91 protein-coding genes, 1 tRNA gene and 4 pseudogenes are annotated in these 115,343 nt (G+C 41.2%); 59 read left to right on the top strand and 37 right to left on the bottom strand.

Annotated features, from left to right (window positions below):
- Positions 1 to 165: 165 nt before the first annotated feature.
- Positions 166 to 1,218, top strand: a complete 1,053-nt coding sequence (locus ACPK8D_RS05865) for a class I SAM-dependent methyltransferase (protein ID WP_424716917.1) — start codon at positions 166 to 168, stop codon at positions 1,216 to 1,218.
- A gap of 90 nt (positions 1,219 to 1,308) precedes the next feature.
- Here ACPK8D_RS05865 and ACPK8D_RS05870 read toward each other — a convergent pair whose 3' ends face one another.
- Positions 1,309 to 2,739 (bottom strand): dihydrolipoyl dehydrogenase, encoded by a 1,431-nt coding sequence (locus ACPK8D_RS05870; RefSeq protein WP_424716918.1) that lies wholly within the window; start codon positions 2,737 to 2,739, stop codon positions 1,309 to 1,311.
- Between the two features lie 419 nt (positions 2,740 to 3,158).
- Here ACPK8D_RS05870 and ACPK8D_RS05875 point away from each other — a divergent pair, with 419 nt between their 5' ends.
- From ACPK8D_RS05875 to ACPK8D_RS05885, 3 genes are all read left to right on the top strand, one after another.
- Complete coding sequence (locus tag ACPK8D_RS05875; protein ID WP_424716919.1) at positions 3,159 to 4,514, top strand: TIGR00297 family protein; 1,356 nt, start codon at positions 3,159 to 3,161, stop codon at positions 4,512 to 4,514.
- Between the two features lie 178 nt (positions 4,515 to 4,692).
- Positions 4,693 to 5,235 carry a DJ-1/PfpI family protein gene (locus tag ACPK8D_RS05880; protein WP_424716920.1) on the top strand — a complete coding sequence of 181 codons (543 nt, stop codon included), beginning with the start codon at positions 4,693 to 4,695 and terminating at the stop codon, positions 5,233 to 5,235.
- 117 nt (positions 5,236 to 5,352) lie between these two features.
- Complete coding sequence (locus ACPK8D_RS05885; protein WP_424716921.1) at positions 5,353 to 7,023, top strand: nitroreductase family protein; 1,671 nt, start codon at positions 5,353 to 5,355, stop codon at positions 7,021 to 7,023.
- A 152-nt stretch (positions 7,024 to 7,175) separates the two neighbouring features.
- Here the strand turns inward: ACPK8D_RS05885 and ACPK8D_RS05890 are convergent, their stop codons facing one another.
- From ACPK8D_RS05890 to ACPK8D_RS05900, 3 genes are all read right to left on the bottom strand, one after another.
- A complete protein-coding gene (locus ACPK8D_RS05890) occupies positions 7,176 to 8,300 on the bottom strand; it encodes a DUF21 domain-containing protein (protein ID WP_424716922.1) in 1,125 nt (374 codons plus the stop codon).
- 959 nt (positions 8,301 to 9,259) lie between these two features.
- Positions 9,260 to 9,344, bottom strand: a tRNA-Ser gene (locus tag ACPK8D_RS05895).
- A gap of 152 nt (positions 9,345 to 9,496) precedes the next feature.
- Complete coding sequence (locus ACPK8D_RS05900) at positions 9,497 to 10,249, bottom strand: FKBP-type peptidyl-prolyl cis-trans isomerase (protein WP_424716923.1); 753 nt, start codon at positions 10,247 to 10,249, stop codon at positions 9,497 to 9,499.
- Positions 10,250 to 10,849: 600 nt separating this feature from the next.
- Between ACPK8D_RS05900 and nikR the strand changes: the two genes are divergently transcribed.
- From nikR to ACPK8D_RS05920, 4 genes are all read left to right on the top strand, one after another.
- Positions 10,850 to 11,293, top strand: a complete 444-nt coding sequence (nikR, locus tag ACPK8D_RS05905; RefSeq protein ID WP_424716924.1) for a nickel-responsive transcriptional regulator NikR — start codon at positions 10,850 to 10,852, stop codon at positions 11,291 to 11,293.
- A gap of 211 nt (positions 11,294 to 11,504) precedes the next feature.
- Positions 11,505 to 12,074: a GNAT family N-acetyltransferase gene (locus ACPK8D_RS05910; RefSeq protein WP_424717145.1), complete on the top strand. Its 570-nt coding sequence runs from the start codon at positions 11,505 to 11,507 to the stop codon at positions 12,072 to 12,074.
- A 478-nt stretch (positions 12,075 to 12,552) separates the two neighbouring features.
- Positions 12,553 to 13,065, top strand: a complete 513-nt coding sequence (locus ACPK8D_RS05915) for a GNAT family N-acetyltransferase (protein ID WP_424716925.1) — start codon at positions 12,553 to 12,555, stop codon at positions 13,063 to 13,065.
- A 355-nt stretch (positions 13,066 to 13,420) separates the two neighbouring features.
- Entirely contained in the window at positions 13,421 to 14,584 is a 1,164-nt protein-coding gene (locus ACPK8D_RS05920; protein ID WP_424716926.1) for a calcium/sodium antiporter, read from the top strand.
- Positions 14,585 to 14,704: 120 nt separating this feature from the next.
- Here the strand turns inward: ACPK8D_RS05920 and ACPK8D_RS05925 are convergent, their stop codons facing one another.
- On the bottom strand, positions 14,705 to 14,962 hold the full coding sequence (locus ACPK8D_RS05925; protein WP_424716927.1) for a type II toxin-antitoxin system RelE/ParE family toxin: 258 nt from the start codon (positions 14,960 to 14,962) through the stop codon (positions 14,705 to 14,707).
- Position 14,963: 1 nt separating this feature from the next.
- Positions 14,964 to 15,164 (bottom strand): hypothetical protein, encoded by a 201-nt coding sequence (locus ACPK8D_RS05930; RefSeq protein ID WP_424716928.1) that lies wholly within the window; start codon positions 15,162 to 15,164, stop codon positions 14,964 to 14,966.
- A 357-nt stretch (positions 15,165 to 15,521) separates the two neighbouring features.
- On the opposite strand from ACPK8D_RS05930, the gene ACPK8D_RS05935 reads away from it, so the two are divergent.
- Entirely contained in the window at positions 15,522 to 16,160 is a 639-nt protein-coding gene (locus ACPK8D_RS05935; protein WP_424717146.1) for a MarC family protein, read from the top strand.
- Between the two features lie 99 nt (positions 16,161 to 16,259).
- On the opposite strand, the gene ACPK8D_RS05940 is transcribed toward ACPK8D_RS05935, so the two are convergent.
- From ACPK8D_RS05940 to ACPK8D_RS05950, 3 genes are all read right to left on the bottom strand, one after another.
- Positions 16,260 to 17,528, bottom strand: coding sequence for a helix-turn-helix domain-containing protein (locus ACPK8D_RS05940; RefSeq protein ID WP_424716929.1), 1,269 nt, complete (start codon positions 17,526 to 17,528; stop codon positions 16,260 to 16,262).
- A gap of 951 nt (positions 17,529 to 18,479) precedes the next feature.
- Entirely contained in the window at positions 18,480 to 20,891 is a 2,412-nt protein-coding gene (ppsA, locus tag ACPK8D_RS05945; protein WP_424716930.1) for a phosphoenolpyruvate synthase, read from the bottom strand.
- Positions 20,892 to 21,405: 514 nt separating this feature from the next.
- On the bottom strand, positions 21,406 to 21,879 hold the full coding sequence (locus ACPK8D_RS05950) for a nucleoside deaminase (RefSeq protein ID WP_424716931.1): 474 nt from the start codon (positions 21,877 to 21,879) through the stop codon (positions 21,406 to 21,408).
- 231 nt (positions 21,880 to 22,110) lie between these two features.
- Here ACPK8D_RS05950 and ACPK8D_RS05955 point away from each other — a divergent pair, with 231 nt between their 5' ends.
- Both ACPK8D_RS05955 and ACPK8D_RS05960 read left to right on the top strand, forming a co-directional pair.
- Positions 22,111 to 22,389, top strand: coding sequence for a DUF5661 family protein (locus tag ACPK8D_RS05955; protein ID WP_424716932.1), 279 nt, complete (start codon positions 22,111 to 22,113; stop codon positions 22,387 to 22,389).
- A gap of 279 nt (positions 22,390 to 22,668) precedes the next feature.
- On the top strand, positions 22,669 to 23,445 hold the full coding sequence (locus tag ACPK8D_RS05960) for a GTPase (protein ID WP_424716933.1): 777 nt from the start codon (positions 22,669 to 22,671) through the stop codon (positions 23,443 to 23,445).
- Between the two features lie 108 nt (positions 23,446 to 23,553).
- Here the strand turns inward: ACPK8D_RS05960 and ACPK8D_RS05965 are convergent, their stop codons facing one another.
- Together ACPK8D_RS05965 and ACPK8D_RS05970 are read right to left on the bottom strand one after the other, a co-directional pair.
- Positions 23,554 to 23,688 carry a hypothetical protein gene (locus tag ACPK8D_RS05965; protein ID WP_424716934.1) on the bottom strand — a complete coding sequence of 45 codons (135 nt, stop codon included), beginning with the start codon at positions 23,686 to 23,688 and terminating at the stop codon, positions 23,554 to 23,556.
- On the bottom strand, positions 23,685 to 24,209 hold the full coding sequence (locus ACPK8D_RS05970) for an NTPase (protein WP_424716935.1): 525 nt from the start codon (positions 24,207 to 24,209) through the stop codon (positions 23,685 to 23,687). The genes ACPK8D_RS05965 and ACPK8D_RS05970 overlap by 4 nt, the downstream gene beginning before the upstream one ends.
- Positions 24,210 to 24,283: 74 nt before the next feature.
- On the opposite strand from ACPK8D_RS05970, the gene ACPK8D_RS05975 reads away from it, so the two are divergent.
- The 3 genes from ACPK8D_RS05975 to ACPK8D_RS05985 all read left to right on the top strand — a co-directional run bounded on the left by ACPK8D_RS05975 (position 24,284) and on the right by ACPK8D_RS05985 (position 25,642).
- Complete coding sequence (locus ACPK8D_RS05975) at positions 24,284 to 24,541, top strand: hypothetical protein (protein WP_424716936.1); 258 nt, start codon at positions 24,284 to 24,286, stop codon at positions 24,539 to 24,541.
- Positions 24,542 to 24,836: 295 nt separating this feature from the next.
- A complete protein-coding gene (locus ACPK8D_RS05980) occupies positions 24,837 to 25,196 on the top strand; it encodes a transposase (RefSeq protein WP_424716937.1) in 360 nt (119 codons plus the stop codon).
- Entirely contained in the window at positions 25,169 to 25,642 is a 474-nt protein-coding gene (locus tag ACPK8D_RS05985) for a transposase (protein WP_424717147.1), read from the top strand. The genes ACPK8D_RS05980 and ACPK8D_RS05985 overlap by 28 nt, the downstream gene beginning before the upstream one ends.
- A 228-nt stretch (positions 25,643 to 25,870) precedes the next feature.
- On the opposite strand, the gene ACPK8D_RS05990 is transcribed toward ACPK8D_RS05985, so the two are convergent.
- Entirely contained in the window at positions 25,871 to 26,374 is a 504-nt protein-coding gene (locus ACPK8D_RS05990) for a Holliday junction resolvase-like protein (protein WP_424716938.1), read from the bottom strand.
- A gap of 528 nt (positions 26,375 to 26,902) precedes the next feature.
- On the opposite strand from ACPK8D_RS05990, the gene ACPK8D_RS05995 reads away from it, so the two are divergent.
- Together ACPK8D_RS05995 and ACPK8D_RS06000 are read left to right on the top strand one after the other, a co-directional pair.
- Positions 26,903 to 27,961, top strand: coding sequence for a hypothetical protein (locus tag ACPK8D_RS05995; protein ID WP_424716939.1), 1,059 nt, complete (start codon positions 26,903 to 26,905; stop codon positions 27,959 to 27,961).
- Positions 27,962 to 28,900 (top strand): mechanosensitive ion channel family protein, encoded by a 939-nt coding sequence (locus tag ACPK8D_RS06000; RefSeq protein WP_424716940.1) that lies wholly within the window; start codon positions 27,962 to 27,964, stop codon positions 28,898 to 28,900. It abuts the gene before it with no gap.
- Between the two features lie 4 nt (positions 28,901 to 28,904).
- On the opposite strand, the gene ACPK8D_RS06005 is transcribed toward ACPK8D_RS06000, so the two are convergent.
- Positions 28,905 to 29,468 carry a DUF421 domain-containing protein gene (locus tag ACPK8D_RS06005; RefSeq protein WP_424716941.1) on the bottom strand — a complete coding sequence of 188 codons (564 nt, stop codon included), beginning with the start codon at positions 29,466 to 29,468 and terminating at the stop codon, positions 28,905 to 28,907.
- A 322-nt stretch (positions 29,469 to 29,790) separates the two neighbouring features.
- Positions 29,791 to 30,753, bottom strand: a complete 963-nt coding sequence (locus tag ACPK8D_RS06010) for a mechanosensitive ion channel family protein (protein ID WP_424716942.1) — start codon at positions 30,751 to 30,753, stop codon at positions 29,791 to 29,793.
- A gap of 434 nt (positions 30,754 to 31,187) precedes the next feature.
- Here ACPK8D_RS06010 and ACPK8D_RS06015 point away from each other — a divergent pair, with 434 nt between their 5' ends.
- The 3 genes from ACPK8D_RS06015 (at position 31,188) to ACPK8D_RS06025 (ending at position 33,415) form a co-directional block, all read left to right on the top strand.
- Entirely contained in the window at positions 31,188 to 32,057 is an 870-nt protein-coding gene (locus tag ACPK8D_RS06015; protein ID WP_424716943.1) for an AzlC family ABC transporter permease, read from the top strand.
- Positions 32,057 to 32,395: a branched-chain amino acid transporter permease gene (locus ACPK8D_RS06020; RefSeq protein WP_424716944.1), complete on the top strand. Its 339-nt coding sequence runs from the start codon at positions 32,057 to 32,059 to the stop codon at positions 32,393 to 32,395. Before ACPK8D_RS06015 ends, ACPK8D_RS06020 begins: the two co-directional genes overlap by 1 nt.
- A 162-nt stretch (positions 32,396 to 32,557) precedes the next feature.
- Positions 32,558 to 33,415, top strand: coding sequence for a 4Fe-4S binding protein (locus tag ACPK8D_RS06025; protein ID WP_424716945.1), 858 nt, complete (start codon positions 32,558 to 32,560; stop codon positions 33,413 to 33,415).
- A gap of 218 nt (positions 33,416 to 33,633) precedes the next feature.
- Here ACPK8D_RS06025 and ACPK8D_RS06030 read toward each other — a convergent pair whose 3' ends face one another.
- Complete coding sequence (locus ACPK8D_RS06030; RefSeq protein WP_424716946.1) at positions 33,634 to 34,698, bottom strand: hypothetical protein; 1,065 nt, start codon at positions 34,696 to 34,698, stop codon at positions 33,634 to 33,636.
- Positions 34,699 to 35,021: 323 nt separating this feature from the next.
- Entirely contained in the window at positions 35,022 to 35,531 is a 510-nt protein-coding gene (locus ACPK8D_RS06035) for a nitroreductase family protein (RefSeq protein ID WP_424716947.1), read from the bottom strand.
- 396 nt (positions 35,532 to 35,927) lie between these two features.
- Between ACPK8D_RS06035 and ACPK8D_RS06040 the strand changes: the two genes are divergently transcribed.
- Positions 35,928 to 37,634, top strand: a complete 1,707-nt coding sequence (locus tag ACPK8D_RS06040; protein WP_424716948.1) for a hypothetical protein — start codon at positions 35,928 to 35,930, stop codon at positions 37,632 to 37,634.
- 1,168 nt (positions 37,635 to 38,802) lie between these two features.
- Here ACPK8D_RS06040 and ACPK8D_RS06045 read toward each other — a convergent pair.
- The 7 genes from ACPK8D_RS06045 to ACPK8D_RS06075 all read right to left on the bottom strand — a co-directional run bounded on the left by ACPK8D_RS06045 (position 38,803) and on the right by ACPK8D_RS06075 (position 45,061).
- Positions 38,803 to 39,306: a ferredoxin-thioredoxin reductase catalytic domain-containing protein gene (locus tag ACPK8D_RS06045; protein WP_424716949.1), complete on the bottom strand. Its 504-nt coding sequence runs from the start codon at positions 39,304 to 39,306 to the stop codon at positions 38,803 to 38,805.
- A 123-nt stretch (positions 39,307 to 39,429) separates the two neighbouring features.
- Positions 39,430 to 39,735: a glutaredoxin family protein gene (locus tag ACPK8D_RS06050; RefSeq protein ID WP_424716950.1), complete on the bottom strand. Its 306-nt coding sequence runs from the start codon at positions 39,733 to 39,735 to the stop codon at positions 39,430 to 39,432.
- A 407-nt stretch (positions 39,736 to 40,142) separates the two neighbouring features.
- Complete coding sequence (locus ACPK8D_RS06055; RefSeq protein ID WP_424716951.1) at positions 40,143 to 40,811, bottom strand: flavodoxin family protein; 669 nt, start codon at positions 40,809 to 40,811, stop codon at positions 40,143 to 40,145.
- 54 nt (positions 40,812 to 40,865) lie between these two features.
- The gene (locus ACPK8D_RS06060; protein ID WP_424716952.1) at positions 40,866 to 42,344 is read right to left on the bottom strand and encodes an MFS transporter; all 1,479 of its coding nucleotides are present in this window, start codon (positions 42,342 to 42,344) and stop codon (positions 40,866 to 40,868) included.
- A gap of 516 nt (positions 42,345 to 42,860) precedes the next feature.
- Positions 42,861 to 43,955 (bottom strand): acyltransferase family protein, encoded by a 1,095-nt coding sequence (locus ACPK8D_RS06065; RefSeq protein WP_424716953.1) that lies wholly within the window; start codon positions 43,953 to 43,955, stop codon positions 42,861 to 42,863.
- The gene (locus ACPK8D_RS06070; protein WP_424716954.1) at positions 43,952 to 44,116 is read right to left on the bottom strand and encodes a hypothetical protein; all 165 of its coding nucleotides are present in this window, start codon (positions 44,114 to 44,116) and stop codon (positions 43,952 to 43,954) included. The genes ACPK8D_RS06065 and ACPK8D_RS06070 overlap by 4 nt, the downstream gene beginning before the upstream one ends.
- A gap of 456 nt (positions 44,117 to 44,572) precedes the next feature.
- On the bottom strand, positions 44,573 to 45,061 hold the full coding sequence (locus ACPK8D_RS06075) for a YIP1 family protein (RefSeq protein ID WP_424716955.1): 489 nt from the start codon (positions 45,059 to 45,061) through the stop codon (positions 44,573 to 44,575).
- Between the two features lie 658 nt (positions 45,062 to 45,719).
- Between ACPK8D_RS06075 and ACPK8D_RS06080 the strand changes: the two genes are divergently transcribed.
- Positions 45,720 to 46,916: a peptidase U32 family protein gene (locus ACPK8D_RS06080; protein ID WP_424716956.1), complete on the top strand. Its 1,197-nt coding sequence runs from the start codon at positions 45,720 to 45,722 to the stop codon at positions 46,914 to 46,916.
- A 588-nt stretch (positions 46,917 to 47,504) separates the two neighbouring features.
- The gene (gene mch, locus ACPK8D_RS06085; protein ID WP_424716957.1) at positions 47,505 to 48,470 is read left to right on the top strand and encodes a methenyltetrahydromethanopterin cyclohydrolase; all 966 of its coding nucleotides are present in this window, start codon (positions 47,505 to 47,507) and stop codon (positions 48,468 to 48,470) included.
- A gap of 52 nt (positions 48,471 to 48,522) precedes the next feature.
- On the opposite strand, the gene ACPK8D_RS06090 is transcribed toward mch, so the two are convergent.
- Complete coding sequence (locus ACPK8D_RS06090; protein ID WP_424716958.1) at positions 48,523 to 48,735, bottom strand: hypothetical protein; 213 nt, start codon at positions 48,733 to 48,735, stop codon at positions 48,523 to 48,525.
- Between the two features lie 95 nt (positions 48,736 to 48,830).
- Between ACPK8D_RS06090 and ACPK8D_RS06095 the strand changes: the two genes are divergently transcribed.
- The 6 genes from ACPK8D_RS06095 to ACPK8D_RS06120 all read left to right on the top strand — a co-directional run bounded on the left by ACPK8D_RS06095 (position 48,831) and on the right by ACPK8D_RS06120 (position 53,337).
- A complete protein-coding gene (locus ACPK8D_RS06095) occupies positions 48,831 to 49,298 on the top strand; it encodes a DUF2124 family protein (RefSeq protein ID WP_424716959.1) in 468 nt (155 codons plus the stop codon).
- Between the two features lie 140 nt (positions 49,299 to 49,438).
- A complete protein-coding gene (locus ACPK8D_RS06100) occupies positions 49,439 to 49,798 on the top strand; it encodes a carboxymuconolactone decarboxylase family protein (RefSeq protein ID WP_424717148.1) in 360 nt (119 codons plus the stop codon).
- Between the two features lie 237 nt (positions 49,799 to 50,035).
- Positions 50,036 to 50,548 (top strand): DUF6141 family protein, encoded by a 513-nt coding sequence (locus ACPK8D_RS06105; RefSeq protein ID WP_424717149.1) that lies wholly within the window; start codon positions 50,036 to 50,038, stop codon positions 50,546 to 50,548.
- Between the two features lie 482 nt (positions 50,549 to 51,030).
- Positions 51,031 to 51,525, top strand: a complete 495-nt coding sequence (locus ACPK8D_RS06110; RefSeq protein WP_424716960.1) for a DUF6141 family protein — start codon at positions 51,031 to 51,033, stop codon at positions 51,523 to 51,525.
- A 389-nt stretch (positions 51,526 to 51,914) separates the two neighbouring features.
- A complete protein-coding gene (locus ACPK8D_RS06115) occupies positions 51,915 to 52,484 on the top strand; it encodes a hypothetical protein (RefSeq protein ID WP_424716961.1) in 570 nt (189 codons plus the stop codon).
- A gap of 217 nt (positions 52,485 to 52,701) precedes the next feature.
- Entirely contained in the window at positions 52,702 to 53,337 is a 636-nt protein-coding gene (locus ACPK8D_RS06120) for a hypothetical protein (RefSeq protein ID WP_424716962.1), read from the top strand.
- Positions 53,338 to 53,413: 76 nt separating this feature from the next.
- Here the strand turns inward: ACPK8D_RS06120 and ACPK8D_RS06125 are convergent, their stop codons facing one another.
- On the bottom strand, positions 53,414 to 54,445 hold the full coding sequence (locus tag ACPK8D_RS06125) for a class I SAM-dependent methyltransferase (RefSeq protein ID WP_424716963.1): 1,032 nt from the start codon (positions 54,443 to 54,445) through the stop codon (positions 53,414 to 53,416).
- A 565-nt stretch (positions 54,446 to 55,010) separates the two neighbouring features.
- Here ACPK8D_RS06125 and ACPK8D_RS06130 point away from each other — a divergent pair.
- From ACPK8D_RS06130 to ACPK8D_RS06230, 21 genes are all read left to right on the top strand, one after another.
- Entirely contained in the window at positions 55,011 to 55,232 is a 222-nt protein-coding gene (locus tag ACPK8D_RS06130) for a hypothetical protein (RefSeq protein WP_424716964.1), read from the top strand.
- A gap of 48 nt (positions 55,233 to 55,280) precedes the next feature.
- Positions 55,281 to 57,455 carry an AAA family ATPase gene (locus ACPK8D_RS06135; RefSeq protein ID WP_424716965.1) on the top strand — a complete coding sequence of 725 codons (2,175 nt, stop codon included), beginning with the start codon at positions 55,281 to 55,283 and terminating at the stop codon, positions 57,453 to 57,455.
- Between the two features lie 82 nt (positions 57,456 to 57,537).
- Positions 57,538 to 58,104: a DUF4255 domain-containing protein gene (locus tag ACPK8D_RS06140; RefSeq protein ID WP_424716966.1), complete on the top strand. Its 567-nt coding sequence runs from the start codon at positions 57,538 to 57,540 to the stop codon at positions 58,102 to 58,104.
- Positions 58,105 to 58,145: 41 nt separating this feature from the next.
- On the top strand, positions 58,146 to 58,967 hold the full coding sequence (locus ACPK8D_RS06145) for a hypothetical protein (protein WP_424716967.1): 822 nt from the start codon (positions 58,146 to 58,148) through the stop codon (positions 58,965 to 58,967).
- 585 nt (positions 58,968 to 59,552) lie between these two features.
- Positions 59,553 to 61,106: a phage tail sheath family protein gene (locus ACPK8D_RS06150; RefSeq protein WP_424716968.1), complete on the top strand. Its 1,554-nt coding sequence runs from the start codon at positions 59,553 to 59,555 to the stop codon at positions 61,104 to 61,106.
- A gap of 242 nt (positions 61,107 to 61,348) precedes the next feature.
- Positions 61,349 to 61,783, top strand: coding sequence for a phage tail protein (locus ACPK8D_RS06155; RefSeq protein ID WP_424716969.1), 435 nt, complete (start codon positions 61,349 to 61,351; stop codon positions 61,781 to 61,783).
- 77 nt (positions 61,784 to 61,860) lie between these two features.
- Entirely contained in the window at positions 61,861 to 62,226 is a 366-nt protein-coding gene (locus tag ACPK8D_RS06160; protein ID WP_424716970.1) for a phage tail assembly protein, read from the top strand.
- Between the two features lie 20 nt (positions 62,227 to 62,246).
- Complete coding sequence (locus ACPK8D_RS06165; RefSeq protein WP_424717150.1) at positions 62,247 to 62,405, top strand: DUF6760 family protein; 159 nt, start codon at positions 62,247 to 62,249, stop codon at positions 62,403 to 62,405.
- 206 nt (positions 62,406 to 62,611) lie between these two features.
- Positions 62,612 to 63,094 carry a phage tail protein gene (locus tag ACPK8D_RS06170; protein ID WP_424716971.1) on the top strand — a complete coding sequence of 161 codons (483 nt, stop codon included), beginning with the start codon at positions 62,612 to 62,614 and terminating at the stop codon, positions 63,092 to 63,094.
- 360 nt (positions 63,095 to 63,454) lie between these two features.
- Complete coding sequence (locus ACPK8D_RS06175) at positions 63,455 to 67,057, top strand: hypothetical protein (protein WP_424716972.1); 3,603 nt, start codon at positions 63,455 to 63,457, stop codon at positions 67,055 to 67,057.
- On the top strand, positions 67,054 to 67,725 hold the full coding sequence (locus tag ACPK8D_RS06180; RefSeq protein WP_424717151.1) for a hypothetical protein: 672 nt from the start codon (positions 67,054 to 67,056) through the stop codon (positions 67,723 to 67,725). The genes ACPK8D_RS06175 and ACPK8D_RS06180 overlap by 4 nt, the downstream gene beginning before the upstream one ends.
- Positions 67,726 to 67,872: 147 nt before the next feature.
- Positions 67,873 to 68,994, top strand: coding sequence for a phage late control D family protein (locus ACPK8D_RS06185; RefSeq protein ID WP_424716973.1), 1,122 nt, complete (start codon positions 67,873 to 67,875; stop codon positions 68,992 to 68,994).
- Positions 68,991 to 69,680, top strand: a complete 690-nt coding sequence (locus ACPK8D_RS06190) for a phage baseplate assembly protein V (protein WP_424716974.1) — start codon at positions 68,991 to 68,993, stop codon at positions 69,678 to 69,680. Before ACPK8D_RS06185 ends, ACPK8D_RS06190 begins: the two co-directional genes overlap by 4 nt.
- A 252-nt stretch (positions 69,681 to 69,932) precedes the next feature.
- Complete coding sequence (locus ACPK8D_RS06195; RefSeq protein WP_424716975.1) at positions 69,933 to 70,325, top strand: PAAR domain-containing protein; 393 nt, start codon at positions 69,933 to 69,935, stop codon at positions 70,323 to 70,325.
- A gap of 4 nt (positions 70,326 to 70,329) precedes the next feature.
- Positions 70,330 to 70,719 (top strand): GPW/gp25 family protein, encoded by a 390-nt coding sequence (locus ACPK8D_RS06200; protein WP_424716976.1) that lies wholly within the window; start codon positions 70,330 to 70,332, stop codon positions 70,717 to 70,719.
- Positions 70,720 to 73,773 carry a putative baseplate assembly protein gene (locus ACPK8D_RS06205; protein WP_424716977.1) on the top strand — a complete coding sequence of 1,018 codons (3,054 nt, stop codon included), beginning with the start codon at positions 70,720 to 70,722 and terminating at the stop codon, positions 73,771 to 73,773.
- Between the two features lie 2 nt (positions 73,774 to 73,775).
- Positions 73,776 to 74,729 carry a hypothetical protein gene (locus ACPK8D_RS06210; RefSeq protein ID WP_424716978.1) on the top strand — a complete coding sequence of 318 codons (954 nt, stop codon included), beginning with the start codon at positions 73,776 to 73,778 and terminating at the stop codon, positions 74,727 to 74,729.
- 141 nt (positions 74,730 to 74,870) lie between these two features.
- Positions 74,871 to 75,668 carry a phage tail protein gene (locus ACPK8D_RS06215; protein ID WP_424716979.1) on the top strand — a complete coding sequence of 266 codons (798 nt, stop codon included), beginning with the start codon at positions 74,871 to 74,873 and terminating at the stop codon, positions 75,666 to 75,668.
- A gap of 258 nt (positions 75,669 to 75,926) precedes the next feature.
- A complete protein-coding gene (locus ACPK8D_RS06220) occupies positions 75,927 to 80,015 on the top strand; it encodes a hypothetical protein (RefSeq protein ID WP_424716980.1) in 4,089 nt (1,362 codons plus the stop codon).
- A 25-nt stretch (positions 80,016 to 80,040) separates the two neighbouring features.
- Positions 80,041 to 80,292 carry a hypothetical protein gene (locus tag ACPK8D_RS06225; protein ID WP_424716981.1) on the top strand — a complete coding sequence of 84 codons (252 nt, stop codon included), beginning with the start codon at positions 80,041 to 80,043 and terminating at the stop codon, positions 80,290 to 80,292.
- Between the two features lie 453 nt (positions 80,293 to 80,745).
- On the top strand, positions 80,746 to 80,943 hold the full coding sequence (locus ACPK8D_RS06230; RefSeq protein ID WP_424716982.1) for a hypothetical protein: 198 nt from the start codon (positions 80,746 to 80,748) through the stop codon (positions 80,941 to 80,943).
- 278 nt (positions 80,944 to 81,221) lie between these two features.
- On the opposite strand, the gene ACPK8D_RS06235 is transcribed toward ACPK8D_RS06230, so the two are convergent.
- Positions 81,222 to 81,356 carry a hypothetical protein gene (locus ACPK8D_RS06235; RefSeq protein WP_424716983.1) on the bottom strand — a complete coding sequence of 45 codons (135 nt, stop codon included), beginning with the start codon at positions 81,354 to 81,356 and terminating at the stop codon, positions 81,222 to 81,224.
- A gap of 277 nt (positions 81,357 to 81,633) precedes the next feature.
- Positions 81,634 to 81,768 carry a hypothetical protein gene (locus tag ACPK8D_RS06240; protein WP_424716984.1) on the bottom strand — a complete coding sequence of 45 codons (135 nt, stop codon included), beginning with the start codon at positions 81,766 to 81,768 and terminating at the stop codon, positions 81,634 to 81,636.
- 23 nt (positions 81,769 to 81,791) lie between these two features.
- Between ACPK8D_RS06240 and ACPK8D_RS06245 the strand changes: the two genes are divergently transcribed.
- From ACPK8D_RS06245 to ACPK8D_RS06270, 6 genes and pseudogenes are all read left to right on the top strand, one after another.
- On the top strand, positions 81,792 to 82,226 hold the full coding sequence (locus tag ACPK8D_RS06245) for a PKD domain-containing protein (RefSeq protein ID WP_424716985.1): 435 nt from the start codon (positions 81,792 to 81,794) through the stop codon (positions 82,224 to 82,226).
- 136 nt (positions 82,227 to 82,362) lie between these two features.
- Positions 82,363 to 82,476: pseudogene (locus ACPK8D_RS06250) on the top strand (PKD domain-containing protein); the annotation flags it as partial.
- Between the two features lie 308 nt (positions 82,477 to 82,784).
- Positions 82,785 to 83,501: a beta-propeller fold lactonase family protein gene (locus ACPK8D_RS06255; protein WP_424716986.1), complete on the top strand. Its 717-nt coding sequence runs from the start codon at positions 82,785 to 82,787 to the stop codon at positions 83,499 to 83,501.
- Positions 83,502 to 83,991: 490 nt separating this feature from the next.
- Positions 83,992 to 84,759, top strand: a complete 768-nt coding sequence (locus tag ACPK8D_RS06260; RefSeq protein ID WP_424716987.1) for a hypothetical protein — start codon at positions 83,992 to 83,994, stop codon at positions 84,757 to 84,759.
- A gap of 267 nt (positions 84,760 to 85,026) precedes the next feature.
- Positions 85,027 to 87,129 (top strand): DUF4157 domain-containing protein, encoded by a 2,103-nt coding sequence (locus ACPK8D_RS06265; protein WP_424716988.1) that lies wholly within the window; start codon positions 85,027 to 85,029, stop codon positions 87,127 to 87,129.
- Positions 87,130 to 87,894: 765 nt separating this feature from the next.
- Positions 87,895 to 88,131: a hypothetical protein gene (locus ACPK8D_RS06270; RefSeq protein ID WP_424716989.1), complete on the top strand. Its 237-nt coding sequence runs from the start codon at positions 87,895 to 87,897 to the stop codon at positions 88,129 to 88,131.
- 13 nt (positions 88,132 to 88,144) lie between these two features.
- Here the strand turns inward: ACPK8D_RS06270 and ACPK8D_RS06275 are convergent, their stop codons facing one another.
- Positions 88,145 to 88,435 carry a hypothetical protein gene (locus ACPK8D_RS06275; protein WP_424716990.1) on the bottom strand — a complete coding sequence of 97 codons (291 nt, stop codon included), beginning with the start codon at positions 88,433 to 88,435 and terminating at the stop codon, positions 88,145 to 88,147.
- A 949-nt stretch (positions 88,436 to 89,384) separates the two neighbouring features.
- Here ACPK8D_RS06275 and ACPK8D_RS06280 point away from each other — a divergent pair.
- Together ACPK8D_RS06280 and ACPK8D_RS06285 are read left to right on the top strand one after the other, a co-directional pair.
- Positions 89,385 to 90,467 (top strand): hypothetical protein, encoded by a 1,083-nt coding sequence (locus ACPK8D_RS06280; RefSeq protein ID WP_424716991.1) that lies wholly within the window; start codon positions 89,385 to 89,387, stop codon positions 90,465 to 90,467.
- A gap of 206 nt (positions 90,468 to 90,673) precedes the next feature.
- On the top strand, positions 90,674 to 91,108 hold the full coding sequence (locus ACPK8D_RS06285) for a protease inhibitor I42 family protein (RefSeq protein ID WP_424716992.1): 435 nt from the start codon (positions 90,674 to 90,676) through the stop codon (positions 91,106 to 91,108).
- 286 nt (positions 91,109 to 91,394) lie between these two features.
- On the opposite strand, the gene ACPK8D_RS06290 is transcribed toward ACPK8D_RS06285, so the two are convergent.
- Positions 91,395 to 92,363: a mechanosensitive ion channel family protein gene (locus ACPK8D_RS06290; RefSeq protein ID WP_424716993.1), complete on the bottom strand. Its 969-nt coding sequence runs from the start codon at positions 92,361 to 92,363 to the stop codon at positions 91,395 to 91,397.
- Positions 92,364 to 93,150: 787 nt separating this feature from the next.
- On the opposite strand from ACPK8D_RS06290, the gene ACPK8D_RS06295 reads away from it, so the two are divergent.
- Complete coding sequence (locus ACPK8D_RS06295; protein WP_424716994.1) at positions 93,151 to 95,451, top strand: M4 family metallopeptidase; 2,301 nt, start codon at positions 93,151 to 93,153, stop codon at positions 95,449 to 95,451.
- A 207-nt stretch (positions 95,452 to 95,658) separates the two neighbouring features.
- Here the strand turns inward: ACPK8D_RS06295 and ACPK8D_RS06300 are convergent, their stop codons facing one another.
- Positions 95,659 to 96,672 carry a cache domain-containing protein gene (locus ACPK8D_RS06300; RefSeq protein WP_424716995.1) on the bottom strand — a complete coding sequence of 338 codons (1,014 nt, stop codon included), beginning with the start codon at positions 96,670 to 96,672 and terminating at the stop codon, positions 95,659 to 95,661.
- 408 nt (positions 96,673 to 97,080) lie between these two features.
- Between ACPK8D_RS06300 and ACPK8D_RS06305 the strand changes: the two genes are divergently transcribed.
- Positions 97,081 to 97,857: an exodeoxyribonuclease III gene (locus ACPK8D_RS06305; protein WP_424716996.1), complete on the top strand. Its 777-nt coding sequence runs from the start codon at positions 97,081 to 97,083 to the stop codon at positions 97,855 to 97,857.
- A 39-nt stretch (positions 97,858 to 97,896) separates the two neighbouring features.
- Here ACPK8D_RS06305 and ACPK8D_RS06310 read toward each other — a convergent pair whose 3' ends face one another.
- The 7 genes and pseudogenes from ACPK8D_RS06310 to ACPK8D_RS06340 all read right to left on the bottom strand — a co-directional run bounded on the left by ACPK8D_RS06310 (position 97,897) and on the right by ACPK8D_RS06340 (position 114,948).
- Positions 97,897 to 98,430 (bottom strand): flavodoxin domain-containing protein, encoded by a 534-nt coding sequence (locus ACPK8D_RS06310; RefSeq protein ID WP_424716997.1) that lies wholly within the window; start codon positions 98,428 to 98,430, stop codon positions 97,897 to 97,899.
- Positions 98,431 to 99,268: 838 nt separating this feature from the next.
- Positions 99,269 to 101,017, bottom strand: coding sequence for an MEDS domain-containing protein (locus ACPK8D_RS06315; protein WP_424716998.1), 1,749 nt, complete (start codon positions 101,015 to 101,017; stop codon positions 99,269 to 99,271).
- Positions 101,018 to 102,117: 1,100 nt separating this feature from the next.
- Positions 102,118 to 106,011 carry a PAS domain S-box protein gene (locus ACPK8D_RS06320; protein ID WP_424716999.1) on the bottom strand — a complete coding sequence of 1,298 codons (3,894 nt, stop codon included), beginning with the start codon at positions 106,009 to 106,011 and terminating at the stop codon, positions 102,118 to 102,120.
- A gap of 518 nt (positions 106,012 to 106,529) precedes the next feature.
- Positions 106,530 to 107,300, bottom strand: a pseudogene (locus ACPK8D_RS06325) (sensor histidine kinase); the annotation flags it as partial.
- Between the two features lie 2,126 nt (positions 107,301 to 109,426).
- Positions 109,427 to 110,158 (bottom strand): annotated as a pseudogene (locus tag ACPK8D_RS06330) (sensor histidine kinase); the annotation flags it as partial.
- A gap of 24 nt (positions 110,159 to 110,182) precedes the next feature.
- Positions 110,183 to 110,833, bottom strand: a pseudogene (locus ACPK8D_RS06335) (PAS domain-containing protein); the annotation flags it as partial.
- A gap of 443 nt (positions 110,834 to 111,276) precedes the next feature.
- A complete protein-coding gene (locus tag ACPK8D_RS06340; protein ID WP_424717000.1) occupies positions 111,277 to 114,948 on the bottom strand; it encodes a GAF domain-containing protein in 3,672 nt (1,223 codons plus the stop codon).
- Positions 114,949 to 115,343 lie beyond the last annotated feature (395 nt).

A 115,343-nucleotide genomic window follows, 5' to 3' on the forward strand; every position in this document is an offset into this window, starting at 1 on the left:
AACTACTTCCAGACCCTTTAAACCAATATTTTGGAGTAGATAACCAACATCAATAAAGCTAAATGGAATATCTGTGTTTAGCCAAAACCATTAGTAACCGGAGTTTTGAAACCAGCTCATTCCAAAAGATTAAAGGCTTATACCCTGAAGGCAGAGGTATCCTTAATGAGTTTTCGAAAGAGAGCGAGCTTGCGAGATGCAATGAGAGGAATAGTTGAAGAACCCCTGCTTCCTATGGTTCCAAAACGTTTTGATTATATTGGCGACGTGGCCGTAGTCTCTATTCCTCCGGAACTTTCGGCTTATAAAGAGACTATTGCCTCGAAGCTATTTTCCATGCGAGGCAACACGCGGGCTGTGCTTAATAAGGTGAGCAAACTCGAAGGAGAGCACAGGGTTGCGGACTTTGAACTTCTGCTTGGGGAATCCGCGGAGACCATTCACAGGGAAAATGGCTATACCTATAAGCTGGATATCAAAAAAGTCTTTTTTAATCCCCGCCTGTATTCGGAGAGAGGGCGGATAGCCTCCAAAATTACTTCGGGGGAACGTATTTTAATTCCTTTTGCGGGAGTGGGCCCTTTTGTGCTTCCTGCCGCAGGAAAAGGGGCAACGGTATATGCAATCGAAATAAATCCCAATGCCTGCGCCTGCCTGAGGGAAAACATTCGAATTAACAGGCTTGAAGGGCAAATAACTGTTATTCAGGAAGATTTTGAGAAGCTTTTCCGGACTGAGAATAATCTCCACACTAAGAACACTCTCCATACTGAAAATATTCTCCGCACTGATCACGTTTTTCAGTCTGAGAAGGTTTTTCAGACTTTTGATCCTGCAAAAGCCAGTAAAGATTCTGAAACTGGCGGAAATGGCGAAAATGGCGAAAATGGCAGAAAAATAGGAAATAAGAATTTTCCTGGGCTGCCAGCCTGTCCGAGCCCGGGTAAGGGAGAAGATAAAGATCTTCAGGTTCCTGACAGCGGGTTTGACAGGGCTGTTGTGCCGACTCCTTACGGCATGGACCGTTTTCTTGAAAGAATCTCGGAGCTTGTAAAGAAAGGAGGATACATCCATTTTTACACCTTTAAAGCCGAATCCCAGATTCCGGAATTAATTGAGGAATATGAAAAAATAGGTCTTGAAGTGGAATTCTACAGGCGGGCCGGAAATGTTGCTCCAGGCATTAGCCGATGGGTTTTTGACCTTATTAAAAAATAGGTGTGAAAGAAGATTTAAACCAGATATGAAAAAAATTAAAAATTAATGTGAATCGAAGAAGTAAAGGGATTTCAGTCCTCAAGCGAGATTTCAGTCCTCAAGCCCTATATGTTTCAGGAAATGATGATAGTGTTCAGGCGGCAACCGCGAATAAAAGGCCCGCGTTACAACCTCGCTCAGGGACGGGTGTATATCCATAGCCCGCATAATTGGCTCAGGACTTCTTGATTCGGTATACATGAGAGGAATTATCTGGTGGATCAGGACTGAGGCTTGCGGGCCTATTATATGGGCCCCCAGGATTTTTTCTTCCTCTGCATCCAGAATCACCTTTACGAAATAATCCCTGACTTCCATAGCCGCTCCCTTTGCAGTATCTTCAAAGAATTTAAGGCCTATGACAATTCTTTGCTCCCCGTACTTTTTCACAGCTTCCCGCTCTCCCATTCCCACCCCGGCAATTTCAGGATAGGAAAAGACGGCATGAGGCACGGCATGATAGTCTGCCTTTACTTTCTCTTGCAGGATCGCATTGAGATAAACTATCCCGGACTCGTAGTTCCCTACATGCTTTAGCAGGTATTTTCCGTTTGCATCCCCAAACGCCCAGATATTCGGCTGTGAGGTCTCAAGATACTCGTTTACCAGAATCCAACCCTGCATATCGGTTTTGATTCCGGCTCTTTCGGGATGGAGAATATCGGTATTCGGAACTCTTCCTGTTGCCACGAGGATCTCATCTACAGTAATTCTTATTTCCTGTCCCGAGTTTTTTTCCTTTGCAACGACAGTTTTCTGCCCGTTTTCTTCTTTCCTGACCTCTATTGCTTCGTAGTTTGTAATAACCTGCATATATTCTGACATTTTTATCCTGGCAAGTTCGGAGATCTCGGGCTCTTCCTGAGGAAGAAACTGGGAATTTCTCCCGATAACCGTAACTTCGGCTCCCATAGCCGAGAAAAAATGCCCGTACTCGGCTGCTATATAACTTCCTCCCAGGATGGCGAGCTTTTTTGGGCATTCCACAAGTTCAAGCACAGTGTCGCTTGTGAGGTATCCCGCTTCTTCCAGGCCTTTTACAGGCGGGATTGCAGGTCTTGAGCCGGTACAGAGGAAGATCATTTTGGAGTGAAGGGTTTTTTCACCTGCTTTCAGGGTATAAGGCGAGATAAACTCCGCACTTTCATGATAGTAGTCAAGATACGGGTTTTCTGCCAGACCCTCCCTTATCGCCTTTATTTCCTCTCCTATTTTCCTGCGCATCCTCTCCATAATCCCAAGGAAGTCGATGTTCTCTATCTCAAGCTTAATCCCGAAAAGGGATGCGGTTTCCACTTCCCTGATGAGTTCGGCAGGATAGAGCAGGGTTTTTGAAGGGATACAGCCTCTGGTAAGACAGATCCCGCCTGGCTCGTCCTTGTCGATAATGGCAACTCTCATTTCCGGGTTTGAATCGATGATAGGATTTATATAGTTCATTGCAGAACCCGTACCTATCACAATGAGGTCGTAACTCTCCATGCTTTCCCCTCACAGCCGATATGGCTTGCAGCTTTGTCGGTTATAATATAATCTATTTCCGGTTATACTTATGGATCGGAATTTTGTTAGATTTTGCGTATAAACCTGGAAAAACGAATTAGCATTAAAGTTCGGGAAAATTCTAAAACAAATAAAGTTTGGGAAAATCCTGATAACAAATAAAGGGAAAATTTGAAAAATAAATGTAGGGCAAAAGTTATTTTATTCATCGGATAATATCTAAAGGGCTTTATGGTTTGCGTAAATTTTTTTCTGACCGCAACTGCTAAAATGGATATTTTTAAATTTTAATCCGTATTTTTAATCCATCCCTGAAAGAAAAACAACTATCTATTTATAAAGATAAGCCTATTCTATGTAACTTCCCATAAAGAGTAAAAAAACAAAGATGTCCTATAATGAACAGAGCTGCCCGATCTTTCAAAAACGGGGACTCCTGCCAGGGAATTCCTGTAATGCATATCCTGTATCTCCTGCTCATTCTTATAGCTCCTTTTGCAGGGGTGAATCTTCTTTTTCTCCTCTCTGTCGTGCTTTTCGTGGGAATCCGGTTTTCGGGAAACGTTTTTTCCTGTAACAGGGATGTCACCAGCCTTGCTTTTTCCCTGGCTCTCATGCTCTTTGTTTCCGTAATTTCGGGGGGCTCTTCTTATACCTATCCTTTTTACATAGTAATCGCCGCGTTTGCGGTTGCTGCAGTAGGAAACCATAAGACTTCTTTTTCCGAAACCGATCCTGTGCCTGATTTTAATACAAAACGGAGCAGAATCAAAAAGAGGAGTTTTTCAATACTCTGGAGTTCGGCTTTCCTGGCACTTCGGATTGCTGCCGCATTCCTTGCTGCAAGCTGGATTATCTACTGGCAGAAGCTTCCGGTCTCATATAATCTGATCTTCTTCATAGCTGTGATCGGGGCGGTTACAGGTTCTCTTTTCGAGTCAATCCCTTCCAAAATAGATAAGAATATTTCGGTGTCTCTGGGCGCAGGCATGACTATGTGGATATTTGAAGAGTTCAGATACTGGGTGCCTCCTGAAAAAATGGTCGTAGCGCTTGTCTTCTCATTTTTCCTGGGTGTGCTGGCTTACAGGGCGAAGATTGCAGACGTCTCTGCTCTCCTGAGTGCCGCTCTTCTGGGAGTCCTGATAATCGTCTTCAGCGGGCTTTCCTGGTTCCTGCTTCTGCTCACGTTCTTCATTCTTGGAGGCGGATTTACAAGATACAAGTATGCGTACAAAGAATCCATAGGGATTGCACAGGCTAAAGACGGAATCCGGAGTTACGAAAATGTATTTTCAAACAGTATGGCAGCCCTGGCCCTGGCAGTAGCATACGGGGTCTTTCCGGAGTACAGCTTTCCGATTGTCTATGCATATATGGGTACGGTTGCAACGGCTACCGGAGATACTCTGGCAAGTGAAATCGGGACAACCGCAAGAGGAAGGCCAAGAATGATAACAACCCTGAAGCTCTCGGAACCCGGAGCCGACGGGGCTGTATCGCTGCTTGGTGAGTTTGCTGCAATCTTCGGTTCTGCAGTGATAGGAATTCTTGCATACTTACTTGGAGTCTCTGACAATTTTATATTAACAGTCCTTATTACAACGGCAGGAGGCTTTTTTGGGACAAATATGGACAGTCTCCTTGGGGCTACTCTCCAGAAACGGGGAGTACTTTCAAACAGCGGAGTCAATTTCGCGGCAACTTTTGCAGGGGCAGGAATTTCCGCAGGCCTGTACTACCTTATAACCTGAAGCAGAATACGGAATAGATCCGGGTACTGATTTTTTACACTATTTCTCAGTTTCCTGACTCTCTAAAAGAAGCATCCATTTATATTTTCAGGGACATATCCTTAAGGAAACAGGGTTACTGCACCATCCATCTCTCATTTATTCTATTTTTATTTCAAGCTTACAGGAAGGCAACCAGATGACAGAAACCGAGTATAAAGGCAAGAAAATCCTGCTTGTAATCGCCCAGGAACAGTTCAGGGACGAGGAATGTTTTGTTCCGAAGCAGCTTTTTGAGGCTGCAGGAGTAAAAGTTACAGTTGCAGCCGAATCGACGGGAACTGCGAAAGGTATGCTTGGAGGCACAATTAAGCCTGATATCACGATCTCGGACGCCAGAATTGACGAATATGATGCAATAGTAATCTCTGGGGGATCAGGCTCAAGAAAATACCTGTGGGACAACAAAGCTCTGCAAAAACTCGTAAAGGAAGCGGATGCTCTGAAAAAGGTGGTTTCCGCGATTTGCATTTCTCCTGTGGTACTGGCAAGAACGGGTGTCCTGAAGGGTAAGGAGAGTACGGTTTTCAAAAGCCCGGATACTGTAAGCGAACTTAAGGAACACGGGGCTGTTTATCTGGACCGGGCTGTTGTGGTTTCGGGCCGCGTGGTCACAGGGCGAGACCCTGCAAGTGCTGATGCGTTTGGAAAAGCCGTACTTGAGGCCCTGAAAAAAGTTTAATTCCCATTTTAAGTCCCTGAGGACTGATCGATACCCTATTAAGATCTTATGCGCAGATCTCCTTTATCGAAAAGACGATTTGAGAATTCGATTTATCGGTTACCGGATGTGCTTGTTATGACAACGGAACTTGAAGCTATACTGAATTACCACCAGGCAAGTAAGCATAATTTCAGAGCTTATGCTCCGGGTCCTCACCATCTGGATATGCCAAACAAACCGGACCCCTTCCTTAATTACCACGGAACTCGGCTTTTGAATCTGGATATCTGGAGCGATGAGCAGATAAAAGCTGAGATTTTTCCTGCTTATGAGCAGGCTTTCTCACCGGAGAAACTCAAGCCGTCTGAGCTGAGTGCGGAATCGATTTCCAGGCTTTTTTTTGACAGCTTCGCCATTTCGGCCTGGAAAAAGACAGGAAGTACAAAATGGCCGCTCCGCGTCAATCCTTCAAGCGGAAACCTTCATCCTACCGAAGTTTACCTTCTTTCCGGCCCGGTAAAGGGGTTCCTGAAAAGGCCCTCGGTCTGCCACTATGCTCCTTTGACTCACGCCCTTGAACTCAGAGCAGAATTCTCCGGGGATACCTGGGAACTATTAAGTTCGGGCTTTCCCGAAGGCACTTTTTTCGTGGGTCTCAGTTCAATTTACTGGCGGGTTTCCTGGAAATACGGGCTCAGAGCCTTCCGATACGCACAGCATGATGCAGGGCATGCAATTGCTGCCCTGACCTTTGCCGCTGCCGGGCTCGGCTGGAAAACAAGCCTTCTTGCAGACATGGGTTCGGAAGAACTTGCAGCGCTTCTTGGCATATCCGGGAAGAAAGGGCCTGAAAAACAGGAACCTGCCTGTCTGCTTGCAGTCTATCCGGCAGGAAAAACCTGTGCCAGAGGCAGGGTTCCTTCCTCTGCGGTTTCGGCTTTCAGAACTCTTTCCTGGGAGGGCGTTCCTAACAGTTTAAGCCCAAAGCATGTAGAATGGGTGGGCATTGAAAAAGCTTCTCTGGCAGCTCAAAAGAAGGGAACAGATTACCTGGAGAAGAGAGAAGAACCAAAATCCGGCATGCAGGCCGTTTTATCCCCGAAAACAAGCAGTTCCAGGAATCGGTCCGATTTTGAAACCGTTCCCCTGCGCAGCGTTATCCGTGGAAGGAGAAGTGCTATCGAAATGAATAACAGCGCATACCTGGAAAAAGAAACTTTCTATGCTATGCTGCAAAGAACCCTTCCGCAAAATAATCCGATTTTCAATTCCCTTGCTTCTGGTTCCTTTACTCATCTGCTGCTTTTTGTAAACCGGGTAAAAGATCTTCTTCCGGGACTTTACATTTTCCTTCGCAAACCCTGGGAAAAAGAACGGTTTAAAGCGGCCATCAGGCCGGACTTCCTTTGGGAAAAGCCGAAAAATTGCCCCTCTGACCTTGAATTCTATATGCTTATGGAAGAAACCCTGCATAATTTTGCAGCCCAGCTTTCCTGTTCGCAGCGAAAAGCCGCAGACGCCTGTTTTACTGCCTGCATGCTCTCGGAATTCGAAGAGCCCCTGAACAGGTTCGGCGCCTGGATGTATCCTTACCTTTTCTGGGAATGCGGAATTCTGGGGCAGGTCCTTTACCTTGAAGCTGAAGCATATGGTCTCAGGGGCTGCGGGATAGGATGCTTCTTCGATGACCCTCTGCATGAAACTATAGGCCTGAAAGGGCTTGAATACCAGGATCTCTATCATTTCGCCGTTGGTTATCCGCTTCAGGAAATCGGCGTTATAACCCTTCCTGCGTATGAAGAGTAACTTTTTATTCTTTTTTTACTCTTTTTATTCCTTTTTCTGCTCTTTTTATTCCTTCCTCTACTTTTTTTATCTCTTTTTCTGTTTTTCTTCTTACTTCTTTAATCTTTCTTCTTGCTTTCTTTACTTTTCCTTCTTACTTTTTCTGCCCTTTTTCACTCCTTCTTCTCCTCTTTGCCTTCTTTACTCTTTCCTCTTCTCAGACTTCTCCTTCTTACAATTCCGGGCTGGGAAGGCGGAACAGGTATCTCACACCCTGCTGTCAGTTCACATTCTATTACAATTCCCCGCAGTAGCCGACCCAGAATATCCGAACCCGTAACAATCCTTTTCTCCTGGCCCCAGTAGAGGATAAGATCCTGGTCGATTACATCGTCTTCGGGGTACTGCGGATACACCTTGAACTGCCGGATTACTTTTTCAAGCCTGGTCTTCGGAGACTTTACCACAACCGGGAAATGGCAATAAGAAAGCGGAATGAATGGGCCTCTCTTGTAGACTGCATCCCTCAGGAAACCGTCCGCATCAAGCACCATTGCAGGCTCATCCTGGGGGTTAGTAATGATTACCCATTTCTTCCCCGACGCTTCTATCTTTTGCAGGAAAGGGTCAGTCGGTTCTCTTTTGAAATGAGGAAAAACCGGGCGATTATTTTCAACCGGGAGAGAAATTATGCTTCTCTGGTCTATTAGCGAGCCCTCGTCGGAAATGCTGACATCGTCTATCGAAAGAAAGTTCAGGGCCCCTATCCCTTCAAAAGTTCCTATATCAGACTTCCCCGACTCTATGTGTTTTTCAAGCATTATCCGCATAGACTGCTCCTTGAAGAGCTCAAGTTTTTCCCTGCCCAGCCACCAGTCAAGAATAAGAGCTGTGGGCTTGGCTACAGGATAAAGCAGCATCTGGTAGAAGCGGACGACAGGTGTTAGCTTTGCTCCGAGTGACAGGGCGTTTCGGGAAAAATAAGCCTGGGGTACAATCTCTCCGAAACTGGTGATTACGAAAGTAGAGAAGAGGAAAGCTGAGGCTCCTGTCAGCACGGAATCCGTAAGCAGGGCAATCAGGACATTTACGGCTATATTACCCCAGAGCAGTGTCGTAAGCAGAAAGTTTGAATCCCGCCGGATCTGCAGGATTTTAATAGCCTCTTTATTGTCTGCTTCGGCCTCGATCTCAAGCCTTAGCCTCCCAAGGCCGAAAACTCCGATTGTCATTCCGGAAAAGATAGCTGACTGCATCAGGCATAGCAGGATCAAAATCCAGGTAATTATTTCATTCATTGTGAGTCTATAACCTCTATAATCTCATATTAGACATAGTTTAATGGCTTAATCCGTCAGTAATTTTCATACAGGCATAATTTCACGGATTAATCCATCAATGATTTTCATATAAGTATGTTTTTAACGACTTAATTCGTAATTTTTATATAGTTAACTTGATCGCCGTTATCTTCTAAATCTGGTTTTATGGTTTTGCATTGCCTTAGCTTTTTGTAAATTTAGCCTTATGATTTTACTTAGCCTGAACCATTAATTTCCTGTGAGCTTTATGCAGTTTTAACAGTACTGCGGGAAAAGCTTTCTAGTAATCTTACTTTAATTCCGGATAGTCCTATCTAGCTATTACTGCATTATCATAGTTTAATTTGCGTTCGCAGGTTTATTGCAAATACGATTGCAAAAGTCGATTACCTTTTCACAAGCTACAAGCCTTTTTTGAAAATGCTTGATCGCAAACTTTTTCAAAAAAAGTTTGATCAAAAACGGTGAACGCCTGTATTGAGAAATACTTATAATCCCCAAGCCCTATCCGGCGTGATCACAACCCTTTTCAAAAAAGGTTTGATCAAAAAACCCCTAACAACTGCGTGATCAACTGGCCCAACGGTTGCGCTTAAGCGGACTAAGCAAAAGAGACTATTTCCTTGTCGTTTTGTACTTTACCAGATTTTTCGCGGTACATGGTTATCAGGTCTTGAGGAATTTACCATTCCCGGCAGTGTTAAAGAGGATGGAGCGAGTGGAAGCATAAAAAGTACTTACAGGGCGGAAGAACGAAAATAGCAGTATGGGTTTTCCGTACTGCAGAGATTAGAGAATCGTGAGTGAATTACTGTAAATAACTACGTAAGAAAAGAGTCATTTGACGCACAATTTCGAACTGGTGCGGCAACTCGCCAAAAACCAGGTTAAATAATAAGGATGAAAGCGGTTTTTCGAGAAGGCCTGAGAATAAACGCTGAGGGGGAGATTCGAACTCCCGTAGCGCGAAGCGCTACCGGTTTTCAAGACCGGCGCCGTAGTCCGCTGGGCTACCTCAGCAGGTTGAAAGAATTGTCTTTACAGCTTCCGGTTAGGGAATGGTGCAGATTAATCTGAGATTCCGGGAAGCGTATACAGAAAACCCGATTATGGTATATAAAATTTGCGAAGAGGGAGAACTCTTCGCTTTTCTGAAGATATTAGGGCTGAAATCAGACTTCTGGTTCTGAGGATTTCCCTGATTCGGGTTCGGCTTCAGCTTCTGGCTCGGGTTCGGCTTCGGCTGGCACCTGGGCTTCGGATTCGGCTGTAACCTTTTCAATGAACTGGACTTCCTTAAAGCCGGAATACTTGAAGAGTTCGGATGAAACCCTGTTCTTTGCCATAAGCCAGCGCTGGTTAAAGGTCAGGGCCGTGGGGGTATAGATCTTTGCAACGCCGTCAGCGGCCTCAATTTCCAGATCCCTGAGGCCGGTATAGAGGGCGAGCAAGCCCTGGATTTTCTCAATGTCAGTTTCAAGAACCTTTTCGATAGTATACTCATAGGTAACGGTCTTGCCTGCAAGAGGGCTGTTAAAGTCCACAGTGACCCTGCGGCCTATAACCCTGCTCACAACTCCTCTTTTGCCATCTATCTCAACAGCAAGGCCAGGGTGAACGTTTCGGTCTTTAAGTTTCGTAATGGAAACGGTTTCTACAAGCTTGGGGTTGCTAGGGCCAAAGGCTTTCTCCGGAGAGATTACAACGGATCCGCTGTAACCGACTTCCTTTCCTTCGAGATCTTCGTCAAGGCCCTCAATAGTATGACCTGCCCCGACAATAACAACGTCTCCGCCGTAAAGCCCGCGCGGATTAAAGATATCTTCTTTTTTTGCAAGCTCTTCGTCTGTTGTATCGAAAACCCTGCCATCTTCGAACTTACCTGTGTAGTTCAACTTTATGAAATCGCCTTTCTGGATTGCCATAATTTTCAACTCTTTTATTAAATTAACTAAATTGATAAGCAAGAAAGTTACTCATTCTCAGCCAAATTCAGCGTAAATGTGTTTCACGCTATAGAACTCTGCCTTTAATAAGCTTTTTGGGAATCCGCAGGGTTGCTGCCTATCTTACACACAGATGTAAAAAATTTAGTTTCTGGGGTAGTCCCATCTAAATCAGTATCGAATGACTGCGAAACTTGGTTTTACAAACAATTGGCTTGAAAATTAGCAGGTAAAACTACTTTAATTTCTATCCGGGGTAACCTTCAGCTTTTGCAAGAATGTTTCTCTCCTGCACATTACCCGGACAAAAGTAAAGGTTCCGGCAGAATAATGCATATCCCGGTACTTTAAGGCTGATATATTTCTAAGTTTAAGGCACTTTCTCATATTCCATATGTCTTTCGATTACTATTTATGCCACTAAATTACAATAAAATATTAGAATATAATCAGGGTATAATAGTGGGGAATTCGGGAATATAATAGTAATTTTTTCCGTTCAGTATCCTGTTGAATATTCACCCGCCGAATGCGTGGATAGGGGACTTAATAGAAGACTTCCGTTTTCAGGAGGGGTATATGGAAAAGAAGCTTATGAGAATAGGGATTTCCCTGCCCGGAGAACTTCTAGACAAATTTGATAAAGCTCTTCTGAAGAGAGGTTATTCGTCTCGGTCTGAAGGAATAAGGGATGCCATAAGGACATATAACCAGCACTATGAGTGGATGCAGCAGATCGAGGGCAAAAGAGCTGCAACGATTTCGATTGTATATGATTGCTCAAAAACAGGGGTATCAAACGCCCTGGCAAAAATTCAGCACGAAAACATTGATCTGATAAATTCCTCTGTACGTTTCCCTATTGAGCCGGATTCCTGTTTTGAAGTAATAATTCTGCAGGGCGAAGGGGAGAAAATCGTAGAGCTGGCTGAAAAAATTCTAAGTTTAAAAGGAGTTAAACACTCCAGATTAACGACCGTCCCTAAAGAGAAGATTGAAAAAGCGGATTTAAAAGCTTTCTAACCCTGAAAATGGTCGGAAACCCACCTGCCCCAATTTCAGGCTCCAAAACTCCGCTTTAAAAGTTGCAAATGTTCCTGAAGAACATGGAATCGGAAAAAGCGTGTATATCATTGTTCAACATACAGGAAACTCAATTCATTACGCATGGGATCTAAGGAATTACCAGAAGATATAAATTCGCCAGTTGTTATACTCGCTAAAAGTGATCTGTATGGGCCTAATAAAAGTTCAGGTTACATTAAATGTATATCTAATTAGTTTCGAGAGATTGGTACGGGATATTATTGCCACTCTATATATAAGGAAATGGAGACAGGTAGAGAAAGAAAACGTTGTATCCATAGATGATTCCATGCTTCCTGAAATTATCCGAATTCAGTCCGAAGGTTTTGAAATTAATAGCCGTAATGGGATTAGACGCTATTCGAAAAGAATGAGAAAAATCTTTTACGTGGTAAAGAGCCAGGATCAGGTTGTAGGCTACTGCATATATTACATAAAGCCTGTCCTGTCTCTAAAGAGTTTTAAGAAAAAGGCGGTAATTTATTCAATCTCAGTAGACAAGAATTTTAGAAGAAAAGGTTATGGTGAGAAATTGCTAAAAGAAAGCATCAAAGAAATGAGATTAAATGGAATATCCTCGATTCTCCTATATGTAAGCACAAAAAATCTTCCCGCTATAAGGTTGTACGAAAAGATAGGCTTCAGGACAACTACCGAAATAAAAGACATATGCGGCCCGAAAGAAATATGTTATGAGATGGAACTGAGAATTCTTTAATTTTCAGGTCTAACCATAATTTCATAACCTGTGTAATTTCTTAATCTCCATAATTTCATAACCTGTGTAATTTCTTAATCTCCAAAATTCTAATCTCCATAATTCTTGAAAATTTCTCTCAAACTTCCTGATACAAATTCTTAGACAAATAAAATTCTTTTGATATTAAAAACTGATTCTATCCAGATGCCTTTTTTACCTGAAAATAGACTGTTTTACTTAGCCTTTTTTCCTTAATGTAATATTTAATAAGTTTTTGATAAAAGATATGTTTAAATAAAGATCGAATTTTCTAATACGTATTTAATCGTCTTGTTGTAGGAAACTTCTGTTACCTGTACAGGAGTAAGTTTTTAATGGCCTGAAATTATAAGCTTCTCAAAGATAATTTCACCGGCTTCTTTACTTAAGAGTGATTTTCATGGGACTTACAAAAATTCACACTCGATCAGTTACATATTTAATGATTTTAAAGAGGTTGCTGCGAGATACCGCTGGCAGCCTTCTGATAAAACAATGGAAGCAGATCGAAAAAAAAGATATTACATGTATTGAGGAGTCCATGCTTCCTGAAGTTTTTAGAATCCAGGCCGAAGGATTTAAAGACAGAAACCCGGAAAAACTTATAAAATATTCTAAGAGCTCCAGAAATATTTTTTATGTTATAAAAAGCAGGCATAAAATTGTGGGTTATTGCATCTACTACCTGAAACCCGTACTTTCTCTCAAAGGCTTTGAGAAACAATCGGTAATATCTTCAATTGCAACGGATAGAAAATTCAGAGGCAGAGGTTTTGCTGAGAAGCTATTGAGGAGCAGTATTGAAGAGATGAAGGGAAACGGAATATCCTCTATTATCTTATATGTCAACATAAACAACCTTCCTGCAATACAATTATACGAAAAAATTGGCTTTCGGGTAATAAAGCAGGTAGAAAATATATGCGGCCAGGAAGAGAAATGTTATGAGATGGAGTTGAAGCTTATCTGAAGCATTTCCTTACATAACCGATCTTCTTTTCTGATATCTCTCCTGTGCCTTTCTTAATAGGTGATCTCTCAAAGCTGCTGATTGTTCACACCTTTGCTAGTCTCAGCGATAAAATAGATATAAAGAGACTGATCTGTTAAAGAGATTGATTTGTTAATGAAACTGATTTGTTAAAGAGATTGATTTGTTAATGAAACTGATCTGTTAAAGAATTGATCTATGTGTTATCATCAAGCGAGATAACTGTGATACTTTCCTTATTTTCCTTTGAGACATTTTTAAATAACCAGGCTCTGCTCAGGCCAATTTTATGTTTTAAGATATGTTTAAATAAATCTCGGGCTCACACTTCAATGTGCCTGTAACTAATATCCTTATATTTCTTGGCGGGCTCGTATTGCTCGTAAAAGGAGCAGACCTTTTCGTATCGACCTCGTCCCTGATTGCAAGAAGGTTTGGGGTATCCGAATTCATAATAGGATTGACTCTCGTGTCCGTAGGGACATCAGTGCCTGAGCTTGCATCCTCCCTGACAGCGTCTCTCCAGCAAGCAAGCGGGATAGTGATGGGCAATATAATAGGGTCAAACATTGCCAATATAGGGCTGATTGCAAGTACGGCTGCTCTTCTGACAAATATCAGGACTGAGGAGGTTATGCTGAAAAGGGATGGCTATATAATGTTATTTTCCTCTTTTCTCCTTTTCCTTCTTATGCTTGACTTCAAAATTTCGAGGCTGGACGCCTTCATTTTTATTTTACTATATCTCGTCTATCTTTTATTCCTGCTCGATAAGGTGAAAAAACACGAAGAAGAAATATATTTCAAAGATTTTATGGTTTATTTCTTCAAATTTGAATACCTTTTCGATTTGGAATCTATAATTAAGCTCCATATTCAGAAATACCGAAACGGAAAAAAGGGATACGAAAAAAGGAATGAAAAGAAAACCGAAAGCGAGTCCGGGACTGACAGGAGAACCGGAGCCGGATCAGGAACCGAATCCATAACCGAATCTGAATATGAAAATATTGATGTCGACGTTACAGCAGAAAACCTTTACGAAGCCAGCCTTTTAATAGAATTCTTCAAGCTGGTTGCAAGCGGGGCTGCAATCATAATTGGGGCGAAGTACTTTGTTGAACAGGCGATCTTCTTCGCTCTGCTGCTGGAAGTTCCGGAGACACTTATCGGAATCAGCCTTGTTGCAGTTGGGACTTCAGTCCCCGAACTAATGGTAACCGTTTCGGCAGCGAGGAGCGACTATGGTGGCATTGCTCTTGGAAATGTCATAGGGTCAAATATTGCGAACATACTTTTGGTTTTGGGCTGCGCAGGGCTGGTCCACCCTATCACGACAACCAATCTCGGCATTTATTACATAGCCCCTTTCATGCTGATAATGAGCTCCCTGCTTCTTCTTTTCATCCGGACGGGCTGGAGAGTCAAACGGTTTGAAGGGCTTATCCTGCTCTTTCTCTATCTCGGTTTCATGATCCTGATCTTCCGCCTGGGGTAAGAAAATGTCCTGATAAATAGCCCAGGGAAATATGGGAATCAAAAACTAGCAGGTTTAGGGATTGCCAGCAAGAACCTGTTTTTAGCAAAAACCTGTTTCTAGCAAAAACCTGTATTCAATTTAATGATACATGCGAGCTAAGGGCTCGATCACTATAACTACAAGAGTTAAGTTTTCATAATCAACTCTATAAAGCAGTCTTAGATGCCTGGAGCGCAGTCTGAAAATTTTCTCCTGGCTGTCAATTATCCTCTTTGCCCCCCTTGGCACGGGATCAAGGGCAAGCTCCTCAAGAATCTCCCTTACCCGGGAACGCATTGTCTCGCCTGCCTCTGCCAGAAATGTGTATGCAGGAATATCAAGAAGAACTTTAAACATTTTAGAGCCTCGTTTCCTCAAGCCTGCTTAAAGGTACAAGTTTTCCTTTTGCCTCGTTTTCAAAACTCCTGAACACCAGTTCCTTTTCTTCTGCAGTAAGCAGGCTGTCTATATCCACCATATGCTCCTTAATTTCCCCAAGTTGCTTTTTGATAAAATTAAGTTCTTCTAACAGTTTTTTCTCGATTTTTTCCCCGCTCATAGTCACAGCCTGTATTTATCCAGATTCGGATTAATTTATTTTTTGCTTTATTCATTTATACCTTACTTAATTATAGTTAATTTCAGGATATCTTTATATCTGTTCCCTGTCTTTATTATTTTTTCCTATTTGTTATATTTACAAACAGCGAAGAAGAGTTATCTGACTAGCGGCTGAAGGACAGATCGTGAGTCTTACAGTGCGCAAAAAGTCAAATTTCCGGTCAGGCCTGCAGTCTAAAAACGGGCCTGAAAATGGGAGTTATTAAATTTCAGTGAGTAAATATATAACAGAACAAAATTATATGTATAAGTTAAAGAAAGTTAAAAGGGCAGGAGAAAAAAGATGATAACTGAGATGATAACTAACAATATAGGGTTTTTCATCTACACGTTTACATCTATCTTTGTGGTTGTCAGCCCAATCAGCGGAGTAGTAACTTTTATCTCCCTGACCAGCAAAATGACACACAACGAGAAAAATGAAATTGCAAAAAAATCAGTCACACTTGCGTGCGCAATTGCCCTTTTTTTTGCAATAACCGGAAGTGTAATACTTAATCTTTTCAGCATTAATGTGGATTCGTTACGGGTTGCAGGTGGGCTCCTGCTCTTCAGCATCGCTTTTGATATGATGCATGCCAAAGTCTCAAGAGAGAGCATAACCGATGAAGAAATTTCGGAGTCCCAGGAACGCACGGATATCTGGGTCTTTCCTATAGGTCTCCCGCTTCTGACAGGCCCTGGTACTATCAGCACTGTAATCGTCCTGATGGAAAGCACAGGTGCCATCGAGCAAAAATTAATAATTCTCGTGTCGATTACACTGACATTCGTGCTTTGCCTGTATATCTTCCTCTTTTCGCGAAGACTTCATAAGTTCATAGGGTATAACGGGATGCTGGTCTTTACAAGGCTTATGGGGCTTCTGCTTGCAGCTCTTGCAGTAGACCTGACCTCTACAGGTTTAATAAACATCTTTAATCTAACAAAATGAATAGCCGTCGAAAAGTAAAACAAAAATTACAATTTTTTTTACAATATTTTAAACAGCCCTTACATTCTACTTGTAAAACTATTTCAGATTGATTTTCAGTTAATCCGGCTTTCTGCCATACCGCCGGTTAACGTACTCAAGCAAATCGCTACCTGTGAGTCTTTCACTGGAGGGACCTATCCTGATATAAAATTCCTCTTCATTTTTGCCCGATTTTAGAAACACTGCCTCGTCACTCTTTTGACAGTCTATTTTCAGGACTTTTTTGCCGTTAACCGGCACAAGAGCATACTCGATAAGAGGAGCGTAGGCAAGGCCTATGTGCTGCTTAAGGAGCTGTTTGAAATGGAGGAGAAACTTATCTTCATTAAGGAAATTATCGTTTTCAATCCCCAGCACGTCCCCGGTATTAGAGATACCCACAAGTAAAGTGCCACCATCGGTGTTGATATAGGCGATAATTGTCTTCAGCACGGCGTGTTCGACATTCCAGTCCGGCTTGCCGCTCACGAGATTCATGCGAAGCGTGGACTTTAACTCCAGCTTTTTACTTTCCCCTCGACGGATCAGTTCCAGGATGTAATCCGAATCGTTTGCAAGCTCGATAGCCTCCCTGATAAGTTCAAGCTTTTCTTCGATATGTGCAATATTTTTAGGGTAAATCGAGAGCCTGTGCTTGAAAAGGCCAAGCTGGGAAATGAGTTCCTCTGTGAGGCGCTTAATTCTAAGAATTTTCGTCTGGGCCTGAAAATCAGGCAGGTACAGTTTGCTATACATGAGAAAATCGAGACTTGTCATTGAGGGATGCGAGTTTTCGGCAAGAATGGGAGCTCCCTGGCCCTGAAACAAATCAATACTTCCGTCAAGCTCGGTACACATATCCTCCACAGAAGCCCTGCCTGCAAATCCGGATTTATCTATAACAGGGGCTGCCGCAGCAAACTCAGATTCTCCTGAAAAGATAGCCCTTCGGCTGAGAGCCTCCGGGACGGACCCATGCGAAGAATCCGGAACCAGCTCGTGCGGGACGAGTCGGCCCTCAGGTCCCCGGATAAAGCCCTTTGTTAACCAGGATTTCCGGATTTTCAGGCCCAGAGTATTATTGAAAAAATCTGCAAGATATTCCGAGTTTACTCTTTCGGGATTAAGAATAAACTGGATATAAGCTTGGAATTCCATTCCCACTCTGTAAAGGGAAGAGACCGCCTGTCTCTCCTCATGGAGAGGGAGGTAAAGAGAATTCTCTTGCTCAACAAAACCTCTCTCTAGATTTACATCCGGCAGGTTAACTTTTAAGGTAAGTTCCGAGAGGTTGGTCGGTCTCAGGCCATACTGGCTGCAGACGGTATCTATTTCTTTTTCAACCATAGTGATCAGACTGGAAAGGCTATGAAATGTGGGAGTTTCTAAAGTTTATGATATCAGTTGCAGGTTTAAAATGATATGCTTTTTCTTCCCGGATAACATGAATGTTTATTTTTAGAAACAGGATGCAGGAGAAGAAAAGGAAAGCGAAAATAAAGAAGAAAGAAAAATAGTAAGTAAGGGGATAAAATAAAGGAAGATGGAAAAATAGTAAGTATGAAAGCTTAAAACCGAATACTTAAAATTCAAAGCAAAACCGGCCGGGTCATAAACTGGTAAATCGACCAGAATCAGCCAGAATCGGTTTTGCTGGAAACCTCAGGTTTTAAAGATTATATCTGGATGCAGGTTTTTCAAAAATTAATTATTTGCCGAGCCGCACATCGAGAAGACTTACTGGCAAATGTAGCCGAAGATGTACACCCACATTTTCTACAGTAATAAAATACATTTGAACCAATCACCTGCTTTTTAAGGGATGTGCCGCATCGGGTACATTCTACAGAAGATTCAAACATTTCTGTCTCACTCCATAATTATTAATGGCTCAAGTCTAGCAGTTTCCTTTTTTGTCCAGTACCCACACGCAGGACAGTACTGAAATTCCTCGAAAAGTTTGTTTTCAAGTTTGGAATGGCATTCCGGACAATATTTTAAGAAAGGCATTCAAATTTCTCCTACTAAAGTTATTAATTGAAATCTCCATCAATTTACTATCAGATACTTTTTCAACTTCTCTATCCCTGTTTTTCCAGCTCGTTTCATTAATTTCCCAGTTCGTTTCCAGGTTTCTTTTTTAGTTTCTTTTGTTTACCTTCCCAACTCTTCCAGTTTTTCAGATAACTTTCCCAACTTTTCTTCCGTTTTTACTACCTTCCCCGTTTTCTTCAGTTTTCCACTCCTTCAAACCTTTCTCAGTTTTTTGTTACCTTCCCAATCTTTTTCAGCTTTTCATTACCTTCCCAGTTCTTTTTCAGTCTCCAGAACTTTAAGGGTGATCTTCATAACCGAATCAGGATTAAGTGAAATGGATTCTATTCCCTCTCTTACCAGGAACTCCGCAACTTCAGGAAAGTCGCTTGGAGCCTGTCCGCAAATCCCGCTGTGTCTCCGGTTCCTTTTTGCTCCCTGCACAGCCATTGCCATAATTTTCATAACTCCGGGGTCCCGCTCATCGAATTCTGCGGCAAGAATTTCGGAATCCCTGTCAACCCCAAGAGTCAGCTGGGTCAGGTCATTTGAGCCTATGGAGAAACCGTCGAAGAATTCGCTAAATTCATCGATAAGAAGAACGTTATTCGGGATCTCGCACATAACATAGACCTGAAGCCCGTTTTCTCCTCTTTTGAGTCCGTTTTTTTCCATTTCGGCAATAACTTTCCGCGCTTCTTCAACCGTCCTGCAGAAGGGGATCATGAGAATAAGGTTTGTAAGCCCCATTTCATCCCTTACCTTTTTCATAGCCCTGCACTCAAGGGCATACCCTTCCCTGTAGCGCTCATCAAAGTAGCGGGAAGCTCCCCGGAACCCTATCATGGGATTGCTTTCTTCCATTTCGAAGTAGCTGCCCCCAACAAGGCTTGCATACTCATTGGTCTTGAAGTCGCTCATGCGGACAACAACCGGCTTCGGATAGAAAGCCGCAGCAATAGTTCCGACTCCCTGGGCAAGCTGCTCGACAAAATAATTTTCTCTCCTGTAGCCTCGCGTAAGCTGTTCGATTTCTCGAAGGACTTTAAGGTCTTTGACCTTTTCAGGGTGCACGAGAGCCATAGGGTGGATCTTGATATAGCTTGTAATAATAAATTCCAGCCTGGCAAGCCCTATTCCGTCGTTCGGGATCATTGAAAAGCCAAAGGCTTCCTCCGGGTTTCCAAGATTCATCATGATTTCGGTTTTCGGGCGTTTTATGTCTTTCAGGCTAAGTGTATCTTTATGAAAAGGAAGAATACCATCATATACAAGCCCATCCTCGCCTTCGGCACAGCTCACCGTAATCTCCCTGCCTGTCTCAAGCACTTCGGTTGCATTGCCTGCTCCTACGACTGCAGGGATCCCTAGTTCCCGGCTGACAATGGCTGCGTGGCAGGTCCTTCCTCCTTTGTTCGTGACAATCGCAGCCGCGGTTTTCATCACAGGCTCCCAGTCTGGAGTTGTGGTATCTGCAATCAGGATTTCTCCCGGTTTAAAAGAAGGCAGGTCTGAAACATCTGGAATCACATGGGCTTTTCCCGACGCAATTTTATCGCCTACGCTCCTGCCTCTTGCAAGAACTTCGGACCGTTTTTCAAGTACATAGGTTTCAAGGACATCTTTACTCCGCTGGGACTGAACTGTCTCCGGCCTCGCCTGCACTATGAAGAGTTCACCTGTTATGCCATCCTTTGCCCACTCAATATCCATTGGCCGCGATTCTCCGTACTTCCCGGAGTAATGGTCTTCTATTGCAATGGCATACTCGGCAAGTTTGAGCACTTCTTCGTCACTGATACAGAAGCGCAGCCTGTCAGCCTCAGGCACCTCTACGTTCCGGGTGAGCACTTTTGAATCGCCGCGCCCGTAGATCATTTTGATCTCTTTGCTGCCCACCTTTTTCTTGACAATCGGCCTGTATCCCTGCCTGAAAGTCGGCTTGAAGACATAAAACTCATCGGGATTAACCTGTCCCTGAACAATGTTTTCCCCAAGCCCGTATGCACCTGTGATAAAAACAACGTCTCTGAAGCCGGTTTCCGTATCCAGGGTAAAAATAACCCCGCTGGAAGCCAGGTCCGACCTGACCATCTTCATAATTCCTATGGAGAGAGCCACCTTGAAATGATCGAATTTGTTGGTTACGCGGTAGGAAATAGCCCTGTCCGTAAAAAGCGAAGCAAAACAACGTATGCATGCGTCCCGCAGCCCGGGATAGCCCCGGATGTTCAGGTAAGTCTCCTGCTGGCCCGCAAAAGAAGCTGTAGGCAGATCCTCAGCCGTTGCCGAACTCCGAACGGCTACATCCGTATCTTCCCCATATTGCTCGCAGAGGCGGTCATAGGCGGTTTTGATTTCTTCCCAGAGGTCGTCCGGGATTCCTGCCCCGAGGATCAGGTCTCTTGCCATTTTCCCCCTTCTTGCGAGGTCTGCAATATCCGATGTATCGAGCCCTTCCATCGTCTTTTTGAGTTTTTCCAGAATCCCTCCGGCTTCAAGAGTATGCCAGTAAGCTTCAGCGGTGACTGAAAAACCATTTGGGATCCTTACTCCCTGTGAGGTAAGTTCCCTGTACATCTCCCCAAGGGAAGCGTTCTTCCCGCCAACAAGCGGAACATCATCAATCGTGGTTTCTTCAAACCAGCGGATGTACTTGCTTTTTTTCTCAGACATCTCCCAGAAAATCCCCTTTTAAATTTATTTTATGTAATCTAAAAGTGCGGCAATACATTTAAACTTTCATCCTCAAGTTGGAAATATCCGGATAAGGACAGGATATTCCCTATAGAATTGAATGCCCCAATTGCACATTTGATGCACCCAGTGGCACATTAATGCTCCAAATATATTTATGCGCTAATGAAAGAAATGAGTTTCCCGATAGATGAAAATTAGAAGAGGGTTCATCTGTTAATGGTAATCAGATAAGTTAAATCTTGAAGAACACGTGGCGGGAATAATTAATCCTTCAAATAAATATTTATACGAGAACTTTTACAAGAAATCTTTGCTCTTTTCGGAATTTCCTGCTAGCTTTAACTCTTAATTTTAATTATTGATTTTTATTATTGATTTTAATTATTGATTTTAATTATTGATTTTGATTCTTGATGTTAATTTTTAATTTGACTCTTGATGTTGATTCTTGAGTTTGATTCCTGCGTTTTTATCTCGATTTTGATTTTTCTCAGTACTCTACCTTATTCTCGGACTCTTCCCACGCCTTAAAAGCCTTCAATGCTTCTTCCCTGAGGATCTGTTGAAATACTATGTTTCTCTCCTGAGGAGGGCGTGAAATTTCTTTATAGATTAGAGAATCCGCAAAGCCAATGTTTTGAGCGTCGGACCTGGTGTTGGCAAAAACAACTTTATCAATCCTTGCCCAGTAGATTGCTCCAAGGCACATCGGGCAGGGCTCGCAGGAAGAGTAGATAACACAGCCGCTGAGATCAAAGGTCTCAAGTTTCCGGGCTGCTTCTCTTATTACGTTTATCTCGGCATGGGCTGTAGGGTCGTTAAGTGCAGTAACCAGGTTACAGCTCTCTGCAAGGATTTCCCCTTTTCTGACGACTACTGCCCCAAAAGGGCCTCCTCCTTTTTTCACATTGTCAAGGGAAAGTTCGATTGCCCGCCTCATAAATAAAAAATCACTATCTAACATTTTTGCCTCCCTTCTGGTCTGATTTGCTTTTATTCAAGGCTCTTTTTTCGAGATTCTTTTTATTCGATTCTTCTTATTCTAGGGTCTTCTATTCAAAACTGTAATTCATCTTTCCGAAGTAAAGTAATAACTATATAGCCGAGCTTTTTCAGGAAAACCCTTAAGTACAGATCTATTAAACAATAGTTAAACAATTATTAAACAATTGTCAAAGATTAAATAATAGTTGGAGTGATATTTCTGGCAAAAGAGCGATTTACGGCTGAAGAGGCAAAAGAAGTTGGGGAACAGCTCGGAATAAAATGGGATAAGTTTGATGTCGACCAGTTCCGCGGAGGCATGGATGTTGAACTTGAACATGGAACCCGCGACCCCTGGACAAACGTTACTGACGATGACCCCATAATGACAGGAAAAATCGCCCTGGCTCATCTTAACGAGTTTCCGGACTATTACGACAGGCTGGAAGAAATGGAAGAAGAAGCCGAGGAATTCTGGGAAAAAAAGTAAGTACCTGACTGCACTAACTACTTTTTTCTTTTTTCATTTCTACTTTTTCATTTCTACTTTTTCATTTTTGCTTTTTCATTTCTACTGTATTTTTATTTCCAGAATTTTGTATGAGATTACTTTCCAGATTCAAGATTAAACTTAAATTATTTTTGCCGATTAGTTTTCAGCTCGATAATTATATCCGGGTTCATTAATCCTGATTTTTAAATTCATCCGTCTCTAAAATTCCTACCTCACTATAAATTCATATATCAGCTTGTGCCATAGCCACAGCATATGGCGAGCTACAAAGCCCTTGTAAAAGATGTTATCAAAAAAGCTGACGTCCTTCTTGAAATAATAGATGCCAGGTTTCCTGACGAGACCCGAAACAGCGAGGTCGAGCGTGATATAGTCCGCTTAAACAAACCTTTCATAATAGTAATCAATAAATGCGATCTCGTATCAAAGGAAAAACTTGAGGAAACCAAAGCCCGCCTCTCAAAAATTGCACCCACTATTTTTATTTCCAGCAAAGATAGGTCAGGAACAACTATGCTGAGGCACCAGATCCTCGCATCTGCCTCTATAAAAGCCTCTGTAAAAGGGCGGGATATCCTTGTCGGAACCCTCGGCTATCCCAATGTGGGCAAATCCTCGGTAATCAACGGCGTTACAGGCCGTCACCGGGCAGGTACGTCTCCCATATCCGGCCACACGAAAGGCGTCCAGCATGTGGATGCAGGCTCACGCATCATGTTCATAGATACGCCGGGCGTGATCCCTTTTGATGAGAAAGATGAGTATCTCCAGGGCTTGCTCGGAATAAAGGATGCAACTCATCTTAAGGACAAGATAGGAGTCGCCCTGAAAATAATCGAAAAAATGCTTGCCGAAAATAAGGCAGCCCTTGAAGCCTTCTACAATATCACAATCGAAAACGAGATTTCCTATGATGTGCTTGAACTGATAGGCAAGCAGTGTAATTTCCTGCAAAAGAAAGGCGAAGTAGACGAAACAAGAACCGCCACCAGAATAATCAACGACTGGCAAAACGGGCTGCTTCTTATATAAAAAAATTGATTAAGCTCCTGATCAAGGAACAAAATCTGGCTAAGACTCAGGTTACGGTTTTTTCCAGAGAGCAGGATAAGTCAGGAAGGTCCCGTTTATCCGGGCAGCTTACTTTTCTTTGATCAGACAGGAAGTTCTGCAGTACACCCCGAATTCGGACGAGATTGTTCCGTAAATATCTCCGGTACAGAATGCGACACTTTCAGTAATAGCGGCAGGCGGGGCGGGAAGGATCAATTTCACCCCATTTCCCTAAAGCGGTTTGCGATTTTTTCAGGCAGCTCATCCCGGTTCTCCTCATCAACCATCAATACCTCGAATTCTTTCCTCATCCTCTGAGCCAGCCGGTGAATGCTTGACCGGTGCAGCACTGCAAGAACCGGTTTATCGGATTCCAGGACTACTTCAACTGCCGAAACGAAAGCTTCGGATTTGAGCTCCATCGGCCCGACCTCATCGATAACTATCAGGTCACAGTCCATGGCACTCCTTAGTGCGTTTGCCCCGATCTTTTCAAGGTCCTCCAGGTTGACGTGATATTTTCCAACTCTCGGCCCACTTCCTCTGACGCTGCCCAGGACTCCGGTTTTTCCGGTAGCAAGGTCCCGGATCGAAAAACCTTCCCTCTGCCCTTCTTTCCGGATTTCGGCGGTCTGGATGCCGCCTATTTTGAAGCCCGGCTGGTCGGCAAGTTTTTCAGCAGCTTTTGCCACAACTGTTGATTTTCCAATACCCGGACTGCCGGTTACTGCGATTCTCAGCATGGTATTTTTCGTCCCCCTTTACTGTTCCCATTTCCCGGAAAAATAGACCTTAATTTTATTTAAACCAGCCAGCAGTGAGGTTTTACGTTGACTATAAAACGATTGCAGAATATACTGGAATATACTCAAAAGCTTTTATTAAGTTAATTTTAGTAAATATATATGGGGTTGAAATTCTGACAACTGACCAGGAAATTCTTGCTAGAATCGGAGAAATTGAAAAAAGAATGGAAAGGATGGAAGCTGCGCTCGAAAGTATTAACAATATCCTGAAAAAGGTCGAGCAAAACACGTATTTTGGGTGCTATATGCCAGAGGGGAAACTGGAATAAAAAGAGATAAGAGATAAGAGATAAATTTTAGATTTTCCAGATTTTACTTTTTTCGACGCTCCCCTGTAATCGGTTGATGTTATTCCGAGGCAGCAAAAACGGTGTCTCCAGGCCGTTCTTGTCCCGCGCCGAGGCGCGGCTGGAACTGATTGGCTTTGATTGAATGAAAGCTGAAATCTTTCCCTCCCTGGGGAGAATTGAGGTAAAATATCGAGCTTTTAACGGTGGGCGGCTGTTTTTAATATTTGAGCCTATCCCGAAACTAATATTATGTTGAAATTATAAATCTACTTCTATGTCATTCCGTGAAATCGATAATGGTCTATGGGAATCCATAGAACCCTATCTTCCTCCACAGAAACCACATACAGGAAGACCTCGTGCAGATATGCGAAAGTTAATGAACGGTATTTTGTACGTCGTTATGACAGGTTGTACGTGGAAAGACGTTCCCTGTCGCTATGGCTCCAAGTCAACAGTACATAGATTTCATCTTTATTTGTGTGAACATGGTACTTATCAGAAGATTTTCAACGAACTTTTAAACAAAGGTTATGATTTAAAGAAGATAGATCTTTCCCATTGCTTTACTGATACAAAGGACATTCCTGCCAAAAAAGGGGAAACATCGATTATGATGGCTACAAGAAAGTAAAAGGAGTAAAATTAAGCGTTTTAGTAGACTTACAGGGTTTACCTCTCTCAATTATTATTGTTCCTGCAAATAAGAATGACTCAACTCTATATATACCTACACTTAAAAATTTCAGGATAAAGAGACCCATAGGAAGGCCTGTAAACAGGCCTTCCAAAGTGACAGCTGATGCAATGTATGATACAGCTAAGATTAGAAAATATAACAGGAGAAGAGGAATAAAGTCCAATATACCAGTGAACAAAAGAAACCAGAAGAAAAAGAAGAGAGGAAGACCAATAAAGGTAGATCAGGAAGAATACAAAAAGAAAAGTGCAGTAGAGAGGTTCTTTAGCTGGATAGAGTCATGTAAAAAAGTATTTCCAAGATATGAAATCAAAGAAATATCATACCTTGGAGTTGTAATGTTAGCAGCAATAATAAGGTTAAACCAGGTTTTGGGATAGGCTCTTTTACTATAAGTTCATTTTTTGCATTCTGAGTTTTGTAGTGAAGCTGTTGATCTGAAAAAATATGATTTAATATAAATTCAAGCAGGAATTCTTTTGGGTTTGCAGCTCCTTGTTTATTTTCTCCGGAAAAGCCGGTCGCTTGCGACCTGTGAGAATTAGGGGTTAAGAAAAGTAATAACCTGAAGACACAAAGACCCTTGAAAGGTAAATTACTAGCGGTTCTCAATTGTTTTCTCTGTTATGGATAATCTCATAGCTCACTTTTCCTCTGCCTATGCAGTCCCTGACAAGCTTTTCTCTCGGGGAAAGGGCTCCGGTTTTTCCGGATTTGACCTCGACAAAGACCACCTTATTCATTTCTCCTTCTGAAAGGCCGTCAAAGACAATGAAATCTACCGGGGTGCCAAGGAAGCGGGCATCTTTGGGGTTGTACTCGAAATCCGGGAAATAGGGGATAAGGTGTTCCGTAACCTTGCCCCGGATAACGGCTTCGCTCTTTTTTACGGCGTCCTGGCGGATCTTTTTCTCCTCGTCCATCTTCCAGGCCCTGAAGAGATTTTCGGCTTTCTCTGAGACCTGGCGTTCCATCTCTCTCGCCTGCCAGGCTTCGTACATCTCCCTGGCACGGGACTCGATCCGGCTTTTCAGATCAATATATTTCAGGAGCAGATAGGCTGCAAGCAGGCCAAGGAAAAGCACAAGGATTGAAATCATCAAGTCATCCACGGTTTATTTCTCCGGAAAGGGTAGGGTTCGGTAAAGAAGCCAAATGAAAGTCAAACGAGGAACTAAGTGTCATGGCAATTTAATTATTGGGCATTAATACTTAGACAATGCCTCATCTGTAGTCCCTTTCTTAATTATAAAGACTCAGAACTAAATTTTCTAGACACTAAGTGAGATCAGGTCAGGTTAAGTGGGAATTAAGTGAGATTCGGTTAGGTTAAGTGAAAAGTTAATGAGAAATTACTGAGAAACTACTGAGAAATTACTGAGAAATTATCTAGAAATTATCTGGAAATTATCAAGAAATAAATTCAAGAGAATAATTTCAGACTCTATAAATGAGTGTAAATATTTAAAGTTTCCAGCTTAAGGCTTCCGAAAAATTCTTTCTGTCAATTAGTCCCGGAGATACTCCTGGAGATTCTGAGCCTTAAAACAGTTTAATTCTGGAAAATGCTAACGGTATCTATTAAGTACGGGACCTGTTAAGTATAATATAAGAAATATAAGATAGGGGTAGGGAGTAGCGTGGGGATTCAGCAGAGCGGAGGAAAGGATTTTGGCGAGATTCTCGGATTGCGGGACGAGATCGGAGAAATCCAATCAGCAATTGCTGACTTTGAGGTCGGAAAAAGAGTTAACGTAGCCATTATAGCCGGACTCCTTGGCGGAAAGACTACCCTGATTAATGAAATTGAGAAACTGAACTTAAACAGGGCGACAAAAATTATTTTCTCCGGGATTGTCCGGGATAAAAAGGAGATTTCGCTGCCCGAGGATACGAAGAGGGTAGTACTTCTGGATAACTGTCATTTTCTCTACATAAGAAAACCCGGCGGCTTTGATATATTTTATGAATTTCTGAACATGATTAGCTCTCAGGACAGGATATTTGTCACTACCTGGAACCTTTATTCCTGGAGATACCTGGATAAAGCCTTCGAGCTAGGGAAGTACTTTCCACTACAGGTTCTCATCCCTCCTTTCGAAAAAGAGGATATCAGGTCGCTTATCCTCAAAAGATACGGAGAAGGAGAGATAATATTTAATAACGGTGGAGAGTCCGAAGAAGAACCTGCTATATATATTGTACATCATCCGCTTGAACTGGCCTCACTGGGCAGGAAAATTGTCGTCCCGGTCCCGAAAATAAATGTACCATATTTTAAAAGGCGCTTTCTGAAGAAAGAAGAGGAAAAAGAGAAAAAAGAAGAAGAAACCGCTGAATATCGGGTATTTGAGGAAATCCACCTGGAGTCAAAAGGTAACCCTGGCGTTGCCGTAAGGGTATGGGAACTCGGGCTTCATTATCCTCACATAAGCCCTGAGAAAATAGGCCAATTTTCGTATGATATAGAACTCGAATATGATGAGGCTTTTGTTCTAAACCTGATTCTTTCATATCAGGGCCTGAAGAAAAATGAAATTGTCGACATGGTAGGCTCTAGATTAAGAGTGAATGAAACCATCTTCCGGCTTCTAAACCTGGGGCTGATTTTCGAATTCGGAGACGATTCTTTTCGCGTCAGACCCGAAGCCCTGCGTAGCGTCATTGCATATCTGGAAAAGTTAAGGCTGGTGTGGTAAATGGTAGATGGAGAGACAGGCAGGGAGCAGCTTCTTGAAGCTCTCAGATCCATAGAAATGCAAACTCTCGTAGACATGGTTCTGGTTGTCTTTGCTGCATATATACTTGGCAGGATCATTACTGCCGTACTATCGAAAATCTCGGAAAATATGAGCCGAGAAGGCAGGATAAAAGTAAAAATGATTATTCCTGCTATAAGATTTGTATTCTACGCTGTTGCCTTTTTCTACATTTTCAGGGAAATATTCAGCATTTTCGGGCCGGAACTATTTCTTCTGACAGGGCTTCTGGGTGCAGCCATAGGTTTTGGGATAAAAGACCTTTTTGCGGATTTTGTCGGGGGAATCGTAATTACCTTTGAAAAACCATATCAGATAGGGGACAAGATCAATATTGGAAACTATTACGGGGAGGTCACGGACATAGGGCTCAGGGCAACGAAACTGGTTACACCTGACGACAATACGGTTACAGCCCCCAACAGCCTGATTTTCAATGAAGCCATTGCCAGCGGAAATTATGGGGTTTCGGAAATGATGGTGGTAATAGACCTGTATATTGCAGGAGAATCCGACGTGAAAACTGCAATGAGGATTTTGCGGGAAGCTGTCGTAAGCTCGAAATATGTTTACATTTCCAGAACAAGCCCTGTTATCCTGTTACATAAAGCCCTTCCTTTTTATACCAGGTTAAGGGCCAAGGCTTATGTCAACGACCTCAGGGACGAATTCGAGTTCGAGTCCGAGGTACATACAAAAGCCTGGATGGAATTCCGGAAGAACAATATCAGGGCTCCGCAACTTCACATCCTGAATGTCCCCCCTGTAGGGGATGAGTATGAATCAGATCCCGCTACCCGGAGAAATGTCAGGTCAAATAATAGAGCCAGGAGAGATTCGGAATCTGATACGAATTCCCAAAAAAATTTTGAGCTCTAATTTTTCAAACTTTTAGCCCGGTAATATCGGGTGCTTTTCCCTCTTTTCCGGACTGGCTTATAATTGAGAAGCTGCCATCAGTCTCAAGGACAACAGCTTCCACCTTATCAAGATTGGCATATCCTTGATTCCTTACCGACTGCTCAATTTCACCTTTAACAACTCTAGAGCGATTCATAGCATCTTTAAGGTACTCTCCATTGTAGTATAAAAGGGCGGGCTCATTTTTTATCGCTTTTTTAATAGTATCTGACCTTACAGCTAGCCAAGCCATTACATACTGCAGACCTATCAGGACCGCAAAAGCTACTATACCTTCTGCGAGTGCAATGCTTTTGTTTAGAATAAGTGATCCGAAAGTAGATCCAAGAGCAATTGTAACTACAAAATCAAATGCATTAAGTTTAGAAAGTGTACGGTTTCCGGATACTCTTAACAAAAGAACAAGTGAGATATATCCCATTACTCCGAGGATTAAAACCCTTCCAAGATCGTTCCAGCTATTGAAGAACAGGCCCACAGCTATACTCTCCTTTAAAACTAGCAGGTTTAAGGATGCCAGTTTCAACGGGTTACTTCTCTTTACAGCGAATTACCTCTCCTTATATCATATCTATTGTTAAGATAAATAGATTTTACAGGCACACGCATCTGATTTAATATCTCGTTTATGTGGAAAACCAGACACAGAAGCAAAGAAGCAGAGAAATTAGAAAGAAAGTAAAGAAGAAGCAGAGAAAAAGCTAGAAAGAGAGTAGAGAAGAAGCAGAGAAAAAACTAGAAAGAAAGTAAAGGAAAAACAGGGAAACCAGGGAAAAAAGTAGAGAAACAATAGAGTCCGTGTGCTGGACGGAAAAAGCCGGAAGAAACCATTTATTAAATATGACTTATTATCCTTTTTCCGGAGGATTCATAAGATCGATGCTTGTTGCGGTTCCTACCAGGATGTCGTTTTCTTCCTCAAAGGCTTCAAGAATGCTTGAGACTAAAAGATGATTGATTGCTCGCCTTTTCCTGGGCTCAACCACGTATCTTAACCGCATTTCGATCCAGTTTTCCTGCATTTTCATAAAAAGTTTTGTCTGTACATCATAGGTAGTAAAGAAATACCGCTGTCCCATGAGCAGGAGTTCTCTCCGTGCCAGGTCTTCAAACTCCCCTACAATCGGGCCTGCGGTTCTAAGGGCAATTTCTTCGGCTTTTTTCCAGTTGCTGCCGTAAATCAGCAGAATCCGGGCTTCATCCCAAATAAAAGAATAGTCCCTGGTATAGTTTTTTATCGTCTTGTTTAGAACAAAACTATTCGGGATATTGAGAATCCTGCCAGTATACTGGTCTGCATCCACCCACTCCCGGATTTCCATAATTGTGGTACTGAAACTTCCTATGTCCAGCACATCACCTACACTATCTTCCACCTGGATCCGGTCTCCTGCTTTAAAAGGACGAGCTACAACCAGGAGAATTCCTCCGGCTATATTTCTCAGAACGTCCTGAAGTGCAATTGCAACTCCGGCACTGAAAATCCCATAAGCAATAAAAAGGGTGCTGGTTCTCTCAACCCAGATCGCAAAAAGGGAGGCAAGAGCAAGTACTGTAATAAGTATAGATGCAGTTTTTCTCAGAGTGTATCGGTCTTTGGCAGTCGATACTCTTCTAAGAATAAGATTTCCGGTAATGGAATTTATTATTTGGGCTAGAAAAACTACAATTAAAGAGATAAGAAGAGCATCCAGTAGAGACCTATCCTCGAAGATATAAAAGTCAGTCAGGTACCGGATATATGCGATAAAAGCTATCAAAATGAGCAAGATAAAAGTAAACCGCGAATTCAGTCCCCTGATAACCCTCATACGGATAAATATAATGTCACTTATATATCAATATGGTAGAAGCGGCAGCCGTTTTCCAGTGCTTGATTAGGCCAAAATTTGGTTTAGCCTGGAAGATTATCCCTGTTAAAATATGTGTTGATCATGACTGAAAAACGCTATAAAACCTTAAAAGCGACCATAGTAAAAGCGCCAAAGACTGCAAGGGCGGTCCAAAATTTGAATACTTGTAATAAGTTATAACGATAGCCAATCGCTGGCAGATACAGGATAAAAGATACATTAAATGAGACTCAGGATACGGATGCAGAGTACAGGATCAGTATATTTACTAACTATCTTTAAATATGATAAATATAATTTCTGTTTTTCATTTTTCAAAAGAGCTTACGGTAAGGGTAACAGAAGTAAGAGATTTCAGAAAGGCTTTGCAAGAGAAATAAAAGAGTGATAACATGGTCAGAGACAGGAAGGATAAATGGGAAGCAGGCGAGCGAGATAAAGATCTTTTCGTCAGCGCCTTCAAGACCACAGTTCCTGTTCTTCTCGGGTACATACCTCTCGGAATGGCTTTCGGATTTCTGCTTGACGGTGCAGGATATCACTGGATCTACGCTTTCCTGATGAGCCTTTTTGTTTATGCAGGTTCGGGCCAGTTTCTGGCAGTAGCCTTACTTGCTGCCGGGGCAGGGCTGACTGAGTTTGCTATAGCCACGCTGCTCCTGAATCTCAGGCACGCCTTTTACGGGCTGTCCCTGCTGGAGAAGTTCTCCGGAGTCGGAAAGGTCAAACCTTACCTAATCTTTGCGTTAACCGACGAGACGTATGCTCTCCTGACCACGACAGACATCCCGCAGGGCAGCTCGAGGTCAAGGTTTTATTTTTATGTCGCAGCCCTTGACCATCTCTATTGGATCTCAGGTTCCGTACTTGGGGTGGTACTTGGCTCCATGCTTGAGCTTAACCTTGAGGGCATGGGCTTTGTGCTGACTGCGCTTTTTGTGGTGCTGACCATAGAGCAGTATTTTAATTCCGGGGCGCGTTTTCCCTTCATGGCCGCAGTGGCTGCAGGAGCCCTTTCCATAATATTTTTTAGCCCTGACAATATGCTGCTTGCCTCAATTATCCTCGGAACTTTAATCCTGATGGGCAGGGAAAAGACAAGGCAAGAAATACAGGAAATGCCGAAAGAGCAGGGAATGCAAAGCACGCAAAAAATAGAAAAAACTCAAAGGACGCAGAGAAATTCACAAGCAAAGAAGGAACTCAGGCCTATCAATGCCTCCGTACAGCCTGCCGAAAAAAAGGCCAGGGAGGAAAACTGATGCTGGATGCCCCTCAGATGCTCTTAACCATTGCAGTTATTGCGCTTGCAACTTTTGCGACCAGGGCCCTTCCTTTCCTGTTTTTTGGCTCAAGAGAACCACCTGCAATGCTCTCGGTTATTGAGAAAAATTTGCCTCCTATGATTCTCCTGCTACTTGTCATTTACTGCCTGAAAGACGTGCAGTGGTTTTCAGCTCCTTACGGGATTCCTGAACTGTTTACCATAGGCATTGTTGCCTGGCTGCACCTCTGGAAACGAAATGCCATGCTCAGCATCTTTACAGGGACGGCGCTTTATATGGTATTTGTGCAGTTCAATGTTTTTTCTTTTCTTTAATTTTCTTTATTTTTTCTATGTTTCTTTATTTTTTCTATGTTTCTTTTTCTCTACTTTTTCTCTACTTTTTCTAACCTTTGGTCAGAATTTATTATAAAAATCGGGCCATTAATTATTTTTATATACATTAATTTTAATGCCTTTGCAGTGAAGTGACCCTATATGAATGAGAAAAAGATTGATGAGTCTTTACTCAAAAGTAAAGGATTTCTGCCTCAGAGGCAGGAAAACATGGTTTCAATGCGAATTAAAGCTACTGGCGGCAGGGTTGACGCAGAAAAACTGCGTGCAATTGCTGATGCTGCCGAGAAATACGGACATGGATATATCCACATAACCTCGAGGCAAGGAATTGAGATCCCTTTTGTCAAACTCGAAGAGGCTGAAGAAGCAAGTTTTGAACTTGAGAAGCAGGAAGTTTTGAGGGGCTCGGCTGGAAAGCGGGTAAGGGCGGTAGTTGCCTGCCAGGGGAACGAGATTTGCAGATTTGGGTTGATCGACTGCCAGCAAATAGCACACAGGATAGATGAAAAATATGTAGGGGAAACTGTTCCCAAAAAACTCAAGATTGCAGTGACAGGCTGCCCTTCTGCCTGCGTAAAACCCCAGGATACCGATTTTGGAGTAATGGGTACGACAAGACCACAAATTATCGAAGAAAACTGTGTTGGCTGCAAGCGCTGTGAAAAAGCATGTAAAATGGAAGCAATAAAAGTTCTCGATGATAAAGCCTGCATAGACCGGGAAAAGTGCATCCTTTGCGGGTTATGTATAGCAGCCTGCAGGAAAGATGCGCTAAGAGCGGAAAAAACCGGATGCACGATTTTTGTCGGAGGCAAGCTTGGACGCAAGCCAAAACACGGGATAAAGCTTCTTGAGCTTGCAGACGAGGAGCAGCTTTTCTCAATCCTTGAAAAAACCTTTGAGTACTACAGGAGAGAAGGCCTTGATGGAGAAAGGTTCGGAGATCTTCTTGACAGGCTGGGATTTGAAAAATATAGGGAAGAAGTCCTTCCCTGAAACTTCCTTCCCACTTCTCAGTTTTTCTCCAAGCTTCCAGAATATCTCCAAACTTCCAGCTTTTCTCTAAGCTTCCAGAATATATCCAAACTTCCGGATTTTCTCCGAACTTTCAGATTCCTCGAGTTTTCAGATTTTCTCAGATTTTTTGAAAATCTGCCTGAAAGCTGCCTGGACGAAAAAAACTGAAATTTCACCTGCCTGTAGACTCTGCCCGCTTAACTTGTCGGCCTGGCTCGGATTGCAAGCCAGGCTATTATCGCCCCCAGCCCGAGAATGAGTGCAATAAAACGTATAGGCTCTCCCACGAAGGGAATTTCATATACGATTGCAAATATAACTGCCCCTACAAGATAGTAGACCATTTTTCCGGCGTCCTTTTTTAATATTTTATTGTAGATTACCTCGCCTGCAAGCAGTTTCACGGGCACTGTCGCGATAAGCAGCCCAAGTGCAAGGAGCAGGAATATCAGGACAGAAAGGGTCCACCCGAAGATAGTAAAAAGCAGGATTATCGAGAGAATCGGAAGGAAAATCAGAGCAAAGAATCCCAGTAATCCGGTTTTCAAAGGTGAATCTTTTACGAGTTCGGCAACCCCGCTTACAAAACCCGGGAAAAGGTAAATAAGAATCAGGCCCAGAGCCAGGGATGCAAGCAGCCCGATTATAAAAGAGAAAACGCTAAACCCTTCGGCAGCACTTTCATATTGCTCTTCCGTCGCATTTACCTGCGTAACGTTTACGTTTCCGCCTACCTTATTTTCCAGATCCGACGGGTAATTATCGGCCTGCAGGCTGAGATTCCCTTTAAGCTCAAAGTTGTCGCCGGTTCTCAGGGTACCTGTTGAAACGTCCCCATTCCCGTTAACGGTTCCGTCAAGCGTTACTTCGCCTCCGCCCAGCAGGATATCCCCTTCAACCACGCTGTCTCGGGAAAGGAAAATCTGGCCGCCGACTGCTGCCACGTCTCCACCTACATTCCCGTTTACCCTGATTAAACCGCCGGCTGCGATAATATTTCCTGAAACGTCTCCATTAACAATCAGTTCCCCGCCTGCACCTATAAAATCGTCTCCGGTGTTTCCGTTTATCTCAAGCCGGGATCCTGCAAGCACCAGATCGCCCTGAATGTCCTGGTCAATCTGAAGGTTCTCTCCACCCCCAAAAGCGTTTCCTGAGCTCGTATGTTTAAGAATATCTTCATCGGCCGCTCCTGCTGAATAAGGCAGTGAAACAAAAAGAATAATAAATAAAATAAGACCTGATATCAGTTTCTTTTTCATAAACTAGCCCTCTTTACTATTAACTTACTGCTTAATTTTGCACTTAATTGTCCCATTTAATTAAAGAACATTTCTAAAAATTATATGTGAATTAATAGAAACTCAACCCAAAAAGATAAAGTAAAGGAAAGTTTCAGCAAAATTGACATGGTATAAAATTGACATCGTATAAATTACATAACCCCTTCAGTAACGTACATGCACTCCAGTAATATACATGCCTTCGGGTACTTGCCGAAAGCGGCGTGGGTTTTTGCCAGATATTACTATGGTTTGGAAGCTTTGTCAGTTATTAACCAGTTATTATAATTAATCCGAAGATTTTACCAGGAATTACTATGGATTCTGGCAGTATCGTACCTCAGTCTGCCTGATTTTTCTTCTGCCGGATAACCCATTGCAATAATCGAAAACGGAGCTATATGATCCGGAATATTTAGCAAACTCCTGACTTCCCGAACCATCTTTTCAGCAGGATAAACCCCTATCCAGACGGCCCCAAGTCCGAGATCGTGGGCAGCAAGCAACATATTCTGGCTCGCAGCTGAGCAGTCCTGAATCCAGAAGTCCTTAAATTTAGGAACGCTCTGGTCCCCGCAGACAAGAACTGCAGCTGGAGTATCCTTCAGCATTTTCGCATATGGATGTACCTCTGAGATTTTTTCGAGGACGTCGTGTCGGTCAATTATAACGAAATGCCAGGGCTGTTCATCTCCTGCGGACGGTGCATTCATTCCGGCTTTCAGGACATTTTCGATCACATCCCGGTTTACCGGGTCCGGCAAATATTTTCGGATACTTCTTCTGGTTAAAATTGCATCCATCGTTTCCATAAAATTCCCCCAATTAATAATGTTTTTTTATAGTGGATAAACTTCCCAATTAGGAAGTATTGTATTAAAGAGACATATAATTTTCAATGCATATAATTTAGTTAGATTTCACAAAATGGACATACCAGGCTTACAAAAGTTTTTTAAAGAGAAACATAGAGAGTACCCAATGAAAAGCGAGTGAGGCTTTATGTTGCTTACTCTAAGAACACTTAAAAAATAATAGACGGAATGTTGCGGAAGGTGGCACCGAAAAACTTGACACATATGTATTTAATTTGAGAGGGGATGACATAACTACTACGTATATTCCAGTGATACCTTATAACTCGCCACCTGTACTGGAAACCGTCTCAGCGCAGCTATTGCAGCAAATACTGGATATGGGGTCTAAAGATGAAAATAATAAGTATGTTGTTTATACTGCTAACGTTAATTGCAACTGCATGTGTGGCACAGGCCGGTGAGAGTATTACATTTACCACTACGGGTTCGACATTCAAACCCATAATCGAGGTCACAGGTGAGCCGGAAATATTGTGGGTTTTTGGTGACGGAAGTACTTCCAAATCAACGACACCTGGTGTAGATTTCGGGTCAGCTGCGGTGCGAACAAATACATTAGTTGTGACTCCGTGGAGTGCAGTCACCGAAATAAATCTCGGGTATGCTGGTAAAGATGGGGGTGTAGCTCCCGGACCTGATACAATACTGAGCCAGCCGCAACAAAATGTAATAGCCGTCGATGGATTGGAGAATGTGAATCAATCCCTTAGAACCTGGGCGTCCTGTGATAATCCGATCACATCATTAAATTTCAATAACTTCACAAACCTTACAACTATTGAATGCTTCTGGTGCACAGAATTAACGAATATCACACTGGAAAATGTGCCATTACTTACGAGATTATGTGTCGAAGCATGCGATTTAACCGCAGTTGACCTGTCAGGCGCTCCTCAACTGGCAGATTTGCGGCTTTCGAACCAGGATAATCTGATTGCGATAAACTGGCCTGCGACGATAAACAACTGGCATATCTGTTGTCACTCGAACCCCACATTAACCACTGAAATTCCGGTTAACCGCTGCCCACAATTGGTAGAGTTGATGATACAGAATACAAACCAGAGCCGGGAGTTCCACCCATGTTCAACAAAACTGAGAACCGTATATGCAAATGATAACAGATTTATATCTGCGAATTTATCCGGCTGCTTTCCCGAAGGGCGTTCAGCCACTATAAGATTGCAGGATAATGCATTGACCGGTATAAATATTGCGAACGACCCAGGGATTTATTCCCTGAATCTATACAACAATTCACTGAATCAAACCGCAGTAGATGATGTCTTGCAGGTTCTGGAGTCATATGGCACGTCGGGTAGGATTTTAAATATAGCCTCAAACGCAGCGCCGTCAGCAGCCGGTATAGCAAATGCATGTGACCTGCTCAACCGCTCGTGGACTGTCACTCTTACGCCGCCGGCTGATATGATAATATTGAATGAAGCGACCCATATCATGCCGAACGGAACAACAATGCGCGCTGGGACAGGTGAACGTACGCTGGCCGATATACGCTCAGCTCTGGTTAACACGCCCTCAGCCAGAATACTCAATAACGTATCTATTATTCCCACGTCGGGCGAAATAGATATTATCGTAACCCAGTGGGATTACACGAAAAAAGTATGGAGTGAATCTTCGAAAACACACGATGTCACCACACGACATTTAATCGGTGACTTTCCGGCAAATACCGCAATCCGAATACTCAGGGACGGCGTGGATTACGAAGTCGTGGTAAGTAATGAAACTGGTTATATTGACTGGACATATACCGGCGGCTATGGTAAACATGAGTTTGAAGCCGTTGCGGGTGATGAGGTGCCGCTGACAGTTACAGGCCACACCGGTCCGACCATTGTAAGCGAGGATATGGAAAATGCCGGGGTTTCGCAAGTTAGCGGTTCAAACTTCTCTAATTTATCTAAAAGCAATAGCGGTACAGTCAACTGCGGCTATACACTGACTTCGATCACGATTACAGCGCTTGGTGCAGCCGGAATATTGAGGTATCTTTTTCAGTTAAGGAAATGAGAAATCCGGCAATGCCGTTAGGGTGCGGCGGGGAGTGCCAGTTTTTTTGCACTTCCTGTAACCTCTGTTTGCTGGCTCCAAGTGGACAGAATAATTAGAGAAACGAGACCTCCGGAATATTTGCCAGGCCGACATAAAAATTCCAGACATATTCTCAAAACCCCTTACAGTCGATCTGCGTAACGTAAAGCAGTGCCCACTTCTTATTTTTTGCATTCTCCAGAAGCAATTTAATATTTAACCTGCTGTTCTCCCTGATCAGCATTTGAATGTGATCATCACCTTTCAAACACTTTCAGGCTAATTTTTTGATTTCTTTAAGAAAGAACCCAATTTTATAAATAAAACTAAAATTAGAATGAGAACATGGTAGAATTGGAAAAAATCAATTGAATAAATCGATACTATCAGACACCATAAACAATAAAATGAACCTACAACTAAAAATATTATTAAATAAATATAACTGAACAAATTAAAGAACGAGGTATTTTTATCCGGAGAATTTGGCAAAAACCAGAAAATCATAAAAAGTATCACCAGGTCTGCGAATAATACGAATTGGCTTGCTGGATCAACTGGAAAAAAAGGTGTTAAAAGACCCCATAAACAATAAAGTGAGCCTATAAGTAAAAACATTATCAAAAAACCGAAACCGTCCAGAATAAATAAAGAAGTATTTTCATCTATATTCTTTGACCTGAGCCGGTAAGATACAATAAAAAGAAGTATTAACAGGACTGCAAATAATTCAAATTGACTTGCCGGATCGACCGGGAAAAAAGGTAATAACTCAAATGAGTCTGAGATTTTAGCATCTCCCTAATTTTTATCGATACGTTATCCCCTAAATAATACAAATACTTTTCTACTTTTGCTAGGAGATTGGTAAGTTCGGATCAGTGATTTTTCAGGTTACATGTTATTTCTTAGAAAAACCGCCAGCCTTCCCGGTGTGCCGAATTTAAATCTAGATAGACGATAGTGTTTTGGGATATTAGTGCTGAGCCGCTGTTAGAATATCCCCGACGCCCGCCTTGCCAATATTACATAATCCAGAACAACCTGAATCAAAAGGCACAGGCAAACGGAAGAAAAAATAAGTAAAAAATAAATAAAAAATGAGAATAGTAAAGGAAAAATTTACTGGAATTTCAGTAAATGAAATTTACATAAACCGTTCAAATCTTTCCTTTCTTGCTTTACAGATCGGACAGACCCCTGGAGGTTCGTCCATGGCACAGAGATATCCGCAAACTTTACATCTCCATACCGGTTTTGAAAGTTCCCCTGAAAATTCCATAGTTTCCATCATCTCGGCTCTTTTCTTTTCTTCAGCTAATTCAGCGTCTCTCTGTTCTTTCGAAGGGCGCCTTTCCGGAATCGGTTCCACGCTTCTTTCGCCCCGGATAACCTCGTCCGAAACATAAAGCGCACAGTAACAGGCTCCGTAATCGTTCAGATCGGGGTCTCTATAGTAGCAGGGACAGACAATATCCAGGTCTTCCACCAGATTATTAGCAGAAAGCCTGCAAGGGCAGGACCAGTAGCCGTACCGCCTCTCGTTGGCGAGCAGCCCCCTTACAAGATCCTTTGTGAACTCAACGTCAGGGTTGAGGTGATATCCCGACTTTTCAACCTGGTAATTCAAACGTTTGTAGACTTTGTCCACCAGTTCATCTGTTATGCCTTCTTCGGCGGCTTCCTCTTCTTTCAGCCTAATTCCCCCTTAAAAAACTTTTTTAGAAAAAGTTTTATCAAAAACCGAAACTTTTTCCTTCAACTCAAATCCCCTTTAAAACCCAAGAGCTTCACGGATTTGTTTTTCCTTAAAACCCACAATCGCCTTTTCCCCGTTTATAACAGTTGTCGGGAAAGAAACTGAAGGATTGAAGCGTCTTAACTCCTCGACAGCCTTATCTTCGTCTTCTCCATCAAGCTTATCCACGTATACAAAATCGAAATCCACACCAAGATCAGTAAGTAGCTTCTTTGTCTTTTTACACCATACACAGGTGCTAAGGCCATACATTACAACCTTACCCCTGTCAATTCCGGAAATGTGATTTCCTTGCTCCTTATCCAGAGTAGATATATCCATAGATTAACCCCCGGTCACGAAGTAAAGTTATGGCAGTACGCCTATGAGTACTTTGCTTCGAAAACGCGTTTAATCCCTGAGCCTGCCGGAAAATTAAGCCCTGGCAGGCTGCAAGTTTTGTAAATTACTTATGAGAAAATATAGACTAAAGTATATAAAATTTGGACATACTTATAAAGGTACAAGCAAATCTCCGGAAAGGAAATTGACAATAAAACAGCAAATTAATAATAAAACAGGAAATGCAGGGTGTATTCCCTGCCTTCTTAAAAAACTCGGATACCAATTCAAATACTAATTTAAATACTAATTTGCCGTTGTGCGGGCTCAGGCTTAAATAACAATTTACACTGTACGGTTTCAGATATCCGGCAACGGGCATTCAATTGAAGGTATCCGGCTGATTCTTATTTTATCAGGCCCATCCGCACGTACCAGTCGTAATCATGGGCAAACCGCTCTTTATTGGACTGTGCAAGCTGGCAGAAATATGCTGCGGTCTGGCGATGCATTTCATCCTGCTCCGGATATTTAATTTCTCCGCGGATTGACTTTACCAGCTTCTTACCAAGTTCTTCGGCAGATCCCGCAGCCTGCTGGGGTGCAGCCGGGTTTCCCACCATTGTAACGCCAAGACCTCCGACAACAGTAACGCCAAGATTCATGAGCACACTGTTCATGTATTCTACTACCACATCCGCCTTGTTTCCTCCTGCCGTGGATACCGAGCACCCGAATTTTCCGGCCAGCATCTGGCAGTGGATAGCATCCGAAAGCCGGTCAAAGAAGGCTTTCATGGGGGCCGGGACCGAATTAATATAGTTTGGGGCGCCAAGGACAATTCCATCGGAATTCAGAATCCTGTCAAAAAGCTCCTCGAAATCGTCGAGCTGGGGGCACTCCCCGGTCGCATAACAGGTTCCGCAGCCTGTACAATACTCTATATGCAATTTATAGAGATCTATCAGTTCGGTTTCTGCTCCTTCGGATTCGGCACCTTTGAGCACGGGTTTTACCAGTTGAAGGGTATTACTTTCGTTCCCTCTCGGGCTTGCATTGATTCCAAGAATTTTCATGATCATCGCCTTGATTAATAGATACAGGATTATCGCATATACAGAATAAACGTGTTACCTTTTATCTTTTTCAGGTGTGCTGGTCTGAGCTGTCGGGCTCCTTTTTCCTCTCACCAGGGATGCGAAAACTCCGAGAATGCAAAAGGCCGTAAACAGGATAAAAGCATAGTGCAGGCTTAAAACAAACTGGGGGTAGTAGGCTGGTGTGATCTGTACGGGGCCGATAATAATCGCAAAAATCATCATTGCGATACCCATTGAGAGCATCTGGCCAAGGAGCCGCATAGTCCCGTTCATCCCGGATGCGACGCCGTAGAATCTCCTATCTACCGAACTCATGATTGCATTCGTATTCGGGGATGAGAAAAGCCCGAAACCTACACCAAGGATAATCAGGATGACAACCAGATACCAGATAGGAGTTGTTTCTGTAAGGAAAATGAGAAGGAAGAGCCCAAGCGCAGTAAATGCCATTCCTGCCGATGCAACAATCCGCGGTTCAATCCTGTCCGAGAGCCGGCCGGCAACTGGCGAAATCATGGCCATGACAATCGGCTGCACTATCAGGATACTCCCCGCATGCCCGGGCGTGAAGCCTTTAGTGTATTGCAGGTCGAGGCTTAAGAGAAAGGTCACTGCGAAAGTCGCGCTGTAATTGATGAGTGCAGATAGATTCGAAAAGGCAAAAATTCGATTTTTTGTCAGAAGTGTAATATCAAGAACGGGAGAAGGTATTCTCATCTCATACAGAGCAAAAATAATAATCCCGAGAATTCCCATGGCTATCAGGGCAGCCCCTTTAAAATCCGGGAGAACTGAGAACCCGTACATGACTGCAACTACCGCTGCACCATATATGATTGACCCTGTCAGGTCGAACTTCTCTCCCCTGCACTCAGCCCATTCACCTTTAATCTTCCACAGGATCAGGAGAATTGTTATAATACCTATAGGGACATTTACGAAAAAGATGCTCCTCCAGCCAAGGTACTGTGTCATCGCACCTCCAAGTAAGGGACCAATGGAAAGCCCGATGTAAACTGCAGTAATATAAATACCAAGAGCTTTCCCACGCTCACCGGGCGGGAAGACCGATGTAACGATAGCGACGCCTGTCCCGAAGATCATGGCACTCCCAATACCCTGGATAACCCGTACTCCAATCAACATTTCCGTTGAGGAAACCATAGTCATAATTAAAGATGAAAGGCTGAAAATCGTAATACCGTAGAGGAAAATCTTTTTCCTTCCGTAAATGTCTGCGATCTTTCCGAACGGGACAAGAAACAGGGCTGAAGAAAGGAGATAAGCAGTCGCAACCCACGAAAGGGCGATCGCATCCATGTGAAACTCCGCCCCAAGTACAGGCAGGGCAATGTTTACTGCCGAACCGTCAAAAGGGGTAATAAATCCCGCAAGTATCGCAATAAGGAGCACAACCTGTTTCCCTGTGCCGACAACAGGAACATCAGGAGTGTGGCAGATTTCCGGGACTCCAGTAAATGATCCGGCGTTATTTTTTTCTTTTTCCATGTATATCACTGATCAAAAAGATCATAGTCTGCAGTCTGCAGTGTCAGGAAAATCGCAACCGATTTTGTGCAGGATAGGTTTTTCAGGATAATACTCCTTATAATACCTTTCCTCAGCGTCGTTGACTAATCGACATTTAGTATAACTTATTTCTTATTAAACATTATACCATTCAGCCGCAAACGTTGGACCGCTTGACCACGCCGTTGCCAGGGTTTTTTGATCAAACCTTTTTTTAAAAGGTTTGCGTTGCGCCGTTTTATCACTCGCTTATCGGGGTTTTCGATCAAACCTTTTTTGAAAAGGTTTGCGATCAAGCATTTTTTTAAAAGGTTTGCGTTGCGCCGTTTGATCCCGCCGCTTCCAGGGGTTTTTGATCAAACTTTTTTTGAAAAAGTTTGCGGTCAAGCCTTTTCAAAAAAGGTTGTGAAACTCGGACGAGACCGGACTCGGCTGAGGCTTCACTTCAGGAATTTTAAAGTTCGATTTTTTCGCAGGTTTTTCTCGACCAGACGCTCACTTACTGGAGCCAGTTGTAGAGCCTGTAAAGGGAAGGTCTTTGCGAGGGAATTTTTTGTGTGAAAAAGACTTTTTTAAACTTAATTCGAGGATCTGGAGGTTATAGGAAATAAAAAGCAGGAGGGGTAAAGCTACAAATATTAAAGTGACATCGTGCAGGATTGGGTTACTTATAAAGTTTGTCCCGGAATTCCAGAGCGCCAGAAACGGCCTGTGGAAAAGATAAATGCAATACGAAGCTGTAGCGATATGTGTAAGGGAAGGGCTCAAGGAATCTGAGAATTTGTCATTGATAAACTTCATTGCAAACCTGTATTCCAGAACACAGAACATTATTATGAATACGTTAAGAAATAAAGAATCAATAATAAATTTCAAGGTAACGTACCCCAGGCCCAGTGAATTTGCTATACTCCTTAACATCGATACAACCAGGGAAGACCCTACAGTACCACTACCTGCAGATTCAATGGTTAAAGAGACTTTCGGGTCCAGGAGAAGGGCTGTTCTTGAGCCCAGAACAATAACCAGTACGAATATGACTGGAAGGGTTGCAAGAATTATCTGGACGAAAGGAATTTTCATGATCACTGTCACTGGCTTTTCAAACAGTCTTTCTTTACAGGTAAGGATTCCAAACACGAATATCGGGAAAAACATAAAAAAACGGTGATCAATAACGTTAAAAGTTCTTGAGATTAATATAAACCCGAGAAATACAAGAGAAGAGTGAAATAAAAGCTGTTTTGAATTTTTTGAGAACATAATGATGAATGGGTAAATTGTATAGAAAACAATAATTAAACCAATAAAGTATAATGTCAACATTGGAGATGCATAAGCTGGAGCAAGGAAAATTTGTAATCCCAGCATATGCATGATTATATTCTGAAAACTAAATGCCTGTTCAGCGTTGGGGAATACAAAGCCTGAGTTTAACCCTGGAGCAAATATAAAAAACACAAGCATAAAAGTGCCAATAGCGTCCCAGTATAGAGGGAAAATTCTCAGGAGCCTTTTCCTGTAGAAATATAATACGTCGTGGAATGAGGGTATTGAGTGATTATTATAATATAATAAATATCCACTCATAAAAATAAAAGTCCCAGACCCATGTTCGCTAAATATGGATCAACGGCATAGAGGGCTAATTTGCTGCAAGTAGAAGATAAAAAGTTGCTTAAGTGGGCTGGAATAATCATTGCTATCGCTAAAGCCCTCAGGAAATCAAATGCAATTATTTTGTTTTTCATAATCTCAACTCCATAAATGAAATCTCAAATATATGTGAATCGGCTTCTCTAGCACCTGCTTACTCAAGACCTGACTCACAAAATAACTTTTATAATAATTATAATTGTGTTAAAAATGCATCAATATTTTTTATATATATAAACTCTGTGGTTTTTTTATCGACTTCTCTACATAATTATTAATTAAGTACAAAATTTTTATACTTATATTATTCTTAAAAACCTCCTTTTTCCGCAGGACTTTCTATCTCATTTTACGCGGGCATCCAGGGTTCTGAAGCTTATTTTTATCACTACTAAAAATTATGCGAAAGATTGTCGCAGGTAAAATTAGAGTTCGCAGGTGAGGTAAAGAAATTAATAATTCTTTTAAAGTAAAAGAGAAACTTATTAAAGCAAAAAAGAAGGTTTATTGAAATAAAAGGAAAATTTATTAAAAAATATTAAAATAAAAATTTATAGAGAAATGCCTGTATTATAGAGAGTTCCCAGAAAAGTAAGAAGGACAAAAGACGTGGCAAGGTACCAGAACTCCCACAGGAGTGCAGCAAAAGCTGATTTCTTAAAATCCAGCTTATGGATTAACTGGCCTCCCCGGGTTATAAGGTATGCACCATATAGGGTGAATATAAGGCTGAAATCGACCGGGATAATCTTGAGCTCGATTGCCAGGACAGGAATCGTGACAAACAGGTTTGCTGCGTATGAATATGATAGAATCTGGAGGGATTTCTGGTAGATGGCTTTCCCTCCTAACACCTTAAATAATCCGTGTAAAACCGCACTATCGATAAAAAGCCGCATGATAAAAACAAACAGGAACCCGGCAAAAAAGAAGGGGAGAGCTCCCCAGGTGATCTGTTCTCTCATAAGTATTGTTCCCGGGATCAGGCTGCATACGAGAGCGAAAACTACCGCATTGAAAAAATCCTTTTCTGTGGACACCCGCTTGAAAAAAGCTGAAGGTTGTAACAGGATATCTGCAAATATATTCACGAAGACCATGGTAAAACCTGAAATATTAATTCCTGAAAACAACTATGGTAAAAAAGTATAAGAGTCTTTGTGTGTATAAGAATTTCCCTATTGAGGCAATCTGACCACTTCAGATAATATCTCGAAATAAAAGAGTCTTTTAAAGCTTCTTAGTATCTCTCAACTCAAAAAATAAAAAATGTATTTCCGGTGCTAATACGGCCCCGAATTTTACTTTTGAAAAAAGTTATATTTTTCTTAATTCTGCCGTTTCTCACCAGATTTTCTACAGCTTGCTCTTCTCCCCTGAAGTTTATTCTTCTCCCATTTCTTTTCTGAATTCTATGTAGTCTCTCTCGACTTCTTCAAGTTCGTATTCCATTTTATCCCCCCGTCTTCGATTATGATAACAGTAATTTATTTTTGCCTTTGTTTATTAACAAAAGCTATTTCTCTGAATTTACCTTAGTCCCCATTTTGAAAAATGCTCTTCATTTATATAAAGTTTTCCGTTAACCTGAGTATCTTCCTGCTGACTGCCATAAGTTGACATTTCTTAATCTTATTTATTATACTGTATGAGGGTGGTAAGATATTTTTAAATGAAAGATAGGTGTTTTCTGTCTTCATGCGTAAAAGCTCAAAACCTGAACTCATTGTGGGGATCAGAAACCTTTCAGGGCTTGAAGCCTGCTCAGGATATGCGGACGCGGTTTATTTTTCAACCGACAGGCTCAGCCTCAGGGCTAAAGCAAAAGAAATCACTCTGGAAACCCTTAGCGATTTTGTTTCTGAGGTAAAAGCCAGAGGGTTGAAGGCTTATCTGGCTGTAAACTCGACAGTAAATGAAGAAAGACTCGGCGATGCATCGGATGTGATAACTGCAGCTTCGAATGCAGGAGTAGACGCAGTTATTGCCTGGGATCCGGCCATAATTCTCAGGGCACGGAAAGCCGGGCTTCGAATTCATATCTCTACGCAGGCAAATGTTACCAACCATGAAACTGCAAATTTCTACAGAGATCTCGGGGCAGAACGGATTGTGCTTTCGAGAGAGCTTTCCCTTGAAGAAATAAGAAAAATAAGCCAGCGCACTGAAGTAGAAATCGAAAATTTCGTTCACGGGGCAATGTGCATGGCAGTCTCAGGCCGATGCCACCTCTCGGCTTACGCTCTCGGAAAATCCGGAAACTGCGGGGAATGCACCCAGCCCTGCCGCTGGGAATGGGAACTTCACGGGGAAAACGGGCTTGTCGCAATAAGCCTTGGAAAGTACCTTCTCAGTGCAAAAGATCTCTGTATGATAGGGCACATTCCCGAGCTTCTTGAAGCTGGCATAACTGCCTTTAAAGTGGAAGGGCGGCTGCGGGATCCTGGCTACCTTGAAACGGTTTCCCGCTGTTACAGAGAGGCGATTGACGCCTGTAGAGAAGGAAACTATACTCCTGAAAAAATAGAATCCTGGAGATGCGCACTTGCTTCGGTCTATAACAGGGGCTTTTCTACTGGCTTCTACTTTGGGGTTCCGGGCCTTGAGGGCTTTTCTCCAGAAAAAGATATGAATGCCTCGGAAAAGCAACGCAGGGCTGCCGGAGTGATCGAGAATTATTATCCAGAACAACAGGCTGCAGCCGTCAGGCTTCTTGAGGAAGGGCTTACAGTCGGAGATGAAGTGATAATTGAAGGGAATACCACTTATTTGAGGCAGCGAGTCCGTTCCCTGAAGAAAAAAGGCGAACTTCTTGAAAGGGTTAAAAAAGGAGAAATGGTTGGCCTCGCCGTTGACGGGCCAGTTCGCAGAAATGACAGGATTTTCATAATATAACTACAGCAAATAAAATTTTATAATTAAACACAGAATCCTGCGATTATGTAGCTGTTACGGATAAAATAATAAAACGCTGTAATTGCAATATAAAATATTGCAATTAAAAAACTAAAATATTACAATTAAAAATTAAAATACTAAAATTAAAAAACTAAAATATTACAATTAAAATAATAAAACAGTATCTATATATTGGATTCTTCCTATACGGATAACTGGCCAGCGGAAAGAAGAAATCACAGGAAAGAATTGCTATATGAATCGTTGTATATTGTCCGATAATACCCTTAATCGGCTGGATACCCTTTTATCGGATAAATAACCTTGTCTGTTAACTCTGATCGGCGGGCCGAACCTTCATCCTGGTAAACGGCAGCCGATTAATTACCGATCCTCAGATCGATAAAAAACTTTTGATTAAGATTATTCTTTACAAGCAATATTCTTTACAAGCAATATTCTTACAAGCAATTCTCTGACCGATAAACATTCCTCTTCCGCAATAGGGACAGGTAAGGATTAACTTCCTGACTGAGTGAGGATAGTATTCCTGTTTATCCCGGAGCCAGTAGTAAAGGTGATACTTTGATAAGCGTCAACGAAATGGGATCATACGTCATCGAAGAGATGCTCGACTGGAGCGAAGACCTGAAAACTGAAGTACTCAAGCTCGAAAACGGGGCTACGGTTATCGACTGTGGAGTTAAAGCCGAGGGCGGATATGAAGCCGGAATGTACCTGGCAAGGCTCTGCCTGGCCGACCTTGCTGACCTCAAATATACTACTTTTGACCTGAAAGGCCTTAAGTGGCCTGCCATCCAGGTAGCAACTGACAATCCTGTCATTGCCTGTATGGCTTCCCAGTACGCAGGCTGGAGAATCTCGGTAGGCAGTTACTTCGGAATGGGCTCGGGCCCTGCACGTGCCCTCGGCTTAAAACCTAAAGAGCTCTATGAGGAAATCGGGTATGAGGATGACTTCGAAGCTGCAGTCCTTGTCCTGGAATCCGATAAGCTCCCTGATGAGAAAGTTGTGGAATACATTGCAAAACACTGCAGCGTAGACCCCGAAAACGTAATGATTGCTGTTGCTCCTACAGCCTCTATTGCTGGTTCTGTCCAGATCTCGGCCCGTGTTGTAGAAACCGGGATCCACAAGTTCGAATCCATCGGTTTTGATATCAACTGCATTAAAAGCGGATACGGCATTGCCCCAATTGCTCCTGTTGTCGGAAACGATGTGCAGTGCATGGGCTCGACCAATGATTGTGTGATCTACTGTGGCGAAACCAATTATACGGTCCGCTTCGATGGGGAACTGGCCGACCTTGAGGAATTCGTAAAGAAAGTGCCTTCCAAAACCTCCGGGGACTTCGGAAAGCCTTTCTATCAGACCTTCAAAGAAGCAAACTTTGACTTCTTCAAGGTTGATGCAGGCATGTTCGCCCCTGCAAGGCTTACGGTAAACGACCTTAAGAGCACAAAAACCATTTCCAGCGGCGGGCTCTATCCGGAAATCCTGCTTCAGTCCTTCGGAATCAGGCAGGTTTAAAGGGCGAATGCCCTTTTTAATTATTTTTATCTTTTGTAACTTTGTTTTAATATTACGTTTCAGTTTTTAATTTATTTTTACCCTTTGTATTAATTCTCTTTTTTAATCTTCTTTTAATTCTCTTCTTTAATCTTCTTTTAATTCTCTTTTTTAAGTTTGTTTTTAATTTCGGATTTCTAAAATTTTTATTTTTTTCGATTTTATATTCCTTTCGAGAAATCTCTTTTTTTCCCGGACCTTTCTTAATAAACTGTGTTAACATCATTTATTTAACGAATGTCTCCAATCTTACTGTAGAAATACAATGCTCTAAGAAATGCTAAAAAAAAGATTTTATTGAAAGCCTAAGGAGAGAATTTAGTGCCAATAATAAACACCTCACAGGGAGTAGGAGGCATCCTGAACAGTTTCAGGGGCCTTGTCGAAGGCGCAGAGAAGATTACTTTTGTGGGAACTCCAGGGTTCTGCACCCCTTTTGCCGAACTTCTAGGTTTTGTAGTCCGGGATCGGGAGCTTGCTTTCATTTCCAGCCTGGACTTTGAGAAAGCCAGGTCCATCTTCATGGATTACGAAGGCATGCAGCTTGGGGAACTTACAGATGCGCACGCTGATGTTGTTGTCCTGCTGGGCGGGCTTGCGATGCCAAGGATCGGGATAAGCCCTGAAAAAGCAAAAGAAGTTGCCAGAGAAATCCTTGAAGGCTCGGAGAAAGGAAGAATTATCGGAGTCTGCTTCCAGTCGTCGTTCATGCAGCAGAAATGGGATGAAATAATTAACTTTGATCATATCATCAACTCCGACCTGGCGGTTGAGGTGCTGGAAACCTGAATTTTCCTGAGCTGATTTCAGGAATTCCTGAAGCTTCCGGGCAGAAAGAAGCCCTTTCTTTCCCTTTCTATTTTTCAGATTTTGTAAATTTTTAATGGGATACAATTATATCTGATCCTAACTTATGAAATATGATAATTATGGAGAAAGCTGCTAAAGAAATCAGGGAATTAAAGGGCTTCTTGCCCAGATCCATTGTGTATGCCGGACAGATAAATGAAGACTTTGCCGAAGGGATAGCAGGCTTTTATAAAGCCGTCTGGGAGGAAAGGGAAGGTGGGCTTTCTGCAAAACAGAAGCATCTCATGGTCTTTGCCATAGCTTGCTCCAGCAACAATATCCAGAGTGCGGTCAAAATCCTGGAGAGGCTTCAGAAATTCGGAGCCACACGAACCGAGATCAATGATGCCATGATGCTCGCGGCCTGGACAGGCGGAATCCAGAGTTTCACGGATTTCAGTGCAGCAGTACTTAAAGAAATGGAGAGATTGGGCTATTAAACTTATTGAAAAACTTTTTCTTAAGACTATTAAGTTTTTCTTAAGACTATTTTTCTTTAATTTTTCAAAAGATTCTATTTTTTTGGTATTTAATTTTATAATACTCAATTTAAAACTTTTTGATATACCAATACATTTATCAATAAATATTCTCGATCATATTCATACATTCTACACAATCCTGAGGCCTGGCAAAAAATGGACTTTACAGATAGGAAAGTGAATGCTCCAAATAGAATGAACGCTCCAGTTCTTTTTAGAGAAGTTCAAAAAATGAATCAGATGTGGGTCTGGCTCATTGTTGCAATTCCTATCATTATTTCCTGGTATGGGGCTTACCAGCAACTGTTACTCGGCAAACCTTTCGGAAACAATCCTGCTCCTGACTGGATGATCCTGCTTTACTTTCTGATATTCGGGATTCTCTTTCCTATTTTTTTCTATTCCATAAAGCTGGTTACCGAAGTCAGGAAGGACGGGCTATCTGTCCGCTTTTACCCTTTTCATCTCTCTTTCAAAACCTTTCCGTTTGAGACTGTCCGAAATTACGAAGTCCGGACTTACAACCCTCTCAGGGATTACGGGGGCTGGGGTATACGTTATGGGCCTAAAGGAAAAGCCTATACTACAGCAGGTAACAGGGGCGTACTTTTTGAATTTGCCGACGGGAAAAAGATTAAAAAGCTAATGATTGGATCACAGATCCCGGAAAAATTCGCAGAAGCCGTCAGAAGGGGCATTAAAAGGTAACCTCTTAAAATTCCCGCAAGAAGTATTAAAAAGTCGCTGGAAAAGGACGACAAAAGTTTTGTTTTTATCATTCCATCCTATCCACTCAGTGCCGTTTAAACCACTTTTCCGTCTATTTTATGAATATTTTATAATCTATTACAAATTTTATTAAAGCCTGAATATTATTAAATTTTTAAATTAAAAGATATATACTATTTTCATTTTTTTCGGAAGGTTTATTTACTCAGTTTTTATAGAAAAAGTCAGGAATATTTTCTATGCAGGCCTTCGCCCAGGTGCCGAGTCGCTATACCGGTGTCTGAATAAAGCACTGTTACACGGTATACATTTCGGTCAGGTGTACAAAAAGGGAAGTAATCAGTCAGGTAGCTGTAAGATAGACTTCCAGCAGGGCTGAGGCGCCTGTTCGCCAGGCAATCGAAAGTGAATTTCCAGTCAAGGCATGTAGAGGTAAGGCACGTTTCAAGGAAGGGACTTTTATGGAACAGCCGAAAACATGTGTAATTTATCGGGAAGTACAGGATCTGCATAACAATTTTTTCCTTGTTTCTGTCCTTTATCCTGCACTCCTGCTCTGGTATATCGAAATCCATAGCTTGGTCTTCGGAAAACCTTCCGGAGTCCATAACGTTCCTGGCACATACCTGTTTGTGCTCTGGGTTATCTTCGGGTTATTTTTTCCTCTTGTATTTTACTGTACAAAGCACATAACTGAGGTCAGAAGTGACGGAATCTACATTCGCCTGATACCCCTGGATCTTTCCTTTAAGAAGATTCCCTTCCATATAGTGGAAGAGTGCAAAATTAAGGTTTATGACCCTCTTACAGGAAAAGAATCTGATGTATTACAAGCTTCCAAAAAAGTTAACCCTGTTGTAACCCTGAAACTTATATCCGGAGAAAGAATGCTTATCAGCTCCAGAAAACCCGAAGAACTCTGCAGCGCAATCAAGCAGGCTGCAGCACAGTATTAAGAATTCCTGCTTTTCAGACCTGGTATTGAGAATTCCTGCTTTTCATATCCTGGTATTGAGAATTCCTGTTTTTCAGAGCCTTCACATTGCCGATATTTTAGTTTTTGAGCTTTCCCGAGCCCGAAGAATTCCTCAGGATTAACTGAAAATTTATATTTATAGAAGCTTAATAACTATTAGAGACCTCCGAAAAGTAAAGGGATGGGAGGTCTGTAACGGATAAACGGTTATTGGAACATGCAGCTAATCCTGGAACATGCAGCTAATCCTGGAACATACAGCTAAACTTTTTAAACCTGCTCGGGGGAAGAGGCATTAAAAGAGACAGGAGGAAAAATTTTTCACCGCAAGGAACGGAAGCCCTTTACAGGGAACATGCCGGAAAGCCTGTGATTGAACTTGAACTCAACAGCCTGATGCAGCTTTTTGATTCTTTTGACCCTGCTCCCTTCCGTGAAAAAGATCTTGATCCGGATGCGGAAGAGTATATTTACAATGCTGTAGATGAATTTCCCCTGAAAAAATCTCTTGAGATCATGATATACCTTCCTTCTGCGGACGTAAGTGCAGAAATCGACACTGACCTCAAAGAAGCTATAAGGAATCACTTTTCATACAAGAAACTCCTTACTGAAATTGATTTGAGGAGACTTCTTCAGCGGGGAAGAAGAAACCTAATAATAGCACTTTTCTTCCTGTTTTTGTGCCTTCTTACAATTCGGCTGTTTTCGACTTTCGAAGAAAGCCTCCTGAATACCCTGCTTTCCGAAGGTCTCCTTATAATCGGCTGGGTTGCCATGTGGGAACCGGTATATATTTTTCTCTATGGCTGGTGGCCTATTGTCCACAAACGTGATATTTACCAGAAAATCGTTGATATGGATGTATATATAGGAACAGGCTCGTCTGCAGGGGAGAGGAATTCCCACTATATTTTTACTTCAAAAAAGGAGCCCTAACATCTTTCTTAACGTCTTTTCAGTTTGGCCCGAAACCTAAAGCAAAAAAGCAATGTCTTATATAGAACTTGAAAACTGTTCTAATTAAGTTTAAAAGATTTTTTCTTTTAAACTCTTAACAGTATTTAATGCCTTAACGATTTCTTAAATCTTAAGAGTTCCTAAATCCTTAAGAATTTCAAAAATTGCAAAGACGGTTACGGAAGGTAGATGAAAAATGGTCTGGGGGATAGATTTTTCCCCTAAAGGCACTGATGCCCTTTACAGGGAACGAAACGGAAAACTCCTTATCGAACTTGAGCTGCACAGCATAATGCAAATTTTCAATTCTTTTGATCCTGCCCCTTTTCATGAAAAAGAGCTTGATCCGGAAGCGGAAGAATATATTTACAATACCGTTGGAGAGTTCCCTCTAAAAAAGCCCCTTGGAATCATGATATATGTCCCTCCTTCCGAAGTTGATAAAGAAACGGAGCATACTCTTAAGGAAGCAATCAGGAATCATTTTTCTTATAGAAAAGTTCTCACGGACATAGAACTGAGGAGGCTTCTTCAGCGGGGAAGAAGAAATATGACAATTGCAATCGTTTTCCTCTTTCTCTGCCTGCTTATAATCCGGCTCCTTTCAACTCTTGAAGGAAGCCTGGTAAATACCATGCTTTCCGAAGGCCTGACAATCATCGGCTGGGTTGCCATGTGGGAACCTGTGTATGTTTTCCTCTATGGTTGGTGGCCTGTTGTCCAAAAAAGAAATATTTACAGGAAAATTCTCAGCATGGATATAAGTGTCATACCTGGCTCCCCGGGCAAGGTAAAACTGACAGATTCCCGCTTTTCTCCGAATAAAAATTAACTGCAGGTTGCCGGCCTGAACTTTGCTGAGTAGTGATAACTGCGGGCTAGCAGTCTGTAATTTACCTGATAAATCTTTATTCAAAGATCCGGGCGTCCACAACCATATGCAGGACGCCTGGAGAATATTTCTTTATCCTGCGGGTCTCCAGGATCTCAACTTTCTTTCCCAGGGTGTATGCAGCTTTTCTTATCCTTTCCTGAGGCCTGGTTCTGGCAAGACTCTCCGGAACTGTCTCGTGGTAGTGCAGAATCCCGCCGCTTTTTTTCAGGGCTTTTATAGCCGGCCCGAGATAATGATGTGTTGTTCCAACGTATCCCATAAGCACACGGTCGGCTGTTCCTTCAGGGGTAACCTTCGAGCAGTCTCCGCAGATTGGGACAAAGATATCCTCTACTTTATTTAGCCTGATATTTTCCTTCAGGTAGGCAAAAGATTCAGGATTAATCTCGATCCCGGTAATTTTTTTCGGCCTGGAATGCACAGCCATGGGAATTGAAAAGTACCCTATCCCTGCGAACATATCCACTACGACTTCCCCTTCTCCGAACCTGCTCATCCGCTTTCTTTCTTCAAGGTTCCCTTTGGAGTACATCACCTTTGTTACATCCTGCTTAAAAAAACAGCCGTGCTCTTTGTGGAAGGTTTCGGTTCCGCTGCCTATAAGAAGCTCCCTTTTTGGCTGGCGGAACTGCCCTTCGATTCCAAAATCCCTTACAACGGTCCTGCACTTAGGGTACATGGAAAGAAGAGTTTCAGCTATCCTTGTTTTTTTATCTTCCAGAATTTCAGGGATGCCAACTATTATTATATCTCCCAGAATTTGCCAGCCTGCAGGGACACATGCAAGTTCGGTTTCGGAAAGAACGTCTTTGAGGTATTCTTTGAGGGACATGGGGGTTTTCAGGAATTCTGGGTCTTCCTGTTCAACTACAGGAAAATCTCCTACTTTTTCTCCTGCGGCCTCCGTGACAGGGATTTCAAGAAAAGCGCCTTCCACAGTCTGGAGTTTTCGGATCTTTCTTGAAGTATCCAGAAATTTTTCCTTGACTGCTTTTTCCCTGACTTCTTCCCCTTTTCCCGGGGGAACCCTGATTACTCTATACATTGGACTTGAAGAATCGCATGCATAGAATTAATGTTTTTTGTCTGAACTTTTTGTAAATCCGTTACTTACTCAATAAAATGTGATCTGAATTATACATTACATATTGAAAAATTACATAAATAAAAAAGTATAAATAGTCCAAGAAAGTAAAGTATCTTAACCTGGTGAAGTATCCGTTTAGAGGACGTTGTGATTTTTGGCTTTTCTGGAGCGAGCGATAGGGCGATGAAAACTCCTATGACCAGTTTATGCTGTAAGTTCTGAAACAAATTTTTATTTTTCAATAAGTTTCCGATCGCCGGAAAATAGTACAGACAAACCTTAGCCTAAGGCAGCCGTATTTTTAGATTTTATCAGTCCTGACTGAAATTTATTATTTTCGGAACCACGGGTTGTTTTTTAAGATAGATATTGGGAAGGAGGTGACTCCATATTTGTATGTGAGTGTGGAAAATTAGTAAGGGAAAAACTACGGGAAGACACATTCAAAGATTATATTGAAACATCCCGAAATCCATCTACTCGAACTATAGGACACAGTAATTGCGGGCTAATTTTTAATTTTGTGGATGGAAACTGGCCAAAGAAGTACTCCTCAAGAAAAGAATTGAAAATACTGGCGGCAGCTTTTGCGGAAAATAATGAATTATACTCCGAGAAAGCAGAAAAATTTTTAGTAGAGGTAGATAGGCTCAAGTCCCATGGTAAGTTTTCAGATGATCAAATTCTGCTCTATGCATACCAGAGGGTTTTGACCTGTGAGGTTTCAGACAAAAAATCTCACTGAATTGAAAGTTTGAATTCCTAAAAATATATGGACTCTTATGCAACAGATATGAAACCATACGAGAATAGCCTTGAACATCTTCTGGATGAACTTTCCAGAATAGACTTGCTGATAAAAACTTACCTCGAAAACTGGCTGGAAGATTTTCCTGGAACTGGAGGCGAATTTAGAGGCCTGTATGTATCCGAAACTGAAATAGAAGGGATTCGAAGAAGTCCGGGTTTCGGAAGCACGCAAGGGATGCTGCAAGATGTTCAGGTTGAAAAACTAAGGGAAATCAATGCGATAAGAAAAGAAATCGATGCCAGGATCGAAGAAAGTCTGAAAATAGGCAGGGAATTAAGATTTCATAGACTTTCTGAACTTTTTGGGCTTGATCCTTTTGAAATAGATATACTTTTAATCGGGCTTGCTCCGGAACTGGATCTCAAATATGAGAAGCTCTATGCGTATCTACAAAACGATATGAATAAAAAAAAACCGACAGTGGATCTGGCCCTGGCTGTGCTCTTCCCAATAATTGAAGAAAAGATAAAAGCTAGAGTGTACTTCTCTCCTTCCGCCTCCCTTATGAAAAATCAGCTGATTCATTTCTCAGAAGGCGAAATAAATACTGACCCGTCCCTTATATCCCGTTCCATCAAAATAGATGATAGAATAGTTAATTTTTTGCTCGGTTTTGACGATCTGGATCTGAGAATCAGGAATTTTTCTTATACCGTAAAACCTGACAAGTCCTTTGAAGATCTCATCCTGCCTGCAGAGTTAAAAAGCGCGTTAATTAATATGGCAGGCTGGTACAGCGGAAACAGGTTACCACTTAAGTTTCTATTTTGCGGTCCTTCCGGAAGCGGGAAAAAAACAGCTGCAGAAGCTATTTGCAGGGAAGCAGGAATAAATCTTCTTGTAGTGGACTCAAAGTTCTTGCTTGAAGGCAAGTCTCTTGAAATTGCAAATCTCATAATGCGAGAAGCACTCCTGCAAAATTCTGCACTCTACCTTCAAGCCTTTGATGTACTTCTAGAGGATAAAGAACCAAAGAACTTCTATGAAATCCTGGTCCAGGCCTTTAAGTCCTTTCCGGGATTGATATTCCTGGCAGGAACAGAGTCCATGGAATTCAATAAGAGTTTGATAAATAATGATTTCATCCCATATACCTTTCCTCTGCCTTCGTACCCGGTCCGTAAACAGCTCTGGGAGTCCTGCCTGAAAGACTGCAGGCTGGCCGAAGAGGTGGACCTGAACGCGCTTGCGAGCAAATTCAGGTTCAGCGGTGGCCAGATAAGGGATGCTGCCCATACAGCACGCAGTTTTTCAAGAGAAAGAACCCCTTCCAGCCCGGTATTGTCTCTGGAAGATCTCTATAAAGGCTGCAAGATCCAGTCCAATCAGAAGCTCAGCTCTCTTGCTCTGAAAACCAATCCCCATTATACATGGGAAGATATCGTTCTTCCGAAAGACACACTGGAGCATTTAAAAGAAGTTTCTGGCTTTATCAAGTACAAAGGAAAAGTACATTCAGATTGGGGTTTTGAAAAGAAATTGTCTCTTGGAAAAGGCCTTAACGTTCTTTTTTCAGGTCCTCCCGGAACAGGAAAAACAATGTCGGCAGAGATTCTTGCAAATGAGGTAAAACTGGATCTTTATAAAATCGATTTGTCAAGCCTTGTCAGCAAGTACATAGGAGAAACCGAGAAAAATTTGAAAAAGATCTTTGATGAAGCTGAAACGAGCAATTCAGTTCTCTTTTTTGATGAGGCTGATGCCCTTTTTGGTAAAAGGTCCGAAGTAAAGGATTCGCATGACCGCTATGCAAATATTGAGACCGCTTATTTGCTTCAAAAAATGGAGGAACATGAAGGAACAGTGATTCTTGCAAGCAATTTCAGAAAAAACATGGACGATGCTTTTCTCCGCAGGCTCCATTTCACAGTTGAGTTTCCTCTTCCTGATGATAAGTCAAGAGAAAATATCTGGCGAAAAGCGTTCCCAAAAGAAACCCCAATTTCAAAAAACCTGGATTTTGCTTTTCTTTCAAAATTCAAGCTAACTGGAGGAAACATCAAAAATATAGTTCTTGCTGCTTCTTTTTTGGCTGCGGAGGATTCTGGGGCCGTTGTAATGGAACATATAATAAAAGCTACGAAAAGAGAATATGAAAAGATTGGAAAACTTTTCACCGAAATTGACTTTGGAGAGTACTACAAATTTTGCAAATAATTCGGATACTTAAACTTATGACGTTTACTTCAAAATTGGTTAGCCTGTCCTTTTTAAAAAGTTAAAAACCTGGAACAAAAACATGTCGGATTATAGTGCTATAGCAGATGTTGGAGATACTCTTATCGAACTGTTAAGAGATAAAATGGAGGATCTTATCCATAGGAGACAATCGATAGTGATGGCTTCCCCAGGAGAAATTGAAGGTAATGACGATGTACGGCTGTCGCTTTTCCTCTATCAGGTTCTTGAAAACATTCATTTGAAAAACCAAGAGATGCAGATAACAAATTCCACAACAACGACTTCCCCGCCTATAGCTCTGGATCTATATTATATGTTAACATCTTACCCATCCGGAACACAGGATATAACTGAGAGAACAAAAGAAGAGCATCGCATATTGGGCAGAATCATACAGATCCTAAATGACAATGCTATTCTGACTGGCTCTATTTTAAAGGGGAGCTTAGCTAGGAATAGCAATGATTTGCATATTATGCTAACTCCTATAAGCCTTGATGATATGACCAAGATGTGGACAACCTTCCCGGACAAACCCTTCAGGTCTTCTGTTTGTTGTGTTGTTACTCCAGTAATGATTGATTCAGATCGTGAAACAAGTGTAAAGAGGGTGACATCCAAATAAGCTGACTATGTTATAATTGGTACCAAAGGGAGTTAAAAATAATGGATTTTGTAATACAGGATGTTAAGGATAAAGCGACAACTTATAAGGGAAGTGAAATAAAAACATTTCTTTTTCTGGCAATAAGGTTAATAGATGATTTTACAAAGAAAGAGCCTATTGGCTATGTGAAGGTGATAATAAAAGAAGGAAATATAAGGGCAGTTAAGAACCTGAGTGGATGTTATACATTTACTAACCTTGCAGTTGATAATTATACTATTGAAATTAATTCTGATCTGTACTTCCCTGAAGAATTGATTGATATCCCGGAAATAATAAACTCAAAAAATGTGATGTTAAAGTTTTGTACTAAGGGACCAGCATTTGGGGCTACCTGCACCAAACTTAAGGACGTTTCTAGATTGCATAGAGGTGAGATTATCGAATTCCGCAATCTCGATGGCGATGTAGAAAAGAGAAATATTACAATTGTTGATGCAACAACTGATGAAATTTCATGGGCCAGAGAACTCGAGTATAACTTTACTGATGAGGGTTGCGCTGTTCTTGTCCATAAGCATCCTGTTGTCTCAGTTGTTCTTAAACCTCTGCGTTTTTATCCTTTTCCCAATAATGCGACTTTAATCAGAGGATTACTTATTGATTCAAGTAAAAATCCAATGGTAGATAAGAGAGTAAAGGTAGCAAGCTACGAAATAGAGACTAAATCAGACAAAAGTGGAGAATTCGTACTTTATTTTAATAATATCAAAGATAAAAAAATCTCAGTTGAGATTACAACTAATGGAAATACTAAATTTATAAACACAGAATTAGAGGAGGGGATGACACAGTCATTGGGTAAAATTGTATGTAGTTGATGGGCTGTATATTACTAGCACAATTATTAAAATCAATACAAATTCATAATTAGAAGTTTCAATTACGAAAATTTTAAGACCTTAATATGTAAACCATTTTTAGAAAAAGTTTACCTTTTCTATTTTTAACGAATATGTTTTCAATAAATACGGAAGTAATTTAGAAAATTAGATTTACCTAAGTTATCTGGAGCTTTAATAAATATAGGACTTACGCGTTTGAACTGAGAAATCAATATCAGTAGATCTCCAACTGTATGAAACACTAAACAAGCCACAACGCCGAATATGCTTGATTTTGTACTTTAAGCGCGTAAGTCCTAAAATATTCAGATATACCATCGAAAGACGATGTATTAATTCAGTAGGTGATCTCGTTTTCAATATCTATTGATGGAATTCTCCAAAAATAAATTGCCTATCGCGTATGTCATGTCGGATTCATTGATTGTTTTTGATGATAGGATATATTAACATTAATCCAAAACGATTATCAAATTTTTTAGAAACCGCATTATAAAAATATTTTATTCTTACTCTTAAGTGTCAATATAAATCAATGATATAAAATATGGAGAAGTTGATATGCCAGAATATCTTTCACCAGGTGTATACATAGAAGAATTTGAGATTGGTGCAAAGCCAATGGAAGGGGTTTCAACCAGTACTGCAGGGTTCTTGGGAGAAACCGAAAGGGGCCCAACCACCCCTTGCCTGATCACCAGCTGGTTGCAGTATCAGCGAGTATATGGCGGTTACTTTGGAAACGATAAATATCTTCCGGGCTCAGTAGACGGATTTTTCAAGAATGGAGGGAAGCGGTGCTATATAGGCAGAATTGTCAAGTCCGGAGGAAACCCTGCCACACCAGCTAAATCAAATTTAATAGTAGAAGGTGAAAACGCTCTGACAGTAGAAGCCGTTGGGGAAGGAAAATGGGGAACGAGGATTGCCTTAAAGCTTTCTAAAGGAACCTTCAGCGGATTCAGGCTGGATGTATTTTACTGGAAAACAGCCCCCGCCTCTCTGTACAACCCTTACACTGATACGAAAACTCAACCGCGTCCAGCTGTTTCCGAGATATTTGATAACCTATCGATAAGTGAAGAGTCTCCAGATTATTTCGGGAAAGCCGTTAATGGAATCTCAAACTTGATAAAAATACCAGTCCAAGAAGGAGATTGCCCAGAACTGCTGAATACGCTTGAAGCTTCATCAGAACTCCAATACCTAGAAGGTGGCAGTGACGGGGAAGGAAACTTAGAAACTTCGGACTATGAACGAAGTACTCCTGCAGACGACGTACCCGGGAAAAGAAAAGGTCTGACAGCATGCAAAGAAATAGAGGATATTTCTATTGTTTATGCGCCCAACGCCTACGCAGTTTCTGGCCTCGTGAGTGCCCTGGTCACGCATTGCGAACTTCTCAAATACCGTTTTGCAATTCTAGATTCTCCAGAGGGAGTTCTAGATGTTGCTAAATGGGAGCCAAGAAAAGATCCTACTGCCTATGCAGCGTTCTATTATCCCTGGATTAAGGTCATCAACCCAGAAACAGGAATGCTGCAGCTTATGCCTCCCGGAGGGTATGTAGCCGGCATTTACGCTCGCAGTGACACTGAAAGGGGAGTACACAAGGCCCCAGCCAATGAGATCGTGAGAGGAGCCTCGGACCTTCAGTTCCAGATCATGAAGGGAGAACAGGACGGTATGAACCCCAGAGGTGTGAATGTCATCAGGGCGTTTCCAGGCAGGGGAATTCGCGTATGGGGAGCCCGCACTCTTTCTGACAATACCTTGTGGAAATATATCAATGTGCGCCGTCTCTTCATTTACGTCGAAGCGTCCATTGAAAAAGGGACCCAATGGGTCGTGTTTGAGCCCAACGACGACCGTCTCTGGGCGAGGGTAAATGCAACAATAACTCAGTTCCTGACAGGCGTCTGGAAAAGTGGAGCCTTGATGGGAACAACCCCGGAGGAAGCCTTTTTCGTAAAATGCGACCGGAGCACAATGACCCAGGACGATATCGATAATGGAAGGTTGATCTGCATCATAGGAATAGCACCTGTGAAACCAGCGGAATTTGTGATCTTCAGGATAGCACAGTGGCAGGGTGGCTCGGCAGCTACGGAATAATTATTGAACATGATCTTTCAGATAGGGTCGTGAGTGTAAGTTATTGAAAACCATAAGCACAAGGATCTCTTCATTTTCCTCAAATACAGGGATTGTACCCGCTTTTTTGGAACTGATCAATAATTCACGGACACGACTTCAGATAGGATACCACGTAATCAACAATCTTTCAGCACAGATGGTAAATCCTACAATATTTTGGTATTATCAGAATCGGACTTTGTACAAAGGAGAATTAAAATATGCCAAGAGTAGATCCTTATAGGACTTTCAGATTCAGGGTTGAGATTGACGGTGTTGGACAGGCCGGATTCAGTGAATGTACCTTTGCGGACACATCGACTGAAGCCATTGAATACAGGGAAGGAAACGAGATCCCCACAGTTAGAAAACTTTCAGGCCTTACCAAATATGGGAATATTACCCTGAAGTGGGGAATCACTGATTCAATGGACCTTTACAAATGGAGAAAACAGATCATAGATACAGGAGCACAGGATGCGAGAAAGAACATGGCCATCATCCTGATTGACGAAGCAGGGAAGGATAAAGCTCGCTGGAACGTTGTAGAGGCATGGCCGGTAAAATATGACCCTACGGATTTCAATGCCAAAAACAATGATATTGGAATAGAAACACTCGAAATCGCCCATGAAGGCTTTACTCGAGTATCCTGAAAAGAGATTCTTCTAAGAAGTTTCTCTTTTATTTTAATTTTTTTAAAAAATAAGCTTCTTATACAGAGATCGATACTATGACATTTCAAACGGAATTTGAGTTTACCCTCCCCAAAGGTTATGTGGACAACGAAGGGAACCTCCTAAAAAAAGGAATTATGAGACTTGCAACCGCTGCAGATGAGATTCTGCCCCTGAAAGATCCGAGGGTGCAGGCAAACCCCCCATATCTGACCGTAATCCTGCTTTCTAGAGTAATAACAAAGCTTGGAGATTTGCCGGTGATCGATACGAAAGTGATCGAAAGTCTCTTTGCTTCCGACTTTTCATACCTCCAGGATTTTTACAACAGAATTAATGACAGCGGTAGCGCAAATATCAGGGCAACCTGCCCTAAATGTGAACACAATTTCGAGGTTGAGCCATATTCTCAGGGGGAATAAGTGGCTACCCCCTTAGCAGAATTTACGAGGAGGTAGCCTTTATTGCGTACTATTTCCACTGGTCTCATGAAGAGATAATGAATATGGAACATAGGGAGAGGCAGCGCTGGTGTGAAGAAATTTCCCGAATTAACAGGAACCTGAGCGGAGAAAAGCAGAGAAGTATTCTAGAAGTTTGACGAACAGACAAAAGGCAAAAGTGATCAAAGCTAGGAACTAACATAGGACTTACACACTTGAGATCCAAAATCAAGTACTTAGACACTGCAGTCAAATGTGTGTTTTAGATAGTTGAAGGTTAAGCATATTGATTTTTTAGTTCAACCGCGTGAGTCCTATAACAAATTGAATGAAAGGATGAGACGGATAAGAAAGGTGATGTACAGTGCCAAATGACCAAGAGATAATGTCCCTCATGCAAATAGATATATCAGATCCGGTTGGTCGAAAGGATCCCTACCTTTCGTTCAGGTTTCGGGTCGAAGTCGATAACACTATTGTTGCCAATGTTTCTGAAGTGAGAGGGCTTCAGGTAGAAATCGAAACCGAGACTTATCGAGAAGGAGGTGTAAACAATTATGTGCACAGTTTTCCAAAGGGAGTTAAATACCAGCCCCTTGTCCTGAAAAGAGGGATCGCTGACTCTGATTTTTTGTGGGAATGGTGCAACAAGGCCATGAGAACAAAGACTATCCGAAAAAACGTAGCAATCATTTTGATGGATTCAATTGGGACAGACAAACGGCGTTGGACTTTTCAGGGAGCTTACCCGATAAAATATACAGCACCTGAACTAAAAGCTGACAGTAATACCGTAGCCTTCGAAAGCATAGAACTGGCTCACCAGGGAATCATCCAATCAAAGTAAATCTCTATGAAAACTTTGAGACCGTTTCAAAATTAAATTTGATTCTACAATTGAGATAAGATCAACACATTTGAACTGAAAAACAGTAACATTAAACCACTATATGTCCAAATTGAGACTTAAATCATAATGTTTACTGTATTTACTTTATACCTCAGGTGAGTAAGTCCTGTGGAATAATGTGCTATCCTTTGGCAAAGATGTACCTGAATCGCAGAAGAATTGCGCTCTTGTTTAAAATTAACGTTGCTTATCCTCCAGTTGTAGAAGTGGTTGAATTTTAAGACATTATAAGAGATTATAGATGACAGGTGAAACAATGTGATTTCCTTTAACAACCCTAATTTTCATAAAAAAATCATGAAAAAATACGGAAGAATGATAAGGAAATCATATTTTCCAGACTTGTTCTTTAAGCAAAATGGTAAATCATCAAGTCAGGGAAAGATTCATGTTTCTGTCCGCATTAAGTTTAATATTCACAAGACCTTATTCTGGAAGAAGTTTTTCTTAAGCTATCCCGGGGAAAAACATTATGGAAATTCCGGTTTTCTTATAAAATGCATAGTTTTTGGTTTAAAATCGACTAATTATACACATGAAAAAACTATACTCCCTCATCCTGAACCTGGAAAAGATATACTTGAAAATCTTATATATCGGGTGATCAGCCCTGAATTCTCATCTCGCAACTTTACATTTTCGAAACCAATCCCCTCTGAATCCATATCCTTTAACCTTGTACCTGTCAAGTTAGCCAGTCCTAAAATAACAGCCAGTAACCTTCAGCCATCTAACCTGACATCCCGTGAGTCAATTATCTCTAAAGTTATATCTCACGACCATTTATCTGCTAATTCCATTTCAAACCTCAAACTTCTCAAGATTAAATTCTTTGAGAATAACAGCAGGGTCACAATATCTAAAACCAGAAGCAAAATTCAAATTCTTCGGAGCCACGAGAATTTTCTTTATAAAGAGAACGATTTATTCTTCACACATCCAGGTCTGCCCGTGGCCCGTGATATTGTTGTCCAAAAAGTCGGACCTGCTGCAGACTCCTCTAATTACCCACTCCATCCTATCCTTGCAATGCACAATTTTTTCCCAAAAATCCACAATGGAACTCTAAGTAAAATCAAAGAGTCGGAACTTTCAGGCCGAGAGATTTTATTCAGTGGAGATATTCTAGCATTAAGACCCGGTATAGGAATTATAAGTTCCAGAACTTTTAATATTTTATTGGAGTCTGTACGCAGATCCTTTAATCCCAGACGCCTGAAACAAAAACCAACGGTCAGAGAAACTACGGTTGAAACTGTTCAGGCAAGACAATATTTTGACTTAGAACAATCAAAAAAGAAAATTTGGGAAAAGAAGCACCTAATTCAAAAAGTGGTAAAACAGGATCATAGGGAGCTAATTTATTACAGGTTATGGAGAGTAGTTGCTGAAAAATGCAAACCTGAGAGTAACATCCAAATCTTGACAGATAAGGCAGAAGTGCCCGTTTTACCAGATCTAATAAGTGACTCCCAAACTCTGCCTGATTCTCGAAGAATTCAGAATCTGAGTATCTCTCCTTTGATTCAATTTGTAATCCGAAATTTCCCGAAAAAAAATGCATTTTTCCATTATTGGAAATATTCGTCTGATTCTGAAAGTAATGCATTGGAATGGAAAATCACTCAAAAGCATAAGACAAGCCTATTCAAGTTTTCTAAAGATGAACATAGAAAGGCATTTCAAGCAGGTGGAGTGTTTGCAGCAAAAAAAGCAATTATCGGCAAAAAGATCCCAGTAAAGTTCAGTAAAAATTTTTTTGTTTTTCGAAAAGGATTTTTGCAGGAATATGCGCCAGGTTTTCATAATCTTCGTATACAAAAGACTTCCGGACTATTCACCTTAATCGAAAACCAACTGTTAATTGGCAAGAATGAATTACTATCTCTCGGAGCCTCCAACCATGAGCTTATTTCACTGGATTATCAGAGCGAAAGATCCCTAGGCTATGTAGGATTTGAAAGAATTTTTTCTGAATCTATCATCAATGCTTATCGGAAATTTCCAAGAGCTATCGCCGAGTTGAGAACAGGATTTTTTGAAAAGATACTCCTCTCTTCAATTAAAAAGCAGGCTAAAAGCCTTCAATCTGTTCTAAAACTGAACTCCTCTTGTAACCTGGAATCGAAGAATTCAGGACGTACGATAATCCGTATGTTTGATTGCCTAACTACATTTGCATACAACATAGTACCAGCTCCTCAACTTTATAGACAGGAAACAAATCAACCAGTAAATCGATTTTTTTCTACTGATTTTCGAACAGTAATTAAGTCCGCTCGGGGAGAATTTATTCCAGAGTTGAATATTCAGAGAGTTCTGTTAGCCTGTGATAAACCGACTTATGCAGTTGGGACTTACACAATTGACCCTCCTGCAAGTGACGGACTCAACAGAACATCAGTCTTCCCATACAGCGAGACACAGGATCTCTTATCCAATGGATCTGCAACTCCAATACGTAGTTTGCAGGAAACAAATATATTTAGCTCCCTGCAAAAACTCATACTCTGTGCCAAATCAGCTTACACAGGTATATCTCAGATTACAGGGGCGTTGAACTACTCAACAACCAGTACACAAAGCTACCCTGCTTTTTCGGCATTCATTTACGAAAAAGTATATCCGTTCAAATACTATGCAAATGGGACAGGTAACCCGAATACGGGAATGATTCATTACTTACCAATGAACAATTATATTCATGGGAAAGCATTTCATTCTTATAACATCTTAAATCATGATCGTTTGGATAAAAGAATTTTTTCAGGTAAAAGAACTGGTTCGCCATTTTCCAGTTTATCGTTTTTCTTCCAGAGAACGGGAATTTACACCGCTCTCTCCAAAAAAGACATTTTAGAACTCTATAATATATTATATTCGCCTTCAGGGACGAATACACCTGCTGTGGCTAAATACTTTATGAAAAGTAAAACGAATAGATCTTCTCTCGAAGATAGAATCTTATTAAAAGGACTCTTTTCGGGCAGATCTCTCGATACTTCGGTTCCCTTAATATCTAAAATAATTGGCACATACTCCAGACAAAAGGCAATTCAGGCATGTAGAGTGTCCAGAATTTTTACCCTCAGAGTGCCACAAAGTTCTGTTTTTGCAGGATTATATGGGGCTTTATCGGCTACAGAAACTGAAAGCTTGAATGCAGGGGAGGACTCCGAATGGACCGATAAAACTCATGTTGATCCCGAATCAAGAAATCGTTTTAAATTTTCTATGAAAGAAGAGACAGGCGAAAGCATCGAAGTTACTTCTTTTTGGACTAATGAAAAAAATAACTTTTTCCATAATGTTTCTTGGCCCCAAAGTTCTAGGGATTTGCTTTTGAAAAGAGGTCATGTGGGTATGCAGGATGCTCGAAATTGTGTTTATCTGTTCAAGAAACTTGGAATATTGAATAGAATAAATGGAGTTTCAGGTAAGAAGGTTCAGGATCTGAAAAGTATAGGGTTTTCTCAGACAATTGCAGTAAGCGGGCAAAAATTCAGTAAACTCGCATTTAATGCTAATAAGTATTCAAAAGAAGAAAATATCATTTCCCATAACACCTTTTTCTCCCTGAGAAATTTAGATTTGCATTATGCTAGTTCCTATGAAGGTTCTGTAATAGGTTCTGTTGAGGGGAACGAAAAAGGAAAAGCTATCATTGAAAGAGGGGAAGAACTGGTACTGAGAACACCTGTTATGTATGCTTCAAAAAATACCCCTGAAAATATTGAGGATAATCCAGATTATACTTCAAAAAAAGCTATTCATTTTCTCCCTGAAAGAAACAATTCCTACAGGGTAAGTCCAGATTTAGTTAACACTATTTTTGACAAAATTTATAGACGTCTTGAAGCAAAACTGTTAATCGAAAAGGAAAGGAGAGGACTTCGATAGCAACCGAAAAAGCAAAAATTTATGTCTTTGACGAAAATGATAAACAAACGCAAGAGTTAGAGGTAATGTTTAACCCAACAGAGTACTCTAATTCTATCAACGCCAAATGGAATGGAGAAACAAGTAATATAGAGTTCATTAACACAAATTACTCAGATCTTAAAATTACTCTATTCTTTGATTCTTATGAAGAGCAAGGTGATGTCAGAGAAGATCGTAAAAAAAGAGGAGATAGTACTGGTAGAACTGTTGTAGGTACAAAAAGGATACTTGAACTTGCCATTCCAACAGTATATGGAAAAAATCGAAAACAACCTCCTGTATGCATGTTCAGCTGGGGGAAATTCAATTTTAAAGGCGTTGTCAAAAGTGTTACACAAAAATTTACTATGTTTCTCTCCACTGGGATTCCAGTAAGGGCATCTGTAACTGTTGTATTGAAGAAAGTCTTGAGCCTGAAAGATGCATTGGAATTAAACGGCGTAGGAGCATGCAGAAAAGCCAGAGCCGTTAAAGATGGAGATCGGCTGGATATAATCGCTGCGGAGGAATTAAAAGATCCGGCTAAATGGTATTTGATTGCCAATATAAACAATATCGATAATCCGCTCAATTTCCCTACTAGTGCGGATATGGGAAGGATCCTTATAATCCCTGACGTTGGGTAATACCCTGGGCATTGGTAGTCCATTACGATAAACTGATTTTTCCAAAAATCCACAAACCTGATTTTTGTCTTTTATGTTTATTTACATCCTTTTATAGTTTTAGAAATAAAATTTAAAAAGACTAACAGGAAAAAGGAGTATATAGCGATGGGACCTCAACTAAGCACGGGATCAAAATCGAGATCTACAGGTGAAGGACCTTTATTATCTGAAAAAGAAAATTCTACTATACCTTTTTTTAAAGTAGTAGTAAACGGTAAGGAAATTACTGAAGAGGCACTTGGTGCCATTGAGAGCGTGACATTTGAAGACGAGATCAATACCTCCCGTATATTCACAATGAAACTTTCAAGCTTCGATTTTGATGACGGCAGCTTCAGGTTTATAGACTTGGATGATTTTTGCTTGGGGAGTGAAACGAAGTTGTATATGGGTATGGACAGTAGTACTCTGATGATGACAGGAGAAATTGTCTCCATTGAACCTCATTTTGGAGAAGATAAGTCAACTGTTGAAATTCACAGTTATGACCAGCTGCATAGACTGGGTTTCGGGAAAAAACAAAGGACATTCTCCAATAAGTCGGACAGCGAGTTAGCTACTATGGTTGCAGGAGATTGGAATCTGTCTTCAAGTGCAGAAGATACGAAGATAAAATACCAACACATATGGCAGTACAATCAAAGCGACTTTGAATTTCTGCTAGAGAGGGCTAAGCGCATCCGATATGAATTTTTTGTAGAAAACAAAACCTTGTTTTTCAGACCCTCACAGGAAAATAGTTCTCCGTCTCTCGCTCTTGAATATAGGGTTGACATCGCTGAGTTTTCAGTAAGATTGAGAACTCTTTACATGGGTAGTGAGTTTCATGTGAAAGGCTGGGATTTCATTAAAAAAGAGCCGATACTGGCAATAGCTAGGGAAGACGATGAAATATCGGATATGGCTGCTGGAGAGACCGGTGCGAAAATAACTAAATCGGCTTTCGGGTCAGGTTTATCAGCCGTTTCTTCGGCTGCTCTGGACGAAAAGATAGAAAACTCCCTGGATGCCAAAAAACTCGCAGTTGCACAATATAATTCCCAGCTTGTAGATGCCGTAACCGGAGAAGGAAAATGTGCAGGAATACCGGAGTTAAGAGCCGGGAAGACTATTGAACTGAAAGGCATAGGGCGGTTCAGCGGGATTTATTATGTCACATCGACAACCCATGTCATAGATAACGAGGGTTATAACGTTTTTTTTAGAGTGAGGAGAGTAGGCGTATGAGTTTATTAGATATTGTACTGAGTTCTGAGACAAAAGTAAATGGAGTTGTTGTGGGAATTGTTACAAATAATAAAGATCCTGATGGACTAGGAAGGGTTAAAGTAAAGTTTCCCTGGCTTAGTAATCAAGACGAATCCGACTGGGTAAGAATCTCATCTCCTATGGCAGGGAAAGAGAGAGGAATTTTCATCCTACCCGACGTGAATGATGAAGTCCTGGTTGTCTTTGAACATGGAGATATTAACAGACCTTATATTATAGGTTCACTTTGGAACGGTAAAGACAAGCCTCCTGAAACGAATTCTGACGGGAAAAATAACATAAAAATTATTAAATCAAGGAGTGGGCACACGATAAAAATAGATGACACGGAAGGTGAAGAGAAAATTGAGATCGTAGATAAAGGCGAGGAAAATAAAATTTGTATCGATTCCTCCAAGAAAAAAATTGAGGTCGTAGATAAGAGCGGGGAGAATAAAATTTGCATTGATTCTTCTAATAAAAAAATCTCTATTGAATGCGGAGGAGATATCGAGCTCTCTGCTACTAAGGGGAAAATCGCCATCAAAGCAAAGGAGATTGAAATCAACTCTACAAGTTCGGCAGAAATCAAGGCATCAGCCGGGATGGATCTTAAGGCATCAGGTACCATGAAAATTAAAGGCTCAATGGTAAACATCAATTAAACAGAAACTCATTCCACAGATTTTAATCAAACAAATCTATAGTGAAAATTTGGCTCTGTAGAAAACCTATCTAAACCAGCTTCAAGAGGGTGAAAGAATTATGTAAAAATGAATCCGGCCATTCAGTAAAATTAATGGAGATTCATTGCATCAAAGGATTTCTATAGAGCCGAAAATTTCGCTTTTCTGAACTAATTAACCCTACTGAATCTAAAATAAACTGAACCAATAATTCAATAAGGAGTTAGAAAGATGGGAATGCCAGCAGCCAAGCAGGGAGACAAAATTGTTGGAGTTGATATCCATATAGTCATGATACCTAACCCAACAGGGCAAACTCCAACCCCACTTCCCCACCCGTTCAATGGAAATATAGACGGGAATCTCAGTAATGACGTAAAAATCATGGGAAAACCGGCAGCAACTGTGGATTCCACTGCAACAAACACGCCTTCTCATGTTCCACAGGGTGGACAGTTCCAGAAACCACCTTCTAATAAGGCCACGATTAGGATTGGAAGCCCAACAGTTAAAATAAATGGAAAAATGGCAGCAAGGAACGGGGATATAGCAATGACCTGTAATGACCCTTCAGACCTACCTGTAGGAACTGTAATTGCAACAGGTACTGTTAATATCGGGTGATAGAATGGGCACAGATTTTTTAGGAGTAGGCGTAAGTTTTCCTTTACGTACTGAGAAAGGTAAGCTCAAATGGGCAGAATATGAAGACTCGATTAAAGAATCGATTAATATGATTCTCCGCACGGCTAAGGGAGAGAGGCTTATGAGACCAAAATTCGGTTGCGATCTTTCTGAGCTTGCTTTTGCAAAGAATGACATGTCTACAGTTTCTCTTGCAATATTTTATGTTGAAGAAGCTCTTAAAGAATGGGAGCCGAGAATTGAACTGGTTAAAGTTGATGCCTCTCCCGATGTAAATGATGGCAGTAAGTTGAACATAGAGATTGAATACAGGACTATTTCGACGAACAATCGATATAACCTTGTATATCCGTTTTATCTGGAGAGGGGATAAATGGAACCAAAAAAACCTATCCTCTTTGACCAAACACAATTAGATATTTATCAAGAAGCACTGGAACTTGCAAAAGTATATTGTCCTGACTTAAATTTATCCGATAAAGGCAAGAATTATTTTGACCCTAATGATCCGGCACTGGTAATACTCAAGCTTTTTTCGGAAACGACAGAGTTTTTGCTTACCCAGGCAAACAGAATCCCGGATAAATATCAACTGGCTTTTCTTGATTTTATAGGCTTGAAGCTTCTGCCTCCAAGACCGGCTAAAGTTCCTTTGACCTTTAATCTCTCCGAAGGTTCTTCAGGTGCTTATGTACCTGCTAGGACTTCTATAGCTTCTTCTGAGGACCCTTCGGTCGTCTTTGAAACGACAGAGGATCTAAGTGTCGTGGATATGGGCCTGGAGGCTGTCTATTCTGTAAATCCCGATAAAGATGAGTATACTGAGCATCCAGACGCTTTATCTGGTAAAGAAGTATTCAGCATCTTCGGGGGCGATGGCTTAGAGAAAAAAATTAAGCATATACTCTATTTGGGGGATGATATTCTTCTAGATATCAGAAGAAAAACCGAGGTAAAAATTGATTTTAAGGGGAAAAATCTATCTAATGAATACTTTAGTTGCTGGTTCGATGGCAATAACAATCCTCTTGAAATAATTAATCAAACTTCATCAGGCTCACTCAGATGTGATTTTTCCGTAACCCTCGCTATCCCGGCGCTGGAAAAAACTTCAGTCAATGGAATTAGCAACTTCTGGATTGCAGTAAAGGCAAAGATTGCAGTAGAGCCAAAAAAAGATACAAAGATTGACGATAGTGCCAAACTACCTGAAATTTCAGAAATTGGTGCAAGCGTTAGCGCGCATGATATTATCCCAGAAATGGTTTTTTTCAATGAGATCGCCATTGAGCCTGAAAAAGGATTTTATCCTTTTGGAGAGGAACCTAAAATTAAAGATACTCTTTACATAGGATCTGAAGAGGTTTTTTCAAAAGAAAATGCTAAAATAAGTTTCAATATAGATGTAGATAAGAAAGAACCTAACAACCCTACTCTTGAATGGGAATACTGGAGTGGCAGTGTCTGGAAATGTCTGGATATTTCAATGTCTGAACTTGCTGTAAAAAATTTTGAAACTTCTGGCTCGATAACATTTACTTGTCCTTTAATACCAATTACCAAGATTAACGAGCAGGAAAATAGATGGATACGAGTCAGGCTTGAAAAAGGAGACTATGGGACAGCCGAAAGCATCGAGCCAAAAAACGAGGATAAAATAGCAGAACCACTGGCTAATACTTTTTTAAATCTTCTCGATATTAAAAATGTACCTCCTGATAAGATAGAAAAAGCGATGAAAGAAGCTTTTAAGATAAATAAGATCGCTTCTGAATTTGAGTATAAGAAAGCAGATTTTAACCCACCCTTTATTAAAAAAATAAAAATTTCATATAATTATATGGATGAAGACTTTAGTAGAAAGGTAATATACAACAATTTTAAATTTAAAGACATTAAAAGCGAATCGTTTGCTCCTTATGAAGTCACTGATGACATAATGCCTGCTCTTTATTTGGGTTTTAATAAAAACTTATCAAATATACCTTTATCCTTCTTTTTTGCAGTTAAAAGCAATCTGTCCTTCGAAAAGGAAGAGCTTTTTCAGGAAGTTATATGGGAATTCCTACCTGCAGGAGAAGATAGAAAATGGACGGCATTCAATGTTGATGATGAGACCGATACTTTCAGGAGAGAAGGAATAATAAGTTTCATAATCCCCTCAAATATACAAAATAGTGCTGAGTTTGGTAAGGAGCTTTACTGGATCAGGGCTAAAGTTACAAAAACTAAGGCTAGAGGCTTAACGAAGACTAAAGATATAGACCTAGAGAAGTGTCCTTACCCTAAATTAAAGGGCATATTTCCAAATACTGTATGGGCGTCAAACGACGAAACCATAGAGAATGAAGTATTGGGTTCCGGAAACGGAGAACCTGGTCTTTCCCTCTCCTTCTCAAAAAAACCCATACTTGAAGGACAGGTTATTGAAATAAAAGAGCCTATAATTCCATCCCAGGATGAGCTGAGGACTATTGAAGTTGAAAGTGGAAGGGACACATTAAGGATAGATACGGAGGAAGGAAAGAAAATAATATGGGTTTTGTGGACTGAAACAGGGGACTTTTCTAACTCTAATTCTTTAAGCAGGCATTACGTGCTGGACAGAGCGAACGGTGTAATAACTTTTGGAGATGGAATTCATGGAATGATACCCCCGAGGGGGGGAAAAAATATCGTCGCAAAGTGGTATCAAAGTGGTGGGGGCAAAAAAGGGGATGTAGCCGCAGAAGTCCTTACATCGTTAAAGACAACGATTCCCTATATCGAAAGTGTGACAAATAAGGTCCCATCTTCAGGCGGGGAAGATCAGGAAAACCTTGAAAGTGCTATCAGACGTGGTCCTCGTGCGTTGAAAAACGGGGGGCGTGCAGTTACTATAGAAGATTTTGAATGTCTTTCATATGAAGCTTCACAGTATGTTGCTAAAGCTAAATGCTATGCAGATAAAAAAGAAGATAATATGTACCCCATAAAAGTTCTTATCGTTCCCAAATCTGAAGAAGAAACTCCCTATCCTGAAACTGGCTTTATTAATTTGATTGAGGAGTATCTAAAAGAAAGGGCTCTGATTACAATTTCTGATAAAATATCGGTTCAGAGTCCTAATTATGAGAAAGTTGATGTCGATATTTTTTTCAAGCGGATTTCCTCAGCTCAAAGTGATATAGTTGAAAACAGAATCAGGGAGAGGGTGAAGAGGTTTTTGCATCCGCTGAAAGGCGGTCAACATGGAGAGGGATGGGATTTTGGACAAAGTATATTTACCTCGGAAATAGCTGCTGTGGTCGAAGAACTTGAGGGAGTTGATTACGTTACGAAAATCTGCCTCAAAAAAAGGGACCTGAATAAATGTGGAATAGACACCATGCCAATGGATAAATACTCACTGCCCTCTGCCGGCGAAATAACCGTGACTGGAGAGTAAATATGTCAATCCCACAACCTGACCTTTATATAAAGAAATACAAGGATATTTCAGATGAGTTGCTTGAATCCATTCCAAAATATACTGAGAAATGGACTAACCATAATCCCTCTGACCCCGGTATTGTCATTCTCGAAATGCTCGCCTGGATAACGGATACTACGCTCTATAGGATTGATAGGACGCCAGAGGAAATGTATGTCTCTTTCTTAAGATTAGTCGCTGGATCCGCTGGGCTCGAAGATGTAAAAAACTTGCTAGAAACGAATCCTGACTGCCATTATAAAAAGATTTTAACTTTGCTGAAAAAAGTAGAAAGTGGAGAGAAAATATCTATTGAAGAAATAAAGTCAACAGTCTTTACTTTCCTTGGTTCACGCTTCAGGGCAGTTACGGAAGAAGATTTTCAGATGCTTGCAATTGAAGCCACTGATGAATCTCCTCATAAAGTCAAAAGAGCTATTGTTTCTGCAAAAGGAAAAAAGGTTGAGATCATTGTAGTTCCTGATAACTGGCATGAACTTCTTAAAGCCGAAAACCACGCTGGATATGAAGGACTCATCAAAATAGTGTCGGATTACCTTGACCCAAGAAGGCTTATAGGTACCGCTATTGATATTAAAAGACCAGCCTTTACAGAAGTTAAAATATATATGAAAATTGACATCAGTTCCAAATTAAATAATGACAAAGTAACGAAAAAAATAAAGGAAAAAATTTGTAATTTTTTGGATCCTATTGTTGGCGGAGATCAGGGTAACGGTTGGCCATACGGAAGATCGCTTACGATATATGAAATTGCTCAGGTGATAGAGAATACTGAGGGGGTAGAAAAAATCTATACTGTGAATTTTGATGGTAATGACAAGCTTGAAGTTAAGGAAGCAGAAGGGTTTTTTGATCCTACTGTAATCATAGAACCCAAGGAGTATAATGTAACTTTTCATCCTTTGTAAACATAAAACCCAAGGGGTATGAAAGAATAAATAAAAATCCCAAGCATTAAAAGGTAAAAATAGAAACTTTTGCTCCTGCTATTAATAAACATTAAACATAACACTGAAGGACAAATGTGAACCAAACACATAGGAGGACAAATGTCAAACAATCGCAAAAGCAGTTATATGAAGTTCCTTCCTGCGATATTTGATGAGACTGAGTTCGAAGAAAACAGCTTCATAGGGAGGTATCTCAAAATATTCGAAAAAATATTGAGCGGAATCGATGACGAATATCTGGATAAGAAAAAAGGACTTGGAGAAGTACTCGATGTAATTCCCGAATTATTCCACCCACGTTTTTCCTTTCTGTTTGGTAAAAAAAATGAAGATTTTTTGCCTCTTCTCGGAGACAAGGAGTTAGAAACTATTGAAAGATACTTTGGATTTGAAAGATGGGATAATGAAAAGACTGATTTTCTGGACGACTTTTTGACATGGCTGGCAAGCTGGGTGGATCTTGTTCTGCAAGAGGACTGGGATCTTCAGAAAAAGAGAGAAATTATTGCCAGAATAATTCCTATATACCGGATGCGTGGCACGAAAAAAGGTATTGAGGAGTTCCTCAGGATATATGTAGGTGGAAATATTGAAATTTTCGAAACACCTGCTTTTCAGGTTGGCAGTTCACACGTCGGAGTAAATTCATTGGTAGGGAAAGGTATAATGCCTTATGATTTCACAGTAATAATCACTCTTCCAAAGAGATATCAAGAAGAAAGCGAATATTGCAAAGTATTAAAAAACATCAAAGATATTCTCGATCTAGAAAAGCCTGCACATACGACCTATAACTTGAGGGTCATAACATCTGCCTTAAAGATAGGCAATAAAGCAGGGTCAATAACCGGTAGAAACGCTCTTATTGGCGGAAAATTTAATAAAATCGTTTGCTAAAACTATTCAGCATAGGATAAATAGTGTAAAATCTTTTTCTGAAGATTACGTGCAAATTCCACATGTATTTTTTTCTTGATTGTTGGTTTGATTATTTCCTTTTTTCTAGCAGTTAGGTATCAGATGTATCTATAATCACTAACTACTGTTTTTGGTAGGCTGATAGTTAGTCACAAATAGATATGCTGAATCATCATTTAAAGTTATTTTTAAAAAACGTCTTAGAATTTATTGAACACAGTTGTAGGAGAGATGTTTATGGTTGACGACGAAGTTAAAAGGATGCATTACTACAATGGTTTGTTTTTAAAAGAAGACGATTTTAATATGGACCAGAATTATTATATTCGGATGCGCCGCTTGATGAACCATAGTCTTAACAAGGTAAGTGGAATTCTTGAAGGGCTGAATGTAGAACCTCACGAAGGTAAACGTTATAATGTAACCGCAGGAGTTGCATTTTCTTACTCGGGAAAAGAAATAGTCCTTATTTCAGAAGAATTATTAGATTTCTCTGGAAGGGACCCTGGAGTTTACTATGTAACCATAGCCTATAATGAGTCTTTGGGGGACAAGGATTCCAGTAAGGGAGATCAGGAGATCCACATTATTGAAAAACCAAATATTTGTGCAATATTTGAAAGATTGCCTGATAATCCGGAAGAAATAATTCTCGCGAAAGTGATTGTTCCAGAAGATACGAACTGGGTAAGTACCAAAAAATATGTGCAAACAGATGACCGAAAAGAAATAGGTCCTGCACTAAGAGACATAAATAAAAAAGTCGGTATTGGAACCCGCGAACCGAAACATGATCTGGACGTCAAGGCATCCAGCATCAAGCTGGGATTGGAAAACAGCGGGGGAGGTCAACTTGTTATTACAAATAATCCAAATGACAATTCGGTATATCTTGAGGCATTTAGTAGTAAGGGTGATGGCAGTGCCTCCGAGTTGATTCTTTCGGGAGGTTGGGCTGAAAATGTTCCAAAGCTGATAGTTAAAGCAAACGATACAATCTTTATGGATAAAGTTGGCATTGGAACAGCTACTCCAAAATATTCGTTAGATGTCAACGCCTCCAAGATCAAATTGGGACTTGAGAAAAACGGAGGAGGACAACTAATTATTACTAACAATAAAGATGATAATTCAATTTATCTTGAGGCATTTAATTCACAGGGTTGTGGTGGAAGCGCCTCTGCGCTTATACTTTCGGGTATTGATGGTAAAAGTGTTCCCTGGTTGGATGCAAGAGCGGACAACACAGTCATCAGTGGCAACGTAGGCATAGGAACCACGCCTTCAGAAAAACCCCTAGTTGTTCAATCAAAGGGTCTGAACGGAGAATTGATAGGTTTTGTAGACGATGCAACAAAAAGAATGAAGTGGCATATTAACCAGAATTATGATAACAAAAGCGGTTTAAATTTTGGCGAAACCGGCGTGGCTGATGGAAGATTGTTTATCCAAGCTGGTGGGAATGTCGGCATAGGAACTACAACTCCAAAAAAACCTCTAGTGGTTCGAGAAAAAGGTGCGAACGGAGAGTTAATAGGTTTCGAAGACTCTGAAGGAAGAACAAAGTGGCATATTAATCAGAATTATGGTAACAAAAGTGGTTTAAATTTTGTTGAAACCGGCGTGGCTGATGGAAGACTGTTTATCCAAGCTGGTGGAAACGTCGGTATCGGGAGGATAAATCCATCCGAAAAGTTGGAAGTAAATGGGACGGTTAAAGCAGGCAAGTTTGTAGGAGACGGATCAGGGTTAACAGGTATAGCTGGGCAATGGACTGAGGTTCCAGCAGGCATTTCTTACAGCGCTGGCAAAGTAGGCATCGGGGTCTATAACCCACAATATGACCTGGACGTTAATGCATCCAACATCAAACTCGGATTGGAGAAAAATGGTGGAGGTCAACTGGTTATAACCAACCACAGTAAAGATGATAATTCGATTTATCTTGAAGCGCATAATTCTAAGGGCAGTCATGACAGTGCATCTGAGCTTGTTCTTTCTGGAAATGCAGGTGGTAATGTTCCAGTGTTGAGAGCAAATGCAGATGATACAATATTTAGCGGCAATGTCGGCATTGGGATAACGATGACTCCGGATGCTCAACTCCATTTATTCGGTGGAAATGGGGATTTAACCCATTCAGAAGGTGATCTGAAAATAGGGGATGAAAGGCATAGGTTAAAAGTTGGCGTTGTTAAGTCCGGAGAGCAAGCCGGAGATGTACGTATTCGTGCAGAAGGAGGAAAAAATCGATTAATGCTTGGAGTAGAGAATGAAGATACTCTGACAATTGTAAACGGCAAAGTTGGCATCGGGACTACAAATCCCCAGAGACAACTTCATATCTCGAAATCTAATGACAATGATGTCCACTGCCTGATGTTACAAAATTCTAAACGAGGTGGCGATACTTCCGTGAGTCTTGATTTTCAGACTTATGGAGGAAGTGATGCTCCTACATCCTCTTTGAGAGCAATTGATGAAGATTGGTCATCCCATTTGGTATTTTTGACCAAAGAACCAGGAAAAGACAAAAACAAGTTGATTGAAAGACTTCGAATTACTAACGATGGCAATGTAGGTATTGGGACGACAGATCCATCCGAAAAATTGGAAGTTAATGGGACAGTCAAAGCTATCAAGTTTGTAGGAGACGGTTCAGAATTAACTGACATCAAAGCTAGTCAATGGACTGACGTCTCAGGCGGGATTTCTTACAGCGCAGGCAACGTCGGCATTGGAACAACAAGCCCATTAGCCAAATTAGAAGTGAATGGGAATATTAATGGCAAAGCTGATCTGTTCATAACCGGCAATATCGGCATTGGAACGACAAATCCAGTAGGCACTATAAATATTGGCGATCCAATGTTCAGAATAGATAAAAGTGATGGTTCACCGAATATGGGCTATGTGCGCTTTGGAGACGGTACTGGATGGAAGTTGCATTTTGGTCGCTCCATATCTGGAGGAAGCGCAATTACAGGAACAAACGGAGTTCTGATGACAATTCACGATCAAGGCAATGTCGGTATCGGAACGATGGATCCATCAGCCAAGTTAGATGTGAGCGGGACTATTAAGGCCAAAGCTAGCGAGTTGGGATCTCTACACGTAGACGGCAACATTGACACTGGAACTATGGATATAGGCGGCCCAATGTTCAGAGTCGATAAAGGTGATATTTCACCGAATGTAGGCTTTGTTCGCTTTGGAGACGGTACAGGATGGAAACTTCATTTTGGTCGCTCTATTTCTGGTGGAAACGCACTTACAGGAACAGACGGAGTTCTGATGACAATCCACGATCAAGGTAATATCGGCATCGGAACGATGGATCCCACTGATAAATTACATATAGAAGGAGACGGAGCATTCGTAAAAACGCGTATTTTTCCTTCTGATGATAACACACAAGGTTTAACAGGATTTTCTCTTGAATCTCGAGAACAAGAAGGTAAAATTCATAATTGGAAAATTTATACTGCACCTGTTGGAGGTGGTCATGGTGTACCCGGAAATAGTTTGACTTTTTGGGAATACGGCAGTAAAACTGATGGTCTTAAACCAAAAATGGTTTTACAGGCCAATACTGGAAATGTCGGCATCGGGACAACTGATCCCAATGCTAAATTACATGTTCAAGGTAGTATAAGTATTAACGATTATGACCTCCGGCTAAGGGGAGGGAAAGACGGTAATCATGGAATCGGATGGTATGGTCCAGGTAAGCCTTTTGCAGACACAAATCTGGATGGTCCCGCTGTATTTGGTAATATGGGCGGCGCTTTAGGCACAAACCATGAAGGAGCACAAAAAGTAGTCCTTTATTGGAATTCCGATGGCAATGTCGGTATCGGAACGACAACTCCATCAGCCAAGTTAGAAGTGAAAGGGACTTTTAATGCAACACAAAAGAATTTTTCAATAAATCATCCCCGAAAACCAGAAACTCATAATTTAGTTCATTCCACACTGGAAGGGCCTGAAGTTGCAGTATTCTATCGTGGAGAAGCAAAGCTTTCCAATGATGAAGCAACAGTTACGCTCCCTGATTATTTTGAAACTTTAACACGAAAGGAAAATAGAACTGTTTTATTAACACCTAAATTTGAAGACGATAAAGATGAAGTCTTTATGCTGGCTGCCTCCGAGGTCAAAGATGGTAAATTCAGTGTTAGAATAATAGACAAAAAAGATATGTCTGAAAAAGGCAGACCTAAGCATCAAAAGTTTTATTGGGAAGTAAAAGCGATAAGAGCCGATGTAGATACACTCAATGTAGAACCAGAAAAAACTCCAGTTAAAGGAGCGATCAGTGAGTAAATAATATTTTTAAGAGGGATTTAATATGAAACAACAATTAGAACAACGTATTAGAAAACTGAAAACCGAATTTGAAGCCGGCCAGAAAATGCTGGCTGACCTTGAGATGAAGCAGGCAAACCTTAGAGATACTCTGCTGCGCATAAGCGGGGCTATCCAGGTGCTTGAGGAACTGAATGCAGCTGAAAGCAGTGCAGGAGGAATTCCAGAACAAGTAGGTCAAAACCCGGAAATACATGCAGGTCGAAAAATAGAACCGGAAATCGAGGCTCTCTAATAAGATCCCTTCAGATTGCTCACTTCTTAAGTAACAATAGTCTACGTACTATAAGTATACTTGAAAGTATACTTTCAAGTATACTTTTGAATCCGTACCCTCATGTAATAAGTTTTTAAAGTTTAATTATTTTGTGTATTTTCTGTATACCACAACTATAATTATTCACCCTTTTTTACTCTATTTCAGCTCACAACCGTGAAAAACAACCCGGGGCACAGAAAAACTAATTTTAGACATTATAACGTGGAAAGCATATAAGTCAAGAAAAAACAGTGCCCTTACTATTTTCAATTGTGCTTTTCATGGTTATAATATTGAGTTACTAAGAATAGATTGTCTAGTTTTATCTGTTAATTGCGTTCGGTTTTCAGTATCAATCAGTAACTCATTTACATGACCCAATCACTTCATTTAGTTAATTGTAATTTTCTAATGTGGGGTTATAATTTGATGGAAATAGAGGTTTCTTTAAACGATTACTACAGCAGTTACGAAACGATGGCTAAAGAAATTCGAGAAGGCATCGATGAGGGTTTCGATGAAAGGGTTATAGAAGGTATTAAGCAGGAATTCGTAGCTGGCATCAGGGGGTGCAGGGTTTCGGGCTTTAATAACAATGAGATGTTAAAGGCATGGAATATATCCTGAAAAGCGCTTTTAATACGGCTTCAGACGAGACTATACGCTTCACGATCAAGCGAACCGTCAGTAATGAATACTGGGAAAGAGTTAGTTCTTCTTTTAAGCAGAAAATGGAGGGGCATGTAGCAAAGAGGTCGAGGAAATAAGGAACGCTGATTTAGAGCTGGAGGAAACTTCTGCTTCCAAATTAAAAAATCGTGTTGATGCGTCTATTGAAAAGATCAAAGAGTACATCGGCAGTGCCTGTGGAAATGTGAAAAGAAATCTCCCTGCAGATGTGATATTCAGGATTTTTTTTCGACAGCCTGCAGGATGAGTTCAACAGAGATCTGGATGAAAATCTGGAAACATGCAAGATGAGGATCTACAAAGAGATTGATAGTAAAATCGGCAATAAGAAGGTTGATCATGAAAGACATTAAGCAGAATGTAAAGGCTTTTGTAAGGGTTTTCATTCAGGTTTTTGTCAGTAACGTAGTCAAAGAATCGACTAAGAAGATGATAAAAAGCCTCTAGAAAGACAAAAGAAGTTACTCGAAGCCAAGAGTAAAAAATATCAGATTGTTCAATATTTCAATAAGAGTTCTTTTTTCAAAAAAGCACTGGAAAACACATAAAATCGGTGTGTGATCTCCCATCATCAAAGGGAACAGAATCCCTGGTAGGGAAATTAGAGTCAATTTATGAGACTACAAGTTATTTCAATAACCCGATAAATACCCTGATCTTGCCAGCTTCTAAATCAATTGTCGCGGTTGCAGCCAGTGCAACAGTATTGACCGCATCTGTCGTCATTCCAATTATATACCCTGCACCCAGTGCAAACTTCACCAGTAACGCCACAGAGAGTGGTTATGTTCCCCTGTCCGTACGTACAGTTTACAGACCTTTCGGAAAATGCAACAGGGTGGAACTGGAGCTTTGGAGATGGGGGCTATTCTTCCGAGAGAAATCCCGTTCATACTTACTATGCGGCAGGAGACTACACTGTAAAACTTAAAGCATCAAATGAAAATGGCACAGATTCAAAAAGCACTAAAATAAAGGTTTTACAACCAGTCGTACCTCCTATTGCAAACTTCAGCAGCAATGTCAGTGAGGGCTATGCTCCGCTTTCAGTCCATTTTGCAGACCTCTCTGAAAATGCAACTGAGTGGAACTGGGACTTTGGAGACGGAATTAGCTCAAGCGAGCAGAACCCAGAGTACACTTATTCTTTAGCAGGAAACTATACTGTTTTGCAGACTGTAGTAGTGCAAATGACACAGCTTCAAAATCTACCACAATAATTGTTTCAAAAAACCAGAAGAAGTACTTCCTGTAGCAAACTTCAGTACCAATGTCAGTGAGGGTTCTGCTCCTCTCTCTGTGCAGTTTACCGATAGTTCAGAAAATGCAACTTCTTTAAACTAAAACTTTGAAGATAGAGATAATTCAAGCGAGCAGAATCCGGTTCATATCTACAATACGGCAGGAAACTACACCGTTTCCCTGACAGCAGCCAATGAAAATGGCACAATTCTAAGCTTTTCACAATAAATATCACGAAATCTATTCCTTTAATTAGCTGGAGTTCTCCCGCTAATATAACCTACGGCACGGGATTGAACAGCACTCAGTTAAATGCAAAAGCTTCAGTTGTTGGTACCTTTTTCTATACTCCACCATCAAGGAATGTTACAATCAAGATCAATAAAGCTACTCCTGTAATTAGCTGGAACAACCCTACTGACATAACTTATGGAGCGAAATTGGATCGTATTCAGTTAGATGCATCTACTTAGGCATCTGGAACTTTTGTATACACTCCAAAAGAAGGGACTGTACTGAGTGCAGGTACACGCACATTGCACGCTGATTTCACTCCTGATGATGCTTTAAATTATACTTCAGCTTCAAAGGAGTTTAGGATCAATGTACTGCCAACCCATGCATATATAACAAACTATGGCAGTGACAGTGTTTCAGTAATTGACACGACCGAAAAAACTGTTACAGCTACCATACCTGTAGGAAAGGGTCTCTCAGGAGTTGCAGTTAACTCGGCTGGAACAAAGGTATATGTGACGAACTCTGACGACGACACGGTCTCTGTGATTGACATAGCAAGCAACACTGTCATAGCTACAATGAATGTCGGAAACGCTCCTGAGGGAGTTGCAGTCACACCGGATGGAAAACAGATATACGTGGCTAATTCAGGCAGTAACACCACATCTGTGATTAATATTCCAAAAACTGCTATAAGCAACGTTGGGGTAGGAGGTAATTCTTTTGGAATTGCAGTAAATCCAGCAGGAACGGAGGTATTTACGACAAACTCTAAAAGTGATTCTGTCTCTATAATTGACACTTTAAACAACTATAATGTACGCAGGGTGACTTTAGATGCGCCTGATAAAATTGCAGTCTCCCCGGATGGAACAAGGGTATATGCGACAAGCCCAGAAAGAAACTCTGTATATATAATTGACACAGATATCTATCCTGTTACAGCCACAGTAAGTGTAGGAAAATACCCTTTTGGAGTTGCTTTCGGGCATTTTAGGGATTCTGTCAGGTGAAGTTGAACCCATTAACATGGTGAACAAATATCTAATTTTTTATTCTATTATTAGTTTTTCATGAGATAGTACTGCATCAACCCTTAATGATTGGATAATTTGGATTAGATATAACTGATTTATACGAACGTTTACTGTTGAAGTAACTAGTGATAGATGCAGAATAACTATATCTTAAAACTTGTTGTAAAAATTAAACAACTCCTCAAGAATTAGGGAAGATTTCGAATAATAGTTTCATTGAAGACGTCTTCTAATACTCCAACATTTCAATCAAAAATGCTAAATTATCTCATTTATCATCGGGTAACGAATTTTTACACAGCTTCGAATACTATGTACACTGATTTTCCTATTTGAATATTGAGGATTTAGAATAAGAATTAGCACTTTTAGGCATGTTGTCTCTGTGCCATATACAAATAAAGATTACTTAATTCTGAATTGACTCCAATTTTTTTTAATTTATAAATGTGTGGTTGTGATCACAATGAATGAAAATGAAACTCCTGCTCCAGGAACTGAAAAGCCATTATTATGGACAGATGCAGACTTTTCTACACAAATAAAATTATTTGAATATCAGCTTTTTATGTTACTGAAAATAAGCAAAGAAATTGATATAACGACGATAACAGATAATCTAAAGAAAGTATATGATGATTATAAAGATGGAAAATATTATGATGCAGAAAAGAAAATAATTTCCTTGAAAAAAGATATCTATGAATTGATTAATAACTTGGACTGGAAGGAGAAAGTTAGATATTTTGCTTTATTATGGGGTATTTTCCCGATTGGATATGCAATTATATCAATGATTATCTCATTTAGCCTAATAATATACAATGGTTCTTATAGTATTTTAGATGTTCCTCTCTGGGCTTCTTGCATAGCTGTAATTGGAACTTCTGTTCAAATCCTTATTGGAATTGTAAATGATATCAAAGATGACGACATAATAACTGAATATAAAAGATTTTGGTATGTAGTCTTACCTTTTATTAGCTTTGTTTTTGGCTTCATATCGTTTCTTTTGCTCAAAGCAGGATTAATTAGCATGACATTAGGTTATATTACGACTAATACAAGTGCGAATATTTCAGCATTTTCGGGATTTTCCAGTGGCCTAATTAATGAACTGTCCGTTAGCCCCCCTCCAGCTGCAGTCATATTAATATGTTTTCTGTCAGGATACGCTACTGAATGGTTTATAAATTTACTGAAGACATATACTACTAAACCGGCGGGTGTATAAGTCCTATTTACACAACTTTAAAAAAATGCTTCAACTGTGTAGTCTTATTCTGTATTCTCCACTTATACTATAGAAGAAAAAGCATAGCCTGGGAAGGATACCTGCAAAGTCAACTAAATCTTTATCGGCTTATTTCGAAATTCTTACAATCCTCTTTCTTAAAGCTAAAATGCCAAACGAGCATGCAAATTCTTGTACTGTAATGAAAATCTATTCTTAAATTTTTAATTTTTTCAGCTCGCAGCTTCATTCCATGGAGAGTCTATCATGCCAGAACACCAGCAAATTAAGCAATCCAAAGGAACACAGCCTCCTTCTCAAAGAAGAATAATCCCCTCTAACCAGTCCTTTGTATCAAATCCTACAGCTATCATCCAGCGTGCCAGAATAGACCCAAAATCTCTAACTTCAGCAGATGTTTTACAGCTCCAGCGAACCATTGGAAACAGGGCAGTTGGGAGGTTGCTTTCAGAGATTAGAAATCCTTCAACGATTCAAAAGGTACCGATTCAGCGGCAAAAGCTGGAAGAAGAAACATGTCATTCGTGCGTGCAAAGACAGGAAGTCCCTGAGGAAGAAGAACCATTGCAGGGCAAGATGACAGAAACTGTTCAACGCCAAGAGATTCCAGAGGAAGAGGAACCTGTTCAAGGTATGTTTAAAGGTAAACCTCAGGAGGAAACATGCTTTTCATGCATGCAAAGGCAAGAAATTCCAGGAGAAGATGAACACGTTCAAGGAAAAATGATGAGAACCGTCCAACGTCAAGAAATCCCAGAGGAAGAAGAACCACTTCAGACAAAGAAGGAAAATAATACCGGAATGCCAGATAACCTCAAAGCTGGTGTGGAGAGCTTATCTGGAATTGATATTAGCGATGTGAGGGTGCATTATAATTCATCAAAACCTGCTGAAGTTGGGGCGTTAGCATATACGCAGGGTACGAATATTCACATAGCACCGCGGCAGGAGAGGCATTTGCCTCATGAGGCGTGGCATGTGGTTCAGCAGGCGCGGGGTAGAGTAAGACCAATGATTCAGTTAAAGGATGTAGCGGTAAATGATGACGAGGAATTGGAGAGAGAAGCAGATGTGATGGGATTGGAGGCCGCGAATCAGCAAAAATATGATAATCTGTTGCCTAAAAAGTTGTATAGTTCTTCCTTAGTAAAGCTTGCAAATTCATCTAATATTATTCAAGGATTTAAACTAAGAACTGAATTTGAATACAGAGGAGTTAAAATTTCTGGGCTAGATTTAGTAAGTATGTTGGATAGTGTTGCACAAGTATCACATTCGCTTCAGTTTATGAAGAGTTTTCTTCAGGCATCTGGAGTATCTGGAACAGATACTGTAGAAATAGGCAAACAAAAATTGACTTTGGGAGAGAATTATTATGTAGGTCTTTTTGACAAGAAATTGCAAACGACAACTTTCGGAAGTGTAGCGCATACAGGTCCATCATACCCAGAGATGAAGGAACCTGTTCTATCTGAAATTACTCGCAAATATACAACGCTGACTCCCGTAGAATATCATAAATTCGGTACAGTTTATCGAAAACTTGGAGGTGAGCCGCGTGTGGCGGCTTTAATGAGAGATGTCTTACTTTCCGAAAATCCGTCGGAAATTCATTTGGAACCTGCAATAGCTAATTTTCTTGGAGCAATAGGAGGAGCAGAAACCTTGAGAAATCCAAGGTCTTTTGTAACTCTATTGATGTTCCTTGACCGTGTTATAGGACACGGATCAAGTTTAGTTGATGAACCTGAACCTCTTTTTAAGGAACCCGAAGATCAACCGACTTTTGCTACAGGAATGGGGGTAGGGACTGAAGATACAAAAACAGGCGCCGGAGGAAAAGTCACAAAAGGGATTGATGTAACACTAGAATTCTTTGGGTTGCCAGTAGAGGGGGAAAAATCTGCAAAAATAAAAAGATTACAAGAATATCTCGCTAATCTAGACTTGGATCAGGCCCTAAAGGAGAAGATCATGAAAAGTTATGATGTTAATCCAAACATCTGGGGTGGGATTTTACCCATGATAGCATCAAATTCTGTAAACCTAGGAAGTGAACCGATTCCTAAACCAGGGGAAAAAAAAGGTATGAATATTGTTCAAGTAAAAGAGGCCACAATGATAATTAATTGGCTTGAATTTAGAATTAGAGATATGAAACAGGAAGAAAGAGCAGAATTTGATAAGAATTTTCAATTAAATCCTAGGGAAGAAATTTTAAAAATGATAAAAAACTTGGTTGATGGTTCTCCAACGACATCTATATTAAATTCGCCATCATTACCTCCTGATCTTGGGGTAGTACCAGCGAAGCTGTCACTACCCCATCTAAGCTTAGATAACCTCTGAGTATAGATCATCTTAAAACATTTAATATTTCTTTGAGTTAACTTCTTCGCAGTCCAAGTTTTGAGAAAGGCCTTAGGTAAGCATATGCTTTTATCAGAGAGTATCTCCATTTACTATTTAGATATACTTCGTTTTATAGCTTCCGCATTTTCAGCAAAATTTGTGATACAGTAGATGTATTTTGCTTTTTTATATTGAGTCACATAAAAATAGAGCTAAAAACTAAGATATATAGTCATATCCTGATAAAATTAACTTCTACTTTTGGAGAACGGATGAAATAATAATCAGCATCAGCTAAAATCGTTGACTGCTGGCGGGGAATTGATTATAAGTATATTTTTTGATATGACTTAGCAATCCATAACAAGCGGTAAATCTAAGAAAATAAGCATATTTTTATAAACGGTGGAACAAAAAAGAAAACAAACCCTAGTAATTGTGAGAAATTTTGCTCGAAAAAGGAATTTTTCAATATAAAAATCAAGGGATAAAACTAGAATTATACTTCCACTATTCTTTTTTCAATAGAAGTTATCCTGTCTATATACTGAGAGCAGATTATAATTTTTATGTAATCTGTAGAGAACCTGCAATATTATCTTCCATATCGGCTTCGGTTCTGCCAAATTGACGGGTGCTAGATACTTTATAGGCCAACCGTAGCTGAAAAATTTCTTAGCCCGTGTAGCCTTGACAGTACCGCAAAGAGAAAGTATTATTTACGTAGTAAAGCAAATATTTCCCATATAAAGTGGTGAGCATATGTTAGAAGCTGATGAAGCTGGTGAAAAAGCAAAACATATCTATGAAGCCCATAAAGAAGAATGGGAGAGTCTATATGATGGGAAAATAATAGCCATAGATATTGATGCTAATGACTTCGCATCTGTTGGTGACCAATTTAGAGAGGTTGGTCTAAAAGCAAGAAAAGAACGTCCTGGTCATCATATGTTCATACGAAGAGTCGGTAAAAATCCTGTAGTTCTCAGATTTAGATAGTAATCTCTCAAATTCATATCTGGATCCCCGAGATAATTTTTAGCCTCTTATTCCAGATGTCGAATCCTCTTTTCGCTGCATACCAGCCAAAAAAGTCATCATCGTCCCCAAGTTTTCCGGAATCAAATTTCTCCATAAAAAGATCCGAGTCCATCTCATATTTTTTCTCGAAATCTTCACAAACTTCCAGGTACTTTTTTATTTTGTATTTAGCCACACGCTGATTCTGCTCCAGCGCTCCACGGATGACCTCACTTACCTCCTGAGGTGTGAAATCGCCTTTTATACCTACAGTGAGAGTCATATTCCTGTCACCGGATAGAATTTGTTTTTCATTTTATAATAAGATGATTAAGAGGATTGCCTGATTGTCGAGAAAAAATATTCTATAGTTTACGATTCAAGAAAAAAGATGTACTATCAATACTTATATTTCAAATACTTAAATCTTATTTTTTGACTATAATGGACCGTCAGTTACTAAAAAGAGAAATCTTAGTAAATAAAAAAACAAGATCTAGCTATTTTGACTTACTTTATATACGGAAGAATTGTGCCCCTATTTTCCTTTATTCTGTGTTTTCCGTGCTTTCTGTGGTTAACCTTTTACTTGAGATTGGTTAAGAAATTTTGGTACTTGGCTATATTTTTGGGTGGAAGGTTTTAGTTGCCCAACCTGTTCTGGCAGCTCACCTATACTATTATCTGGGGATCTCTGGGACCAGGAATATCACAACTTTTTGGTATTCTACGGCGAAACCGTTAGTTTCATTAATGCGTAAGAAAGAGTCAAAATGGGGTTTAGTTTACTGGATCAGGCGGATAGGTCAATCGGGTGGTCAATAAAGCGGAGCTAGCGCCTTTACTGGTACTACGTGGGGGTCACAGAACGCGCCAGTACTGGAGTTTGCCAAGAGTTTTTACACCGGATTAATGAAAGATAACCAGACTATGTACGTGCTTTCGAACCCCAAAGGGACGTTAAAAATCCAGCGCCGTTTAATTCAACCTGAGTAACCTGTAGATTTACTGACCCAGTGCTCATGCGGAGATCGGCTATAATTTATCTTCAAGACGATCACCTTGCAAAACATCCTTGATGGGGGACCAGGGATTATAGCGAGCGCTATCAGTGTGGCAAAAATAATGAGAATTACTAAAAGTAATTAGTTTGGTAATCATTTTTTAAGAAAAATTTTTAGAATCCAGCTTAAGGGGGTAAGAATACGTCTCTATTTGATATAATAACCGAATTGTTTGATAGAAATTCAAGGAAATATCTGTATGTACCGATCGATTTTGACCATGTAAATGGTGCCAATTACGATAAAGAACCGCTTGAAGGCGGCAAGAAATACTTTAGATTATGGCTCAGTGAAATGTTTCTCGCTAAGGACCGGGAGTGGTTTAAAAGCTGGTATCCGGTAGTTCACTCAATCATTCGCTTTCAGTTCGGAACTCAGGAGATAAATCTTCCCTATGTTGCAGGCTCTTTAAACCTCAAAGATATAAACTCCAGCAACCTGGGTAAAGTGATTCAGCTGAATTATCCCATGACTTCACTGATGCCTTTTAACGGAGGAGTCGTGGAGATCACAGCAGGGCTGCTGGCAATGCAGGGAGCGAATTATCTTAACCGATTTATCAAAGTAATGGGAGATTTTGCAAGTATACTCGTTATACCACAGCTATCTGCGGCTCTTAATGTTGCTGAGCCCATTTCGAAGGGAGTTGAAGAGCTTCTCGGTGTGAGCAATGGGGCTCTCCATCTGGGTTTGCATCAGGCGTTTGTCGGAAAAGAAGGCGGCGGTTCAAACAACCTGAAAGCTGGATACATAGCTGCGATACTGGCCCAGCGTAGTGAGCTAGATGCAAAGAAACTGTGGGTTGTAAACGATATGCTCTGCTATGGAACCAGTGTTAATAACAGCAAGCCGTTAACTGGATTCACTTACATGCTCTTCCGGATCGAGAGCCGAGAGCAGAGGGATGATATGGATGGCCTCACCAATATCAGCGTACCTTTCAATGAAGCCATAAGCGCACTGTTGAATGGGGAAAGTGAAAGGGCACACACTCTTTTAAGAGTAGCTATTGTGGCTGCTATGACCTCCCCTGATCTCACCAGGGTGGATAGACGAAGAGTGGTTCAGGCTCTTAAGGATGAGTTTGATGAAGTTCAGAACACAAAGGCATCAACGGAGGGAGAAGTGGTAGCAGCTGGCGCGGTTCCTGATTTAAATACGGTGATGAAGAGAGCAATGCCAGTAGAAGAAGCTCTTGCTCTCGGTGAGCCAACCTTTGAGGAAATATTCGGCAGAGAAAATGTTCAGTAAAGGTGTTCGGTAAATTTCTACAATTCAAGTGCGAAATCCTTACTATAATTGTTCGACATTTATCATTCAACATATTCACCTTGCTCAATATACTGACTATGCATTGCAAATTTCGAAGGTTATATTTTTCTGAGGATACAGGAGGCAAATAGATGAGAAGATCAATGGATACTAATTTTTCTAAATTTTTTAAAAGTTTAAAAATAATGGCACTTTTCGGTCTTATCTGTGCAGTTATCCTTTCCGGCTGTGTTGATAACGGACAAAATGACACGGATAATGATTCCGAACAGAATCAAACGGATAATGCAACCATGGAAACAGAGCAGGTAATAACCGAAGCTGACAACGGAACAATCATAAATCTCAAAAATGGAGAGACTTTTTTCCTTAAGCTCAGGGAAAACCCGTCAACAGGCTATTCCTGGCAACTTAACCTGAGTCAGGGACTCAGCATTCTAAGCGATGAATATACTCAGGATCCGGCTTCTGAAGGTTATACTGGGGTTCCGGGAACTCGTCAATGGGAACTAAAAGCTGTAACTCCAGGCAGCCAGCAGGTAAAAGGGATATACAAACGACCCTGGGAAGATACAACAGGCACGGAGGATAATTTCACACTTAATGTTGAAGTTGTCTGAAATAGATTTTAGCTTTTTGTCTTTATCTAATCCAGAATTTTCTTTATACCGAAGGTTTGGCGTGCTCAGGTATACTTTATTATCTTTTTTCTTATGGAAAATGTATTTCTTGTTTTTTCCAGTTTTATGTCATTTTTTCCGGAAAGAGATTCCCTTTACTTTCAGTTGTTTCCTTTTCCGTAAAGCAGAGAAGTAAAAAGAGAGAAGTAAAAACAGAGAAGTAAAAACAGAGAAGTAAAAAACAGAGAAGTAGAAAACAGAGAAGTAGAAAACAGAGAAGTTAATTTTACTTCACATCTGTTTTTTCTTCTTTACCGGAAGGTTTCCTTGCACCAATACTGGTTATAGTCCCTACAACAATATCCTCTTCTTTTTCGAAAGCTTCCAGAAGCTTTGAGGTCAAAAGGTTATTGACTGCTCTTCTTTTCCTTGGTTCGACCACGTACCTGAATCTCAGTTCTATCCAGTTCTCACTGATCGACGTGTAGATGCCGGTTTGCACATCATAAGTGGCTAGAAAGTATTTCCCTTCCATGTTCAGGAGTTCTTCTTTTGCCCTGGGTTCAAATTCCTTGACTATGGGGTCTGCAACTTTGAGGATAATTTCCTGGGCTTTTTTCCAGTCGCTTCCATAGATAAGCATAATCCGTATTTCGTCCCAGATGAAAGAAAAGTCCCGAGTATAATTTTTGATCGGTTGGGAAAGGACAAAGCTATTAGGGAGCTGAATTATCCTGCCCGTGTACTGGTCCGAATTTCCCCACTCCTTAATCTCCATAAGCTTGGTGCTGAAATTCCCGATATCCAGTACATCGCCTATATTGTCCCCGATCTGGATTCTATCGCCGGCGTTAAATGGGTTGGATGTGATTATAAGAATTCCCCCGGCTATGCCTTTGAGAAGGTCTTGAAGTGCTATTGCAATGCCAGCACTCAGAATCCCATAGGCAATGATAAGGGTGCTGGTTCTTTCAACCCAGATTGCAAAAAATGAAGCCGAAGCAAGAACTGTGACGACAATAGATATGGTTTTGCGCAGAGTATATCGATCTCTGGCAGTCATCACTTTTTTCTGGATAAAATTTCCGGCAAGAGAGTTTATAGTATAGGCAAGAAGGACAACAATTAACGAAGCCAGAAGAGAATCCAAAATGGCGCTGTTCTCATCAAAAAAATCGGTTAAGTACCTGATGTATGCGGTAAAAAATATCAAAAACAGAAGAATGAACGTATTCAGGCTCTGGATAACCCTCATGGACTTAAATATAACTTTTTTTATATATCAATCTGGCCAGTACCTTCTGATGCTTAATTCAGCCAAAGTTAAGGTTTAGTCTGAAATCCTTGCTGCTTTTAATCTTTTAGATTCTGTCCTTATTTTTCAGTTCTTATCCATCATTCTTTTTCACTCTTTTTATTCTTATCACTCTTTTTATTTTTCTTACTACATATTTTTATTACTCATTCTCTATTTTTATTACTGTTTTTTTGCTTTATTACTACGGGAGCGCAGAGGGTCACGAATACCCCTTCCTTTAGGTAGGGGATGAAGTGAACCCTCGCCTCTTCGTATTTCTCTTTAAATATCTAAACCATAGTTTCCTTGTATAGAGATAGTAAATCGGACAGGAAACCGAGGCCAAAATTTCAATCACTTATGTTAAGGAAACCTTGTTAAAGGATACTTAATCATCTGTCCCCAAGTAACCGGGCGGGCGTCCCGAAGCATACCCCATCCTTTAGGGTGGGGTGGCCGCCCGCAATTTGATTTTTATTACTATTTTTCACTTTTTTACTCATTTTCATTTTTACTACTGTTTTTATTTTTCTTAATGTTTTTTTGCTTTATCTTTCCTGTATGTTCGATCCTTTCAATCTACTCAATCTACTTCCCAGTTACTTTCTTTTCCTTTCTCCGGCTTTCAAAGCTTTATAATTATACTTTTTTGCGGCAGGTCAGGATAAATCCAGGATAAGTTCCGGGATAAATTCAGGATGAAAAGGGGATATATCGAGAAAGGAAATTAAGATATGGGGAAAATATGAGGGGATTGAATGAAAAGCAGATAAAAGCTGCCGAAAAACTGAAGGAAATTGACCCTGAATATGAAATTTTCTGGGACACCGGGATGAAAATTCCGAGATTTATCAAAGGCACTCTTTTGAAGCCGTCAGCCGAAAGCCCTGATGAAATAGCGAGAGAGTTTCTGGAAGAATACCGGGAGCTTTCGGATATGCAGCAGGGGCTTGAAGAAAACCTTGAATTCTTCACGACAGAGACGGATTTCTCCGGATTCCACCATGTGATTTTCCTCCAGCATCTCAAAAGTATTCCTGTGTTTGAGGGTTCGGTCCAGGTTCACATAAACCCTGAGGGGCAGGTGATAGCGTACAAGGATTTCAGGCTTGCGGAAGTGTCGGTTGAGCTGGAGCCGAAAATCAAAAGGGAAGAAGCTATTGAACTCGTCCGTCAGGACATCGGTCCGGATCAGGCTATTACAATTCCCCGTTCAAGGCTTATGCTTTTTAGAGACCGCAAAAATAAGCTTCATCTGGCCTGGCAGGTCGAGTCGATCTTTGCCAGCGGATTTGCAGGAAGGTTTCATTTCATTGATGCACATACCGGGGAACAGCTCTATAAGTTTTCTCAGATCCGGGCTGCACTCTCGAGAAAAACGTACAGTGCAAAGACCGAAGCTTTCCTTCCAGGGGAACTGGTGCTCGAAGATGACCAGGCAGCGGCTGATGAGGTGGCAAGGGCAGCCCACGAAAATATGGCAATCGTATACAGTTATTTCAAAAACAACTTCGGAAGGGACAGTTATGATAATAAGGGTTCTCCTCTGGTTTCCACGGTTCACTTCCAGCAGCGGTATAATAACTCTTTCTGGAGCGACTTCCACAAGCAGCTTGTCTTCGGGGACGGGGACGGGTTTCGCTGGAAGCCTATGGCGTTTGCGCTCGATATCGTAGCCCATGAGCTGACCCATGCAGTTGCCGCGCACACAGCCAGGTTCGTGTACAGCGAAGAAGCGGGAGCGCTTGATGAGTCCTTTGCCGACGTATTTGCAATCCTAATTTCAAACGGAGAGAAGATAACAAGCTGGGAAATCGGGGAAGGCGTTTACACACCTTATCACGAAGGGGATGCCCTGAGGGACCTTTCCGATCCTCCGCGCTTCGGACAGCCTGACCATATTGACAACTGCATACGGCTTGCTCCCGGAGAAATTCCTGACCTGGACAGAAACCAGAGCGGGTATATCCATCAAAACAGTGGAATTCCTAATAAGGTAGCTTACCTGATCATAGAAGGCGGAAAACATTACGGGATAAAGGTCAAAGGAATTTCCAGAAAGAAAGCCGAAAAGATCTATTACCTTGCCCTTACTGCTTACCTGCACAGTGCAACTCTCAGCAGGTGGACTTTCCGCGAGGCCAGGTACGCCCTGTTAAACGCTTGCCGCCAGTTGTACGGGGAAAAGGGGCCAGAATATGCGGCAATCAGGAATGCCTGGGCTGCGGTCGGCCTTGGGAGACCGGAAGGAGACCTTATACCGGTTGAAAAGACAACCTTTCCTGAAGTTCCTATCCCGGACATGAACCCTGAAGGTATAGTAAGTTCCATTTATTTTCCTGAAGACGGGCTTGTAAAAGATATACGGGTCAGTGTAAATATCGAACATTCCTATCTTAGGGATATCAGGGTTGTCCTGAATACCCCAATAGGGAAAGGTATAGTCCTGCACGACCGGCTGGCAAGAAAGGATAAAAGCCTTGCCAGAACCTATAATGTGGGTTCCGTACCTGGCCTCATGGTCTGCATAGGGGAGAGAGTTCAGGGGGAATGGAGCCTTAGCGTGGCTGATTATTCGACAGGAAACACAGGTTCTTTCCTGAGCTGGGGAATTAAATTCCTGGTACAGGAAGCTGAGAAGGAAGAGCTTAAAAGGGAAATTTTCCTCTGGCTTCTAATTCCGGATGCCGACCCTGCCGGAATAAAAAGCCGGATCGAAATCGAAAGGCCGGGAAAAATCTTAAGGCTTGAGGTTTCTCTTGAGATCACTCACCCCTTTATCGGGGATCTCAATGCGGAACTTGTTATGCCTTCGGGAGAGAAGCTGACCCTGCTTAACAGGATGGAATCCGGCAAAAAAGAACTCAAAAAAATATTCAAAGTATTCAGTACTGAGACCGATGAGAACTTTCGGCTTGCCATAAGTAGAGAGATGCAGGGAATCTGGACCCTGAAAATTGCAGACCTGGCAGAAAAGCACGAAGGCACCCTTGATAGCTGGGGCCTGCATTTTGTATACGAGATTGACCCCGAATCCCTTCAGTAGTTGCGGTCTTATCCGTAATGCAATCTTATTCCTTTTTCTAGCCTAATTTTGTTCCTTCCCTTAGCCCAATTTTATTTCTTTTTTAGTCTGTTCTTACCTCTTTTTTAGTCTGTTCTTACTTCTTTTTTAGTCTGTTCTTACTTCTTTTTAACCCATACTTTTTCTTTTCTCAGTCCAATTTATTTTTTCTTGCCCAATTTTATTTCTTTAATCGAGTATCTCTGCGCTGTGTTCTGATCTTGCAGGCTGGTTTATAATCAGGAATTTGAGAGTCGTATCACCGGTATTGTATGTCGTCTGGACTGCACCAGCAGGGATGTATACGAGCTGGTCCGGACGTATCTCTACCGGGATTCCGTCAATATAAAGCAGGCCCTGTCCTTCAAGGATATAATGGATTTCGGGATCTTTCACAATATGGGATGCAGCATTTTTTCCGGGGTTTATAATGGAATGGGCTATGCTACAGTTAAGCTCAAGGTTCCTGTCTAGACTTAGGGGGTTCAAGAGCTCGGCAATTTGAAGGTTTCCGGGTTCGTCAGTGTATTTGCACGCTTCAAGATTCCTGCAAACGATATAATTCTCCAGGTACAGGTCGGCCCCTGCGATGTAAGTTTCTCCTCCGGAAGAGACCTTTTTGACGAAAGTACACTTACGGTAAGGCTCGGAACTGTTTCTATCCTGCCAGTTATACTCGATCCAGCCTTCACCATCTTTACTCAGGGCCGTTTCGATAAAGAGTTCTCCAATGGGCCTGCCGTCCGCATCTTTAAGCCCTTTGATATTCTTGCCTTCGCGGCTCTGGTCTGAAGGGCAGACTAGCTGGGTCCCATCCGCGGTCCAGACAAAAATACAGAAGCCGTCCTGGAACCAGGGAGAACCTTCCTCCCGGAATGAGGGAAACAATTCTGCTCCCTGGGCTTCAATGAGCCTGACTGTAGCTCTTACCTTGCTTTCGATATTCTTTCTTTCGCCTGCCAGCTTACTCTCCCCCTTTTCCAGAGTAAGGGGGTCTGGCCCAGGCTTTGAAACAGCAGGTTCGGACATCTCACTTTCTTCCTCAGCCTGCACAGCGCCGGCTACTCCACTGACGTCCGAGCCTATGGTTTCACCTTCAAGCTCGGCTGAGACTGCTGGCATTTCATCCTTACCCCCGCTGGTAAGGATTCCCAGAAAGAGCGCAACTGCAAGCATAATACAGGCAATTTTTATTAAATCCATAAATTTCCCTGCTGTTTAAGTCTAAACCTTCTCAATTACTGAATGAAGGTCATTCTGTATCTTAAGCGATTTTTCTCAATAATTATCTGAAGTATTATTTTATTTTTTCATTTTGTTCGCGTTTGACCTGCATAAAGAATATTTGCTGAGATTATTTGCTGGCTAAATAAGGAGGATTTATTTACTAAGAATTTGAATTATTTTCAATTTATTTTCAATTTAATTCCAGTTCAGTTTCAGTTCAGTTTCAGTTCAGTTAGGGTTTAATTTCGGTTCAGTAAGTTCAATTCCAGTCCGGTTAACTTTAATTTGATTTCAATTTAGTTACAATTTAATTTGATAACTTCCTGCTGCTGTGAACTTCCTGATAACGCAAATCAAATTCTGAAATACAATCAGGGATAGAAAATGTCTGGCCACTGCAACCTTATTTCCTGGAACGTAAACGGCCTTCGGGCTGCAATGAAAAAAGGGTTTCTTGAGCTTTTGCTGGAACAGAAATTTGATATTGTCTGCATTCAGGAAACTAAAGTTTCTCCTGATAAACTCCCAAGGGAAGCCAAAAACATTCCGGGATACTATAATTACTTTGTTTCGGCAGAACAGAACGGTTACAGCGGGGTTGGAGTCTTTTCAAAGAGAAAGCCCCTGAATATCGAAACCGGCATGGGAATCGAAAAATTTGACAGGGAAGGCCGCTTCCTGCGGGCCGACTACGAGGACTTTACCTTAATGAATATCTACTTCCCTAACGGCAAAGCCTCTCAGGAGCGCCTGGAATACAAAATGGACTTTTACGATGCCTTTTTGGACTATGCAAACGCACTCAAGGCAGAGGGCAAAAAGCTTGTCATCTGCGGGGATGTTAATACCGCCCATAAAGAGATTGACCTTGCCCGCCCCAGGCAAAACGAAATGATTTCCGGTTTTCTTCCTGAAGAGCGGGCATGGATGGATAAATTCCTTGCTGCCGGCTATATTGATACCTTCCGCATGTTCAATCCTGAAGGCGGAAATTATTCCTGGTGGTCAGTGAGAACCGGCGCACGCAAAAGAAATGTCGGCTGGCGCCTGGACTATTTCTTCGTAAGCGAAAACCTGCGGAACAATGTAAAGTCTGCCCCGATTTACGCAGACATAATGGGCTCAGATCATTGTCCAGTTGGACTTGAACTTGAATTTTAAATCTGATTTTTATTTTTATATTCTCATTTTGAACCCTTCTTATTCTGGCAAAGCCGATTGAAGCTGCACGGCAAGGTTATTCGCCCAGGTGCGAATTGCCGTCCAATCTCGCACGTCGCTTGCTGGCATTTTGTTTAAGGGGCTTGCCGGCAGCCTGGCAATCAGGTTGTCAGGAAAGCGCAGCTTCTCCGGGTCGTACTTACCGCCAAATATTTCAACAGCTATAGGTGTAAACCAGGGAGATTTCGCAAGCTCCTTATCGAGCTGGGAGCGCACTTCTTCCCACTCCTTTTCGTCATCATGAAGCGGGCCGAGCGCGAAAACCGCCACTGGCTGCTTTGTAAGGGCTTCACGATGTCTCGACAGGAAGCTGTGTGCTTGTTTGTGCCAGTGAAGCGTATAGAGTGGTGCCCCCAGCACTACCGCAGCGTATCCTTCGAGAGACTTTACCTCTTTCATGGACTTAAGATCTACCATAAGCCCACTTTCGTGCATTGTTGCCGCGATTGTTTCGGCCACTTCCTGAGTTGAACCATATCTGGAAGCATAAGCCACCAGTACTCTGGCTTGCATCTGGATCAATCACCCCGCTAGCTTTTATCTTTATCCTGCTACTTGTTTTCTTCGGAAACAATTGATTGCCGGTGCGCCGCATATCTCTAGCCTTTTTTCACTCCCGTAAGTTTCCTTAACTCTGCTCTACATTGAACTTTATCTTGATCCCGGTACTTCTGTCCCTTTATAGTTCTATTTCCCCGCCTTTAACTGGTCAAAAAGAATAATTACAAGCTGCAGATCAAAGGAGGTCTCAAAACGTTCCAGTTTTAGTCAGGGGTTTTACTTAAAACTAAGAATTCTGACCTGATTGTCGATAGGCAATCTTACAGACCCTATCACAGACCAGGATCAAAAAGGAAAGTATCAAGCAGAGTAGAAAGCAAAATAGAAAGCAAGGTAAAAATGGAAGCATAGAAAAGAAAGCAGGATAAAAAGCAAGGTAGAAATGGAAGCAAAATAGAAAAGGAAGCAAAATAGAAAAAGGCGACAAAAACAGCTTAAAAACGGTAAGAAGAAGCCCGGAGACCCCGGACCCGTACTGCATCCCCCAATACAGTCTCTTCGAAGGTATGCTCCCCCAAGCATACGGGCTCGAAGAAAGATCAGTGGCTTCCAGGCGATTTTCTATGGGTAAATTCCAGTTTACCCCTCTACTCCGACTTCCCAACTCCATAATATACTAATAACCTAAATTATTTTAAATTATTTATATCAAAAATTGTTTTCAAACAAATAATATTTTAAGGTTGAAAATTTCAAAGAAAGCGTAGATTTTTATGTTTGTGCAATTAACCGGATCACTTTTCCTGGCACGAACACGTATTGGCGAATGTTGTTGTCTCATTTCTCAAGCTTATTTCCCGATATTGTTAAACCCGATAGCGAATTCTGTTCCCTTATCTCTCCTGAGCTCGATACAACCATCTATCTGTTCAACAAGAATATTCACAAGCTGCAGGCCCAGAGAATCAGGATCTCTGAGATCTACTTCCTCTGGAATCCCTTTTCCGTTGTCTGATACTGTAAGTATATACTGGAAATCTTTGTTCAGGTCACATTTGCAGTCGGCCTTAGAGTCCTGTTTGTTTACGCTGAAGTCTTCCGTTTTCTTCAAGTTTATACTGATTTCCCACTTCTTCCCATCCGGAAAAGCATGTTTCAGAGAGTTTGAGACCAGCTCGTTGATTATGATACCGAGAGGAATTGCGGTATCCATGCCAAGATAAGCCTCTTCAAGGTTCAGTTTCAGGTTGATATCTTCATTTCTGAGATTATATGAGCTGAAAAGTTCTCTGGTAAGCTTCTGAATGTAGGCTGCAAAATCCAGATTGTCCGTTCCTTTGCCTCTGAAGAGTTCTTCATGAATTAGAGCCATTGAAGCTACGCGGTTCTGGCTATCCTTGAAAGCATCAAGTACCTCTACATCACTGAATTTTTCCGCCTGGAGGCTGAGCAGAGAAGAAATTATCTGAAGATTATTCTTGATCCTGTGGTGAATTTCTTTTATGCGAGCTTCTTCAATTTTTGCAAGGGCTTCTTCAGCCCTTTTCCGTTCAGTAATATCCTGAACTGTCCCTTTCATTCGAACAGGATTCCTTTCTTCATCAAAGACAACTTTGCCCTGTTCATTAACTATGCATTCTATACCATCAGCTGAAATTATTCTGAAATCGATGTTGAAAGGCTTTCCATTTAAAGCCTGTTTAACCGCCTTATCTACGTATTTCCGATCATCTGGATGAACATATCTTAAAAAAGCATCGTAATTTGGTTTGAATCCTTGAGGGTTATATCCCATAATTCGATAGGTTTCGTCAGACCAGTATGACTCATTTGTTACGATATTCCAGTCCCAGCTTCCGATATGAGCTATTTTCTGGGCTTCTGCAAACCCTTTTTCACTCTCTTTCAAAGAATTATAAGCCTTCTCAAGCTCGGCTGTACGCTCTTTAACTTTCTCCTCCAGGCTTTCAAATGCTTCTCTCAACTTGATTTCGGCTTCTTCAGCTCTCTTTCGCCCGGTATTCTCTATTCGCTCCCATTTTCCTTCCTTTTTAGCCAGAGCGAATTGATGGTTTGAGACTATCTCAGCAATCCCGGCTATACTGCACTTATGGAAAGAATAGGTACACAGGACTACCATACGATGTTCGCCAATAACACTATCTACCTCTCCCTCATAGTAAATGAAGTCCTGACGATGTGTTTCTGACCAGAAAGAGTCCCCGCTCAATCTCAAGCCATCGTAATTACTGGTAGCCGCCTGATTGAGTTTTTCGATCCACTTTTTTAAGGATTTCTCCGATTCGGAAACATAATCTTTTACATACCAATCTACGTAGGAAACTATCTCGATTTGCCCTTTCTCCAGATAAACCTCTATCTCAGGAATACCTCTTCTCAGGGCCTCCTTTGCTTCTTCTACCTCAAGGAGTTGCGAGACTATCCATATACATAATTCATTATTTTCCAGTCCGGCTTTGAAATAGGGGACAACTATATCCATCAAATCTTCTTTTGTCTGGTAAAATTGACAAAAATGAGTTCCCCAGGGTATGTTTCCAATAATACCAATACCAGATACTCTACTGTTACTTACCATATCCCTCTCCGACATCGGGTATGAAGTCAAAAAGTTTTTACCTCAATCTTTTTTTGCCTTAAGCTACAGTTACCTGTAGATACAGTTTATATTTCATAAGTCTTATATTTTTTTAAAAGAGTTAAATTTATTCTTCGGGATCTATATAAATAAGAATGTATAAAAGGATGTTAATAAATACTTATCCACAGGATTCTTTTTAAAAAGTCTATGTTCATCTCCTGCATACCTGGAATATACCTGGAATTTTCGTCAAAAGGATCTTTGATCGTAAATAAAATAGTAAATATAGTTGATTTGATCCGACAGACTCCTGAGATTTTTGAATCAACAGTTGAAATAAACCGTCTGGATATTACATCTTTTAGTCGATGTTTTACTTAATAATTCAGAGATTATTTTTCTCGGATAACATATCATCAATAATACCAACTTAGATAAAGTATACTTAGCTCTCGAGAAGAACAACAAATCCGGATCTGAGAATTAAATACAAGAGACCAGGATCAAAATTGAGAATATAAAGAGGCACATAAAAAGGCAGAAATCGGAATGTAAGAAGAATCCAGGAAGCTCTGCATCTATTGTATCCCCCAATAAAATCTCCTCGAAGATTATGCTCCCCCAAGCAAACTGCTTCGAAGAAGGATTAGCAATCCCCAGAAGATTCCTCATTTAATGATAATACCCCAGTTGTTCCCCAATTACAGAACAGAGTAATATTATAACTTATTTCATATTATTTATATCAAAAATTGCTTCCAGGCAAAAAATAGTTTGACATAAATAAGTTCAATTTTATTATAATCTTTTAATACATCTATTATTTTTGATTTCATTAAAATTTTCGATATAATATAATTTTTCAATCATATTGAAGTTTTAAGTCAGAAACAATGTTTCGTATCGGTTATGCTATATATAACCGGATCATTATATATGTCTAGATTAAGAGTAATAGGGTTTCCTCTTAATCTTTGGGTTGGATCGCAGGTAGGGACCTGAGAATAGGGACTCAGACCCTACCATCTACTTCTAAACTGATTTTAAAAAACACAGCTTTAAACTCTGCCATATTCGTTATCACTCAGATGGCTGGCTCATGTCTCTATATTGTTAAACCATATGGTGAATTCTGTTCCTTTGTCACTTTTAAGTTCAACACAGCCATCTATCTGTTCAACAAGAATATTTACAAGCTGCAAGCCAAGAGAATCAGTGTCTCTGAAGTCTATTTTCTCTGGAATACCCCTTCCGTTGTCTGCTACTGTAAGTGTGTACTGTAAGCCATCTTTTTCCATACAGTCTTTATCCGGACTGGAGATCTCCCTTCCGGCGTCTGTGGGCTCAATTCTGCGCAGATTTATCTTGATCTCGCCTTCCCTGCGGTCAGAAAAAGCATGATTAAAAGCGTTTGAAACCAGCTCATTTACAATAATTCCAAGAGGAATTGCAGTATCCATGCCAAGATCTACCTGCTGAAGGTCAAGCTTGAAATTGATATCTTTATCTCCCAGATTGTATGAACTGAAAAGGTCTTCGGTTAGCTTCCTCAGATAAGCTGAAAAGTCAAGGGTATCGATTTTTTCTCCCTTATACAGCTCTTCATGAATAAGAGCCATAGAAATCACCCGATTCTGGCTTTCCGTAAAAGCTTCGATGACCTCCGGAACCTTACAAACCTCAAGATGAGAGAATGCTTCGGACTGAAGATCAAGCAGGGATGAGATAACCTGAAGGTTATTCTTGATCCTGTGATGGATTTCCTTTATACGGATTTTTTCCATCCTTGCCAGGGCTTCTTCAGCCCTTTTTTGCTCGGTAATATCCTGAACTGTTCCCCTCATTCCAATAGGGGTATTTTTCTCATCAAAAATAACTTCGCCCTGTGAGTGAAGCACGTGCTCTTCTCCACTAGCTGAAATTATTCTGAAATCAATACTATAGGGCTCGTCGTTCAAAGCTCTTTTTATAACATTATCCACGTGGTCTCGGTCATCGGGATGCACGTAATTTAAAAATAAGTTATAATTTACCTCAAGTTCTTGAGGCTTAAGGCCATAAATACGATAAGTCTCATCGGACCAATATATTTTATCAGTTATAATACTCCGATACCAATTCCCAAGATGAGCCATTTTTTGAGCTTCAGCAAGCTCTTTTTCGCTCTCTTTTAACGAGTCATAAGCTATCTGAAGCTCTACTGTTCGTTCTTTAACTAATTTGTCTAAATTGTCGAGTGTTTCTTTCAGCTTGGTCTCTGCTTCTTTTCTTGCGGTAATATCAGTGACCATCGCCATAGAGCCTATAAACTTACCCTTTTTGTCAAAGAGAGATTTCCAGTTTGCAAACGCCCACAGAGGCGATCCGTCCTTTCGTATTAATTTGATTTCGTAGCCTTCATCGATACCCTTCTCCCTTTTTTCCATGTTCTGCCTGGCGGTTACCTTACCTTCTCCGCTGGTAAAGTCCCAGGCAGGTCTGCCAATCATTTCTTCCTGAGTATATCCAAGCATCTCAGCCATTTTTTCATTGGCATAAGTAGTTCTGGCTTCAGGATCAACTGTCCATATACCTTCGTTGGCTGTTTCTACTATATTGCGGTACTTTTCCTCGCTCTCCCGGAGTGCCTCTTCAGCCTGCTTTCTCTTTGTTATATCTCTAAAAGTTGCCGCAACCTTCCCTTTTCCAGGACTGAAGACATAGGTGTCAAAATACTTGCCTGTTATCTGGCTAAAGATCTCAAAATACGTCGGCTCACCTGAGACCGCTGTTTCGCCGAGCTTTTTGATCAGTATTGGACTCGTATTGGGAACGATCTCTAGAATAGACTTACCCAGTACCTGCTCTTTTTTTAAGCCTGTACTGTATTCATAAACAGGATTTATCTCAAGGTAACGGTAGTCATAAGGCTTACCGTTCTCATCGCTGATTACTTCTGCAAGTAAGAAACCCTCGGTCATGTTTGTAAAGAGAGTGCGGTAGCTTTCTTCACTCTTTCGAAGAGCTTCCTCAGCCTGTTTACGCTGTGTGATGTCGTGGATGATCGAGAAAAGAATGGGCTGGCCCTTGATTGTCACTGGCGAAGAGTAAACCTCTACCCAGCGGACGTCGCCGCTGGCAAGCCGGTGCCGGAAGATGAACACGTTCTTGCCGTGTTCCACAGCCTTGTAACGTTCGGCTGTCACTTCCTCGGGCGGCAGCTGGTTTATCTGGTCGATGCACATCGCCCGCAACTGCTCGCGCGAGTACTCGTAGAACCGGGCCGCCGCATCGTTGGCGTCGATAATCTGCCCGCTGTCGGGCTCGATAAGCAGCATGGGTGCACCGTGTACCTCGAACATAGTGCGGAAGCGCGTCTCGCTCTCGCGTAAAGCTTCCTCAGCCTGCTTACGCTCGGTAATGTCGCGGATGACGGTGAGCATCAACTGCCCACCGTGAAGTTTCAATATTTCCGTGGAGATTACGGCATGCCGCAGATCGCCTTTCCTGGTGCGGAGCTCAATTTCGAATTCCGGGAGCAGTCCCTCTTTTTCAAGGATCCGCATGCACCGCTCGCGGTCTGCAAAGTTAACGTAAATGCCAAGTTCGGCTGAGCGGCGGCCAATGGATTCTTTGCGGCTGTAACCCCAAAGGCGTGTCCAAGTGTCATTGACGTCTACAATCAGGCCCGTTTCAACGTCGCTAATAACCAGAGCTTCCGGAATGGTTCGAAAAGCCACCGCGAAGCGCTCTTCGCTCTCATGCAGCTCTTTCTCCATCTGCTTGCGCTCGGTGATATCTCTGAAAATATATGCAAGCTTTCCCTTTTCAGGACTGAACGCATAAATATCAACATACTTATTCGTCACCTGGCTAAAGATCTTAAAATGCGTTGACTTGCCTGAGTGCGCAACTTCGCCAAACTTTTCAATAGTTGTGGGGGCAGTTTTGGGGAACAATTCCAGTACAGTTCTGCCTAACACCTGATCCTTCTTTACACCTAAACTGAGCTCATAAGCAGGATTTACCTCAAGGTAGCGATAATCATAAGGCCTATTGTCCTCATCAAAAATGACATCTGTAAGGGCAAAACCCTCGGTCATATTTGTGAAGAGCATACGGTAGTGCTCTTCGCTTTCACTTAACGCTTGATAAGCTTTCTGGAGTTCTTCCGTCCTAGCCTGCAGCTCCTCAGATTGTGTCTGGATTTTCTCATAAGCCTCACGTAGAGCTTTTTCTTCCTGCTTGTATTTTGTCGTTTCACGTAACGATAAGACCAGGCCAGTCACGTTCCCGTCGGAATTTTTGACCGGCTCCAGGCTCCAGTCCCAATAGGTGACTCCTCGTTCGGGATGATCGGGATAGACAAACGGCTTGTCCTTGTAGAATACTCCTTCGCCGGTGTCCCGGACCTTCATGAAAATAGCTTCGTTTTCCTCGTGAGGATATAATTCGAAATGGTTCTTGCCGACCATCTCCTCCGGCTTCATCTGGGATGCTTCAGCATAAGCGGGGTTGACCCACACAAAGTTGAATTGCGGATCGAAAAGTGCCAGCATTAAGTCGGTGGCCCGTGTGACGCTTTCCAGCAAGCTTCGCTCACGGCTAAGAGCTTCCTCTGTTTGCTTACGATCTGTAATATCCCGGATGATAGCTACTGTCCGGGGCTCTCCATTGTTATCAATGAAAAAAGCAGTGCTTACCTCTCCCGGGAAGGTGGTTCCGTTCCTGCGCCTGTAGGTGAGCTGGGCTCTTGCCGACCCGGAGCGTGCACGCTCGTCCAGCAGGCTGGATAGTCCCGGGTCTCGCAGGTCAAACATTATATCGCGTCCCTTGCCGATCAGTTCTTGTTCTGTCCATCCAAGCATCCGGCAAGCGGCTGGATTAGCCGATAGGATTTTCCCCCCATCTCTCGGGTCAGTCAGGATGATGCCGTCCATGCTGTAATCGAATAGCATGCGGTACAGCTTTTCGCTCTCCTGAAACTTCTTATCTTTGCTATCACTTCTCATAGTCTTCTCTGACAGTTGGATAAAAAGTCAAAATTTTTACTTCAACGTTATTTCTTTGTTTGAGTTTCAGCTTTATTGGTTCTAAGGTTGTTCGCAGGAGCCAATTTTGTAATCTGACATTTATATAAAGGTTTATTTATACAGATATTGTGTAATAAATATTTTATCTATTAAATTTATTGGACAAAGTTATATTAGATCTTTGTATACTTAATAATCTGCATTAATGGACTTACTGGTAGAAAATGGATTCGACTTGCTCTGACTAAACCCAGAGCCTTTAAACATGCATTTAAAATATCATGCTGCTCTAGGCGTTTGTTCGAGGAGGAATCGTTGCTTTCAGGATTCTTTCTGGATAGATGATACCCCCTTTTATCCTTATTAACGTCCTATGCCTCCTCGCTAGAGAATAAAGAAAACATCAGGCTTAGAGCCTGGGAGGTTGCACCCGCACTTATAAAGATTCAATGTGCTGCAGGATGCCAGCAGTTTGGTAATTCTGAGCCATATAGAATTCAGGCATTTTCAACCAATTGCTGTGGGGATAGCACTGAAGCCTGGTTATTCTTTTCTGTTACTGCGAACCTGATAGTGAATTCGGTTCCATGATCACCTTTGAGTTCAAGTTCCCCATCGATTTGATCAACAAGGGAAGTTACAAGCTGCATGCCAAGGCTATCAAGCTCTTCAATCTCAAGATTTTCAGGGATGCCCACGCCGTCATCGGAGACTTTCAGAACGAAAGCCGTACTATTATAGTCCCCGCTCCCTTCTATACTGTTTATGTATTCCCTGATTCCTTCTTTATGGAGCGTGATCCGAATTGTTCCTTTATTCCTGTCCGGAAACGCATGTTTAAGGGAATTGGAGACCAGTTCATTGATAATTATTCCTAAAGGAACTGCAGTGTCCATATCAAAGAATGCATTTTCTTCCAGATCAATCTTTAAGTTGATATCGGCATTTCCAAGCCTGTATGTCTGGAAAAGGTTCTCAGCGAGCTCTTCGATATATGGTGAAAAATTTAGCTTTTCGAGCCCTTCACCCCTGTAAAGCTCTTCATGAATCAGAGCCATAGATAAAACTCTGTCCTGGCTTTCCCTGAAAGCCGTGAGAACTTCCGAATCCTTAACGCATTCTCTATTTCTGAACTGATCAGCCTGGAGGTCCAGCAGGGAAGAAATTACCTGAAGGTTATTCTTTATCCTGTGGTGAATTTCCTTTTTGCGGGCGGTCTCAAGGTCTTTAAGGGCTTCTTCAGCTTTCTTGCGCTCAGTAAGCTGCGTCTCAATTTCCAACCTTGCGTTATTTATTTCTTCGTGAGTCAGGAATTCCCGCCTGCGCCAGAAGTGAAGCAGCCAGCCGGATACAATGGCAATTGCATTCGCCATGAATATGCTGAGAAGCACCGTAAAGGAAGCCTGTGGCGATATCCACAGATTGGGCGCAACAATCAATATCTGCCCGATAGTATACACTAAGGACAGAATAAGCTGGTTGGTGAATCGATTCGGGATGGCAAACATCGTGATGAAAACCATAAGAACCGTGATGATGGTATGGGAAACGAAGTTTTCAGGTCGCGTCGAATTTATCGTGATATGGATGATCGCCAGAAAGAGACCCCAAACGAATTCAGCCCGGTCGTAGGATCGATAGTTCGGAAATCCCTGCAGGTTTTTAAGGAACATTCGGGTGTATGCAGCGAAAGCAAGTCTAAGCGCTAGTAAACCATAAAATGCCTTTGAGAACCCAAAAAAACCGTAATCGTTGACCAGAAGGGTTACAAATGGCAGAAGGATCAGAATAACGAAAATTCGGGCCTGGGCGACATCTGAATTAAAGTTAGCTTGTCGAAAACGATCCTCCTGCTCCGAACTTAACCCGAATGTCAGCCATCTTTGGATACGTCCAACTATATTCATTTATCCTTCACCATGTTTTTGATGGGACAGAAAAAAGCTCACAAAGCCTGCAGCGGAGTTTTTTCACTTATATATTCCCCAGGGTATATCTCCAGCAACGTCAACATCAGAAACTCTAATTGTATTCACTTTTTTCTCCGATATCAGGGTAAAAACTCAAAGAGCCTTTTTTAAAATCTTCATTTTATCCAAAGTTGCAGGTTTCATTTTATCCGGTTCTCAAAATATTTTAATAAGTTATCTTATTTTTCATCATTTATATAATTGAGTGCGTATACCGGAATAATATAATAAATATATATCTGTGGTGTTCTATGCGTAAAATTATATTATATTTCTACAATTTTAAAAATTCTGTCAGAAAGACTATCAACTGCAGACTAATCTAATTTTCTCCAAAAGGCTATTAGAGCGCATAAATAGGCAGTTTAAGTGTTACACTTTATCCCTTATCTTATTCGAGATCTACAAATATTGGTCTGATAATTATCAATATAAGCAGTCTTGGTAATTGATAATACTAGAAAAGTACAGTAGAAATGGTAAAACAATAGCTTTGAAAAGAAACCCCGAGGCACTGTATTCACTGTATTCCCCAATACAGTTTCTTCGAATTTATGCTCCCCCAAGCATGTTAATCCGAAGAATGATAAGTGACCTCAGAGATTCTCCGTTTGAGAGATGAAACCTGTTGTCCCCCAACTGCGCAGCATAGTAATATTATAACTTGTTTTAAATTGATTCTAGTCTGTTTTAAATTATTTATATTAAAAATTACTCTCATGCAAAAAACAGCTTCACTTAAGAAATTTTAATTATATTGTACGCTTTTAATAAAAATATTATTTTAATGCCTTGATAATTTTTAATATAATATAATTTTTTAATTATATTGGATTTTTAAGTCCGAAACAATGTTTCGTATCGGTTATGATATATATAACCGGGTCATTATAAAGGTATAGATTAAGAGTAATAGGGTTTCCTCTTAATCTTTGGGTTGGATCGCAGGTAGGGATCTGAGAATAGGGACTCAGCCCCTACCATCTACTTCTAAACTGATTTTCAGAAACGTTAGCTCATTTTAAGCCCATTTTAAGCCCATTTTAAGCTCATTTTATAAGTTCTTATTTGTATAAAACTTATGATTATTCTCAAATTCGTGCTTTTATCTGTATGTAGTGACTGCTAAGATTTTCATCTTTTCCAGAGGCAGGTATGATACTTAAAATTGCTTTCTATGGACCTCGCACTGCAGAACCGAAGCTCTGCCGAGCAAAGATTACTATTCTCAAAGAATACTATTCTTTTACTTACCCTGGATAAACCTTCTTGAGCACCACCCAGATTCTTTATTTATAAACTATTCCGCTTGAGCGAACGAAGTGAGCGAAACGGACCCCGTGCTCCCGAAGCGGAATTCGGGCCGTGCTCCTGAAGCGGAATTCGGGCCGTGCTCCCAGGACGGAATTCGGGAAACTCGGGAATTAACTCTGCTTTACATTGAACCTTATTTTGAGCCTGGTACCTTTGTTTCTTTTTAGCTCGATTTCACCATCTAACTGTTCTACAAGAATGGTTACAAGTTGCAGGCCAAGCGTATCCGGGTTTTCAAAATCGATTTTTTCAGGAATGCCGATTCCGTTATCTGAAATAATAAGGGTATATCCTGTATATCCGGTACATTTCTCAGTAAGTTCTTTTTCACAATTACCTGACGAGTTCCCGGCTTTTCTTTCTTTGAACAGGTTAATCTGGATTTCTCCGGTTTTCCTGTTTGGAAATGCATACTTCAGGGAATTTGAAACAAGTTCATTAACGATCATTCCTAATGGCACTGCAGTATCCATATCAAAGAAAACATTTTCTTCAAGGTTCATAATTAAGCTGACATCAACGTTTCCAAGTCTGTAGGTCTGGAAAAGATTTTCAACGAGTTTTTCAAGATAAGGCGAAAAGTTCAGGGTATCTCTTCCCTCACCTTCGTGCAATTCTTCATGGATAAGGGCAATTGACATTACTCGGTCCTGACTTTCCTTAAAGGCTTCAAGGATCTCCGAGTCCTTAATACATTCTCTCTTGTTGAACTTTTCAGCCTGGAGATCCAGAAGGGATGAGATTACCTGCAGGTTATTCTTGATCCTGTGGTGAATTTCTTTGTTACGGATAGCCTCTATTTTTTCAAGGGCTTCTTCTGCATTCTTTTTTTCAGTGATATCATAAATGACTCCCTGATACTTATCAGGTCTTCCGTCTTTTCCCTGGATTTTATGATAACACTGGTGTACCCATTTCGTTCTGCCGTTGCTATGTATTATACGAAAGTCAAGCTCTCTGGATGAATTATATGGAGATTTTTGAATATTATCAATATCTTCAACAACAAGAGGTTTGTCAGCAGAATGAATAATGTCTATCCACAAAACCTGACCGGATAAGAACTTTTCTTCACTATATCCGGTAATTTCTTCTACTTTTCCGTGCATGAACTCAGGGAAGAAGTTCTCATCTAGCTGGGACGCGATCCCATCAAAATTCTGTATAAATGAACGGTATTTTTCCTCACTGACTTCCAGTCTTTCCTGAGTAAGCTTTCTTTCAGTAATGTCTTTAATTATTCCAAGAACTCGATTTACACTGCCGTTCTCATCTTTCAGGCAGATCACGTTCTCTTCTATATAGATATAACTTTCATCAGGTTTCCTGAACCTGTATTCAAGCTGGAAGTTTTCTCCTGTTTCCATATGCTTTTCAAAAGCTTTCCAGATTTTATTCCGTTCTTCAGGATGGATATGATCTAGCCAGACCCCAATATCTGTACTTTCCAGATCTTTTAAGTCATACCCCATAAATTCTCTGGTAGCTCCTAACCAGCAGATTTTGCTGCTTTTTATATACTAATCGTATACAAGATGCTCAGTTTGCCTCATGACGATGCGGTATATTTCTTCGTTTTTTCGAAGCTTCTCGCAGAAAAGCTCTCTCTCAGTAACTTCGTTTACTATTCTGACCCACTCCATCATGGCTTTTTTTTGTCGTAATGGAAATAATAAACACTGGAAAAGTTCATCTACCCCGACCCTAACTTAGAAATTTTAGATATTAAAAGCTGTTGAGCTTATGTAAGAGAATTTCATGTGAGCTTATAGATTATATCCTGACTGTCCAATGCATGTCTAAGCCATCAAGCATAAGAGAAAAGTTGAACGCTGAGAGTGATATTAAGAGAGCAAGACTTAGTAAGAGAGCAAGACATAAAAACAGGGCAGGATGCATGAACCCTGGATTGAGAAGATGGCATTATTCAATTAATCAGTGCAGGTTAGCGCTGATACGCTTATTTACCTCTTTTTGTTACTGTGAATCTTATAATGAATTCCGTCCCATTGTTTCTTTTCAGATCAATTGTTCCATCTAACTGGTCTACAAGGGAAATTACAAGCTGCATGCCAAGACTCTCAAGCTCCTCAATCTCCAGGCTTTCAGGTATACCTATCCCATTATCTGAGATTGTCAGAACGAAGTTAATGCTTTTACAGCCTTTGTTTTTGCTTTCTTCTCGGATGTTTATACACTCTTGGATTTCTTCTCTATAAAGTTTTATATGAACGCTCCCTTTATCTCTACCCTGAAATGCATGTTTAAGAGAATTCGAGACAAGCTCATTAATGATCATTCCTAGCGGGACTACAGTATCCATATCATAGAAAACGTTCTCTTCCAGATCCAGATTTAAGCTAATACTGGAGTCTCCAAGTTTGTAAGTCTGGAAAAGGTTCTCAATGAGTGTCTCCAGATATGGTGAAAAGTTCAGAGTTTCGAGCCCTTCACCTTTATACAGTTCCTCATGGATAAGCGCCATAGATGTTACTCGGTCCTGGCTTTCCATGAAAGCCGTGAGAACTTCCGAATCCTTAATGCATTCCCGACTTCTGAACTGCTCGGCCTGGAGATCAAGCAGTGAGGAAATAACTTGGAGGTTATTCTTGATCCTGTGGTGAATTTCCTTCTGGCGGGCAATATCAATTTTTGCCAGTTTTTCTTCTGCTCTTTTCCTCTGCAGTGCCTGCGTTACCGCCGGCGTTATAGCTTCAAGATCCTCCTGCTGCTCGCAGTCATAGCCGCCTTCACGGTTTGCGACCGTGATCAAGCCTATCGTTTTCCCGTTCTGGACAAGGGGGACGCCAAGAAATGACTTAAGTTCTGGATGACCTTGAGGCAGACCAATACTGTTTGGATGTGACTGCGGTTCATTGCTGAAAAAGCTTTTTCCTGTATCAATTATGCAGCCATACAGTCCGTGCAGGATAAAATCTCCAGGGGGGCGAAGATGCCCGGTCCTGTCATACATCGTGCACTGTTCCCATCCCATATCACTTATTGCGATATCGTGCAGTAACTCATCCTCACCCACTTCGCCAACGAACCCAATCTGGCTTCCGGTTACTGCCATGGCTACAGATAAGCATGCTTGCCCTAATTCTTCCTCTGTTTCAGCTTTCATCGCGCTGCTGAAGATCCTGTTAATTCCTTTGAGAACCCGGTTGTATCTGAGTATCTTCTGCTCTTCTTGCTTGCGCTCGGTAATGTCGCTGGCAGTACCGAACCATTCAATTATTTCGCCATTTGCATCCAGTATAGGAATCGCACGCGAGAGCGTCCATCCAATGCTGCCGTCTGCTTGCCTGACCCTATGCTCCAGTTCGAAAATGCTTTTCGTCCGAATGGCTTCATTGATGACGGCTGTCACATACGGCTGATCTTCCGGGAGGATGTATTCCTGAAGCCATGTGGGGTTCAGGTTTTCCGTATCTGTGAGAAAACCCCGGCCACAGAGCCGGTTCATGCATCTCCAGTCAGGGCTCATACGGTATATCACTTCCGAACTGGCTGTCACAAGAGCGCGGAAGCGTTTCTCACTCTTCCGTAAAGCCTCCTCGGTCCGTTTTCTCTCGGTGATGTCTGTCAGAAAGCTGCGGTAGTTGATCAGATTGCCCGCAGTATCAAATTCTGGCTGCACGAAGACTTCGATGGGCACACGTGTGCCGTCCTTACGGAGGTATTCCTTCTCGTAGCGGACGGGTTGCCGGGTGCGGAGAGTTTCGGACAGGCGTGCGGCTTCATACTCGCGCCATTCGGGAGGGGTAAGATCGGTGTTCCAGGTAAGTTGCTTCTGAATCAGTTCTTCGCGGCTGTAGCCTGTGAGGTCGGCAAACGCCTGATTGAACATGAGCAGCCTGCCATCCGGCGCGCCGACGCCGACGGATACGTTGGCCTTCTCCACTACGTCAGCCAGAAACCTTTCGTGTTCCGTCGCCTGATGTAGCGCTTCCTCGATTTGCGCCCGCTCAATAATATCGGCCGCATTATGGGCGAGCAGGTCAAGCAGACGAAGAGCTCGGTCATCCGGCCGATGTGGCGTCTTATAATGCGTTGAAAACATACCAAGAAGCCTTCCTGACCTGCTCAGGAGTGGGGTAGACTGAACTGCTCGCACGCCGGCCTTAAGCTGGATTTCCAGAGCCTGGGTGCCGACGAAGACAGGACTTTGTTCAACGTCTTCGACAATGACTCTCTCTCCTCGCTCAAGTGCCGTGCCACAGGTTCCCCTGCCCTCAGAGACTTTGTTCCAGAAGTCCAGCCACCACTGCGGGAACCCGCGCTGAGCCACGATCTTGAGGTCAGATGATTTTGGGTCCAGTAACTGGATGTTGCCGAAGTCAGCACCGGAAATGGCGATTGCCGCATCGACGATCTTGCCAAGGACCGATTCAAGGTTGCCTTCACGTACGAATAATGTGCCGAGTTTCTGCAGCCTCGTCATAACCTCCAGGTTGACAATCAGCTGTTTCTTGTTCTCCTTTAATGCATCTTCGGCCCGCTTGCGCTCGGCCAGTTCCATTTTAAGGTTTTCGAAAAGGCGGGAGTTTTCCAGAGCCAGCGATATCGATGATGCAAGCTGGGATGCAAAGTACAGGTCGTTATCATCGAATGCAAAAGTAGACCTATGATAGTTGAAAAAAAGCACTCCGATAACTTTATCCCTGATGATAAGAGGGACAACCAGTACGGAACGAACGCCCCATTTCTTCATGTGATTGCGGTTCACCCTTTCATCGTTAAAGGCGTCATTGATAGCAACAGGCTTTTTCGTTTTGATGGCAAGCACAGCGTGCGGCTCTTCCACGTCGTCCATCTCTGTCCCGATTACATCTTGTGGAAAGCCATGCACGTAACTGAGGACCCAGTGCTTACCTTCTCTCAGAGAGATGGCAGCTGTTTCACATCCAATTGCCCTCGCTGCCTCTGAAACAGTCTTTTGCATTATCTCATCGAAGTCGAGGGTCGAATGAATAATCTGATTGATTAATCCTATTGTCTCGAGGATAGTGTCCCTACGATCGAGCTCGATAACACTTTTCCGAGTGGGACTTTTTATTTGCTTCCATTTTCCCTCCTTTTTGACCAGACTGAATTGATGGTTTGCAACAAGCTCGATGGTTTCGGTTGTATTGCATTTATCGAGGGAATAGGTACACAGAGCTATTATTAGATGCTTGCCTATAATAGAATCCAGTTTTTTCTCATAATTAATGAAATAATTGAAATTTTCTTTTTTGAGCCAGCAAGTATTCTCTATAGCTCTCAGTCCTTCATAGCCATTGTCTAGAGCCTGGTTGAGTTTTTCACCCAAGTTATCCAGAACTTTTTCAGAATCGAAGGTACCTTCTTTTAAGTACCAATCAGTATAAGGAATTATTTCGATTTGATCTCTTTTCAAATAAATATTAAAATCAGGGATAGCCTTTCTCAGAGCTTCTCTTGCTCTCTCCACATCCAGAGATTCTGAAGTAATCCACATGCAAAATTCATTATTTTCCAGTCCTGCTTTAAAATAAGGGATAGCTATGTCCATTAGTTCTTTATTTGTCTGGTAAAACTGGCAGAAATGTGTTCCCCAGGGTATACCCCCAACAATATCAACACCAGAAACTCTATTGGCATTCATTTTGTTCTCCGATACTAAAATGAAATGTCGAAAATTTTGTTTCAATGTCCTTAATTTACCTGAAGTTATAACTTTTATTTTATCTGATCCTAAATGTATTTTTGGAAATCATATTTTATTTTTTTACACTTATATAATTGTTGCTTATAAAAACATGACTGATTTTATTTACCTGTAGAACTTTCTGTAAAGATGCACTCAGGTTTCTGAATATCGAAGAGTCTTGTCAAAAGAATCATCATAAGAATATGGTGGGTTGTTTCGACAAATCCCTGAAGTTTGCAGGTGGAGAATCGGAACAATACATTTTTTGTCTTAATTTAAATTTAAAAGGTCTAAAACCGGAGGATATGTCAGTCTATTATCAGACCGATAATAAACAGATTTAGAACAAG

The organism is Methanosarcina sp. (assembly GCF_049706645.1).
Taxonomy (GTDB): domain Archaea; phylum Halobacteriota; class Methanosarcinia; order Methanosarcinales; family Methanosarcinaceae; genus Methanosarcina.

Bases quoted from the DNA above. Each gene is read 5' to 3' on its own strand.
- ACPK8D_RS06030 (WP_424716946.1), bottom strand. From the start codon at position 34,698: ATGAAAAAGAAACTGATATCAGGTCTTATTTTATTTATTATTCTTTTT.
- ACPK8D_RS06205 (WP_424716977.1), top strand. From the start codon at position 70,720: ATGGAACCAAAAAAACCTATCCTCTTTGACCAAACACAATTAGATATT.
- ACPK8D_RS05950 (WP_424716931.1), bottom strand. From the start codon at position 21,879: ATGTTAGATAGTGATTTTTTATTTATGAGGCGGGCAATCGAACTTTCC.
- ACPK8D_RS05880 (WP_424716920.1), top strand. From the start codon at position 4,693: ATGACAGAAACCGAGTATAAAGGCAAGAAAATCCTGCTTGTAATCGCC.
- ACPK8D_RS06175 (WP_424716972.1), top strand. From the start codon at position 63,455: ATGAAAAAATACGGAAGAATGATAAGGAAATCATATTTTCCAGACTTG.
- ACPK8D_RS06100 (WP_424717148.1), top strand. From the start codon at position 49,439: ATGGAGAAAGCTGCTAAAGAAATCAGGGAATTAAAGGGCTTCTTGCCC.
- ACPK8D_RS06050 (WP_424716950.1), bottom strand. From the start codon at position 39,735: ATGGATATATCTACTCTGGATAAGGAGCAAGGAAATCACATTTCCGGA.
- ACPK8D_RS06190 (WP_424716974.1), top strand. From the start codon at position 68,991: ATGAGTTTATTAGATATTGTACTGAGTTCTGAGACAAAAGTAAATGGA.
- ACPK8D_RS06225 (WP_424716981.1), top strand. From the start codon at position 80,041: ATGAAACAACAATTAGAACAACGTATTAGAAAACTGAAAACCGAATTT.
- ACPK8D_RS06020 (WP_424716944.1), top strand. From the start codon at position 32,057: ATGCTGGATGCCCCTCAGATGCTCTTAACCATTGCAGTTATTGCGCTT.
- ACPK8D_RS06230 (WP_424716982.1), top strand. From the start codon at position 80,746: ATGGAAATAGAGGTTTCTTTAAACGATTACTACAGCAGTTACGAAACG.
- ACPK8D_RS06210 (WP_424716978.1), top strand. From the start codon at position 73,776: ATGTCAATCCCACAACCTGACCTTTATATAAAGAAATACAAGGATATT.
- ACPK8D_RS06270 (WP_424716989.1), top strand. From the start codon at position 87,895: ATGTTAGAAGCTGATGAAGCTGGTGAAAAAGCAAAACATATCTATGAA.
- ACPK8D_RS06140 (WP_424716966.1), top strand. From the start codon at position 57,538: ATGTCGGATTATAGTGCTATAGCAGATGTTGGAGATACTCTTATCGAA.
- ACPK8D_RS06315 (WP_424716998.1), bottom strand. From the start codon at position 101,017: ATGGTAAGTAACAGTAGAGTATCTGGTATTGGTATTATTGGAAACATA.
- ACPK8D_RS05935 (WP_424717146.1), top strand. From the start codon at position 15,522: ATGATAACTAACAATATAGGGTTTTTCATCTACACGTTTACATCTATC.
- ACPK8D_RS06145 (WP_424716967.1), top strand. From the start codon at position 58,146: ATGGATTTTGTAATACAGGATGTTAAGGATAAAGCGACAACTTATAAG.
- ACPK8D_RS06295 (WP_424716994.1), top strand. From the start codon at position 93,151: ATGAGGGGATTGAATGAAAAGCAGATAAAAGCTGCCGAAAAACTGAAG.
- ACPK8D_RS06135 (WP_424716965.1), top strand. From the start codon at position 55,281: ATGAAACCATACGAGAATAGCCTTGAACATCTTCTGGATGAACTTTCC.
- ACPK8D_RS06040 (WP_424716948.1), top strand. From the start codon at position 35,928: ATGAAAATAATAAGTATGTTGTTTATACTGCTAACGTTAATTGCAACT.
- ACPK8D_RS06285 (WP_424716992.1), top strand. From the start codon at position 90,674: ATGGCACTTTTCGGTCTTATCTGTGCAGTTATCCTTTCCGGCTGTGTT.
- ACPK8D_RS05900 (WP_424716923.1), bottom strand. From the start codon at position 10,249: ATGGCAATCCAGAAAGGCGATTTCATAAAGTTGAACTACACAGGTAAG.
- ACPK8D_RS06000 (WP_424716940.1), top strand. From the start codon at position 27,962: ATGGTAGATGGAGAGACAGGCAGGGAGCAGCTTCTTGAAGCTCTCAGA.
- ACPK8D_RS06195 (WP_424716975.1), top strand. From the start codon at position 69,933: ATGGGAATGCCAGCAGCCAAGCAGGGAGACAAAATTGTTGGAGTTGAT.
- ACPK8D_RS06340 (WP_424717000.1), bottom strand. From the start codon at position 114,948: ATGAATGCCAATAGAGTTTCTGGTGTTGATATTGTTGGGGGTATACCC.
- ACPK8D_RS06125 (WP_424716963.1), bottom strand. From the start codon at position 54,445: ATGTATAGAGTAATCAGGGTTCCCCCGGGAAAAGGGGAAGAAGTCAGG.
- nikR (WP_424716924.1), top strand. From the start codon at position 10,850: ATGGAAAAGAAGCTTATGAGAATAGGGATTTCCCTGCCCGGAGAACTT.
- ACPK8D_RS06215 (WP_424716979.1), top strand. From the start codon at position 74,871: ATGTCAAACAATCGCAAAAGCAGTTATATGAAGTTCCTTCCTGCGATA.
- ACPK8D_RS06090 (WP_424716958.1), bottom strand. From the start codon at position 48,735: ATGATGTTAACACAGTTTATTAAGAAAGGTCCGGGAAAAAAAGAGATT.
- ACPK8D_RS06200 (WP_424716976.1), top strand. From the start codon at position 70,330: ATGGGCACAGATTTTTTAGGAGTAGGCGTAAGTTTTCCTTTACGTACT.
- ACPK8D_RS05930 (WP_424716928.1), bottom strand. From the start codon at position 15,164: ATGAGCGGGGAAAAAATCGAGAAAAAACTGTTAGAAGAACTTAATTTT.
- ACPK8D_RS06290 (WP_424716993.1), bottom strand. From the start codon at position 92,363: ATGAGGGTTATCCAGAGCCTGAATACGTTCATTCTTCTGTTTTTGATA.
- ACPK8D_RS06080 (WP_424716956.1), top strand. From the start codon at position 45,720: ATGCGTAAAAGCTCAAAACCTGAACTCATTGTGGGGATCAGAAACCTT.
- ACPK8D_RS06155 (WP_424716969.1), top strand. From the start codon at position 61,349: ATGCCAAGAGTAGATCCTTATAGGACTTTCAGATTCAGGGTTGAGATT.
- ACPK8D_RS06245 (WP_424716985.1), top strand. From the start codon at position 81,792: ATGTTCCCCTGTCCGTACGTACAGTTTACAGACCTTTCGGAAAATGCA.
- ACPK8D_RS05960 (WP_424716933.1), top strand. From the start codon at position 22,669: ATGGCGAGCTACAAAGCCCTTGTAAAAGATGTTATCAAAAAAGCTGAC.
- ACPK8D_RS06320 (WP_424716999.1), bottom strand. From the start codon at position 106,011: ATGAGAAGTGATAGCAAAGATAAGAAGTTTCAGGAGAGCGAAAAGCTG.
- ACPK8D_RS05910 (WP_424717145.1), top strand. From the start codon at position 11,505: ATGGGCCTAATAAAAGTTCAGGTTACATTAAATGTATATCTAATTAGT.
- ACPK8D_RS06055 (WP_424716951.1), bottom strand. From the start codon at position 40,811: ATGAAAATTCTTGGAATCAATGCAAGCCCGAGAGGGAACGAAAGTAAT.
- ACPK8D_RS05870 (WP_424716918.1), bottom strand. From the start codon at position 2,739: ATGGAGAGTTACGACCTCATTGTGATAGGTACGGGTTCTGCAATGAAC.
- ACPK8D_RS06185 (WP_424716973.1), top strand. From the start codon at position 67,873: ATGGGACCTCAACTAAGCACGGGATCAAAATCGAGATCTACAGGTGAA.
- ACPK8D_RS05940 (WP_424716929.1), bottom strand. From the start codon at position 17,528: ATGGTTGAAAAAGAAATAGATACCGTCTGCAGCCAGTATGGCCTGAGA.
- ACPK8D_RS05970 (WP_424716935.1), bottom strand. From the start codon at position 24,209: ATGCTGAGAATCGCAGTAACCGGCAGTCCGGGTATTGGAAAATCAACA.
- ACPK8D_RS05885 (WP_424716921.1), top strand. From the start codon at position 5,353: ATGACAACGGAACTTGAAGCTATACTGAATTACCACCAGGCAAGTAAG.
- ACPK8D_RS06015 (WP_424716943.1), top strand. From the start codon at position 31,188: ATGGTCAGAGACAGGAAGGATAAATGGGAAGCAGGCGAGCGAGATAAA.
- ACPK8D_RS06065 (WP_424716953.1), bottom strand. From the start codon at position 43,955: ATGAGTGGATATTTATTATATTATAATAATCACTCAATACCCTCATTC.
- ACPK8D_RS06265 (WP_424716988.1), top strand. From the start codon at position 85,027: ATGCCAGAACACCAGCAAATTAAGCAATCCAAAGGAACACAGCCTCCT.
- ACPK8D_RS06120 (WP_424716962.1), top strand. From the start codon at position 52,702: ATGGTCTGGGGGATAGATTTTTCCCCTAAAGGCACTGATGCCCTTTAC.
- ACPK8D_RS06070 (WP_424716954.1), bottom strand. From the start codon at position 44,116: ATGAAAAACAAAATAATTGCATTTGATTTCCTGAGGGCTTTAGCGATA.
- ACPK8D_RS05925 (WP_424716927.1), bottom strand. From the start codon at position 14,962: ATGTTTAAAGTTCTTCTTGATATTCCTGCATACACATTTCTGGCAGAG.
- ACPK8D_RS06150 (WP_424716968.1), top strand. From the start codon at position 59,553: ATGCCAGAATATCTTTCACCAGGTGTATACATAGAAGAATTTGAGATT.
- ACPK8D_RS06110 (WP_424716960.1), top strand. From the start codon at position 51,031: ATGGAACAGCCGAAAACATGTGTAATTTATCGGGAAGTACAGGATCTG.
- ACPK8D_RS06160 (WP_424716970.1), top strand. From the start codon at position 61,861: ATGACATTTCAAACGGAATTTGAGTTTACCCTCCCCAAAGGTTATGTG.
- ACPK8D_RS06025 (WP_424716945.1), top strand. From the start codon at position 32,558: ATGAATGAGAAAAAGATTGATGAGTCTTTACTCAAAAGTAAAGGATTT.
- ppsA (WP_424716930.1), bottom strand. From the start codon at position 20,891: ATGTCTGAGAAAAAAAGCAAGTACATCCGCTGGTTTGAAGAAACCACG.
- ACPK8D_RS06300 (WP_424716995.1), bottom strand. From the start codon at position 96,672: ATGGATTTAATAAAAATTGCCTGTATTATGCTTGCAGTTGCGCTCTTT.
- ACPK8D_RS06260 (WP_424716987.1), top strand. From the start codon at position 83,992: ATGAATGAAAATGAAACTCCTGCTCCAGGAACTGAAAAGCCATTATTA.
- ACPK8D_RS06310 (WP_424716997.1), bottom strand. From the start codon at position 98,430: ATGCAAGCCAGAGTACTGGTGGCTTATGCTTCCAGATATGGTTCAACT.
- ACPK8D_RS06035 (WP_424716947.1), bottom strand. From the start codon at position 35,531: ATGGAAACGATGGATGCAATTTTAACCAGAAGAAGTATCCGAAAATAT.
- ACPK8D_RS06060 (WP_424716952.1), bottom strand. From the start codon at position 42,344: ATGGAAAAAGAAAAAAATAACGCCGGATCATTTACTGGAGTCCCGGAA.
- ACPK8D_RS06305 (WP_424716996.1), top strand. From the start codon at position 97,081: ATGTCTGGCCACTGCAACCTTATTTCCTGGAACGTAAACGGCCTTCGG.
- ACPK8D_RS05980 (WP_424716937.1), top strand. From the start codon at position 24,837: ATGTCATTCCGTGAAATCGATAATGGTCTATGGGAATCCATAGAACCC.
- ACPK8D_RS05875 (WP_424716919.1), top strand. From the start codon at position 3,159: ATGAACAGAGCTGCCCGATCTTTCAAAAACGGGGACTCCTGCCAGGGA.
- ACPK8D_RS05865 (WP_424716917.1), top strand. From the start codon at position 166: ATGAGTTTTCGAAAGAGAGCGAGCTTGCGAGATGCAATGAGAGGAATA.
- ACPK8D_RS06105 (WP_424717149.1), top strand. From the start codon at position 50,036: ATGAACGCTCCAGTTCTTTTTAGAGAAGTTCAAAAAATGAATCAGATG.
- ACPK8D_RS06010 (WP_424716942.1), bottom strand. From the start codon at position 30,753: ATGAGGGTTATCAGGGGACTGAATTCGCGGTTTACTTTTATCTTGCTC.
- ACPK8D_RS06220 (WP_424716980.1), top strand. From the start codon at position 75,927: ATGGTTGACGACGAAGTTAAAAGGATGCATTACTACAATGGTTTGTTT.
- ACPK8D_RS06235 (WP_424716983.1), bottom strand. From the start codon at position 81,356: ATGTCTTTCATGATCAACCTTCTTATTGCCGATTTTACTATCAATCTC.
- ACPK8D_RS06275 (WP_424716990.1), bottom strand. From the start codon at position 88,435: ATGACTCTCACTGTAGGTATAAAAGGCGATTTCACACCTCAGGAGGTA.
- ACPK8D_RS05890 (WP_424716922.1), bottom strand. From the start codon at position 8,300: ATGAATGAAATAATTACCTGGATTTTGATCCTGCTATGCCTGATGCAG.